At 70.5% G+C, this 114996-nt stretch carries 107 protein-coding genes and 1 tRNA gene (2 of these 108 only partly in view); 79 read left to right on the top strand and 29 right to left on the bottom strand.

Going from position 1 to position 114996, the window contains the following annotated elements:
* Positions 1-278 carry the 3' portion of a hypothetical protein gene (locus AC2DFQ_RS03265; RefSeq protein ID WP_484532927.1) on the top strand. Its footprint begins 115 nt before the window's first position, so the window shows 278 of its 393 coding nt (coding positions 116-393); its start codon lies beyond the left edge, outside the window; it ends in the stop codon at positions 276-278.
* Between the two features lie 30 nt (positions 279-308).
* Here the strand turns inward: AC2DFQ_RS03265 and AC2DFQ_RS03260 are convergent, their stop codons facing one another.
* The gene (locus AC2DFQ_RS03260; RefSeq protein ID WP_484532926.1) at positions 309-1130 is read right to left on the bottom strand and encodes a zinc-ribbon domain-containing protein; all 822 of its coding nucleotides are present in this window, start codon (positions 1128-1130) and stop codon (positions 309-311) included.
* 108 nt (positions 1131-1238) lie between these two features.
* Here AC2DFQ_RS03260 and AC2DFQ_RS03255 point away from each other — a divergent pair, with 108 nt between their 5' ends.
* Positions 1239-1583: a hypothetical protein gene (locus AC2DFQ_RS03255; RefSeq protein WP_484532925.1), complete on the top strand. Its 345-nt coding sequence runs from the start codon at positions 1239-1241 to the stop codon at positions 1581-1583.
* A gap of 84 nt (positions 1584-1667) precedes the next feature.
* On the opposite strand, the gene AC2DFQ_RS03250 is transcribed toward AC2DFQ_RS03255, so the two are convergent.
* Positions 1668-2849 carry an MFS transporter gene (locus AC2DFQ_RS03250; protein ID WP_484532924.1) on the bottom strand — a complete coding sequence of 394 codons (1182 nt, stop codon included), beginning with the start codon at positions 2847-2849 and terminating at the stop codon, positions 1668-1670.
* A gap of 168 nt (positions 2850-3017) precedes the next feature.
* Here AC2DFQ_RS03250 and AC2DFQ_RS03245 point away from each other — a divergent pair, with 168 nt between their 5' ends.
* Both AC2DFQ_RS03245 and AC2DFQ_RS03240 read left to right on the top strand, forming a co-directional pair.
* A complete protein-coding gene (locus tag AC2DFQ_RS03245; RefSeq protein ID WP_484532923.1) occupies positions 3018-3914 on the top strand; it encodes a LysR family transcriptional regulator in 897 nt (298 codons plus the stop codon).
* 103 nt (positions 3915-4017) lie between these two features.
* A complete protein-coding gene (locus AC2DFQ_RS03240; protein ID WP_484532922.1) occupies positions 4018-4518 on the top strand; it encodes a hypothetical protein in 501 nt (166 codons plus the stop codon).
* A 16-nt stretch (positions 4519-4534) separates the two neighbouring features.
* On the opposite strand, the gene AC2DFQ_RS03235 is transcribed toward AC2DFQ_RS03240, so the two are convergent.
* The 5 genes from AC2DFQ_RS03235 to AC2DFQ_RS03215 form a co-directional block, all read right to left on the bottom strand.
* Positions 4535-4687 carry a hypothetical protein gene (locus tag AC2DFQ_RS03235; RefSeq protein WP_484509271.1) on the bottom strand — a complete coding sequence of 51 codons (153 nt, stop codon included), beginning with the start codon at positions 4685-4687 and terminating at the stop codon, positions 4535-4537.
* Positions 4688-4870: 183 nt separating this feature from the next.
* A complete protein-coding gene (locus tag AC2DFQ_RS03230; protein ID WP_484509272.1) occupies positions 4871-5707 on the bottom strand; it encodes a carbohydrate ABC transporter permease in 837 nt (278 codons plus the stop codon).
* Positions 5704-6672, bottom strand: a complete 969-nt coding sequence (locus tag AC2DFQ_RS03225; RefSeq protein WP_484509273.1) for a carbohydrate ABC transporter permease — start codon at positions 6670-6672, stop codon at positions 5704-5706. The genes AC2DFQ_RS03230 and AC2DFQ_RS03225 overlap by 4 nt, the downstream gene beginning before the upstream one ends.
* Positions 6673-6677: 5 nt before the next feature.
* On the bottom strand, positions 6678-7961 hold the full coding sequence (locus AC2DFQ_RS03220; protein ID WP_484532921.1) for an ABC transporter substrate-binding protein: 1284 nt from the start codon (positions 7959-7961) through the stop codon (positions 6678-6680).
* An 84-nt stretch (positions 7962-8045) separates the two neighbouring features.
* A complete protein-coding gene (locus AC2DFQ_RS03215; protein ID WP_484532920.1) occupies positions 8046-9311 on the bottom strand; it encodes an aminotransferase class V-fold PLP-dependent enzyme in 1266 nt (421 codons plus the stop codon).
* Between the two features lie 185 nt (positions 9312-9496).
* Here AC2DFQ_RS03215 and AC2DFQ_RS03210 point away from each other — a divergent pair, with 185 nt between their 5' ends.
* The 4 genes from AC2DFQ_RS03210 to AC2DFQ_RS03195 all read left to right on the top strand — a co-directional run bounded on the left by AC2DFQ_RS03210 (position 9497) and on the right by AC2DFQ_RS03195 (position 13722).
* Complete coding sequence (locus AC2DFQ_RS03210; RefSeq protein ID WP_484509276.1) at positions 9497-10183, top strand: FadR/GntR family transcriptional regulator; 687 nt, start codon at positions 9497-9499, stop codon at positions 10181-10183.
* A 223-nt stretch (positions 10184-10406) separates the two neighbouring features.
* On the top strand, positions 10407-12413 hold the full coding sequence (thrS, locus tag AC2DFQ_RS03205; protein ID WP_484532919.1) for a threonine--tRNA ligase: 2007 nt from the start codon (positions 10407-10409) through the stop codon (positions 12411-12413).
* The gene (locus AC2DFQ_RS03200; protein ID WP_484532918.1) at positions 12410-12979 is read left to right on the top strand and encodes an HIT family protein; all 570 of its coding nucleotides are present in this window, start codon (positions 12410-12412) and stop codon (positions 12977-12979) included. Before thrS ends, AC2DFQ_RS03200 begins: the two co-directional genes overlap by 4 nt.
* A 173-nt stretch (positions 12980-13152) precedes the next feature.
* Entirely contained in the window at positions 13153-13722 is a 570-nt protein-coding gene (locus AC2DFQ_RS03195) for a hypothetical protein (RefSeq protein WP_484532917.1), read from the top strand.
* A 3-nt stretch (positions 13723-13725) separates the two neighbouring features.
* Here the strand turns inward: AC2DFQ_RS03195 and pdxY are convergent, their stop codons facing one another.
* Together pdxY and AC2DFQ_RS03185 are read right to left on the bottom strand one after the other, a co-directional pair.
* The gene (gene pdxY / locus AC2DFQ_RS03190; protein WP_484532916.1) at positions 13726-14577 is read right to left on the bottom strand and encodes a pyridoxal kinase PdxY; all 852 of its coding nucleotides are present in this window, start codon (positions 14575-14577) and stop codon (positions 13726-13728) included.
* A 7-nt stretch (positions 14578-14584) separates the two neighbouring features.
* Entirely contained in the window at positions 14585-15910 is a 1326-nt protein-coding gene (locus AC2DFQ_RS03185) for an aminotransferase class I/II-fold pyridoxal phosphate-dependent enzyme (RefSeq protein WP_484532915.1), read from the bottom strand.
* A gap of 116 nt (positions 15911-16026) precedes the next feature.
* Here AC2DFQ_RS03185 and pdxS point away from each other — a divergent pair, with 116 nt between their 5' ends.
* Genes pdxS through AC2DFQ_RS03170 form a run of 3 tightly spaced genes read left to right on the top strand, consistent with a single transcriptional unit; the run spans position 16027 to position 18069 of the window.
* On the top strand, positions 16027-16911 hold the full coding sequence (pdxS, locus tag AC2DFQ_RS03180; RefSeq protein WP_484532914.1) for a pyridoxal 5'-phosphate synthase lyase subunit PdxS: 885 nt from the start codon (positions 16027-16029) through the stop codon (positions 16909-16911).
* A gap of 2 nt (positions 16912-16913) precedes the next feature.
* The gene (gene pdxT / locus AC2DFQ_RS03175; RefSeq protein WP_484532913.1) at positions 16914-17507 is read left to right on the top strand and encodes a pyridoxal 5'-phosphate synthase glutaminase subunit PdxT; all 594 of its coding nucleotides are present in this window, start codon (positions 16914-16916) and stop codon (positions 17505-17507) included.
* 28 nt (positions 17508-17535) lie between these two features.
* Entirely contained in the window at positions 17536-18069 is a 534-nt protein-coding gene (locus AC2DFQ_RS03170) for a DUF1697 domain-containing protein (RefSeq protein ID WP_484532912.1), read from the top strand.
* Here AC2DFQ_RS03170 and AC2DFQ_RS03165 read toward each other — a convergent pair.
* Positions 18053-19432, bottom strand: a complete 1380-nt coding sequence (locus AC2DFQ_RS03165) for a pyridoxal phosphate-dependent decarboxylase family protein (protein WP_484532911.1) — start codon at positions 19430-19432, stop codon at positions 18053-18055. The two genes, AC2DFQ_RS03170 and AC2DFQ_RS03165, sit on opposite strands and share 17 nt — an antisense overlap.
* A 239-nt stretch (positions 19433-19671) precedes the next feature.
* Here AC2DFQ_RS03165 and AC2DFQ_RS03160 point away from each other — a divergent pair, with 239 nt between their 5' ends.
* The 8 genes from AC2DFQ_RS03160 to AC2DFQ_RS03125 all read left to right on the top strand — a co-directional run bounded on the left by AC2DFQ_RS03160 (position 19672) and on the right by AC2DFQ_RS03125 (position 28313).
* A complete protein-coding gene (locus AC2DFQ_RS03160; RefSeq protein WP_484509286.1) occupies positions 19672-20430 on the top strand; it encodes a YebC/PmpR family DNA-binding transcriptional regulator in 759 nt (252 codons plus the stop codon).
* 49 nt (positions 20431-20479) lie between these two features.
* Positions 20480-21082, top strand: a complete 603-nt coding sequence (ruvC, locus tag AC2DFQ_RS03155) for a crossover junction endodeoxyribonuclease RuvC (RefSeq protein WP_484509287.1) — start codon at positions 20480-20482, stop codon at positions 21080-21082.
* Positions 21083-21091: 9 nt separating this feature from the next.
* Positions 21092-21712 (top strand): Holliday junction branch migration protein RuvA, encoded by a 621-nt coding sequence (gene ruvA / locus AC2DFQ_RS03150; protein ID WP_484532910.1) that lies wholly within the window; start codon positions 21092-21094, stop codon positions 21710-21712.
* Positions 21705-22730, top strand: a complete 1026-nt coding sequence (ruvB, locus tag AC2DFQ_RS03145) for a Holliday junction branch migration DNA helicase RuvB (RefSeq protein WP_484532909.1) — start codon at positions 21705-21707, stop codon at positions 22728-22730. Before ruvA ends, ruvB begins: the two co-directional genes overlap by 8 nt.
* Before the next feature lie 82 nt (positions 22731-22812).
* Entirely contained in the window at positions 22813-23259 is a 447-nt protein-coding gene (locus AC2DFQ_RS03140; RefSeq protein ID WP_484509290.1) for a preprotein translocase subunit YajC, read from the top strand.
* A 31-nt stretch (positions 23260-23290) separates the two neighbouring features.
* The gene (secD, locus tag AC2DFQ_RS03135; protein WP_484532908.1) at positions 23291-25012 is read left to right on the top strand and encodes a protein translocase subunit SecD; all 1722 of its coding nucleotides are present in this window, start codon (positions 23291-23293) and stop codon (positions 25010-25012) included.
* On the top strand, positions 25012-26001 hold the full coding sequence (gene secF, locus AC2DFQ_RS03130; RefSeq protein WP_484532907.1) for a protein translocase subunit SecF: 990 nt from the start codon (positions 25012-25014) through the stop codon (positions 25999-26001). The genes secD and secF overlap by 1 nt, the downstream gene beginning before the upstream one ends.
* A 56-nt stretch (positions 26002-26057) precedes the next feature.
* A complete protein-coding gene (locus tag AC2DFQ_RS03125) occupies positions 26058-28313 on the top strand; it encodes a RelA/SpoT family protein (protein ID WP_484532906.1) in 2256 nt (751 codons plus the stop codon).
* Here AC2DFQ_RS03125 and AC2DFQ_RS03120 read toward each other — a convergent pair.
* Together AC2DFQ_RS03120 and AC2DFQ_RS03115 are read right to left on the bottom strand one after the other, a co-directional pair.
* Positions 28292-28840, bottom strand: a complete 549-nt coding sequence (locus AC2DFQ_RS03120) for a hypothetical protein (protein WP_484509294.1) — start codon at positions 28838-28840, stop codon at positions 28292-28294. The genes AC2DFQ_RS03125 and AC2DFQ_RS03120 overlap by 22 nt on opposite strands.
* 90 nt (positions 28841-28930) lie before the next feature.
* Positions 28931-30400 carry a DUF349 domain-containing protein gene (locus AC2DFQ_RS03115; RefSeq protein WP_484532905.1) on the bottom strand — a complete coding sequence of 490 codons (1470 nt, stop codon included), beginning with the start codon at positions 30398-30400 and terminating at the stop codon, positions 28931-28933.
* Between the two features lie 567 nt (positions 30401-30967).
* On the opposite strand from AC2DFQ_RS03115, the gene AC2DFQ_RS03110 reads away from it, so the two are divergent.
* From AC2DFQ_RS03110 to gmk, 23 genes are all read left to right on the top strand, one after another.
* Positions 30968-32251 (top strand): replication-associated recombination protein A, encoded by a 1284-nt coding sequence (locus tag AC2DFQ_RS03110; RefSeq protein WP_484533129.1) that lies wholly within the window; start codon positions 30968-30970, stop codon positions 32249-32251.
* A 192-nt stretch (positions 32252-32443) separates the two neighbouring features.
* The gene (gene rpsD / locus AC2DFQ_RS03105) at positions 32444-33073 is read left to right on the top strand and encodes a 30S ribosomal protein S4 (RefSeq protein ID WP_484509296.1); all 630 of its coding nucleotides are present in this window, start codon (positions 32444-32446) and stop codon (positions 33071-33073) included.
* A gap of 76 nt (positions 33074-33149) precedes the next feature.
* Complete coding sequence (locus AC2DFQ_RS03100; protein ID WP_484509297.1) at positions 33150-33656, top strand: hypothetical protein; 507 nt, start codon at positions 33150-33152, stop codon at positions 33654-33656.
* A 67-nt stretch (positions 33657-33723) separates the two neighbouring features.
* Positions 33724-36390: an alanine--tRNA ligase gene (alaS, locus tag AC2DFQ_RS03095; RefSeq protein WP_484532904.1), complete on the top strand. Its 2667-nt coding sequence runs from the start codon at positions 33724-33726 to the stop codon at positions 36388-36390.
* A complete protein-coding gene (gene ruvX, locus AC2DFQ_RS03090) occupies positions 36387-36860 on the top strand; it encodes a Holliday junction resolvase RuvX (protein ID WP_484509299.1) in 474 nt (157 codons plus the stop codon). The genes alaS and ruvX overlap by 4 nt, the downstream gene beginning before the upstream one ends.
* A 1-nt stretch (position 36861) precedes the next feature.
* Positions 36862-38322, top strand: coding sequence for an endolytic transglycosylase MltG (gene mltG / locus AC2DFQ_RS03085; protein ID WP_484532903.1), 1461 nt, complete (start codon positions 36862-36864; stop codon positions 38320-38322).
* Positions 38292-39146, top strand: coding sequence for a shikimate dehydrogenase family protein (locus AC2DFQ_RS03080; RefSeq protein ID WP_484532902.1), 855 nt, complete (start codon positions 38292-38294; stop codon positions 39144-39146). The genes mltG and AC2DFQ_RS03080 overlap by 31 nt, the downstream gene beginning before the upstream one ends.
* Before the next feature lie 4 nt (positions 39147-39150).
* Positions 39151-40380 carry a chorismate synthase gene (gene aroC / locus AC2DFQ_RS03075; RefSeq protein WP_484532901.1) on the top strand — a complete coding sequence of 410 codons (1230 nt, stop codon included), beginning with the start codon at positions 39151-39153 and terminating at the stop codon, positions 40378-40380.
* Positions 40367-40897 carry a shikimate kinase gene (locus AC2DFQ_RS03070; RefSeq protein WP_484532900.1) on the top strand — a complete coding sequence of 177 codons (531 nt, stop codon included), beginning with the start codon at positions 40367-40369 and terminating at the stop codon, positions 40895-40897. The genes aroC and AC2DFQ_RS03070 overlap by 14 nt, the downstream gene beginning before the upstream one ends.
* On the top strand, positions 40894-41967 hold the full coding sequence (gene aroB / locus AC2DFQ_RS03065) for a 3-dehydroquinate synthase (RefSeq protein ID WP_484509304.1): 1074 nt from the start codon (positions 40894-40896) through the stop codon (positions 41965-41967). Before AC2DFQ_RS03070 ends, aroB begins: the two co-directional genes overlap by 4 nt.
* Positions 41968-42071: 104 nt before the next feature.
* Positions 42072-42530 (top strand): type II 3-dehydroquinate dehydratase, encoded by a 459-nt coding sequence (gene aroQ, locus AC2DFQ_RS03060; RefSeq protein ID WP_484532899.1) that lies wholly within the window; start codon positions 42072-42074, stop codon positions 42528-42530.
* 85 nt (positions 42531-42615) lie between these two features.
* Positions 42616-43176: an elongation factor P gene (gene efp, locus AC2DFQ_RS03055; protein ID WP_484509306.1), complete on the top strand. Its 561-nt coding sequence runs from the start codon at positions 42616-42618 to the stop codon at positions 43174-43176.
* 15 nt (positions 43177-43191) lie between these two features.
* Complete coding sequence (gene nusB / locus AC2DFQ_RS03050; protein ID WP_484532898.1) at positions 43192-43602, top strand: transcription antitermination factor NusB; 411 nt, start codon at positions 43192-43194, stop codon at positions 43600-43602.
* Between the two features lie 41 nt (positions 43603-43643).
* Positions 43644-46628: a DEAD/DEAH box helicase gene (locus tag AC2DFQ_RS03045; RefSeq protein WP_484532897.1), complete on the top strand. Its 2985-nt coding sequence runs from the start codon at positions 43644-43646 to the stop codon at positions 46626-46628.
* An 80-nt stretch (positions 46629-46708) separates the two neighbouring features.
* Positions 46709-48271 carry a Rieske 2Fe-2S domain-containing protein gene (locus tag AC2DFQ_RS03040; protein ID WP_484532896.1) on the top strand — a complete coding sequence of 521 codons (1563 nt, stop codon included), beginning with the start codon at positions 46709-46711 and terminating at the stop codon, positions 48269-48271.
* A gap of 590 nt (positions 48272-48861) precedes the next feature.
* The gene (pyrR, locus tag AC2DFQ_RS03035; RefSeq protein ID WP_484509310.1) at positions 48862-49395 is read left to right on the top strand and encodes a bifunctional pyr operon transcriptional regulator/uracil phosphoribosyltransferase PyrR; all 534 of its coding nucleotides are present in this window, start codon (positions 48862-48864) and stop codon (positions 49393-49395) included.
* 4 nt (positions 49396-49399) lie between these two features.
* Entirely contained in the window at positions 49400-50368 is a 969-nt protein-coding gene (locus tag AC2DFQ_RS03030) for an aspartate carbamoyltransferase catalytic subunit (protein WP_484509311.1), read from the top strand.
* Complete coding sequence (locus tag AC2DFQ_RS03025) at positions 50365-51675, top strand: dihydroorotase (protein WP_484532895.1); 1311 nt, start codon at positions 50365-50367, stop codon at positions 51673-51675. The genes AC2DFQ_RS03030 and AC2DFQ_RS03025 overlap by 4 nt, the downstream gene beginning before the upstream one ends.
* Positions 51672-52169: a PH-like domain-containing protein gene (locus AC2DFQ_RS03020; protein ID WP_484509313.1), complete on the top strand. Its 498-nt coding sequence runs from the start codon at positions 51672-51674 to the stop codon at positions 52167-52169. The genes AC2DFQ_RS03025 and AC2DFQ_RS03020 overlap by 4 nt, the downstream gene beginning before the upstream one ends.
* Positions 52166-53326: a glutamine-hydrolyzing carbamoyl-phosphate synthase small subunit gene (gene carA, locus AC2DFQ_RS03015; protein WP_484532894.1), complete on the top strand. Its 1161-nt coding sequence runs from the start codon at positions 52166-52168 to the stop codon at positions 53324-53326. The genes AC2DFQ_RS03020 and carA overlap by 4 nt, the downstream gene beginning before the upstream one ends.
* Positions 53319-56606, top strand: a complete 3288-nt coding sequence (gene carB / locus AC2DFQ_RS03010; protein WP_484532893.1) for a carbamoyl-phosphate synthase large subunit — start codon at positions 53319-53321, stop codon at positions 56604-56606. The genes carA and carB overlap by 8 nt, the downstream gene beginning before the upstream one ends.
* The gene (gene pyrF / locus AC2DFQ_RS03005) at positions 56603-57451 is read left to right on the top strand and encodes an orotidine-5'-phosphate decarboxylase (protein WP_484532892.1); all 849 of its coding nucleotides are present in this window, start codon (positions 56603-56605) and stop codon (positions 57449-57451) included. The genes carB and pyrF overlap by 4 nt, the downstream gene beginning before the upstream one ends.
* Complete coding sequence (gene gmk, locus AC2DFQ_RS03000) at positions 57444-58340, top strand: guanylate kinase (protein ID WP_484509317.1); 897 nt, start codon at positions 57444-57446, stop codon at positions 58338-58340. The genes pyrF and gmk overlap by 8 nt, the downstream gene beginning before the upstream one ends.
* A 46-nt stretch (positions 58341-58386) precedes the next feature.
* Here gmk and AC2DFQ_RS02995 read toward each other — a convergent pair whose 3' ends face one another.
* Positions 58387-59370, bottom strand: a complete 984-nt coding sequence (locus AC2DFQ_RS02995; protein ID WP_484532891.1) for a DUF418 domain-containing protein — start codon at positions 59368-59370, stop codon at positions 58387-58389.
* 178 nt (positions 59371-59548) lie between these two features.
* On the opposite strand from AC2DFQ_RS02995, the gene AC2DFQ_RS02990 reads away from it, so the two are divergent.
* The 22 genes from AC2DFQ_RS02990 (at position 59549) to AC2DFQ_RS02885 (ending at position 83406) form a co-directional block, all read left to right on the top strand.
* Positions 59549-61132 carry a gamma-glutamyltransferase gene (locus AC2DFQ_RS02990; RefSeq protein WP_484532890.1) on the top strand — a complete coding sequence of 528 codons (1584 nt, stop codon included), beginning with the start codon at positions 59549-59551 and terminating at the stop codon, positions 61130-61132.
* A gap of 102 nt (positions 61133-61234) precedes the next feature.
* Positions 61235-61489: a DNA-directed RNA polymerase subunit omega gene (rpoZ, locus tag AC2DFQ_RS02985; RefSeq protein ID WP_484509320.1), complete on the top strand. Its 255-nt coding sequence runs from the start codon at positions 61235-61237 to the stop codon at positions 61487-61489.
* A 135-nt stretch (positions 61490-61624) separates the two neighbouring features.
* Positions 61625-62818 (top strand): methionine adenosyltransferase, encoded by a 1194-nt coding sequence (gene metK / locus AC2DFQ_RS02980; protein ID WP_484532889.1) that lies wholly within the window; start codon positions 61625-61627, stop codon positions 62816-62818.
* A 27-nt stretch (positions 62819-62845) separates the two neighbouring features.
* Positions 62846-64816 carry a primosomal protein N' family DNA-binding protein gene (locus AC2DFQ_RS02975; RefSeq protein WP_484532888.1) on the top strand — a complete coding sequence of 657 codons (1971 nt, stop codon included), beginning with the start codon at positions 62846-62848 and terminating at the stop codon, positions 64814-64816.
* A gap of 8 nt (positions 64817-64824) precedes the next feature.
* Positions 64825-65745 carry a methionyl-tRNA formyltransferase gene (fmt, locus tag AC2DFQ_RS02970; RefSeq protein ID WP_484532887.1) on the top strand — a complete coding sequence of 307 codons (921 nt, stop codon included), beginning with the start codon at positions 64825-64827 and terminating at the stop codon, positions 65743-65745.
* Between the two features lie 2 nt (positions 65746-65747).
* Positions 65748-67115 carry a transcription antitermination factor NusB gene (locus AC2DFQ_RS02965; RefSeq protein WP_484533128.1) on the top strand — a complete coding sequence of 456 codons (1368 nt, stop codon included), beginning with the start codon at positions 65748-65750 and terminating at the stop codon, positions 67113-67115.
* A 20-nt stretch (positions 67116-67135) separates the two neighbouring features.
* Entirely contained in the window at positions 67136-67828 is a 693-nt protein-coding gene (gene rpe, locus AC2DFQ_RS02960; RefSeq protein WP_484509324.1) for a ribulose-phosphate 3-epimerase, read from the top strand.
* A 35-nt stretch (positions 67829-67863) separates the two neighbouring features.
* Positions 67864-68127 carry a phosphoribosyl-ATP diphosphatase gene (locus AC2DFQ_RS02955; RefSeq protein ID WP_484509325.1) on the top strand — a complete coding sequence of 88 codons (264 nt, stop codon included), beginning with the start codon at positions 67864-67866 and terminating at the stop codon, positions 68125-68127.
* A gap of 43 nt (positions 68128-68170) precedes the next feature.
* A complete protein-coding gene (hisG, locus tag AC2DFQ_RS02950; protein WP_484509326.1) occupies positions 68171-69013 on the top strand; it encodes an ATP phosphoribosyltransferase in 843 nt (280 codons plus the stop codon).
* 16 nt (positions 69014-69029) lie between these two features.
* Positions 69030-69794, top strand: a complete 765-nt coding sequence (hisF, locus tag AC2DFQ_RS02945; protein ID WP_484509327.1) for an imidazole glycerol phosphate synthase subunit HisF — start codon at positions 69030-69032, stop codon at positions 69792-69794.
* Positions 69791-70150, top strand: coding sequence for a phosphoribosyl-AMP cyclohydrolase (gene hisI, locus AC2DFQ_RS02940; RefSeq protein WP_484509328.1), 360 nt, complete (start codon positions 69791-69793; stop codon positions 70148-70150). The genes hisF and hisI overlap by 4 nt, the downstream gene beginning before the upstream one ends.
* A complete protein-coding gene (locus tag AC2DFQ_RS02935) occupies positions 70147-70731 on the top strand; it encodes a Trp biosynthesis-associated membrane protein (RefSeq protein ID WP_484509329.1) in 585 nt (194 codons plus the stop codon). The genes hisI and AC2DFQ_RS02935 overlap by 4 nt, the downstream gene beginning before the upstream one ends.
* Positions 70732-70853: 122 nt before the next feature.
* Positions 70854-71084, top strand: a complete 231-nt coding sequence (locus tag AC2DFQ_RS02930; RefSeq protein ID WP_484509330.1) for a DUF6704 family protein — start codon at positions 70854-70856, stop codon at positions 71082-71084.
* Between the two features lie 32 nt (positions 71085-71116).
* Positions 71117-71926, top strand: a complete 810-nt coding sequence (trpC, locus tag AC2DFQ_RS02925; RefSeq protein WP_484533127.1) for an indole-3-glycerol phosphate synthase TrpC — start codon at positions 71117-71119, stop codon at positions 71924-71926.
* Entirely contained in the window at positions 71923-73185 is a 1263-nt protein-coding gene (gene trpB, locus AC2DFQ_RS02920; protein WP_484509331.1) for a tryptophan synthase subunit beta, read from the top strand. The genes trpC and trpB overlap by 4 nt, the downstream gene beginning before the upstream one ends.
* Positions 73182-73967 carry a tryptophan synthase subunit alpha gene (gene trpA, locus AC2DFQ_RS02915; protein WP_484509332.1) on the top strand — a complete coding sequence of 262 codons (786 nt, stop codon included), beginning with the start codon at positions 73182-73184 and terminating at the stop codon, positions 73965-73967. Before trpB ends, trpA begins: the two co-directional genes overlap by 4 nt.
* A gap of 36 nt (positions 73968-74003) precedes the next feature.
* Complete coding sequence (lgt, locus tag AC2DFQ_RS02910; protein ID WP_484509333.1) at positions 74004-74987, top strand: prolipoprotein diacylglyceryl transferase; 984 nt, start codon at positions 74004-74006, stop codon at positions 74985-74987.
* A gap of 55 nt (positions 74988-75042) precedes the next feature.
* Entirely contained in the window at positions 75043-79620 is a 4578-nt protein-coding gene (gene gltB, locus AC2DFQ_RS02905; RefSeq protein WP_484532886.1) for a glutamate synthase large subunit, read from the top strand.
* Complete coding sequence (locus AC2DFQ_RS02900) at positions 79613-81079, top strand: glutamate synthase subunit beta (RefSeq protein ID WP_484532885.1); 1467 nt, start codon at positions 79613-79615, stop codon at positions 81077-81079. Before gltB ends, AC2DFQ_RS02900 begins: the two co-directional genes overlap by 8 nt.
* 55 nt (positions 81080-81134) lie before the next feature.
* Positions 81135-82583 carry a pyruvate kinase gene (pyk, locus tag AC2DFQ_RS02895; protein ID WP_484532884.1) on the top strand — a complete coding sequence of 483 codons (1449 nt, stop codon included), beginning with the start codon at positions 81135-81137 and terminating at the stop codon, positions 82581-82583.
* A 72-nt stretch (positions 82584-82655) separates the two neighbouring features.
* Positions 82656-82738, top strand: a tRNA-Leu gene (locus AC2DFQ_RS02890).
* A 56-nt stretch (positions 82739-82794) separates the two neighbouring features.
* A complete protein-coding gene (locus tag AC2DFQ_RS02885; protein WP_484509337.1) occupies positions 82795-83406 on the top strand; it encodes an ANTAR domain-containing response regulator in 612 nt (203 codons plus the stop codon).
* Between the two features lie 30 nt (positions 83407-83436).
* On the opposite strand, the gene AC2DFQ_RS02880 is transcribed toward AC2DFQ_RS02885, so the two are convergent.
* On the bottom strand, positions 83437-83868 hold the full coding sequence (locus tag AC2DFQ_RS02880) for a hotdog fold thioesterase (protein WP_484532883.1): 432 nt from the start codon (positions 83866-83868) through the stop codon (positions 83437-83439).
* 56 nt (positions 83869-83924) lie between these two features.
* On the opposite strand from AC2DFQ_RS02880, the gene polA reads away from it, so the two are divergent.
* Both polA and AC2DFQ_RS02870 read left to right on the top strand, forming a co-directional pair.
* On the top strand, positions 83925-86561 hold the full coding sequence (gene polA / locus AC2DFQ_RS02875) for a DNA polymerase I (RefSeq protein ID WP_484509339.1): 2637 nt from the start codon (positions 83925-83927) through the stop codon (positions 86559-86561).
* Positions 86562-86616: 55 nt separating this feature from the next.
* Positions 86617-88290, top strand: a complete 1674-nt coding sequence (locus AC2DFQ_RS02870) for a DUF885 domain-containing protein (protein ID WP_484532882.1) — start codon at positions 86617-86619, stop codon at positions 88288-88290.
* A 7-nt stretch (positions 88291-88297) separates the two neighbouring features.
* Here AC2DFQ_RS02870 and AC2DFQ_RS02865 read toward each other — a convergent pair whose 3' ends face one another.
* Positions 88298-88927: a phosphoribosyltransferase gene (locus AC2DFQ_RS02865; RefSeq protein ID WP_484532881.1), complete on the bottom strand. Its 630-nt coding sequence runs from the start codon at positions 88925-88927 to the stop codon at positions 88298-88300.
* Positions 88928-89043: 116 nt separating this feature from the next.
* On the opposite strand from AC2DFQ_RS02865, the gene AC2DFQ_RS02860 reads away from it, so the two are divergent.
* The 3 genes from AC2DFQ_RS02860 (at position 89044) to AC2DFQ_RS02850 (ending at position 92314) form a co-directional block, all read left to right on the top strand.
* Positions 89044-90087 carry an LLM class flavin-dependent oxidoreductase gene (locus AC2DFQ_RS02860; protein WP_484509342.1) on the top strand — a complete coding sequence of 348 codons (1044 nt, stop codon included), beginning with the start codon at positions 89044-89046 and terminating at the stop codon, positions 90085-90087.
* Between the two features lie 67 nt (positions 90088-90154).
* Positions 90155-91519 carry an MFS transporter gene (locus tag AC2DFQ_RS02855; RefSeq protein WP_484532880.1) on the top strand — a complete coding sequence of 455 codons (1365 nt, stop codon included), beginning with the start codon at positions 90155-90157 and terminating at the stop codon, positions 91517-91519.
* Between the two features lie 33 nt (positions 91520-91552).
* Complete coding sequence (locus AC2DFQ_RS02850) at positions 91553-92314, top strand: SGNH/GDSL hydrolase family protein (protein ID WP_484532879.1); 762 nt, start codon at positions 91553-91555, stop codon at positions 92312-92314.
* Here AC2DFQ_RS02850 and AC2DFQ_RS02845 read toward each other — a convergent pair.
* Positions 92295-92861: a dihydrofolate reductase family protein gene (locus tag AC2DFQ_RS02845; protein WP_484532878.1), complete on the bottom strand. Its 567-nt coding sequence runs from the start codon at positions 92859-92861 to the stop codon at positions 92295-92297. The two genes, AC2DFQ_RS02850 and AC2DFQ_RS02845, sit on opposite strands and share 20 nt — an antisense overlap.
* A 173-nt stretch (positions 92862-93034) precedes the next feature.
* On the opposite strand from AC2DFQ_RS02845, the gene AC2DFQ_RS02840 reads away from it, so the two are divergent.
* The 5 genes from AC2DFQ_RS02840 (at position 93035) to AC2DFQ_RS02820 (ending at position 96825) form a co-directional block, all read left to right on the top strand.
* Entirely contained in the window at positions 93035-93295 is a 261-nt protein-coding gene (locus AC2DFQ_RS02840) for a DUF6458 family protein (RefSeq protein ID WP_484509346.1), read from the top strand.
* Positions 93296-93414: 119 nt separating this feature from the next.
* Complete coding sequence (locus tag AC2DFQ_RS02835) at positions 93415-94635, top strand: serine/threonine-protein kinase (protein ID WP_484532877.1); 1221 nt, start codon at positions 93415-93417, stop codon at positions 94633-94635.
* On the top strand, positions 94632-95192 hold the full coding sequence (locus AC2DFQ_RS02830) for a hypothetical protein (protein ID WP_484532876.1): 561 nt from the start codon (positions 94632-94634) through the stop codon (positions 95190-95192). The genes AC2DFQ_RS02835 and AC2DFQ_RS02830 overlap by 4 nt, the downstream gene beginning before the upstream one ends.
* Before the next feature lie 63 nt (positions 95193-95255).
* Positions 95256-96173 carry an AEC family transporter gene (locus tag AC2DFQ_RS02825; RefSeq protein WP_484509349.1) on the top strand — a complete coding sequence of 306 codons (918 nt, stop codon included), beginning with the start codon at positions 95256-95258 and terminating at the stop codon, positions 96171-96173.
* A 94-nt stretch (positions 96174-96267) separates the two neighbouring features.
* Positions 96268-96825: an HdeD family acid-resistance protein gene (locus AC2DFQ_RS02820; RefSeq protein WP_484509350.1), complete on the top strand. Its 558-nt coding sequence runs from the start codon at positions 96268-96270 to the stop codon at positions 96823-96825.
* A gap of 9 nt (positions 96826-96834) precedes the next feature.
* On the opposite strand, the gene AC2DFQ_RS02815 is transcribed toward AC2DFQ_RS02820, so the two are convergent.
* Both AC2DFQ_RS02815 and AC2DFQ_RS02810 read right to left on the bottom strand, forming a co-directional pair.
* Complete coding sequence (locus AC2DFQ_RS02815) at positions 96835-98823, bottom strand: S9 family peptidase (protein ID WP_484532875.1); 1989 nt, start codon at positions 98821-98823, stop codon at positions 96835-96837.
* A 2-nt stretch (positions 98824-98825) separates the two neighbouring features.
* Entirely contained in the window at positions 98826-99590 is a 765-nt protein-coding gene (locus tag AC2DFQ_RS02810) for an SDR family oxidoreductase (RefSeq protein WP_484509352.1), read from the bottom strand.
* A gap of 124 nt (positions 99591-99714) precedes the next feature.
* On the opposite strand from AC2DFQ_RS02810, the gene AC2DFQ_RS02805 reads away from it, so the two are divergent.
* The 4 genes from AC2DFQ_RS02805 (at position 99715) to AC2DFQ_RS02790 (ending at position 102510) form a co-directional block, all read left to right on the top strand.
* Entirely contained in the window at positions 99715-100188 is a 474-nt protein-coding gene (locus AC2DFQ_RS02805; protein WP_484532874.1) for an NfeD family protein, read from the top strand.
* Complete coding sequence (locus AC2DFQ_RS02800; RefSeq protein WP_484509354.1) at positions 100185-101243, top strand: SPFH domain-containing protein; 1059 nt, start codon at positions 100185-100187, stop codon at positions 101241-101243. The genes AC2DFQ_RS02805 and AC2DFQ_RS02800 overlap by 4 nt, the downstream gene beginning before the upstream one ends.
* Before the next feature lie 6 nt (positions 101244-101249).
* Positions 101250-102026: a glycerophosphodiester phosphodiesterase family protein gene (locus tag AC2DFQ_RS02795; RefSeq protein WP_484509355.1), complete on the top strand. Its 777-nt coding sequence runs from the start codon at positions 101250-101252 to the stop codon at positions 102024-102026.
* A 106-nt stretch (positions 102027-102132) separates the two neighbouring features.
* Positions 102133-102510: an RNA polymerase-binding protein RbpA gene (locus tag AC2DFQ_RS02790; protein ID WP_484509356.1), complete on the top strand. Its 378-nt coding sequence runs from the start codon at positions 102133-102135 to the stop codon at positions 102508-102510.
* Positions 102511-102588: 78 nt separating this feature from the next.
* Here AC2DFQ_RS02790 and lnt read toward each other — a convergent pair whose 3' ends face one another.
* The 9 genes from lnt to AC2DFQ_RS02745 form a co-directional block, all read right to left on the bottom strand.
* Positions 102589-104139: an apolipoprotein N-acyltransferase gene (gene lnt / locus AC2DFQ_RS02785; protein ID WP_484532873.1), complete on the bottom strand. Its 1551-nt coding sequence runs from the start codon at positions 104137-104139 to the stop codon at positions 102589-102591.
* Positions 104140-104167: 28 nt separating this feature from the next.
* Positions 104168-106654, bottom strand: a complete 2487-nt coding sequence (locus AC2DFQ_RS02780; protein ID WP_484532872.1) for a DEAD/DEAH box helicase — start codon at positions 106652-106654, stop codon at positions 104168-104170.
* Positions 106651-107409: a twin-arginine translocase subunit TatC gene (gene tatC / locus AC2DFQ_RS02775; protein WP_484509359.1), complete on the bottom strand. Its 759-nt coding sequence runs from the start codon at positions 107407-107409 to the stop codon at positions 106651-106653. The genes AC2DFQ_RS02780 and tatC overlap by 4 nt, the downstream gene beginning before the upstream one ends.
* 72 nt (positions 107410-107481) lie before the next feature.
* Positions 107482-107730, bottom strand: coding sequence for a twin-arginine translocase TatA/TatE family subunit (tatA, locus tag AC2DFQ_RS02770; protein ID WP_484509360.1), 249 nt, complete (start codon positions 107728-107730; stop codon positions 107482-107484).
* A gap of 80 nt (positions 107731-107810) precedes the next feature.
* The gene (locus AC2DFQ_RS02765; RefSeq protein WP_484532871.1) at positions 107811-108782 is read right to left on the bottom strand and encodes a helix-turn-helix transcriptional regulator; all 972 of its coding nucleotides are present in this window, start codon (positions 108780-108782) and stop codon (positions 107811-107813) included.
* Entirely contained in the window at positions 108779-109771 is a 993-nt protein-coding gene (locus AC2DFQ_RS02760) for a helix-turn-helix transcriptional regulator (RefSeq protein ID WP_484509362.1), read from the bottom strand. Before AC2DFQ_RS02760 ends, AC2DFQ_RS02765 begins: the two co-directional genes overlap by 4 nt.
* Positions 109772-109822: 51 nt before the next feature.
* The gene (locus tag AC2DFQ_RS02755) at positions 109823-110770 is read right to left on the bottom strand and encodes an FKBP-type peptidyl-prolyl cis-trans isomerase (RefSeq protein ID WP_484509363.1); all 948 of its coding nucleotides are present in this window, start codon (positions 110768-110770) and stop codon (positions 109823-109825) included.
* Between the two features lie 9 nt (positions 110771-110779).
* Positions 110780-111790, bottom strand: a complete 1011-nt coding sequence (locus AC2DFQ_RS02750; RefSeq protein WP_484532870.1) for a tRNA (adenine-N1)-methyltransferase — start codon at positions 111788-111790, stop codon at positions 110780-110782.
* Positions 111787-112473, bottom strand: coding sequence for an HAD family hydrolase (locus tag AC2DFQ_RS02745; RefSeq protein ID WP_484532869.1), 687 nt, complete (start codon positions 112471-112473; stop codon positions 111787-111789). Before AC2DFQ_RS02745 ends, AC2DFQ_RS02750 begins: the two co-directional genes overlap by 4 nt.
* Positions 112474-112580: 107 nt before the next feature.
* On the opposite strand from AC2DFQ_RS02745, the gene AC2DFQ_RS02740 reads away from it, so the two are divergent.
* Complete coding sequence (locus tag AC2DFQ_RS02740) at positions 112581-113450, top strand: PAC2 family protein (RefSeq protein ID WP_484509366.1); 870 nt, start codon at positions 112581-112583, stop codon at positions 113448-113450.
* A gap of 41 nt (positions 113451-113491) precedes the next feature.
* Here the strand turns inward: AC2DFQ_RS02740 and AC2DFQ_RS02735 are convergent, their stop codons facing one another.
* Together AC2DFQ_RS02735 and AC2DFQ_RS02730 are read right to left on the bottom strand one after the other, a co-directional pair.
* Positions 113492-114322, bottom strand: coding sequence for an undecaprenyl-diphosphate phosphatase (locus AC2DFQ_RS02735; protein ID WP_484509367.1), 831 nt, complete (start codon positions 114320-114322; stop codon positions 113492-113494).
* Positions 114323-114331: 9 nt separating this feature from the next.
* Positions 114332-114996 carry the 3' portion of a M20/M25/M40 family metallo-hydrolase gene (locus tag AC2DFQ_RS02730; RefSeq protein ID WP_484509368.1) on the bottom strand. 637 nt of this gene lie beyond the right edge of the window, so only the last 665 of its 1302 coding nucleotides appear in the window; the start codon falls outside the window, past its right edge; its stop codon occupies positions 114332-114334.

Below are 114996 nucleotides of genomic sequence, written 5' to 3'. Positions count from 1 at the left end.
TGGTCTTTGTCGTCTTCCTCGCTCTGATCTGGCCGTACCTTACGCGGGCGGTGTGGGCTGGCCCACTGTTGGTTGTCGCGCTAGGTGTCACGGCATTGTTGTCCGCCGCGGCGGAGCATGGGTCCAGCCCATTGGCGGTCGGCGAACCGTACTGGCGAAAGGTCCTCCTCCTCTTCATCCACGGCCGGAAGGTCAGCGCCGCGGCGAGATCTGAGCGTCAGGAAGAGCTCCAGGGAACCTCAGCGCTCCGCAATGGCACGGCTGACACGCCAAGCTGAGCCGACCCCCTCCGGATTGCGGCGTCGCGGTCACCGCAGGTACGCGTCGATGACGAGAGGGCCGCGGATGTCGCGGAGGGTGTCCACGACGCGATCGACGCGGCGCTGCCCGAGCGCGTTCAGCTGCAGGTCGTAGGGGCCGAGCTTCTCCAGCTTCCCCGTCCGGATGCGCACGACCTCCCATCCCGCGGTGCGCAGCAGCCGATCCTTCCTCCGGTCGGACTGCTCGCGAGCGCCGACGTGCTCGAGCCCGTGGCGGCCGGTGCTGTCGTACTCCACGGCGATGTGCAGCTCCGGGAGGAGGATGTCGGGCCAGACCTCGAGGTGCTCGAAGAAGGGTCGCGCGGTGCGGACCGCGTTGAACCCTGGGGTGAGAGCCAGGCGCGCGAACAGCTCCGCACGCAGCCGTGCTTCAACGGCCGACGCGGGTTTCGGTGCGCATTCGCTCACGAACGCGTCACCCGCGGGCAGCTCCGGCGTCTTCGCGCAGAGCACTCTCTTCGCCTTGGGCGGCCGGGGCGGGGAGTCCGGCGTTCGGACGGGCACGGGCCTGGCCAGCGCGGCGCAGTCCGGGCACCAGGCCGACCGGCGGCGTTCCCGCCCCGGCCGGCTGCGCTGCTCGGCGGGTGTCGCGGCGAATCGGTGACCGGCATCGCACTGCCAGCACAGCAGCACGTCAGCGGCCGGAGGGATCTGCGTGAGGGTGATCCCGGCGTTCAGGTCGGGATGGTACAGCCGGATCAGCATCGGGTACGGCGCCCATGCCTCGCGATACGTCCCCACCGGATACGGCACGTCGGCGCCCTTGGAGAACTGCCGACGCGCCCACCACAGCTCGACGCGCTCCGCCATGCGCGTGACCATAACGCCAACCACCCCCAGGCACGCGGCTCCGGCTCGACGTCGCCGCAGACGCTTCGGGGTGCGGTGGCCATGTCGTCGCTCACACCTAGGGTCGGGGTGGCAGGAGGCAGGGCGGTGGGGACGAATCGGCGATACGCGCATCGCGTCGACGCGCGCATGGATGACCGCATCCTCGAGCGCGTCTCACGCGATGGGCCGCTGCAGACGCTGTCTCCGGGGGAGCTCGAACTCGACCGGCATCCGCTCACCATCACGCCGATCCCCGAACCCGTGCGGGCGTGGGTGCGCTTCGGCGATAGCCCGGTGCGGGTGGATGCGGAGGCCCTGCGATGGACGCCGCGGGCCATCGGCATCCGGTTCCGGGTGGGCGAGACGCAGATGCGGACGTGGGTATGGGCCTCGGCGGTCGAACGCCCGGCCGGCTCGAACCCGCCGGCCTGAGAGCGAGATTCGTTTCACACGGGCGGTTCAGCGCCACGGCCGGGTTCGCCTCACGGGCGGGTTCGCCTCACGGCCGGGTTCGCCTCACGCGCGTCGGCCGCGAACGGTGAGCACGCCGAGACCGACGATGACCAGGAGCAGGATGACCGCGAGCCCGCCCATTGCGGCGAGCGGGGTGACCACGAGGGTGGCCACGCCGATTCCCACCGCGGGCACGCTCAATCCGAGGTAGGAGACCAGGAAGAGCCCCGCGAGCGCCTCGCCCCGCCTCTCCGGGGCCGCCCCGGCCGATACCGTGCCGATCGCGGCGGTGAAGAGCATGCCGGCGCCCGCACCGGCGAGGATGCCGCCGACGAGGAAGGCCGGCAGGCTGACGGACGCCATTCCGACGACGAGCACGACGAGGCCGGCCGCGAGGGCGGCGAGTCCATAGAGCCGTCGGCTCGCGAGCGCCATCCGGGTCGTCGCGGTCTGGGCCACCGCAGCAGTGGCGAAGACGACGAAGACGACGCCTCCTGCGACCGCGCGGGACGACTCATCCAGAGACCCGGCGATGAACCCCGGCGCGACCGAGGTGAAGAGTCCGAGCAGGGCGAACGCGACGAATCCCGAGGCCAGCGCGCCCAGGAACGCCACGCGATCACCGTGCTGCGCGCTCACCCGCTGCGGACGGTAGCGCGGCTTCACGAGGCGCTCCTCGACCGTCTCGGGGGTGAGCAGCACCCCGATGACGCTGAGTACGAGCAGGACGGCGAAGACCACGTACGGCGTGGTCAACGGGGCGTCGACGTACTGTGCGAGCAGGCCCGCGATGAGCGGCCCCGAGCCGATGCCACCGAGGTTGGCGGCCGTCGAGACGATCTCGAAGCGGCGCTTGGACGCATCGGGCCGGTGCTTCGCGTGCAGGTCGTGCAGGTGCGCCGTCGCGGTGGCGGTCAGCATCCCGATCCCGAGTCCCGAGAGGAGGCGGGCGACGAGGATCGCCCACAAGTCCGGAACCGTGAGGAAGAGGACGGCAGCGGCCAACTCCAGCGCGAGGGCGGGAAGGAGGATCTTCTTCCGCCCGACCCAGTCGGAGACATGTCCGGCGAGCATCAGGCTGACGATGACCCCCACCCCGTACGCCGCGAAGATGATCGTGATCGTGAACGTGGAGAACCCGTCGCGCTCCTGGTACAGGGGATACAGCGGCGCAGGCAGGGCCGAGAACGCCATCGCCACGAAGAACGCGAACGCGATCATCCAGAACCCGGCGTGATGGCGCACATGCGTACGCGTCCGTCGGTGGAGGGCAGGGTGGATCGGGACGGGTGCGGTGGCAGCGGACACGCGGGGCTCCAGAAAAGTGGTGGGATCACCAGCCTGCGCTTCGGTTTCGATCAAGTCCAACGCCTAATCCCGGTGATGATGATCGCGATCGGCGATAATTGCCCGATGGAGTTACGCCACCTGGAGTATTTCGTCGCCGTCGCCGAGGAGCGGAGCTTCACCCGGGGGGCGGCGCGGGTGCACGTCGTGCAGTCGGCGGTCTCAGCGGCGATCAAGTCGCTGGAGAAAGAGCTGGGCGCGGTGCTGCTGGAGCGCAGCACCAAGCGCGTGGAGCTCACGGAGGCCGGGGCAGCACTCCTCGTGGAGGCGCGCAAGACCCTGCAGGCTGCCGCAGATGCGCGGGATGCGGTCGGCGCTGTGCAGGGCGGAATCCGCGGCACCGTCCGGATCGGGACGATGACGTCGGTCGGGATCGTCGATCTGGCCGCCATCCTCGGGCGGTTCCGTGTGCGGCACCCTCACGTCTCGGTGCAGGTGACGGCGGCACCGAGCGGGGGTTCGCAGGGGCTCGTCGAAGCCCTGGGGGAGAGGCGACTCGACCTGGCACTCGTGTCGATGCCCGGAGGTCGCCCGGCCTCCATCGAGCTGGTCGATGTCGCCCGGGTACCCATCGACCTCATCGTGCCGACCGGGCACGCGCTGGCGGCGCACGGCTCTGCGCGGCTCGGCGACCTCGCTGGTCTCGACTTCATCGACTCTCCCGTCGGCTACGGCAATCGCACGCTGGTCGATCGGGCCTTCAGCGACGCCGGAGTGTCCCGCCGGGTGACCATCGAGGTCGCGGACGTGGGGACCATCAGCGACTTCGTCGGGCATGGGCTCGGAATCGCCCTGCTCCCGCGGTTCGCCAACCGCGCCGACGCGGCGGTGAGCACTGTTCCCCTCCTCGACGCCGAGCTCCTGTGGCCGATGTCGCTCGCCAGTCCGGCAGATCGTCGTCCAAGCGCGGCAGCGGCGGCCCTGATCGAGCTCATCCGAGAAACGCTCGCCGACACCCGCTGAGGGCTGCATCCCTCTCCGACGCGCACGCGCTTCGCGGCGCCGCCGGGTCTGGCAGAGTCGTGGGGGTACACGCGTGCCCCCCAGACCCCGAACGGAACCCCCGATGCGCAAGCCGATGATCCCGACGCTCACTCTTCTCGCCGCCGCGGCTGTCTTCGCGTTGACCGGATGCGGCGGACCCGCCGAACCGAGCCCGACCCCGACCCCGACGCCGAGCACGTCGGCCAGCCAGGAGCCCACGACGGAGAGCTCGGCGCCCGCCGGCGGGGAGCAGACCGTCGAGGAGGCATGCCTCATCGCGAACGACACCATGGCGTCGGTCCAGGAGGACGTGAACGCCGCGCTCACCGATCCGTCGGACCAGGCCGCCGTGATGTCAGCGCTGGAAACCATCGAGACCGGCCTCGGCGACGCCGCGGGGCAGATCACGAATAACGAGGTGGGAACGGCCCTCAGCGCCTTCCAGGCTCAGTTCGCGTCCTTCGCCGATCAGCTGGTGGCCCTGCAGTCAGGCACACCGACCGAGGAGCAGGTCGCCGCAATGCAGACGGCCGCCGCCGACCTGCAGACATCCGCGGAGGGCATGCGCGACATCTGCGGCTGAGCGGCGATGCGGGTGCTCACTCCGCGTCGTCGGGCCGGTCGGTGGCGCCCCAGGGCTGCTCCCAGCGGTAGGTGACGTCCTCGTCCACCGCGTCGCTGCGCGAGGCGGGGTCGATGGAGAGGAACAGCGCCGTGCCACGCAACCGGTACGCCAGGGCGTTGACCCCCATCCGAGCGCCGCGCACAGGTCGCGTACGGCGCCGTGAACGTCCAGCCACAGCGTCACACCCGTCGCGTCCACGGCCCCCGCACACATCGCGCCGGTGCGGACGCGATCACCCGCGCCGCGGGTTCCGGACGGTGACGTCGCCGCCCAGTACCACGGCACCCGACCAGAGCGCCGAGGCGCCCTCTCAGCCCTTCACGGCCCCCGACGTGAGCCCCTGGACGATGTACTTGCTGGCGAAGGCGAACAGCACCATGGTCGGGATGATCGTCAGCACGGCGGCGGCGGTCATCGAACCCCAGTCGATGTTGTAACTGGTGATGAACCCGTTCAGCGCCGTCGGCACCGTCTTGTTCGCGTCCGATGTCAGCAGCGTGACGGACAGGAACAACTCGTTCCAGCAGCTGACGAAGTTGAAGATGAACGCGGCGACGATCCCCGGGGTCATGACGGGCACGATCACCCGGAACAGCGCCGTGATGCGGCTGCATCCGTCGATCATCGCCGCTTCTTCCAGGGCGTCGGGAACGTTCTCGAAGAACCCGCGCAGCAGGATCGTGGAGAACGGTATGCACATGGCGATGTACACCAGCACGAGTCCCGTCCGGTCGTTGACGAGGTTCAGGTCGACCATCAGCTGGTAGAGCGGACCGAGTGCGATGAAGCCGGGGATCATCTGGGTGACGAGGAACGCCATCAGCACCGTCGTCTTCGCGCGGAACTCGAAGCGGGCCAGGATGTACCCCGACAACAGCGAGATCAGAGTGACCAGTATCGCGGCCACGACGGACACGATGATGCTGTTGAGCAGGTACGTGCCGAAGTTCGACACCCGGAACAGGTTCTCGAAGTTCTCGAACGAGAACGTCTGCGGCCAGTACTCCACCGGGAAGGCGTAGATGTCGTTGCGGGGCTTCAGCGCCGTCACGACGATCCAGTAGAGGGGGAAGAGGGTGATGACCAACCAGATCCCCAGCGCCACGAAGCGCACGATCTTGCTGGTCCGGGACTGTGTGGTGATCACCGGGAGACCTCCTTCTTCTCCCGCGTCGCCAGCAGGTAGAACACCGCGAAGATCGCGAGGACGAGCATGACGATCAGGCCGAGGGCACTGGCGCGCCCGAACTCTCCCTGCTGGGTGGTGGCGATCATGTAGCTCGTGACGATGTGCGTGCGACCCCCGGGACCCCCGGCGGTCATCCCGAAGATGAGATCCGGGAAGTTGAAGATCCAGATCGTTCGCAACAGCACGGTCAGCGCCAAGGTGGTGCGGATGTAGGGGATGGTGACGTTCCAGAAGACGCGCAGCTTCCCCGCACCGTCCAGCGCCGCCGCCTCGTAGAGCTCATCGGGCACCGACTGCAACGCGGCGAGGATCATGATGGCGAAGAAGGTGACGCCGTACCAGACGTTGGCGATGATCACCGCGGGCATCGCCAGCGCCGGCGTCGCCAGCCAGGGCAGCGGACTGTCGACCAGGCCCGACCGCATCAGCAGGTCGTTGATGACGCCGAACTCGCTGTTGAACATCCAGCGGAAGAGGATGCCGATGAGAAAGCCCGAGATCGCCCACGGGAAGAACACCAGCGCCTGGTACACACCGCGGAAACGGAACTTGCGCCGCATCCACAGGGCGAGTGCGAAGCCGATCACGAACTGCGGCACGATCGACCCGACGACCCAGACGATCGTGTTGCCGACGGTGTTGTAGAACAGCGGGTCGGACAGGACGGCGCGGAAGTTCTCCAGGCCGGTCCAGGGCTGCTCGGTGACGTTGTAGATCGTCCAGGTGCGGAATGCCCCGAGGCTGCCGGAGACCATCGGGTAGTAGGTGAAGACGGCAACGAACAGGAATGCGGGCGCCAGGAACAGAGCGATCGTCCCCGCGCGGCGGCGCGTGAACGCCCGCCGCCGCGAACCGCGATCACCCGAGGGGCGCTCGGGAGCGGCGTCCGCGGGGGGACGCCGCTCCCGGAGTGTGTCGACCACGCGTGTCAGCTCTCGGACGCGTACTTCTCAGACCAGAAGACATCCCACCCGGCCAGCAGGTCCTCCGTGGTGAGGTCACCGAGCAGCACCGACTGCAGTTCCCGGTCGGCCTTCTCTTCCCACTCGGTCCACCACGCGACGCCACGGGGCTGGATGACGGTCATGTACGTCTCCGGCTGCTCGTTCATCGCGACGTACGTCGCCCACGGGCCCTCGCTGAAGAACGGGTCGTCCTGCGCCGAGGTCACGATCGGAATGAGCGAGTTGCCCTTCGCGAAGGTGAGGGGAGCCTCGCCGGAGGAGAGGAACTTCACCAGCTCGACGGCTTCTTCCTTGTGCTCGCTGCTCTCGGCGACACCCCATCCGGCCGAGGCGAGCGGCTGTGCCGCCTTGCCGGAGGGTCCGACGAGCAGCGGCGTGGTGCTCCACTGGTCTTCGGTGAGTGTCGAGTCGTCGCGGATCGTCGCGATGACTTCGGGATCCTGCAACAGGAACGCCGTCGAGCCGGACGCGAAGCCCTGCACCATCTCCGGGTAACCCCACGCGATCGACGAGGGCGGGGAACCGGTCTGGAAGAGCTGCACATAGTCGTCCATCGCCTGCTGCGCCTCGGGCGTCGAGAAGACCGTGGACCCGTCCTCGAGAAGGAACGCGCTCTCCGGGTCGATCAGGTCCGCCGCGTAGGCGGTGATGATGGCGGCGGCGTTGGAGGCACCGTTCGTACCGCCGCGGAACGCGTAGCCGTACGTGTTCGACGACGGGTCGTTGATGGCCGCGGCCATCTCGATCATGTCCTCCCAGCTGTGGGGCGGCTCGTCGAAGCCTGCCTCGGCGATGAGGTCGGTGCGGTAGAAGAGGCTCAGCCCGTAGAAGCCATAGGGGATCAGATAGGTCGGACCCCCCTCGTTGGCGAAGGAGGCGGCGTTCGGGGTGAGTTCGTCCCAGCCCTCCCAGTCCTCGAGGTCGGCGCTCATGTCGTAGATCCAGTCGTTGGCCGTGAACGGGCCCACGGTCGAGTCCTGCACCTCGAGCACGTCGACGCCGTCCCCCGCCTGCAGCATCTGCTGCACGGTGGTGAGGGCCTGCTCGTTCGGGGGCGAGACGAGCTCCACGGTGACTCCGGGGTTCTCCTCCTCGAACTGCGTGATGAGCTCTCCGAGAATTTCCTGCCGTACCGGGTTGGTCAGCGTCTCGACCATGCGCAGGTTGACCGTGTCGTCTCCGGACGACCCCGCGCATCCTGTCAGGGCCAGGGCACTGGCCGCGGTGACGGCTATCGCCGCACTCATCCGCTTATTCATCTGTTCCTCCGATTGTCGTTAGGGCTTCGTTGCACTCAAGGGTTGATCGCCGTCTCACCGGCGATCGGCGGGTTAAGAGGGGGAGAGATCGGCCACGGCCTGCTCGAGGCTGCCACCGGTGGCGGTTCTGGCCCGGTGGCCGGCGGCGATGACGGGCACGCCGCGCTCGATGAAGCGGGCGTAGTCGTCCGCGGTGTTGTATACGTGGGCGGACAGGCGCAGGAACCCGCGGCCTCCCCACGAGGTGATCGCCGTCTCGAAGCCGAGGCGGGCGAGGGCGGCCGACAGTACGTGCGCGTCGCTCGGGCTGGCCACGAGACCGGGCGGCAGGGCGACGAGGCGCATCATCGGCGCCGGGGCGGCGACGTCCACGGCAGCGGATTCATCCACGGCCTCTTCCAGGGCGGCGGCGACGCTCGCCTGCGCCTCGGTGGCGAGCCGCGTCGAGTAGTCGCGCACCTGGTCCCAGCCGAACTCCTCTTCGATGAGGCGAAGGGCGTGCGGCGCGGCGAGGTAGGAGGTGAGGTCGACGGTTCCCTGCGTGTCGAAGCGCATCGGGAAGGGATGCGGCGCGCCCCACGAGTCGATGATCGGGAAGAGCGCGTCCGAGATGCGCGGCGACGCGACGAGCGCCGCCGTGCCGCGGGGGGCGCAGGCCCACTTGTGCAGGTTTCCGATCCAGTAGTCGACGTCTTCGTCGTCCGCGGGCCTGTCCAGCATCCCGGGGGCGTGTGCGGCGTCCACCAGGAGCGGAACACCGTGCTCGCGCAATCGACGGGCGATGTCGCCCACGGGGAACACCCGGGCGGTGGCGGATGAGATCTGATCCACGATGACGAGCGCTGTGCGCTCGGAGAGGGCGTCCACGAGCGCGTCCGTGACGTCGTCGTCCGATGCCTCCAGGGGGATGGACACTTCGGTCACGACGCCGGAGGCCCGCCGGGCGGTGCGCTCGGCCGCCATCCGAACGGCCCCGTAGGCGTGATCCGTGACGAGGATCTCGGCTCCGCGCGGCAGGTCGAGGGATTGGAGCACGACGGACACCCCGGCGCTGGCATTGGGCACGAGCGCCGTCTGCTCGGGATTCGTACCCAGGAACTCCGCGATGCTCTGGCGCGCTTCCCCCACGCGAGTCGGCAGGCGGGTGAACCATCGGCCCGGCGCGGCGTTCATGAGCCGGATCAGCGCCAGCTGGTGGTCTGTGGTGGCCGTCGGGACGGCGCCGTACGACCCGTGATTCAGATGGACGGCTTCCCTGTCGAGCGCCCACAGGTCACGCGCCGGCACGCCGCTCGCCGACAGCGGCCTGTCAAGCGCCACCAGCGGGTCGGGCTTCATCACATGCACCGCACTTTCACAAGTCATAAGACCTCAGGGGTCTCCCGCAAACATTAGGGCGACGGAGCTGACCGTGTAAACCGCTGCTTGCCGCCATATCGAACTTCAGCGCCAATTTGACATAGGGCTAGTCATCTGATGACTATCGCCCGAGACTGGCTGTGAGCACCGCAGAGAGGTTGCCCATGACAGTGATGATGACGGCCCTCAACGGGCTTCGGCAGATGATCTCGTCCGGCTCGCTCGCGCCCGGGCAGCAGTTCCCGCCCGAGGCAGAGCTCTGCCGCGAACTCGACGTGTCCCGCAGCTCCCTGCGCGAGGCGGTCCGGGTCCTGGCCACCCTCGGCGTCATCGAGGTGCGGCACGGATCCGGAACCTATGTGTCGCGGCTGAACCCCGCCGACATCATCCGCGGGTTCTCGTTGACGGTCGACCTCCTCCCACTCGAGGGGCTGCTGCAGCTCTTCGAGATCCGGCGGGCGTTGGAGGGAAACGCCGCGGCGCAGGCTGCAGCCCGCGGCCCGGACGATCTCGTCGCGCGCCTGTCCCAGCTGTGCGACGAGATGGAGGTCAGCGCCGACGGTGATGTCATCGCGGAGCTGGACGACGCGTTCCACCAAGCCATCTGCATGGCGGCGGGCAACCCGACGGTGACCTCTCTCATCAGCGTCGTCCGCTCGCGTGGACGTCACTACCGGATCTTCGATTCCGGACCCGCCGCGCCCGCCAAGCGGGCCAGTGACGAGGGGCACCGCGCCATCGTCGAAGCCCTCGCGCGGCGCGATCCCGCGGCGGCCACGGCGGCGGCGGCCTCCCACGTCGCCCGAACGGAGTACTGGCTCTCGCGCCTGCAGCCCGCCCCGGAGACGTGACGCACCTCGGCGTCGATTCGCCCGGCGCACGGCGGTAGACTCGCGCCATGGAACCCCGGATGCTGCGTGCCCCTGGCGCTGCCGCATCCGCGCGTGCCGAAAAGCGAACGTCCGGCGCCTGAGCGGGCGGGGCGCACGTGCGCCCGAAGCTGAGACATTCCCCGGCGCGGGCACCCGATGAGTGGCCCGGTAGCCTTGATCCGAGCCACCCCAGGAGAGTCCCTTGACTGATGCCGCCTCTGCGCCGGATGTGTCCTATCCCGCCGACGGGTTCGCCCTGTTCCCCGACCGCTCCGTCGTCGCTCTGCGCGTCAACGGCGAGCTGAAAGACCTCGCCACGGTCGTGACGGCCTCGGATGAGGTCGAACCGGTGACCCTCGGCAGTCCTGACGGGCTCGCGATCCTCCGCCACTCCACGGCGCACGTGCTGGCTCAGGCGGTGCAGCGCATCGATCCCCAGGCGAACCTGGGGATCGGGCCGCCGATCACCGACGGGTTCTACTACGACTTCGCCGTCACCGAGCCGTTCGCGCCCGAGAGCCTCAAGGCCATCAAGAAGGAGATGGAGCGCATCGTCCGCGAAGGACAGCGCTTCATCCGCCGTGTGGTGACCGATGACGAAGCGCGCGCGGAACTCGCCGGCGAGCCGTTCAAGCTCGAACTCATCGGTCTGAAGGGCGGGTCATCCGCCGCCGAGGGCGCGGATGTGGAGGTCGGCGGCACCGAGCTGACCATCTACGACAACGTCAACCGCGACGGCGAGACCGTGTGGAAGGACCTCTGCCGCGGCCCTCACGTGCCGAGCACGCGCATGATCGGCAACGGGTGGGATCTGACCCGCGTCGCCGGAGCCTATTGGCGCGGCAGTGAGAAGAACCCGCAGCTGCAGCGCATCTACGGCACCGCGTGGCCGACAAAGGACGAGTTGCGCGCCTATCAGCACCGTCTCGAAGAGGCGGGCAAGCGCGATCACCGCAAGCTCGGCAAGGAGCTCGACCTCTTCTCCTTCCCCGACGAGATCGGCTCCGGCCTGTCGGTGTGGCATCCCAAGGGCGGGGTGGTCCGCGGCGAGATGGAGCAGCACGCACGACGCCGCCACATCCAGGGCGGTTACACCTACGTGTACACGCCGCACATCTCCAAGCAGGACCTCTTCCTGCAGTCGAACCACCTCGTCACGTACAAGGAGGGCATGTTCCCGCCCATCACCTTGGACGAGGAGCGCGACGCGGCGGGGGAGATCACGAAGCAGGGCGTCGACTACTACCTCAAGCCGATGAACTGCCCGATGCACATCCTCATCTACAAGGAACGCGCACGCAGCTACCGCGACCTGCCGATGCGCCTCGCCGAGAACGGGACGGTCTACCGTAACGAGCTCTCGGGTGCGCTGCACGGCCTCACCCGCGTCCGGGGGTTCACGCAGGACGATTCGCACCTGTTCGTCACCCCCGACCAGCTCGAGGCGGAGACCACCCGCGTGCTCGAGTTCGTCATCTCGATGCTGCGCGACTTCGGTCTGGACGACTTCGAACTCGAGCTGTCGATGCGCGACGACGAGAAGTCGAAGTGGATCGGCACCGACGAGTTCTGGGAGTACTCGACCGGCGCGCTGCGGAACGTGGCTCACTCGAGTGGCCTCAAGGTAACCGAGGTGCCGGGGGAGGCGGCCTTCTACGGGCCGAAGATCGACCTGAAGACCAAGGACGCCATCGGACGCACGTGGCAGCTGTCGACCGTTCAGGTCGACGTCAACCTGCCGGAGCGCTTCGACCTGGAGTACACCGGACCGGACGGCGAGAAGCACCGCCCGATCATGATCCACCGCGCCCTCTTCGGTTCGATCGAGCGGTTCTTCGCGATCCTGCTCGAGCACTACGCCGGCGCGTTCCCGGTGTGGCTGGCCCCCGTCCAGGCGGTGGGCATCCCGGTCGCCGACGAGTACGCCGACTATCTCGGGGACATCGTCGATCGCCTTCGCACCGATGGCGTGCGTGCCGAACTCGACCACAGCGACGACCGCATGCAGAAGAAGATCCGCACGCACACCACCCACAAGGTGCCGCTTCTGCTCATCGCCGGTGAGCAGGACCGCGCCGCCGGTACGGTGTCGTTCCGCTTCCGTGACGGAAGCCAGGAGAACGGTGTGCCGGTCGACGATGCGGTCCGCCGCATCCGTGAGGCCATCGACACGCACGCGCTCGTGAACACCGCGGAGGACCTCGCGTGAGCACAACGCCGGATGACGACGCGCGGCTGGTGGCTGCCGCCGAGTTGCCCGGCGTGCCCGACGAGTTCCAGCGGCTGTGGACACCGCACCGGATGGCGTACATCCAGGCGGGCCCGGAGCCGCTGCGCGAGGTCTGCCCCTTCGATGAGGCACCGCTCAAGAGCGACGAAGACGGCCTGATCGTCGCGCGCGGGAAGACCGCGTACGCGCTCTTGAACCTGTTTCCGTACAACTCGGGGCACCTTCTGATCTGCCCGTACCGCCACATCGCGACGTACGACGAGGCGACGACGGAGGAGGTGGCCGAGATCGGCGCGATGACGCAGACCGCGATGCGCGTGCTGCGGTCGGTGTCGCGGTGCGACGGGTTCAACATCGGTATGAACCAGGGTGCGGTCGCCGGCGCCGGCGTCGCCGCCCACCTGCATCAGCACGTCGTGCCGCGGTGGGCGACGGATGCGAACTTCTTCCCGATCATCGCCAAGACCAAGGCGCTGCCGCAGCTGCTCGGAGAGGTCCGCCAAGCCGTCGCCGACGCCTGGCCCACCCCTGACCCAGTCGCGTAGGGTCCCTTCGACAAGCTCAGGGACCGGTCTGCGCTGAGCCCCTCGGCGCACCCGGTCGCTGAGCCCCTGGACGCACCCGGTCGCTGAGCCTGTCGAAGCGCCCGGAGCCACGGACCGCGTGGGGTCCCTTCGATGAGCCGGGGGCGAGTCGGGGGTGGGGTTAGCGTGAGGGCATGAGCTCCCTCTCGCCCCGCCGCACGCGTGCCGCCGGCCTTCTCGCCCTCGCCGCGGCCGCGGCCCTCGGCGTCTCCGCGTGCACGGCCGTCCAGCCCGCTCCAGAGCCCTCGGACACGCGGGAGCCGGTGGCGGAGGAGACGGCCCCGGCGACGGCCACCTCGGCACCCGCCGCCGACGCCCTGGCCGAGCGCGACGAGTTCTTCGCCGCACAGGGACAGCCCAGCGATGGCTCGCTCCCCACCCCGCAGACGCCCGAGCAGCAGGAGTTTCTCGCGCAGCAGCGTGCCTACATCGAATCCCAGGGCGGCACGTGGGACGAGGTCTACGACGGGGTCGCCCTCGCCGTGACGCTCGACGCCTGCGAGACGTCGATCCTCAACGGCCACGAGGTCGACGCCGAGACCGCGCGCATGCACATCGACAGCTCCCCGCTGATCACGGAGATCGCCGGTGGAGACCCCGCCGCCACCCAGGGGCTGGCGAGCATCATGGTCTTCGGCACCGCGTTCATCTGCCCCACCGACGCGCCCCAGTGGGAGGCCGCGTTCGACACCCTGTACGGCTGAGGCTCAGCGCACCTGCCGCACGGTGAACTGCATCCGCGGGTGCGCGTAGGCCTCCTGCGACTCGACGAGCTGCAGCTCCCGCTCTCCGGAATCGAGCGTGCGCTGGAGCAGGTCGAAGACGCTGGATGCGGTGCGCGCGAGGGCGTCCGCGGCATCCCGGGTGCGCACGTAGTGTGCCGTGAAGAGCGCGGCGGTCACGTCGCCCGACCCGTTCGCCTTCATCGGCAGCAGCGGCGTCTGCACGATCCATGCGCCCGCGTCATCGGCTACGAGCATCTCGATGGTGTCGGACTCGCGGTCGGGGCGCTCCACGCTCGTGACGAGGATCGTCCGCGGTCCCATCGCGCGCGCCGCGTCCACCGAGGCGAGTGTGGACTCCAGCGTGTCGGGCTCGGTGCCGGTGAGAAAGCCCAATTCGAACTGGTTCGGCGTGATGATGTCGGCGACCGGCACCACGCGCTCGCGCAGCAGTTCCGGGATGGCCGGGGCCACGAAGCATCCCGACTTGGCGTTTCCCATCACCGGGTCGCACGCGTAGAGCGCCTCCGGGTTCGCGGCCTTCACGCGGCGCACGGCATCGACGATGACGTCTCCGATGCCCTCGCCGCCCTGGTACCCCGAGAGGACGGCGTCGATCTGCGGGAACACGCCCCGCTCCTCGACACCGGTGATCACCGCGGCGACATCGGACGGGTCGATCAGCGGGCCCCGCCAGGCGCCGTACCCGGTGTGGTTGGAGAAGTTCACGGTGTACACCGGCAGCACGTCGACGCCGATCCGCTGGAGCGGGAAAACAGCAGCCGAATTGCCGACGTGGCCGTACGCGACGGCGGACTGGATGGAGAGAATCTTCACGGGAACATCATCCTCTGGATGGGGACGCGGCGCGCGCGGCAGCGGCGAGGTCACTCGCCAGCGTCGCGGCCGAGCCGTCGTCGAGATCGTGCACGGTCAGTCGTAGGTGGGTGCTGACACGGCCGGGGGAGAGCGAGAACTCGTCGCCGGTGCGGGCGAGCCAGCCGCGGCGCATGAGTTGCTCGGAGACCGCCCGGGCCGGCGCCTGCACGTCGACCCACAGATTCAGCCCGTCTCCGGCCTCGCACGCGATGCCGTGCGCGCGCAGCCGCGCGGCGAACGCTCTGTTGCGCTCGGCGTAGTGCTCGGCCGCGCGCTCGATGGCCGCCGAGACGTCGGGGTCGGCCACCTGAGCGTGCGTCAGTCGCTGCAGGAGATGGCTGACCCACGTGGTCCCGGGTCGTAGCCGCAGCGCGAGCTGCTCCGCCGTCTCCGGGTCGGTCGCCGTCACGGCCAGGCACATGTCGGGACCCAGGAACTTCGACACCGATCGCACGAGCGCCCAGCGCCGGTGACCGGGACCGATCAGCGACGTGTAGGGCCGCCGCGAGAGCATCGCGTAGTGATCGTCCTCGATGACGAGGACGTAGGGATGCTCTGCCAGCACGCCGCGGAGTTCTTCCGCGCGCTGCGGTGACAGACTCGCCCCCGTCGGGTTCTGCGCGCGCGGCGTGCACAGAACGGCCCGCGCGCCGGCGTCCACGGCGGCACGGAGGCCCTCGACGGTCATCCCCTCCTCGTCCACGGGTACGGCCACGGGGCGGTAGCCACCGACGCGCACCGTGTGCATCGCCGAGAGGAAGCAGGGGTCTTCCAGCGCCACCGCGTCATCGCGGGTCAGCGCTTGCGACAGCAGGCGCTCCACCGCATCCACCGCGCCGTTCGTGACGGTCACCCGGAGGTCTTCCGGCAACAGGTCGGCCGCGAGCCATCCTGCGGCCCACTTCTCCAGGTCGGCGTCGACGACCGGCTCGCCGTACAGCACGGGGCGACCGACGATGCGGCTCAGCGCCGGCGTCGGGTCGGGGATGAGCGCGGGGTCGGGGTTTCCCGTACCCACGTCGCGCAGCACGGTGTCGGCGGCGAAACCCTCCTGCGCGATGGGGCCGGGGTCGGCGATGCGGGTCCCACCGCGCCCCCGCGTCACGGCGATGCCGGCGGAGACCAGCAGCCGGTAGGCGGCGACCGCCGTGTTGCGGTTGACACCGAGTTCGGCGGCGAGGGTGCGAACGGGAGGAAGCGCATCGCCGGCGCGGAGTGACCCGCGCTCGCGCAGGCCGCGGATGCTCTCGGCGATGTCGGCCGCCGACCTCCCGGCGATCTGCGTGTCCATACGTGTCCTCCGGTACTGATCCTAAGACGTGGAACATGCTATTTTCTGGCCTAGGTCAATCAGCGTCCCGCGGCACCCGGCCGCTCCAGGACAGGGCCCCTCGAAAGGATCTCGTCGTGAGCTCGATCGGAACCTCGCGCGTGAAGCGCGGACTGGCGGAGATGTTGAAGGGCGGCGTCATCATGGACGTCGTCACCGCCGACCAGGCGAAAATCGCCGAAGACGCCGGCGCGGTCGCCGTCATGGCGCTCGAGCGGGTACCCGCCGACATCCGCGCGCAGGGCGGCGTCGCACGGATGAGCGACCCCGACCTCATCGACCAGATCATCGCCTCGGTATCCATCCCGGTGATGGCGAAGGCGCGCATCGGACACTTCGTCGAGGCGCAGGTGCTGCAGGAGCTCGGCGTGGACTACATCGACGAGTCGGAGGTGCTCTCGCCCGCCGACTACGTCAACCACATCGACAAGTGGGGCTTCACGGTTCCGTTCGTCTGCGGCGCGACGAACCTCGGCGAGGCGCTCCGACGCATCACCGAAGGCGCGGCGATGATCCGCTCCAAGGGCGAGGCCGGCACCGGCGACGTCTCCGAGGCGACCAAGCACATCCGCACGATCACGGGCGAGATCAACAAACTGCGCTCGATGACCAAGGATGAGCTCTACGTCGCGGCGAAGGAACTGCAGGCGCCGTACGAGCTGGTGGCCGAGATCGCCGAGACCGGCGCGCTGCCGGTCGTCCTCTTCACCGCGGGAGGCGTGGCCACGCCCGCCGACGCGGCACTCATGATGCAGCTCGGCGCAGACGGCGTGTTCGTCGGATCCGGCATCTTCAAGGCGGGAAACCCCGCTCAGCGCGCGGCGGCCATCGTCCGCGCCACGACGTTCTTCGACGACCCGTCGGTCATCGCCGACGTGTCGAGGGGACTCGGCGAGGCCATGGTCGGCATCAACGTCGCCGACCTGGCCGCACCCCACCGCCTGGCCACGCGCGGCTGGTAACGGTGGCGCACCGGCCTCGCGTCGGCGTCCTCGCGCTGCAGGGCGACGTCCGCGAGCACACCCGCGTCCTGACCGGCCTGGGAGCAGATGTCGCACTCGTGCGCCGGCCCGAGGAACTCTCCGTCGTCGACGGCCTGGTCATCCCCGGCGGGGAATCGAGCGTCATCGACAAGCTGTCGCGCACCTTCGGGATGCAGCAGCCCATTCGCGACGCGATCGCCGGAGGCATGCCGGTATACGGCACCTGCGCCGGACTGATCCTCCTCGCCGACCGGATCACCGGCGGGATCGCCGGGCAGGAGACCTTCGGCGGACTGGACGTCGTGGTCGCGCGGAACGCCTTCGGGAGTCAGGTCGAGTCGTTCGAGACCGATCTGGACGTCCAAGGGTTCAACGGGCCCGTCCATGCCGCCTTCATCCGTGCGCCGATCGTCGAGCGGGTGGGGGAGCGGGCGCGTCCGATCGCCGCGCTTCCCGACGGCCGAGTGGTGGCCGTGGAGCAGGGTGTTCTCCTCGGGACGGCATTCCACCCGGAGGTGTCGGGGGAGACCCGGTTCCACGAGCGGTTCCTCGCGCACGTCCGCGCGCGCGGATGACGTCGGCGGCGCGTCCTAGGCTCGCGGCATGACCGAGTGGGTGGTGCTGCTGCGCGGCGTCAACGTGGGCGGGATCACGGTGCGCAGCGCCGACCTGCGCGAGACCCTCGAGGATCTCGGACTCTCCGGGATCCGCACGGTCCTCGCCAGCGGCAACGCGACGTTCACGAGCGGCGACCGACCGAGCGAGCGCGACGCGCTGAAGAGGCGGGTCGAACGGGCCCTCCGCGACCGGTTCGCGTACGAGGCCTGGGTGCTGCTGTTCACCCGCCCGGCGCTCGCCGCGGCCGCGACGGACTTCCCGTTCGACGCGACCGACGACGCCCGGCAGCCGTGGCTGCTCTTCTGCGCGGATGACGCGACTCGTGACGAGCTCGTCGCCGCCGCCGCATCCCTCGATTCCGCCATCGACCCCGTCGCCGGCGGCCCCGGCGTCGTCTACTGGAACCCCCCGAAAGGCTCCAGCACCGATACGGCGTTCGCGAAACTCATCGCCAAGCGCACCTATAAGGAGCGCACGACGAACCGGAACTTCCGAACAGTGCTCAAGATCCTCGCGTGAGCGCCACCAGACGCGTGAACGCCTCGAGAGTGCGTTCGATGTCGTCCTGCGTCGTCACCCACGACGACATCGAGCAGCGCAGCACCGCATGCCCCGCCCACACCGCTCCGGTCACAGCGGCGGTTCCCTCCGCGAGGATCGCCGCTCCGAGCGCCCGGGTGTCCGCGTCATCGTCGAGGCGGAACATCACCTGCGTGTAGGCAACGTCATTCATGATCGTCACGCCGGGGATGCGGCGAAGCCCGGCCTCCAGCGCACGCGCGTGGGTGTGCAGTCGCTCGACCAGGTCAGCCACCCCCGACCGGCCGAGGCTCCGCAGCGCGGCCCACACCGGAACGCCGCGGGCGCGCCGCGACAGCTCCGGGGTGACATCCCACGGGTCGAGACTCGAGTACATGAGGTAGTCACCGCCGGTGCGGAACACCGCGATCGAGTCGGCGGGATCCCGCACGATCGCCATGCCGCAGTCGTACGGCACGTTCAGGGTCTTATGCGCGTCGGTCGTCCATGAGTCCGCATCGGTCATGCCCGCAGTCAGGTGCGCCAGGGCGGGGGATGCTGCCGCCCACGCCCCGAACGCACCATCCACATGCACCCAGGCGTCGCGCGCTCGTGCCAGGGGGATGAGTTCCGCGAAGGGGTCGAACGCGCCGGAGTGCACCTCTCCGGCCTGCACGCAGACGATCACGGGGTCACCGCCGCACAGCGTGAGCGACTGCTCGAGCCCATCCGGCAGCATCCGACCCTGGTCGTCCCCGGCGGCCACGACGATGTCGTCCTCGCCGATGCCGAGGAACCGCGCGGCGCGATCGACCGAGCCGTGCCGGTCTGCGCCGACGACCAGTCGCACCCGCGGCGCACCATGCACACCCTGCCGGGCGATATCCCATCCGCGCCGCCGCAGCACGGCCGCGCGGGCGGCGGCCAGGCAGACGAAGTTCGACATCTGCGCGCCGGTGACGAACCCGACGGATGCGCCCGATGGGAGCCCCAAGAGGTCGAGGATCCACTCGCCGGCGACGCGCTCGAGGGCGACCGTCGCCGTCGTCATCGTGCTCGATCCGGAGTTCTGATCCCACGTCGACACGAGCCAGTCGGCCGCGAGAGCTGCCGGCAGCGTGCCGCCGATGACGAAGCCGAAGAACCGGCCGCCGGGGATGGCGACCAGCCCCGGATCGGCCCCCTCCGCCATGTCGGTGACGACGGCTTCGGGCGGCATCCCTTCGTCCGGGAGGGCGCCCCCGAATCGTGCGAGCATGTCGTCGAGGGTCGCCCGAGGCCACACCGCCCGCTCGGGCAGGCTCGCCAGGAAGGCGGAGGCCGCTGCGTGCGCGGCGTGCAACGCTTCATCGCGTTCGTCCACGCCGACAGTGTGGACCCGCCTCGCCCAACCAGCAAGACCCGTCCCCGCGGCCCCGTCCGCCGCATCCCCGCCGCATCCGCCGAGTGCACGACCTCCCGCCGAGCGCACGGCGTATCGGCGCAGAAATCCCGTGCGCTCGGCAGGAACCCGTGCAGTCAACGACTCGCCGGGACCCGCGACCCGGGCCGAGGACACCGCGTGTGTGCGAGGCGAGAGGGCCCACGCGTAGAATTGGCTCCATGTCCGGCCACTCCAAGTGGGCGACCACCAAGCACAAGAAAGCCGTCATCGACTCTCGCCGTGCCAAGTCGTTCGCCAAGCTCATCAAGAACATCGAGGTCGCCGCCAAGATGGGCGGCGCCGATCTCGCGGGAAACCCCACGCTGTACGACGCCGTACAGAAGGCGAAGAAGACCTCCGTCCCCAACGACAACATCGACCGCGCCATCAAGCGCGGTGCCGGAATCGGCGGCGAAGCGGTCGAGTACACCTCGATCATGTATGAGGGCTACGGCCCGAACGGCGTGGCGCTCATGATCGAGTGTCTGACCGACAACAAGAACCGCGCGGCCGCGGAGGTGCGCACGGCGCTGAGCCGCAACGGCGGGAACCTCGCCGATCCCGGGAGCGTCGCGTACAACTTCACCCGCAAGGGCGTGATCGTCGTCTCCGGCGAGGCCACCAGCGAGGACGACATCATGATGGCGGTGCTGGACGCCGGCGCGGAGGAAGTCGAGCCCCACGGCGACGGATTCGCCGTCGTCACGGAGGCCTCCGACCTGGTGACGGTGCGCACAGCTCTGCAGGACGCGGGAATCGACTACGAGTCGGCAGACGTCGAGTTCGTCCCGAACCTCAAGGTCGAGATCGACGCCGACACCGCCCGGAAGGTCTTCCGCCTCATCGACGCCCTCGAAGACAGCGACGACGTGCAGAACGTCTTCAGCAACTTCGACCTCACGTCCGACGTGCAGGCCGAGCTCGAAGAAGACGACTGAGCAGGCGCGCCTGCCACCCGCCGTCTTCCCCCGCGCTTAGCGTGGGGGAGTGACCTCCCGCCCGTCCCTCCGCGTGCTCGGCGTCGACCCGGGGCTGACCCGGTGCGGCGTGGGGATCGTGGACGTCGCACCCGACCGCTCGGCACGACTCGTGCATGTCGGCGTCATCCGATCCGCCCCCGACCTGCCGATCGAACTCCGGCTCGCGGCGATCGCCGCGGGCCTCCGCGAGGTGCTCGATGCGCATTCGCCCGATGTCGTGGCTGTCGAGCGGGTGTTCGCCCAGGACAACCTGCACACGGTCATGGGAACGGCGCAGGCCAGCGGCATCGCCCTCATGCTGGCAGGCGAACGCGGGCTCCGCGCGGCCACCCACACCCCGAGCGAGGTGAAGGCCGCGGTGACCGGCTACGGCTCCGCCGACAAACGACAGGTGCAGACGATGGTGGCGCGCGTGCTGCGCCTGGACGAGCTCCCGCAACCCGCGGATGCGGCGGACGCCCTCGCCCTGGCCCTCTGCCACGCCTGGCGATCCGGACCGGGAAGTGCGTCGACGACGACCGGTGCCCTTACCCCCGCCCAGAAGGCCTGGCGCGACGCGGAGCAGCGCACTGTGCGTGTCGGTCGAACAAAGATGCGAACCCGCCCGTAGGCTCACTGCATGATCTCCTCCGTCACGGGCACGGTCGCGCACGTCGACGACGACGCGATCGTCGTCGTCGTGGGTGGGGTCGGCTTCACGGTCGCCGTCGTCCCGCAGCTGGCTCGCGCATCGGCCATCGGCTCCGACATCCATCTGCACACCAACCTCATCGTGCGCGAAGACGCCCTGTCGCTCTTCGGATTCGAAACCCGCGAGGAGCTCCTCGTGTTCGGCCAGCTCCTGAGTGTGACCGGCGTGGGTCCGAAGTCGGCCCTCGGCGTGCTGTCGTCCCTCACCGTGCCGCAGATCGCCGAGGCCGTGACGGCAGACGACGACGCGCCGTTCCGGCGCGTGTCGGGGATCGGCCCGAAGACGGCGAAACTCATCGTCGTGCAGTTGGCGGGCAAGCTCCTCGCGCCGCGCACCGCCGCACCCGCCGCCGCACGCCCGAGCGGTACCGTCCCGGCGCAGGTCGCCCAGGCCCTGGTCGGGCTGGGCTGGTCGGAGCGAGTCGCGATCGAGGCGGTCGCGAGCGTGTCCGACGGAGCATCCGACACCGACCGCGCGTCGGTTCAGGCGCTCCTGCGCCTGACGCTCGGGATGCTGGGACCTGCGCGCAGGGAGCCCGCCGGTGGTTGACGTGCATGACGCCGGGACGCCGGAGGACGACAGCGAACTCGCGATCGAGGGAGCGCTGCGGCCCACGTCGCTCGCCGACTTCGTCGGCCAGCACAAGGTGCGCGGGCAGCTGCAGTTGCTGCTGGACGCCGCCCGCATCCAGCAGCGTTCCCCCGACCACATCCTGCTCTCCGGCCCTCCGGGGCTGGGCAAGACCACCCTGGCGATGATCGTCGCCCATGAGAGCAGCCGCCCGCTGCGACTGTCCAGCGGCCCCGCGATCCAGCACGCCGGCGACCTGGCCGCCCTGCTGTCGAGCCTCACACCGGGGGAAGTGCTCTTCATCGACGAGGTGCACCGGATGGCCCGTTCGGCCGAGGAGATGCTGTACCTGGCGATGGAGGATTTCCGCATCGACATCATGGTCGGCAAGGGCGCCGGCGCCACCAGCATCCCGCTCGATCTGGCGCCCTTCACCCTGGTGGGCGCAACCACCCGCTCGGGCCTCCTGCCCAATCCGCTGCGCGATCGCTTCGGGTTCACGGCACACCTGGAGTACTACGAGCCCGCCGAGCTGGAGCGGGTGGTGGAGCGTTCGTCGGCGATGCTCGGCGTCCCGCTCCCTCCGCGCGCCCGCGCCGAGATCGCCCAGCGCTCCCGGGGCACACCCCGCATCGCGAACCGGCTGCTCCGCCGCGTGCGCGACTACCTGGTCGTCCACGACGCCCTGGATGCCGACCTGGCAGCGGTGGGCGCCGCGCTCGACCTGTACGACGTGGACTCGATCGGTCTGGACCGCCTCGATCGCGCGGTGCTGGACGCTCTCGTGCGGAGGTTTCGCGGCGGCCCGGTGGGGCTGTCGACCCTGGCCGTGGCCGTCGGCGAGGAGGCGGAGACCATCGAATCGGTGGTGGAGCCCTACCTCGTCCGCATCGGTTTCATGGGCCGAACGCCCCGCGGTCGTGTCGCGACCCCGGCTGCTGCCGCGCATCTGGGAGTGCGCGCGGACGACGGTGCGCTTCGACTGCATGACCTATAATCGCTGAAGGCTATCGCCGCCCTCTTCCCTCCTCGAAGGCAGTGCCGCAGCGGCGCGCCGAAACCGAAAGGTGCCCCGACTCATGGAACTTGCGGAATTCTTCGCCAATTACGGGCTCATCATCCTGCTCGTACTCCTCCTGGTCTTCATGTTCTGGAGCTCCCGCCGCCGGATGCAGAAGCAGAAAGAGGAGCAGGAGGCCAAGGCACGCCAGACCGTTCCTGGCGCCGAGGTCCTCCTCCAGGGCGGCCTGTACGGCACGATCGTCGAGTACGACGCCGACGACCTGGACAAGCCCGCTCGCGTCGAGATCGCTCCGGGCGTCGAGATCAAGGTGCACAGCCAGGCCGTGCTGCGCATCGTGAACCCCACCGAGGGCTTCGTCACCGAGGACGACTTCATCGAGTCCGAGGAGAGCGAGGCCGAGTACATCGCCGGCGTTGCCGACCGTGACATCACCTCGATCAGTGACGACCAGAAGCGCTCGCACGACCTCGACGGGGAGTCCAAGGACAAGCCCCAGGCCTGATCCCCCGTTCGCCGTACAGAGAGCCGAATACGTGGCGCCTTCCACCCCCGTTCGCCATGCCTGGCGCGCCCTGACCGGACTCGTGGCCATCACGGCCATCCTGTTCGGGATCAACGCGCTGGGCGTGTACGTCTTCCAGCAGAGTTCGTGGACTCCCGAGCTCGCACTGGACCTTCAGGGCGGCACGCAGATCGTCCTGGAGGCCCAGGCGGCAGAGGGCGCCGAGCCGTCGGCTGAGCAGATGCAGCAGGCGGTGACGATCATCCGCCAGCGCGTGGATGCGACGGGCGTCGGCGAAGCGGACATCACCACCGAAGGTGGCCGCAACATCGTCGTGCAGATCCCCGGGGAAGCAGACGCCGAGACGCGCGAGCGCATCGAGGCGACCGCGCAGTTGCAGCTCCGAGCCGTGCTGCTCGCGGGCGCGCCGGCCACCACCTTCGTGGGGGAGGACGGCGAAGAGACCCCGTACCCCTCCGCCGACCCCGCCCTGCCGGCCACCCCGACCGTGGCGCCGACCAACGGCAGCGACCAGGCGTGGATCACCCCGGCGCTGCAGTCGCAGTTCCTCGCCTACGACTGCGCGGATCCGGCCAACGACCCGGCCAACGCGCCGGCGGACCAGCCGCTGATCACGTGCGACGCCGAGCAGACGGTCAAGTACATCCTCGGCCCCGTGGAACTGGACGGCACCTCGATCGACGACGCCACGAACGGCGTCGACCCCAACAACGGCCGCTGGGTGGTCAACCTCAACTTCAACGACGAGGGCACGCGCGTCTTCGGCGACATCAGCGAGCGCATGTTCGGCGCGACGCCGCCGCTGGATCAGTTCGCCTTCGTGCTGGACGGCTCGGTGCTCTCCGCGCCGCAGATGAACGGCGTCATCCTCGACGGCAACCCGTCGATCAGCGGGTCCTTCGACCAGGAAACCTCGCAGGTCCTGGCCGACCAGCTGAAGTACGGCGCCCTCCCGCTGAGCTTCGTCGTCGTCAGCTCCGACACCATCTCGGCGACCCTCGGGTCGCAGCAGCTGCAGATCGGTCTCATCGCCGGCCTCATCGGGCTCGCCCTCGTCGCGATCTACTCGCTCGTGGTCTACCGCGCCCTCGGCTCGGTCATCATCGCCTCGCTCGCGGTGATGGCGGTGCTGACCTACGTGACGCTGTGCATCCTGGCGTGGCGGATGGGCTTCCGCCTGTCCCTGGCGGGCGTGGCGGGCCTGATCGTCACCATCGGCTTCACCGCCGACTCGTTCATCGTCTACTTCGAGCGCATCCGCGACGAACTCCGCGACGGCAAGTCGATCACGAGCGCCGTCGAAGACGGGTGGGCGCGCGCCAAGCGCACGATCTACATCTCGAAGTCGATCAACATCCTCGCCGCCGTGGTGCTGTACATCCTCGCCGACGCCACGGTGAAGGGTTTCGCCTTCACCCTCGGGCTGACGACGGCCATCGACATCCTCATCTTCATCCTGTTCACCCACCCGGTGATGCAGCTGCTCGCCCGCACCCGGTTCTTCGGCTCGGGGCACCCGCTCTCCGGCATGGACCCGCAGGCGCTCGGTGCGGTGTACCGCGGCCGCGCGGAGTTCCGTGCGCCGGTCACCACCGACCGAGGACGCTCGGCGCGGTCGCGTGGTGAGGCGCAGCGGCGTCAGACGATCGCCGAGCGCAAGCAGGCCGAACGGGCCGCATCCCAGGGAGCGAGCGGCGATACGCTCACCGCCGTGAAGAAGGGCGACGACTGATGCGCACCATGGGTCAGCTCGGCAACGACCTCTACACCGGCAAGACGTCGTTCCCCTTCGTCGGGCGACGCCGGCTGTGGTTCATCATCGCCGCCATCCTCGTGATCGGCTCGGCGCTGGTGCCCCTCATCCGGCCCGTCCAGCTCTCGATCGAGTTCACGGGCGGTTCGCAGTTCACCGTGTCGGGTCTGACCGCACCCGACCAGACGCTGGCCTCCGAAGCCGTGCAGACCGTGGTCCCCGAGGCGATCTCGCGCGTCACCACGGTCGGTGACTCCGCCGTCCGCGTCCAGACCGATCAGATGAGCGCCGACGAGACCGACCAGGTCTCGGCCGCCCTCGCCGACGTCTACGGCGTGTCGACGTCGGAGGTCACCGCGTCCTTCATCGGTCCGAGCTGGGGCGCCGACGTCACGCGGCAGTCGCTGTGGGGCCTGGCGATCTTCCTCGCGCTGACCTTCCTCATCCTCGCGCTGTACTTCCGCACGTGGAAGATGTCGGTCGCCGCCATCGTCGGACTCGTGGACGTCCTCGTCATCACCGTCGGCGTGTATGCGCTGGCCGGGTTGGAGATCTCCCCGGCCGCGGTCATCGGGTTCCTCACGATCCTGTCGTATTCGCTGTACGACACCACCGTCGTCTTCGACAAGGTTCGCGAGAACACCAGGGACGACGGCGAGATCTCCGGGCGCACCTTCGGGGAGTCGGTCAACCTCGCGGTGAACCAGACGCTCATCCGCTCCATCAACACGACCGTCGTGGCGGTGCTCCCCGTGGGCGCGATCCTGTTCATCGGCGCGATCTGGTTCGACGCGCGCACGCTCAGCGACATCTCGCTGTCGATCTTCGTCGGGACCATCGTCGCGGCATACTCGACGCTGTTCGTCGCCGCCCCGCTGTTCTCCCTCCTCCGCGAGAACGAACCGGCGATCAAGCAGCGCGACGCGCGGGTGCTCCAGGCCCGCGAGCGCGCCGGCGCGCCGGTCTGAGCGCGTCGGCGCGGGCGTAGGATGATCGCGACCAAACGAACAGAGGAGGTGCCCGGATGACGGAAACAGCGCCTCCGGTCGCCCAGACCTCGTCGCTCCGCCGTCTCGTGCCGCGGATCTTCTCCCGCTCCGCCAAGCGCGACGGCGTCGATCAGCTCCTCCGCACGGTACGCACGCACCATCCCAAGGGCGACCTCGGGATCATCGAGCGGGCCTACGCCGTGGCCGACACCCAGCACGCCGGTCAGAAGCGCCAGAGCGGCGAGCCGTACATCACGCACCCGCTCGCGGTGGCGCAGATCCTCGCAGACCTCGGGCTCGGTCCTAAGGCGATCGCGGCGGCGCTCCTGCACGACACCGTCGAAGACACCGGGTACCCGCTCGACGAGCTCGCGGCGGAGTTCGGCGACGAGGTGGCGATGCTCGTTGACGGCGTCACCAAGCTCGACAAGGTCAAATACGGCGAGAGCGCACAGGCCGAGACCGTCCGCAAGATGATCGTCGCCATGTCGCGCGACATCCGTGTTCTCGTCATCAAGCTCGCCGACCGTCTCCACAACGCGCGCACCTGGGGTTTCGTGCCCCCGGAGAAGGCGGCGAAGAAGGCCACCGAGACGCTTGAGATCTACGCGCCGCTCGCGCATCGCCTCGGCATCCAGGCGATCAAGTCGGAGCTGGAGGAGCTCTCGTTCGCGGTGCTGCATCCCAAGCTGTACGCCGAGATCGAGAGCCTCGTCAAGCAGCGCACCCCCCAGCGCGAACAGTACGTGCAGAACGTGATCGCCTCCGTCGACGCCGACCTGCGGGAACTCCGGATCCGCGGCCGCGTGATGGGCCGCCCGAAGCAGCTGTACTCCGTGTACCAGAAGATGGTCGTGCGCGGTCGTGAGTTCGATGACATCTACGACCTCATCGGCATCCGCGTCCTCGTGAGCACGGTCCGCGACTGCTACGCCGTGCTCGGTGCCATCCACGCACGATGGACTCCGCTGCCGGGCCGCTTCAAGGACTACATCGCCACGCCCAAGTTCAACCTCTACCAGTCGCTGCACACCACCGTGATCGGCCCCGGCGGCCGCACCGTGGAGATCCAGATCCGCACGCACGAGATGAACCAGCAGGCCGAGTACGGCGTCGCCGCGCACTGGAAGTACAAGGAACGGATGAACGGCGGCAAGGCCGATGGCAAGTCGGCTGACACCGACATGGCCTGGCTCGCGCATATCTCCGACTGGCAGGCCGAGACGGCGGACCCCGGCGAGTTCCTGGACGCGCTGCGTTTCGAGATCGGCGCCAAAGAGGTCTACGTTTTCACGCCGAAGGGGCGCGTCATCGGACTTCCCGCCGGTGCGACCCCGGTCGACTTCGCCTACGCGGTGCACACCGAGATCGGCCACCGCACCATGGGTGCAAAGGTCAACGGGCGCCTGGTGCCGCTGGAGTCGACCTTGACCAGCGGCGACGTCGTGGAGGTCTTCACCTCGAAGAATCCCGACGCCGGTCCCAGTCAGGACTGGCTGGGTTTCGTCCAGAGCACGCGCGCCCGCAACAAGATCCGCGGGTGGTTCACGAAGGAGCGCCGAGAAGAGGCGATCGAGCAGGGCAAGGAGTCCATCGCGCGGGCGATGCGCCGGCAGAACCTGCCGCTGCAGAAGCTGATGAGCCAGGACTCCTTCACCGAGGTCGCCCATCAGCTGCGCTACGAGGACGTCTCGGCGCTGTACGCGGCCGTCGGCGAGGGGCACGTCTCCACGCAATCGGTGATCGAGAAGGTCACCGCGCTCGTCAGCGCCGCCGAGGACACCTCCACCGGCCCGATCGACCTGCCCCAGGTGGGCCGGAGCCGCGCGCCGCGCGGCGGCGACTCCGGCGTGCTCGTGCGGGGCGCGCCCGACATCCTCGTCAAGCTCGCCAAGTGCTGCACGCCCGTTCCCGGCGACGCCATCATCGGGTTCGTCACACGAGGCAGCGGTGTCTCCGTCCACCGCGCGGACTGCACCAACGTCAAGTCGCTCGAGGCCGACCCCGAGCGGATGATCGAGGTCGAGTGGGCCCCGACGTCCAAGAGCGTCTTCCTCGTGCAGATCCAGGTCGAGGCCCTCGACCGTTCAGGACTGCTCAGCGACGTGACCCGCGTGCTCAGCGAGCACCACGTGAACATCCTCTCCGCGACCGTGCAGACCAACAACGACCGCCTCGCCCTCAGCCGCTTCGTCTTCGAGATGGGCGACACGGTGCACCTGGACCGGGTGCTCAACGCGGTGCGGCGGATCGACGCGGTCTACGACGTCTACCGCGTCACCTCGTCCTGAATCGCCGCGAGCAGCGCCTCCGCACGCCGCCGATGGGGGATGCGGTCGCGCCGGGCGAACCACGACGCCGCCTCGTCGGCGATGCCCGGGTCGCGGTGCACCCATGACCGCAGCGCGGTCTCGTGAGGCGCGCCGGGCGTGCGGGCGAGATCGGCGGCGGTGCGGGCGCGCGTGGTCACCCAGACGCTTCCGGCCTGCAGCAGATCCTCGGGGGCGACGCACGGATCGTGGTAGATCAGGCGCCGGTCGATGATGTGGTGCAGCCGTCGCGGCACGGCCCGCTGCGCACTGTGCCGGAGCGGCGGCTGGTCGATGCCGCCGAGGACCCACGCCGCACTCACGTGCGACGCCGCGAGACAGTCGCCGAGCATCCGCGCCAGGCTCGCGGCGCGCAGCGCGACCGACTCGACGATGTCGGCGGGCACGAAACCCTCGCCGAGGGCGATGAGGTCACCGTCCAGGCACGCCGCCGTGAGCTCGGCCTGAGAGAGCCGGCCGCCGGCGAAGTACACGAAGGGCGAGGTCATCCCCGCAGTCTCACCCACGCGCGTCGGCGCGCACGCCGGGCCCGACGGACTGTGGACAACCGGTTTTGCTTCCGAGCGGGGGAGGGCGGGTCAGCCCCCGACGGCCCGGAGCCACGTGCGCCGCGCCTCGAGGGCGTCGGCGGCCTCCTTGACGGCACGCGCGTCGCCGCGCGACTGCGCATCGGCGAGTTCGGCTTCGAGCTTCTCGATCGCCTCCGTCAGCTGGCGCGTCATGTCGTTGGCGCGGGCCTTGGTCTCGGGGTTGTTGCGCTTCCACTCGGTTTCTTCACGGGTGCGAACGCTCTGCTCGATCTTGCGCAGGTCGTCATCCAGCCCGCGTTCGACGTCACGGGGATGCACACGGCCGATGTCGTCCCAGCGACGCTGCACGTTCGTCAGCAGCGACCGGGCGCGGGTGAGATCACGCTCGTCCACGATCGGCGCCGCTTCGACCAGCAGGGCGCGCTTGGCCTCGATCTTCTCTTTGGAGGCCTCGGTGTCGGCGGCTTCCCGTTCGGCTCGCGCGCCGTACAGGGCGTCGCCGGCGGCCTTGAAGCGGGCCCAGAGGGCATCGTCGAGCTTCTTGCCGGCCCGGCCGGACGCCTTCCACTCGTCGAGCAGGTCGCGGTAGGCGCCGATGCCGTCCTCGCCGCGGGGGGCGAGGGCTTCCGCGCGCTCGACCAGACGGGTCTTGGTGTCGCGCGCGGCCTTGTGCGTCTGGTCGAGGCTCGCGTAGAACTCCCGGCGGTGCCGATCAACCGTCGACCGCGCGTCGCGGAAGCGGCGCCACAGCTGCTGGCCCACCGAGCGCGGCAGGCGAGGGCCGTTCTGCTGGTGGGACTGCCAGCGGTCGAACAGCGCGGTCAACTCGGTGGAGGCCTGCTTCCACTGGACGGTCTCGGGGTCGCGGGCGGCCAGAGCCTCGGCCGCTTCGACGATCGCCGTGCGCTCACGGACGGCCTCCTCGACCGCCTCCTTGGCCGCGGCCGATTCGGCCTCGGTCGCCTCGGCCAGCTTCTCGGTGAGGGCGTCGATGCGGGTTCGAAGGTTCTCGAGGTCGCCGACGGCGGCGGCATCCACGGTGCGCGCGCGCAGGGTCTTGGCGGTCGAGCGGAGGTCGGCTGCCGGAGCACCACCCCGTCGCACGCGTGCCTCGAGGAGCGTCACTTCGCTGGCGAGGTCGGTGAACTTGCGCTGGAAGTAGGCAAGCGCCTCTTCCGGGGTGCCGTCGGGGTATTGCCCCACGACACGCCAGGTCTCGCCCTCGCGGACCGACACCGTGCCGTCGTCATCGACTCGGCCCCACGCCGTCTGCAGATCGCGGCTCGTCTCGGCGGTCTCGGCGTCGGGAGTCCCGGCGGTCTCGCTGTCGGAAGTCTCGGCGGTCTCGGCGTCGGGAGTCCCGGCGGTCTCGCTGTCGGAAGTCTCGGCGCTCTCGATCTCGGCGGTCTCGCTGTCGGAAGCCTCGACGATCTCGGCGGTCTCGATCTCGGCGGTCTCGATCTCGGCGGTCGCGGCGTCGGAAGTCTCGGCGTCAGAAGTATCGGCGTCGGCAGTCACGGAATGCACCTCATCGCGGCTCGGGCCGCCTCGGTTGGGGACGGGGACGAGCCTAGTACCTGACCCGGTCACGGCGCAGGGCACCGACCGAGTCGTTATGGAGCGGGCGGGGGAGTGTCGGTAGGCGCCGGAGTCTCGGCCGGCGCCGGCGGAGTCGCTGGCGCAGGAGACGTCGTCGGGCTGGGACTGGAAGCCGGCGAGGGCTCGGGGGCGCCGGGGCCGGCGGTGAAGTACGCGACCTGTCCTCCGATGGCGGCGAGGATGACGAGCCCGCCGACCACGCCCGCGAGCACATTGTCGCGTCGTCTGCGGCGCGACTGCCCCTCGTGCAGCTCTCGGCGCGCCTGATAGACCCGCGCGCGTTCCCGTGCTTCGCGCGTGTCGCGTCCCTTGCCGCCAGCGGCCACCGCATCCTCCTCGGCCCGGTGATCCCGGGCGCGAAGCATCCTACGCAGCCGCGATGCCAACGGCCAAAAGCGCGACCGCGATGTCGGCGTGCACGGATAGCCTGGGGGAGTGACCTCTCCCGCCGCACTCTTCCGGGGGCAGACCCCCCTCGCGGTGCGGATGCGACCGACCTCTCTGGACGAAGTGGCCGGTCAAGGCCATCTGCTCCGCCCCGGTTCGCCCTTGGTCGCGCTGGCGTCCTCCGACGGGAGCGCGTCCGCGTCGTCGGTGTCGGTCATCCTGTGGGGGCCGCCCGGCACCGGCAAGACGACCCTCGCGCAGGCGATCGCCCGCTCTTCGGGAAGGCGATTCGTCGAGCTGTCCGCCGTGACGGCGGGCGTGAAGGATGTCCGCGAGGTGATGCAGGAAGCCCTGAACCAGCGCGACCTGTACGGACAGTCCACCATCCTGTTCCTCGACGAGATCCACCGCTTCACCAAGGCCCAGCAGGACGCGCTTCTGCCCGGGGTGGAGAACGGATGGATCGTGCTCATCGCCGCGACGACGGAGAACCCCTCGTTCTCCGTGATCTCTCCGCTGCTGTCACGTTCGCTCCTGCTGACCCTCCGGCCGCTCGGCGACGACGACCTCGGACTCCTCATCGACCGGGCCGTCGCCGACCCCCGCGGGCTGGACGGGGCGGTGACGCTCGAGCCCGAGGCCCGCGCCGCGCTCGTGCGGCTGGCCTCCGGCGACGCCCGCCGAGCACTGACGGCCCTCGAGGCGGCCGCATCCGTCGCCGCCGACGATGCCGAGGACGCCGCGCCGCCGGTCGTGAGCGCCGACCACATCGCGCAGGCCGTCGACCGCGCGCTGCTGCGCTATGACCGGCAGGGCGACGAGCACTACGACGTCATCAGCGCATTCATCAAGTCCATCCGCGGTTCCGACGTGGATGCTGCGATCCACTACCTCGCGCGCATGATCGAGGCGGGCGAGGACCCGCGCTTCATCGCCCGGCGGCTGGTCATCTCGGCCGCCGAAGACATCGGGCTCGCCGACCCGCAGGCCCTGCAGATCGCGGTGGCCGCCGCCGACGCCGTCGCCTTCATCGGGATGCCGGAGGGCCGGATCCCGCTGGCCGAGGCGACGGCGTACCTGGCGACGACGGCCAAGTCGAACGCGGCCTACAACGCGATCAACGCGGCGATCGCCGATATCAAATCGGGCGGCTTCGGACGGGTGCCGGTGCACCTGCGCGACGCGCACTACCCCGGCGCGAAGCGACTCGGCCACGGCAAGGGGTATCAGTACCCGCATGACAGCGACATCGGGATCGCGACGCAGCAGTACCTGCCCGACGAGTTGCGGGGGCGGCGCTACTACGAACCGACGAACCACGGACAGGAACGCGATGTGGCGGCGCGCCTGGAGAAGATCCGCCGCATCCTCGACGGGCAGTGACGCCTGCCTGCCCGGAAACGGGCCGCGGGGGGCCTCTGTTAGACTGGATCGGCTCGAAACAGAGTTTTCGGGCATCCCCCTCTTCCTGAACCACCGTGCGGTGCGCCCCGGCGTGCGAACCGGACGGGCGGAAGGGGTTGATACGTCCGTGAGCCGCGAAGTGCGCGGCCACGTATTCGGAAGGAACTCTTCGTGGCAACGAAGTCCCAGGACCGCCGTAAGGTCCGCCTGTCGCGGGCGCTCGGCATCGCGCTGACCCCCAAGGCAGCCAAGTACCTCGAAAAGCGCCCGTACGCTCCGGGTGAGCACGGTCGCACCAAGCGCAAGCAGGACAGCGACTACGCCGTCCGTCTGCGCGAGAAGCAGCGTCTGCGCGAGCAGTACGGCATCCGCGAGAAGCAGCTGCGCATCGCCTTCAACGAGGCCCGCCGCGTCGACGGCCTGACCGGTGAGAACCTGGTCGAGCTGCTGGAGATGCGACTGGATGCCATCGTGGTCCGCTCGGGTCTCGCCCGCACGACCGCTCAGGCGCGCCAGCTCGTGGTGCACCGCCACATCCTCGTCGACGGCCAGCTCGTGGACCGCCCGTCCTTCCGCGTGAAGCCGGGCCAGGTCGTGCACGTCAAGCCCAAGAGCGAGGGCCTCGAGCCCTTCCAGGTCGCCGCCGCCGGTGGGCACGCCGACGTGCTGCCCCCCGTTCCCGGCTACCTCGAAGTCGAGCTCGACAAGCTGCAGGCCCGCCTCGTGCGTCGCCCGAAGCGTGCCGAGGTGCCCGTCACGTGTGACGTGCAGCTCGTCGTCGAGTACTACGCGGCGCGCTAAGCGACGCGGTACAGCACGCACGAAGGGCGTCGGGCTATCCCGGCGCCCTTCGTCGTATGCCGTCTACGATGAAGGGATGCCGCACGCGCGGCCCCGATCCGAGGAAGTGACGATCGTGAAGAACCTGCTCTGGTTTCTGCTCGGCATCACCGGCGGCGTCGTCGCCGCCCACTTCGTGAACCGTGACCCCCGCGGGCACCAGGTGCTCGCGCAGGTCGACGCCCGCATCAGCGAGTTCACCGACCGGATGGGCTCGGCCTACCGCGAGCAGGAGGCCCGCTTCGCCGGTCCGCTGTCCGAGGTCAAGGAAGCGGCCGCAACCGCCGTGAGCACCGCGAGGGATGCCGCCGCCTCTGTGGTCGAGGCCGCCAAGGACGTGGCCACCTCGACCGCGGCCGCGGCCACCGACACCGTCGATGCCGCGACGCAGGACGCGACCGACACCTCGGATGCCCCCGCGGACGACGCATCCGCTCGCCCGACCGCCGCACCGGCCTCCGACATCCCGACGCCCGCCGAGGTCGCCGCAGCTCACCCGGCGCCCGAGGGCGCCCCCACGGCCACACCCCGAACCTCCGACTGACCCCCACCTCCGCCACCCGCCCGGCTCGACCGGGCCGGATGACCGCGCCTCTCGAAAGACCCGATACATGAAGACCGCTGAGATCGCCCAGCGCTACCTCGATTACTTCGAGAAGAACGACCACACCATCGTCCCGTCGGCATCGCTCGTCACCGACGATCCGTCGCTGCTGTTCACCGTCGCCGGGATGGTCCCCTTCATCCCTTACCTGACCGGGGTGGTTCCTGCTCCCTTCCAGCGGGCGGCGGACGTGCAGAAGTGCATCCGTACGAACGACATCGAGGAGGTGGGCCACACGGCCCGCCACGGCACGTTCTTCCAGATGCTCGGCAACTGGTCGTTCGGCGACTACTTCAAGGAAGGCGCCATCTCCTACGCGTGGGAGCTGCTGACCTCGTCGGAGGCCGACGGCGGCCTCGGTTTCGCCGAGCGCGACCTGTGGGTCACGGTCTATCAGGACGACGACGAGGCCGCGGAGCTGTGGCAGAAGGTCGCCGGGCTCCCGGTGGAGCGCATCCAGCGCCTCGGCCGCGAGGACAACTACTGGTCGACCGGTCAGCCCGGCCCCGCAGGCCCATGCTCGGAGATCTACTTCGACCGCGGCCCGGCGTACGGCCGCGACGGTGGACCGGCGGTGGATGACAACCGCTTCACCGAGATCTGGAACCTCGTGTTCATGCAGTACGCGATCAACAACGTGCGCTCCAAGATCGACTTCGACATCATCGGCGATCTGCCGGCGAAGAACATCGACACCGGGATGGGCCTCGAGCGCGTCGCCTTCATCAAGCAGGGCGTCGACAACATGTACGAGACCGACCAGGTGCGACCGGTCCTGGACCGTGCCGTGGAGCTCTCCGGCCGGCGGTACGGTGCCGACCCCGAAGACGACGTGCGCTTCCGCGTCATCGCCGACCACGTCCGCTCCTCGCTCATGCTGCTGTCGGACGGCGTCACCCCCGCCAACGACGGCCGCGGCTACATCCTGCGCCGGCTGATGCGCCGAAGCGTGCGCGCGATGCGTCTGCTGGGCGTGGATGCTCCGAGCTTCCCCGAGCTGTTCGCCGCATCCCGCGACGCGATGAAGGACGCCTATCCGGTGGTGGAGACCGACTGGCAGCGGATCTCGCAGTACGCCGTCGCGGAGGAGGAGACGTTCCTGCGCACCCTCGCGTCGGGGTCCACGATTCTGGACCTCGCCGTCGAAGACACCAAGAAGACCGGCGGGACGACGCTCTCGGGTCCCGAGGCGTTCCTGCTGCACGACACCTACGGGTTCCCGATCGACCTGACACTCGAGATCGCCGAGGAGGCCGGCCTCTCCGTCGACCGCACCGCCTTCGACAACCTCATGCTCGAGCAGCGCAACCGGGCCAAGGCCGACGCGAAGTCGCGCAAGCGCACGATCGCCGACCAGAGCGTCTACAGCGCCTTCCGCGCTCACGGCGAGACCGTCTTCACCGGGTACACCGACCTGGAGACGGAATCCCGCGTGCTCGGGGTGCTCGTGGACGGCGTATCGGTCGACCGCGCCCGCGCGGGGCAGGTCGCCGAGGTCATCCTCGCCGAGACGGCGCTGTACGCCGAGTCCGGCGGCCAGGTGGCCGACAAGGGCGTCATCGTCGGCCCGGGGTACGAGCTGGACGTCCTCGACGTGCAGAAGCCCGTGCCGGGGCTGGTCAGCCACACCGTGCAGGTCGCCACCGGCGAGGTCGCGGTGGGGGAGACGGCCACGACCGTGGTGGATGCCGCGAACCGGCGCGCCGCGCGACAGGCGCACTCGGCCACGCACCTCGTGCACGCGGCCCTCCGCGACACGCTGGGCAAGACCGCCACCCAGGCCGGCTCCCTCAACCGGGCGGGCTACCTCCGCTTCGACTTCTCGTGGGGTCAGTCGCTGTCGCCCGAGACCCGGTCGGAGATCGAGGAGATCGCCAACAACGCCGTGCGCGACAACCTCGAGGTGACCACCCGCGTGCTTCCGCTGGATCAGGCCCGGGAGCTCGGCGCCATGGCGCTGTTCGGCGAGAAGTACGGCAACACCGTGCGGATGGTCGATATCGGCGGCCCGTGGTCGCGCGAGCTGTGCGCCGGAACCCACGTCTCCTCGAGCGCCGAGATCGGGCTCATCAACCTCGTGGGCGAGTCGTCGGTCGGAGCATCCAACCGCCGCGTCGAAGCACTCGTGGGCCTGGATGCGTTCCGCGACCTCGCCGCGGAGCGCGCGATCGTGTCTCAGCTGACCTCCTCGCTGAAGACGCCCCGCGACCAGTTGCCCGCTCGGATCGCGGAACTCACGGCCAACCTCAAGGCCGCCGAGAAGCGCATCGCCCAGTACGAGGCGCGCGCGCTGGCCGACCGCGTCCCGCAGCTGACCGGCACGGCCGCGAGCGCCGGCCGCGTACGCGTGGTGGCGCAGTCGCTCGGCGCGGTCGCGTCCGCCGACGACGTCCGTTCGCTCGCTCTGCAGGTGCGCGACCGAATGGGTGACGGCCCCGCCGTCGTCGCCCTCGGTGCGACGCTCGGCGACCGGGTGACCGTGGTCGTGGCCACCAACGACGCCGCCCGTGCGGTGGGGGCGAAGGCGGGCACGCTCGCCCGGGCGGCCGCGGCCCGCCTCGGCGGCGGCGGCGGCGGTCGCGACGACGTGGCCCAGGGCGGCGGCACGGATGCGGCGGCCCTTCCGGGCGCGCTGGACGCCGTGGTCGCGGAACTGGCATCGACGGGGGAGTGACCGCCATCCGCCGCGGCATCCGGCTCGGAATCGACGTGGGCAAGGCCCGGGTCGGTGTCGCCCGCAGCGATCCGGACGGACTGCTCGCGGTGCCGGTGGAGACGGTTGCGCGATCGGAGAAGACGATCGCGCGGTTGTTGGAGCTCGCCGCCGAGTACGAGGCGGTGGAGTTCGCGGTGGGATTGCCGACGAGTCTGAGCGGTGCCGATACCCTCTCCACCGCCGACGCGCGGGGCTTCGCGGCGGAGCTTGCCGCCGCATCCGCGACGCCCGTGCGCCTCGTGGATGAGCGGCTGAGCACGGTGACCGCGCACGACGTGCTGCGATCTGCCGGGCGTTCCCAGCGTCGGTCTCGTAGCATTGTGGACCAAGTCGCCGCTGTGGTGCTGCTGCAGCAGGCGCTCGACGTCGAGAGGCGCTCCGGCAACCCGGCCGGGGCAGCCGTACCTTCGGGACAGGAGCCCGCCTGATATGCCCGACAACACGTCCGGATTCGACGACCCGTTCGCCGATCTCTACTCGAAGCTTCCCGACCCGCGCCGCCGCGAGTCCGACGCGGGATCGTCCACGCCGACACCCGCGTCCACGCCGACGCCCGCGTCCACGCCGACGTCCCGGCGCGCCGCACGCTCTGTCCGTAGCAGCGATACGCCCGACGGCGCGCCTGCGGCGGTGCACCCGTCCGACCCCGTCGGTGAGCTCCAGCCCGTCGGCGCTCGCGAGCCGGCGCCCGTGGGCGCGTCGGCGCACGCCTCGCGCGCGGCGGAGCCTGCCCGTCGCGCCTCTTCCGGCACGCTGGAAGACCTCTTCACCGGCGCCCGCACCGCCGACGACCTCGGCGCCCCGCCGCCGCGCCCGAACAAGCGCCGCCGCACGGGCGGATGGATCGCCCTCATCGTCGTGCTCGCGCTCATCGGGGGCGTCGTGGGCGGCGGCGTGTGGGCCTGGAACACCTTCGGTGAGCGGATCGAGGGCTTCTTCGCCGGCAGCAGCGCCGACGACTTCGAGGCCGGTCAGGCCCACGGGGAGGCGCAGCTCACGGTCGCGGCCCGAGACACGGGTGTGCCGATCTCACAGAAGCTGTACGACGCCGGCGTCACCAAGACCCCGACGTCCCTCTACGACTACATGGTGGAGAACTCCGTGGCCTTCACGTTCCAGCCGGGCGTGTACCGCCTGCAGCTGGAGATGACGTCCCCGGCCGTGCTCGAAGCGCTCCGTGACCCCGCGAACAAGCTCGAGAACACCGCGCAGCTGCGGGAGGGTCTCACCGTGCAGCAGTCGATCGAGGCGATCTCCGAGCAGATGGGGATGCCGCTGGAAGACCTGGAGGCCGCGGTGGCCGATCCGTCGGCGTACAGCGTCGCCGCCGACTCGCTCGAGGGCTGGCTGTTCCCGGCCACCTACACGTTCGACCCGGGGATGACCGCCACCGACGTCGTCGCACGGATGGTGGATCGCGCGGTCGAGTCGCTGGACGCCGCCGGCGTGCCCGCCGAGGAGCGGCAGCGCGTCCTCACGGTCGCCTCGATCATCCAGCGTGAGGCGAGATCCGAGGAGGACTTCTTCCGGGTCTCCCGCGTCATCCAGAACCGGCTCGACCAGGGCATGCAGCTGCAGATGGATTCCACCGCGCAATACGGCTACGGAGAGCTGCATGAGGGCTCGGCGAGCACATCGGGCGAAGCGCAGTTCGACGACAACCCGTGGAACACCTACGTGGTCGACGGACTCCCGGCGGGGCCGATCGCCAACCCGGGCGACCAGGCCATCGACGCCGCCATGCACCCGGCGGAGGGCCCGTGGCTCTTCTTCGTCACCGTGAACCTGGACACCGGTGAGACGGTCTTCACGACCACTGCCGATGAGCATCAGCAGGCCGTGGACCAGTGGATCGAGTGGTGTCAGGACCACCCCGACTCGGGATGCTGACGGGTACGCGCCTGGCGGTCTGGGGCGACCCGATCCAGCACAGCCGGTCGCCGCGCTTGCACGCGGCGGCGTACCGCGCCCTCGGTCTCGAGTGGGAGTACGGTCGCCGGCGCGTCGGCGAGGACGACTTCGACACCGCCCTCGCGGCGCTCGACAGCACATGGCGGGGGCTGTCGCTCACGATGCCGCTGAAGGCGGCCGCCGCGCGCGCAGCCGCGTCGATGGATCGCCCCGCAGCCCTCACCGGCGCGGTGAACACCCTGCTCCTCGGCGAAGAGACGCGAGGCTTCAACACCGACGTCGGCGGCCTCGTGGGTGCCCTCACCGAGCAGGGCGTGGCGGAGGTGGTCACCGGTCGAGTGCTCGGCGCCGGTGCGACGGCCACGTCGGCGCTCGTCGCCCTGTCGGAGCTGGGCGCGCGTCGGGTGGAGATCGTGGCGCGCCGCCCCGGCGCCGTCGCGCGACTGACCAGCATCGGCGATGACCTCGGCGTGGTCGTGACATCAACCGGCTTCGACGACGGCCGGCTCGCCGACGTCGATGTCACGGTGGCGACCCTTCCGGGTGGGACCGACATCGGGGCGGCGGCCGAGCGGTTCGCCGCCACCGGCGGGATACTCGTCGACGTCGTGTACGGCGACTGGCCCACGCCTCTCGCGAGCGCGTGGGAGGCGGCGGGGCGAACGGCGTGCTCCGGGCTCGGGATGCTGCTCCACCAGGCCCTGCTGCAGGTACGCATCTTCGTCTCCGGCGACCCCCGCACGACCCTCCCGGACGAGCCCGCCGTGCTGGCCGCCATGCGCCAGGCCGTCATGGGAGACTAGGGCAATGCTCCGCGTGCTCACGGCCGGCGAATCGCACGGCCCCGAACTCGTCGCCATCATGGAGGGTCTTCCCGCCGGTGTGCCGATCTCGTCTTCCGCGATCCGCGCCGACCTGGCGCGTCGCAAGCTCGGCTACGGCCGTGGCTCGCGGATGAAGTTCGAGGAGGACGAGCTCACGATCTCCTCGGGCGTGCGGCACGGCCTGAGTCTGGGCAGCCCGATCGCCCTGCGCATCGGCAACACCGAATGGCCCAAGTGGGTCGAGGTCATGAGCGCGGAGCCGGTCGAGCTCACCGAGAAGTCCCGCGGACGTGGTGCGCCGTTGACCCGCCCCCGCCCCGGGCACGCCGATCTCGTCGGCATGCAGAAGTACGACTTCGACGAAGCCCGCCCCGTCCTGGAACGAGCCAGCGCCCGCGAGACCGCAGCCCGGGTGGCGCTCGGCGCCCTGGCACGCGCGTTCCTCTCCGAACTCGGCATCCGCCTGGTCAGCCACACCCTCTCGATCGGTCCGATCCGCGTGCCCGAGGGCGCTCCGCTCCCCGCGCCCGACGACGTGGACGCGCTCGACGCCGATCCGCTCCGCTGCTTCGACGCTCCGACGAGTGCGCGGATGGTCGCCGAGGTCGACGACGCCCGCAAGGACGGCGACACCCTCGGCGGTGTCGTCGAAGTGCTCGCGTACGGCCTGCCCCCGGGTCTCGGGTCGCACGTCCACTGGGACCGCCGACTGGACGGCAAGCTCGCCCAGGCGCTGATGAGCATCCAGGCGATCAAGGGCGTCGAGGTCGGAGACGGCTTCCTCACCACCACGCGACGCGGCTCCCAGGCGCACGATGAGCTCTTCGCCACCCCCGGGGGCATCGCCCGCGCCACCGATCGCGCCGGCGGCACCGAGGGCGGGATGTCCACCGGCACCGTCCTGCGTGTCCGAGCGGGCATGAAGCCGATCGCCACCGTCCCGCATGCACTGCGCACGATCGACGTGGAGACGGGTGAGGCCGCGGCAGCCCACCATCAGCGGTCCGACGTCTGCGCGGTGCCCGCCGCGGGAGTCGTGGCCGAGGCCATGACGGCGGTCGTGCTGGCCGAGGCGGTCCTGGAGAAGTTCGGCGGTGACAGCGTCGGCGAGACGCGTCGCAACCTGCTGTCCTACCTCGATGCCGTCTCCGCGTCGCTGCCGACGACACCCGCCAGCGACGCCACGCTGGCCGCCTCCGATGGCGCACTCTGACACCATCGCCCTCATCGGCCCGATGGGGGCGGGCAAATCCAGCATCGGCCGTCGCGTGGCCGCGCAGCTCGATCTCGGCTTCACCGACACCGACTCGGTCCTCGCGCGTACCCACGCCCCCGTCCCGGCCCTGTTCGCCGAGCACGGGGAGGACGGCTTCCGCGTCCTGGAGCGCGAGGTCGTCCGCGAAAGCCTCGGCTCCGGCGGGGTCGTGTCGCTCGGCGGGGGAGCGGTGCTCCATCCCGACACCCGCGCCGACCTCGCCGCCTGTCGCGTGGTCTACCTCACCGTCGAGCCGGACGTCGTGATCCGCCGCATCCGCGACGGGTCACGCCCGCTGCTCAGCGGCGATGATGCGCTCGGCCGATGGACCGAGATCTTCCAGAGCCGCCGCCCCCTGTACGAGGCGCTGGCCGATGTGACCTTCGACACGTCGCGCGGCCCGCTGCAGGATGTCGTCGACGATGTCGCCCGCTGGGCGCGCGCCTCCACCCCGACCGGATCGAGCCCCGCATGAGCACCACGACCATCCCCGTCACCGGCGCCACGGCGTACGACGTGACCGTCGGCCACGGCCTCGTCGCCTCGCTGGGCGAGGTCCTGCCCGCCGCCGCGCGCAAGGTGCTCATCGTCCACCCGCCGACGCTCGCCGAGCGTGCCGAGCAGCTGCGACAGGTGCTCCTGGCCGATCGCGAGGTGCTCCTGGCGGAGATTCCGGACGCCGAGCAGGGCAAACGCGTGGAGGTGGCGGCATTCTGCTGGCAGATTCTCGGGCAGGCCGATTTCACCCGGACCGACGTGATCGTGGGATTCGGCGGGGGAGCGGTCACCGACCTCGCCGGCTTCGTCGCCGCCACGTGGCTGCGCGGGGTTGCCCTCGTGCAGGTGCCCACGACCGTCCTCGGGATGGTGGATGCCGCCGTCGGCGGGAAGACCGGCATCAACACGGCCGAGGGGAAGAACCTCGTCGGTGCGTTCTGGCCCCCGACGGCCGTGGTGTGCGACCTCGATCTGCTCGACTCCCTGTCACCCAACGAACGGGTCGCCGGATACGCGGAGGTCGTCAAGGCCGGGTTCATCTGGCACCCCGAGATCCTGGATCTCATCGAGGCCGACCCCGTCGCCGTCGTCGACCCGCGCAGCGAGGCCTTCCGGCGCACCCTGGAGCTCGCCATCGATATGAAGGCCCGCGTGGTCGGCGAGGACCTCCGTGAGGCGGGTCTTCGCGAAGTGCTCAACTACGGTCACACGCTGGGACACGCCATCGAGCACGCCGAGCGGTACCGGTGGCGCCACGGCGCCGCGATCTCGGTCGGCATGGTCTTCGCCGCAGAGCTCTCCCGCCTCGCCGGGCGGCTTCCCGATGCGATCGTTCAGCGGCACCGCGACATCCTCGGCGCCCTCGGCTTGCCGATGACCTACCGCGGCGGAGCGTGGCCGCAGCTGCTGGCCACCATGCAGCGCGACAAGAAGAGCCGCGGCGGGATGCTGCGCTTCATCGTCCTGGACGACCTCGCCCGCCCCACGGTGCTGCAGGCACCTGACGAGTCGCTGCTGTTCGCGGCCTATCAGGAGGTCGCCGCCTAGCGCAGCGTCCCAGCGCCGAGAAACGACGATGCGGACGAGAAATGCCGCGCCGCGTCCCGTCTCGTCCGCATCGTCGTTTCTCGGGCCGCTGGTAGTGTGCAGCGGTGACGACCGCCCGCCGCCTGCTCCTGGTCAACGGCCCCAACCTGAACCTGCTCGGCACGCGGGAACCGGAGATCTACGGCACCGCGACCCTCGCCGACGTGGAACAGGTCACCGCCGCCGCCGCCGCCGAGCGTGGCTTCGACGTGCGTGCGGTCCAGAGCAACCACGAGGGCGTTCTCATCGACGCCATCCATGACGCGCGCGAGGACTGCGCCGGGATCGTCATCAACGCCGGCGGCTACACCCACACCTCCGTGGCGCTTCGCGATGCGCTGTCGGGCGTGGCCCTGCCGGTGGCCGAAGTGCACATCTCCGACCTGTCGGCCCGCGAGCCGTTCCGCCAGCACTCCTACATCGCCGATGTCGCCGTCGTCCACGTGAGCGGCGAAGGGGTTCCCGGCTACGCGCGAGCCGTCGCGCTCCTGTGCGACATCATCGCCGGTCAGGCCGAGGGCTGACGCCCCGGCGAGGCACACGCCATCCCGTAGAATGCTGTCGGGCCGTCTTCGGCCCGGCTCCCCGACGAATGGACCTTCTTTTCCCATGGCCTCCACCGCAGACATCAGGAACGGCGTCGTCCTCAGCATCGACGGACAGCTGTGGAACGTCATCGAGTTCCAGCACGTCAAGCCCGGCAAGGGCGGCGCCTTCGTGCGCACCAAGCTCAAGAACGTCGTCACCGGCAAGACGGTGGACCGCACCTACAACGCCGGCGCCAAGATCGAGATCGAAAACGTCGACCGCCGCGACTTCACGTACCTGTACAACGACGGCGAAGCCTTCGTGTTCATGGACGTCGAGGACTACGACCAGCTGACCGTCCCCGCCAGCGTCGTGGGCAACGCCTCCAACTTCCTGCTGGAGAACCAGCAGGTGCAGATCGCGCTCAACAACGGCAACCCGCTCTACGTCGAGCTGCCCGCATCCGTCGTGCTGGAGATCACCTACACCGAGCCCGGCCTCCAGGGAGACCGCTCGTCGGCGGGTACGAAGCCCGCCACCGTCGAAACGGGCTACGAGATCCAGGTGCCGCTGTTCCTGGAGACGGGCACGAAGGTCAAGGTCGACACGCGCACGGGCGACTACCTCGGCCGCGTCAACTGACGTGGCGTCGATTCGATGAGTGCGCGCACGAAGGCGCGCAAGCGCGCCCTGGACATCCTGTTCTCCGCCGATGTGCGCGGCGAAGACCTCCCCACCGTCCTCGCCGCTGAGGCCAAGCGAGCGGCCAACGAGCCGGCGCGCGAGGCCTCATGGCTCTACGCGCGGGAGATCGTCGACGGCGTGATCGACAACTACGACGAGATCGACGAGCAGATCACGACGTTCGCGAAGGACTGGTCCCTCGCACGGATGCCTGCGGTCGACCGCGCACTGCTGCGGATCGGTGCGTGGGAGATCCTCTACAACGACGCCGTCCCCGCGGCCGTAGCCATCGACGAGGCGGTCGAACTGGCCAAGGAGTTCTCCACCGACGACTCCGGCCCGTTCGTGCACGGCTTGCTCGGCCGGATCGCCCGCGCCGGCTGAGGGCGGCGACCGACGTCGGAAGCCTCGGAGAGGATGAGGCGATGTCGTCCTGGCGGAATCTGATCCCGGACCCCGGCGACGCGGAGCGCCCGCCGCTGGCGCTCGGCGTCGAGCTGCGCCAGCGCGACGCGTACGATCCGGCGCGATGGGACCCCCGCGGGATCTCGGCCGTCACCCCGCGCTCCCTCGCCCAGCGGCAGGACGACCTCTCCCTCGCCGTCCGCCCGCTGACGGCCGGCACGCGCGGCGCATGGATCAAGGGCGACGTCTCGTGGGACGTCGTCCGCCGGTTCCCCGACCGCTTCCGCCCCGCACAGGCACGCTGGTTCACGGAACTCCAGGCCCTCGCCTCCTCGCCACGCCTGACGGGCGGCTTCTCGACCGCTCCCGACTGGATCCCGCTCGACCCGGTGACCTCCCCGCACCTGTGGCCGCATCTGAGGATGGCGGCAACGCACGGCATCGCACTGGTCGCGACGCACCCGCAGCAGCAGGTGACCCTCGCCGACGACGCGCAGGTCTCCGTGCTCCTCGCTGCCGCCCCGGACGGGGGCCTGCACCTCCGCGCCCGTGTGAGCCTTCCGGGGGGCGACGTGGATGCGGCCACGGTGCGTCCGCTCGGATCCTCCGGCATCTACTCCTTCACCCTCGACCGCGACCCGATCCCCGTGGTCCTCGCGCCGGGACGCCTTCCCGACCCACTGCCGGCGCTGCTGGGGTCGGCCGGGATCGTGGTGCCGGCAGAGGAGACCGCGGAGTTCCTCCGCGATCTGTACCCGGTACTGGCCCAGCGCACCCCGGTGGCAGCCGAGCCCGGCCTCGTCCTTCCGTCGCTGGAGCGGCCCACGCTCCGGGTCGCCGTCGCGTATCGGCCGGGGCACACGGTCGCCTACGACATGTGGTGGGTCCGTCCCGGGCTGCATCCGGTCCGTTTCCTCCCCGCCGACGACGGTGGCGAGCACGACGACGCCCACGGTGACGTCCACGGTGACGGTGGCGAGCGCGACGCACGCCGGATCGCCGAACTGGTGCGTGCGGAATGGGCGCGCACGACGTCCCTCCCGTTCTCCTCCGCCGCCACGCTGAAAGGCGCCGACGCGGCGGAGTTCTCGGCGCGCGTCCTGCCCGTCCTGGAAGCGGTGGAGGGCGTCCGCGTGGAGGCCACCGGGAACCGCCCGGGGTACCGCGAGCTGGCCGGTGACCCCGCCATCACCGTCACGACGGTGGAGAGCCCCGACCCCGACTGGTTCGACCTGGGGATCATCGTGACCATCGACGGGCGCTCGATCCCGTTCCGCCCGCTGTTCGCGGCGCTGGCCCGGGGGCGCGGCCGGATGATGCTCTCGGACGGCGCCTACTTCTCGCTGCGGCATCCGGCGCTGGACCGGCTCAAGGATCTGCTGGAGGAGGCGGCGGCCCTCGCCGAATGGGAGACCGGTCCTCGCATCGCGCGCACGCAGATCAGCCTGTGGGACGACTTCGAAGACCTCGCCGACCAGGCCGAGCCGGTCCTCGCGTGGCGCCGGCTGGTAGAAGGGCTCCGCGACGCCGGCGCGGTGGATCTCCTCCCGCCGCCCGCCGGCCTCCGCGCGCAGCTCCGGCCCTATCAGCAGGCGGGCTTCAGCTGGCTCGCCTTCCTGTGGCGCCACCGCCTCGGTGGGATCCTCGCCGACGACATGGGACTCGGAAAGACGCTTCAGGCGCTCGCGCTCGTCGCGCACGCCCGCGCCGAGGGCGAACGACGGCCGTTCCTCGTCGTCGCTCCCACCTCCGTGCTCCCGACCTGGGCCGAGGAGGCCGCGCGGTTCATCCCGCACCTGACGGTGCGCACGGTCGGCGCGACACGCGGTCGCACAGGGGCTCGCGTCGCCGACATCGCCGCGGACGCCGACCTCCTCGTCACGTCCTACGCCGTCCTGCGCCTGGATGCGGAGGACTTCGCCGCCCAGGAGTGGGCGGGGGTGCTGCTGGATGAGGCGCAGTTCGTGAAGAACCCGCGGACCAAACTCCATCAGGCCGTCGCCGCGCTGCGCTCGGACGTGCGGGTGGCGATCACCGGCACGCCGTTGGAGAACAGCCTGACCGACCTGTGGGCGCTCCTCTCGCTGACCGCGCCCGGGCTCCTCCCGTCGGCGCGACGGTTCCGCGAGCAGTACGTCCGTCCCATCGAACGCGCACCCGAGGCGGCGAACACCGATCTGGCGGTCGCTTCCGCGACCCGTCACCGCGCCGAGCGTCTCGAACGGCTCCGCCGCCGCATCCGCCCTTTCCTGCTGCGCAGAACCAAGGAGCTCGTCGCCCCCGACCTCCCGCCCCGCCAGGAGCAGGACGTTCACGTCGAGCTCACGCCGGCGCACCGGGCGCTGTACGACGCGGTGCTCCAGCGCGAGCGGCAGAAGGTACTGGGCCTCCTGGACGACCTCGACCGCCACCGCATGGTGGTCTTCCGCTCGCTCACACTCCTCCGCCTGCTCAGCCTCGCCCCGGGCCTCGTATCCGCCGGCGACGCGCACATCGGTTCCGCGAAGCTCGATGCGCTGCTGGACCGGCTCGCCGAGGTCGTCGCCGAGGGTCACCGTGCCCTCGTGTTCAGCCAGTTCACCTCGTTCCTCGCTCTCGCGGCGGCGCGCCTGGATGCTGCGGGCATCGCCTACGCGTCTCTGGACGGGTCGACCACCCGCAGGGGAGAGGTGGTGGACGCCTTCCGCACGGGGGACGCACCGGTGTTCCTCATCAGCCTCAAGGCGGGCGGCTTCGGACTCACCCTCACCGAGGCCGACTACGTCTTCGTGCTGGATCCTTGGTGGAACCCGGCGGCGGAGGCCCAGGCGGTGGATCGCACGCACCGGATCGGCCAGACCCGGAGCGTCTTCGTCTACCGGCTCCTCTCGGCGGGGACGATCGAGGAGAAGGTCGGCGCGCTGCAGCGGCGGAAGTCGGAGCTGTTCCGCTCGGTGCTGGACGAGTCCGACGCGCTCGCTCAGCCCCTCGACGCCGACGACATCCGCGGCCTCCTCGAACCCTGATCGGTTTCCCCGGCCCGCCCACCGGACGTCCAGGCACGCCCCGCGTAGACTCGATGGGTTCGAGAGGAGATGGGAGCGACATGCGGATCACGGGCCTGGGCCACGCGGGGATGTTCATCGAGACGGCCGGCGGCAGCATCCTCTGCGACCCCGTTCTCGGGCCGAGCTTCTTCGGCTCCTGGTTCCCCTTCCCGGACAATCGCGGGCTCGACTGGGAACGCTTCGGAAAAGCCGACTTCCTCTACATCTCGCACCGTCATCGCGACCACTTCGACCCGGCGCTGCTGGAGAGGTACGTCTCGAAGGACATCCGCGTGCTGCTGCCGGACTATCCGACGGACGACCTCGAGCGAGACCTCCGCGCGCTCGGCTACGACAACATCATCTACACGCACACCGGCGAGGTGTTGCAGTACGGTGAACTGAAGCTCATGGTCACCCCGCTGCGTGCCCCCAGCGACGGCCCCATCGGCGACTCCTCGCTCAGCGTCGACGACGGCACCGCCAGCATCCTGAACCAGAACGACTCGCACCCGCTCGATCTGGAGAAGCTGCTGAGCTTCAGCAAACCGGACGCGTACTTCACGCAGGTATCCGGTGCGATCTGGTGGCCGATGGTCTACGACCTGCCGCTGGAGGCGAAGCAGAACTTCGCGCAGCTCAAGCGCGACGCGCAGAACAAGCGGGCCATGTACTACATCGAGAAGGTCGACGCCGAGCACGTCTTCCCCATGGCCGGGCCGCCGATGTTCCTGCGCGAGGAGCTCTTCCGCTACAACGGGGTCGGCCAGGAGAACGATTCGATCTTCACCGACCAGCGCCAGTTCCTCGAGCACATGGCCCAGCAGCGCCCCGGGCAGAAGGGCTACCTGTTCCTTCCCGGCACGCAGGTCGACGTTCAGGGCAGCGCCGTCGAGGTGACGCAGACGCTCTTCAGCGACGCGGAGATCGACCGGATCTTCGGCGACAAGTGGGCCTACCTCGCCGAGCAGAGCGACACGCGCCAGGACGAGATCCGCGCCGAGGAGGCCTCCCGCGCCGAGGTGCTGCCGCCGGCGCAGATGCTCGCGGCCATCAAGGAGTGGTGGGAGCCGCTCCTGCGCCGCGCCCGCACCATCCGCAACGGTGTGGGGGGAGCGGTGCGCTTCCGCATCGGCGACCTCGACATGGTCGTCGACTTCCCCAAGGCCAAGGTGCGGGAGTACGCGGGGGAGGAGTGCATCTACTGGTACACGATCCCCGCCGACCTCGTCTCGACCAACATCCGCGACCACGAGATCGACTGGTCGAACTCGATCTTCCTGTCCATGCAGTTCGAAGTGGGCCGCAGCGGCAAGTTCAACGAGTTCCTCACCACGTTCCTGAAGTGCCTGTCGCGCGACCGCATCGAGTACGTGGAGAACTGGTACTCCGAGCAGTCCGACCAGACCGAAGACATCCAGCTCGACGAGTGGGTCGTGCAGCGCCGCTGCCCGCACCTGCGCGCCGACCTTTCCAAGACCGGCAAGATCGAGGACGGCGTGCTCACGTGCAGCCTCCACGACTGGAAGTGGGACCTGACCTCGGGCAAGTGCCTGACGACCCAGGGCCACCCCATCCGCTCGTCCCAGGCCGAGCCGGCCGCCGCGGCCCCCGCCGCCTGACCCGCCCGCCCCCCGCGTCCGCGTCCCCCCGCGTCCGCGTCCGGGTCCCCGCGGATCCGCGTCCCCCCGCGTCCGGGTCCCCGCGGATCCGCGCCCCCCGCGTCCGCGCCCGGGTCCCCGCGGATCCGCGTCCCCCCGCGTCCGCATCCGCGAGACTGCACGCAGCCGACGAGACCGCGACATAAAGCCGCGGTCTCGTCGCGGGGCTGCAGTCTCGCGGGGGTGGGGCGGCCGCCGCAGCCCCCGCCGCGCCCGCCGGGCCCGTGTCCCCATCCGCGAGAATGCAACGCCGCGGCGAGGATCCCGCACTACGCCGGATTCTCGCCGCGCGCATGGATTCTCGCGGTCCGGGCCGCCGCGGCCCCGCCCGGTCCCCGCGGATCCGCGTCCCCCCGTCCGCATCCGCGTCCGCGAGACTGCACGCAGCCGACGAGACCGCGACATAAAGCCGCGGTCTCGTCGCGGGGCTGCAGTCTCGCGGCGGTGGGGCGGCGGGCGCGGGCTGGGCGCGGGTCGGGCGCGCGGGCGCGGTAGGGTGGGGGAGAAGAGCAACCTTTAACACCGTCCTGTGAGGCGGAGAAGGGAGCGGCATGAGCATGCGCACCGTGCTGCACGAGGCAGACATCGCCCGAGCATTGACTCGGATCTCCCACGAGATCCTCGAGTCCAACCGCGGGCCGGAGGGCCTCGTGATCCTGGGGATCCCGACGCGCGGCGTTCCGCTGGCCCAGCGCATCGCGTCCCTGGTCAGCGACTTCAGCGGCGTGCAGGTGCCGGTCGGGGCCCTGGACGTCACGATGTACCGCGACGACCTGCACCGCAACCCCACCCGCGCCCCGCACCCCACGCAGATCCCGCCCGGCGGCATCGACGGCAAGACCGTCGTGCTCGTGGACGACGTGCTGTTCTCCGGTCGCAGCATCCGCGCCGCCCTCGACGCCCTGCAAGACATCGGCCGCCCCGCCGCCGTGCGCCTGGCCGCGCTCGTTGACCGCGGCCACCGCGAGCTTCCGATCCGGCCCGACTTCGTGGGCAAGAACCTGCCGAGCTCCCGCGAGGAGCGCGTCTTCGTGCGCCTGGCCGAGACCGACGGCGCCGAGTCCGTCACCATCGAAGGGAACTGAGCGGATGCAGCATCTGCTCGACACGCAGACCCTCGGGTACGACGACGCGCTCCGCATCCTCGACGTGGCCGAGGACATGTCCGACACCCAGCGCCGCGAGGTGCGGAAGCTCCCGACCCTCCGCGGCAAGACGGTCGTGAACCTCTTCTTCGAAGACTCCACGCGCACGCGGATCTCGTTCGAGGCCGCGGCCAAGCGGCTCTCGGCCGACGTCATCAACTTCTCCGCCAAGGGCTCCAGCGTCTCCAAGGGCGAGTCGCTCCAGGACACCGCCCAGACGCTGCAGGCGATGGGCGCGGATGCGGTGGTCATCCGACACGGCGCCTCCGGGGCTCCCCGCACCCTGGCCACGAGCGGCTGGATCAGCGCGGGTGTGATCAACGCCGGCGACGGCACCCACGAGCACCCGACCCAGGCGCTGCTGGACGCCTTCACGATCCGCAAGCGCACGCACGGCGACGCCAGCCGCGGCCGCGACCTCGCAGGGCTCCGCGTCACGATCGTCGGCGATGTCCTGCACTCCCGCGTGGCCCGGTCCAACGTGTGGCTGCTGACCACGCTCGGTGCGGAGGTGACCCTCGTCGCCCCGCCCACCCTCGTGCCGCAGGACATGTCGCGCTGGCCCGTGCGCGTGCTGTTCGATCTGGACGAGGCGATCGCGCAGGCTCCCGACGCGCTGATGATGCTGCGCATCCAGCTGGAGCGGATGAATGCCGCGTATTTCCCCACTGAGCGGGAGTATTCCCGCCGGTGGGGACTGGATGCGCGGCGGCTGGCGTCGCTGCCGCCCGGTAGCATTGTCATGCACCCCGGACCCATGAACCGGGGTCTGGAGATCTCCGCCGAAGCCGCCGATTCCGATCGCTCGACGGTGCTCGAGCAGGTCGCGAACGGCGTGTCCGTGCGGATGGCCGTGCTGTACCTGCTGCTGGCAGGCGAGCGCGCCGCAAGCGAACGAGAGGACGACCGATGACAGACACCTTCGTCCTCACCGGCGCCGCCATCGACGGGGGCGCGACCGCCGACCTCGTCATCGCCGACGGCGTGATCACCGAGGTCGGCACCGGCCTGACCCGCGCCGGCGCGACGGTGATCGACGCGGACGGGCTCATCGCCCTCCCCGGGCTCGTCGATCTGCACAGCCATCTGCGCGAACCCGGGTACGAGGCATCCGAGACGATCCTCACCGGGTCGCGCGCCGCCGCGGCGGGCGGTTTCACGACGGTCTTCGCGATGCCGAACACCTCGCCCGTGGCCGACACGGCCGGAGTCGTGGAGCAGGAACTGGCGCTCGGTGAGGCCGCCGGCTACGTGTCGGTGCAGCCGATCGGCGCGGTCACCGTCGGGCAGAAGGGCGAACGCCTGGCCGAACTGGGCGCCATGGCCGATTCCCGCGCCCGCGTGCGCGTCTTCAGCGACGACGGATTCTGCGTGTGGGACCCGCTGATCATGCGCCGAGCACTGGAGTACGTGAAGGCCTTCGACGGCGTCGTCGCCCAGCACGCGCAGGATCCGCGCCTGACCGAGGGCGCGCAGATGAACGAGGGCGCCGTCTCCGCGGAATTGGGCCTGGCCGGGTGGCCGGCCGTCGCCGAGGAGTCGATCATCGCCCGCGACGTCCTCCTCGCCGAGCACGTCGGGTCGCGCCTGCACGTGTGCCACCTCTCCACCGCCGGATCGGTCGACATCATCCGCTGGGCCAAGAAGCGCGGCGTCGACGTGACCGCCGAGGTCACCCCGCACCACCTCCTCCTCACGGACGAGCTCGTGCGCGGTTACGACCCGCGCTTCAAGGTCAACCCGCCACTGCGGCGCGAGGAGGACGTGATGGCCGTCCGCGCGGGCCTGGCCGACGGCACGATCGACATCGTCGCCACCGACCACGCCCCGCATCCGGCCGAGGCCAAGGCGTGCGAATGGCCGGCCGCGGCCAACGGCATGGTGGGCCTGGAGAGCGCCCTGCGCGTCGTGCAACTCGCGATGGTCGACACCGGCCTGCTCACGTGGGCGGATGTCGCGCGGGTGATGTCGCGCGTGCCGGCCCGCATCGGACGACGTGCCGATGCCGGAACGCCGCTGGCGGCGGGGCAGCCGGCCTCTCTGACGCTGTACGACCCGCGCCCGCACCGCACCTTCGGCCGCGACGACCTGCATGGGCGCAGTACCAACTCGCCGTACCTGGGACGCGAACTCCCCGGGGAGGTGCGCTGGACGTTCTTCGCCGGCACTCCCACGGTCGGCGACGGCCGCGTTCTGGATACGCCGGGGGTGCACTCGTGAGCCGTGAAGGCGCGCTGACGATCATGATCGGCGTGGCCGTCCTCGCCCTCGCGCTGCTGGTGTGGGCGTGGATGCGGCGTACGCGCCGTGACGCCGGGTTGGCGGCGCCGATCGGCGAGGCGCCCGGCGGCGCGGCGGTGCTCGGGACCTTCCCCGGACTGTACGTCGCCACCACGCGCGCCGGCCAGCCGCTGGAGCGCCTCGCGATCCGCGGGCTCGGCTTCCGGTCGCGCGCCGACATCACGGTGACCGACGCGGGCGTCATCCTCGATCTCCCAGGCCAGCCCCGGATGTTCCTTCCCACCGACCGCATCGTCGACGCCGCGCAGGCCACCGTCGCCATCGACCGCGTCGTCGAGCGCGACGGGCTGGCGCGCGTGTCGTGGCAGATCGACGACGACACCATCGTGGACACCTATCTCCGGCCTCAGGATGCGTCCGCACGCACCCTCACCGACACCATCCGCTCCCTTCTGCCGACAGGAAACGCATGACCTCCCGTCTTTCTCTCGACCCCGCCGTCCTAGTCCTCGAGGACGGCACCCGCTACCCCGGGCGCGCGTACGGCGCCCGCGGCACGACGCTCGGCGAAGTCGTCTTCGCCACCGGCATGACCGGCTACCAGGAGACCCTCACCGACCCCTCCTACGCCGGGCAGATCGTGCTGCAGACCGCCCCACACATCGGCAACACCGGCATGAATGCCGAAGACACCGAGTCGCGCCGCATCTGGGTCTCGGGGTACATCGTGCGCGACCCTTCCCGCGTCGTGTCGAACTGGCGCGCGGAGGAGTCCCTCGATGACGCGCTCGTCTCCGACGGGGTCGTGGGGATCAGCGACATCGACACCCGCGCGGTGACCCGTCGCATCCGATCGACCGGCAGTATGCGCGGCGGCATCTTCTCCGGAGACGCGGCAGCCATCGACCCGGCCGAGCAGGTGCGCATCGTGCAGGACGCGCCCGAGATGTCCGGCCGCAACCTCTCCAGCGAGGTGTCGGTCCCTGCAGCACAGGTGACGCCGGCGGTGGGGGAGCGGATCGGCAACCTCGCCGTGCTCGACCTGGGTGTCAAGCAGTCCACGATCGATAACCTCGCCGCGCGCGGGTTCGATGTGCACGTGCTCCCGCAGGACGTCACGATCGCGGAGGTGCGCGCGCTAGAACCGGTCGCGGTGTTCTACTCCAACGGACCGGGCGACCCGGCCGCCTCCGACGACCACGTCGAGCTGCTGCGAGCGGTGCTGGATGACCGGGTGCCCTTCTTCGGCATCTGCTTCGGCAACCAGCTCCTCGGGCGCGCCCTCGGGTTCGGCACCTACAAGCTGCCCTTCGGCCACCGCGGCATCAACCAGCCGGTGCTGGACAAGAGCACCGGGCGCGTGGAGATCACCGCGCACAACCACGGCTTCGCCGTCGATGCGCCGCTGGACGGCCCCACCGACAGCCCGAGCGGCTACGGGCGGGTCGAGGTGAGCCACGTCGGCCTCAACGACCAGGTCGTCGAGGGGCTGCGAGCACTGGACATCCCGGCGTTCTCCGTGCAGTACCACCCCGAAGCGGCCGCCGGCCCCCACGACGCCAACTACCTCTTCGACCGCTTCGCCGAGATGGTCCGCGACGACCTGAGCAAGAAAGCAACCAATGCCTAAGCGCGACGACATCCGCTCCGTCCTGGTCATCGGCTCCGGCCCGATCGTCATCGGTCAGGCCGCCGAATTCGACTACTCCGGCACCCAGGCGTGCCGGGTCCTCCGCGAAGAGGGCGTGCGAGTCATCCTGGTCAACCCGAACCCGGCGACGATCATGACCGACCCCGACTTCGCCGACGCGACCTACATCGAGCCCATCACGTGGGAGGTCATCGAGACGATCGTGGCCAAGGAGCGCCCCGACGCGATCCTGCCGACCCTGGGCGGGCAGACGGCGCTCAATGCCGCCATCCAGCTCCACAACCACGGCATCCTCGAGAAGTACGACGTCGAGCTGATCGGGGCGAATTTCGAGGCGATCAACAAGGGCGAGGATCGTCAGATCTTCAAGCAGCTCGTCATCGACGCCGGGGCGGATGTCGCGGCCTCCCGGATCGCGCACACGATGGACGAGGTGCTCGCTGCCGCCGACGAACTGGGCTACCCGCTCGTCGTGCGCCCCTCCTTCACGATGGGCGGACTCGGCTCCGGCTTCGCCTATGACGAGAAGGACCTCCGCCGCATCGCCGGCGCGGGCCTTCATGACTCGCCCACGCACGAGGTGCTCCTCGAGGAGTCGATCCTCGGGTGGAAGGAGTACGAGCTCGAGCTCATGCGCGACACGGCCGACAACACCGTCGTGGTGTGCTCGATCGAGAACGTCGACCCGGTCGGCGTCCACACGGGCGACTCGATCACCGTCGCCCCCGCCCTGACCCTCACCGACCGCGAGTACCAGAAGCTCCGCGACATCGGCATCGACATCATCCGCGCGGTGGGCGTGGACACCGGCGGGTGCAACATCCAGTTCGCCGTCGACCCCGCCAGCGGCCGCATCATCGTCATCGAGATGAACCCGCGGGTCTCGCGCTCCTCGGCGCTGGCCTCCAAGGCCACGGGCTTCCCGATCGCGAAGATCGCCGCGAAGCTCGCGATCGGCTACCGGCTGGATGAGATCCCCAACGACATCACGAAGGTGACGCCGGCAAGCTTCGAGCCGACGCTGGACTACGTCGTCGTGAAGGTGCCGAGGTTCAACTTCGAGAAGTTCCCCGCCGCCGACACGACCCTCACGACGACCATGAAGTCCGTCGGCGAGGCCATGGCGATCGGACGCAACTACACCACCGCGCTGCAGAAGGCGCTGCGCTCCCTCGAGAAGCGCGGATCGAGCTTCCACTGGGGCGACGAGGAGCGCTCGATGGAGGAGCTCCTCGAGGTCGCGAAGACCCCCACCGACGGCCGCATCGTCGTGCTGCAGCAGGCCCTGCGCAAGGGCGCGACGATCGAGCAGGCCTTCGAGGCCACCGCGATCGACCCCTGGTTCCTCGATCAGATCGTGCTGATCAACGAGGTCGCCGAGACGGTGCGCACGGCGGACGAACTGGATGCCGACACCCTGCGCCTGGCGAAGGAGCACGGCTTCAGCGACGTGCAGATCGCGCAGCTGCGCGGCGACACCGAGACCGAGGTCCGGGGCGTCCGCACGGCGCTGGGCGTCCGCCCGGTCTACAAGACCGTCGACACGTGCGCCGGCGAATTCCCCGCCCTCACGCCCTACCACTACTCCAGCTACGACGTGGAGACGGAGGTCGCCCCGTCGGAGCGCACCAAGGTCGTCATCATCGGCTCCGGCCCGAACCGCATCGGTCAGGGCGTCGAGTTCGACTACTCGTGCGTGCACGCGTCGTTCGCGCTGTCGGACGCCGGGTACGAGACCATCATGGTCAACTGCAACCCGGAGACCGTCTCCACCGACTACGACACGTCCGATCGCCTGTACTTCGAGCCGCTCACCCTGGAGGACGTGCTCGAGGTACTCCACGCCGAATCCGCCTCGGGCGAGATCCTCGGCGTCATCTGCCAGCTCGGCGGACAGACGCCGCTGGGCCTGGCCCGCGGGATCGAGGCCGCCGGCTACCGCATCCTCGGCACGAGCCCGGCCGCGATCGACCTCGCCGAGGAACGCGAGCAGTTCTCGCGCGTCCTGGACGAGGCGGGCCTCGTCGCCCCCCGCAGCGGCACGGCCGTGGACGTGGACGGCGCCGTCATCATCGCCGAAGAGGTCGGCTATCCCGTGCTGGTGCGCCCGAGCTTCGTGCTCGGCGGGCGCGGCATGGAGATCGTGTACGACTCGGCGAGCCTCCGCGACTACTTCGTCCGGATCGCCGACCAGGCCATCATCGGCCCCGGCATGCCGCTGCTGGTCGACCGCTTCCTCGACGACGCCATCGAGCTGGACGTGGACGCGCTGTACGACGGGTCGGAGCTGTACATCGGCGGCGTCATGGAGCACCTCGAGGAGGCCGGCATCCACTCCGGCGACTCCAGCTGCACCCTCCCGCCGATCTCCCTCGGCCGCGCCGACATCGACCGGGTGCGCGTCGCGACGCTCGCGATCGCCGAGGGCGTGGGGGTGCGCGGCCTCCTGAACGTGCAGTTCGCGATCTCGGCCGGGGTGCTCTACGTCATCGAGGCCAACCCGCGCGCGAGCCGCACCGTGCCGTTCGTGTCGAAGGCCCTCGGCATCCCGCTCGCGAAGGCGGCGAGCCGCATCATGGCCGGGTCCACGATCGCCGAGCTCAAGGCCGAGGGGATGCTGCCGCCCCGTGACGGCTCGCGGGTGCCGCTGGACGCCCCGGTCGCCGTGAAGGAGGCGGTGCTGCCGTTCAAGCGGTTCCGCACGAAGGACGGGCAGATCGTCGACTCCGTGCTCGGCCCCGAGATGCGCTCCACGGGAGAGGTCATGGGTATCGACCGCGACTTCCCGACCGCCTTCGCCAAGAGCCAGGAGGCCGCGTACGGCGGCATGCCGCTGGAGGGCACGGTGTTCATCTCCGTCGCCGACGCCGACAAGCGCGCGGTCATCCTGCCCGCCCACCGCCTGCAGGAACTCGGTTTCTCGCTGGTGGCCACCGAGGGCACAGCCGAGATCCTCGCCCGCAACGGCATCACCGTCACCGTCGTCAACAAGTACTCCGCGACGCAGGCCTCGGGTGAGACGAACATCGTCGACCTCATCAACGCCGGCGAGATCGACATGATCGTGAACACCCCGAGCGGGGGCCTCGCCCGCGCCGACGGATACGAGATCCGCGCCGCGGCCGTCGCCGCCGACAAGGCGTTGTTCACGACGATGGCCGTGCTGGGAGCCGCCGTCAGCGCCCTCGGGGTTCTGCGCGAAGGCTTCCGCGTGCGGAGCCTCCAGGAGTACGCCGCGGATCGGGCAGAACGCTCGTGAGCGCGAGCTTCGGTTCGCGCCTGCGCGCGGCGCGCGACACCTATGGCCCGCTGTGCGTGGGGATCGACCCGCACGAGCACCTGCTGGACGGGTGGGGGATGGATGCCACGGCGGCCGCGGCACGCGAGTTCGGGCTGCGCGTCGTGGACGCGGCGGCGGGACGGGTCGGCATCGTCAAGCCGCAGGTGGCCTTCTTCGAGCGCTACGGCTCGGCGGGGTTCGCGGCCCTGGAGGACGTCCTCCGGGCGGCCCGTGACGCCGGGCTCATCGTCATCGCCGACGCCAAACGCGGCGACATCGGCTCCACCATGGACGGCTACGCCGCCGCGTGGCTCACGGCGGGAGCGCCGCTGGAGGCCGATGCGCTGACCGTCAGCCCCTACGTCGGCGTCGAGGCCCTCACCGGCACGCTCCGCCAGGCCGTCGCTGCGGGCAAGGGCGTCTTCGTCCTGGCCGCCACCAGCAACCCCGAAGCGCGCGAACTGCAGCGGGCTGACGTCGACGACGACACCGTCTCGGCGCTCGTGGTCGACCAGGTGACCGCGTTCAACGCCGCGACGACGCCCGAGGGGGAGTGGGGAAGCATCGGCGTCGTCATCGGCGCGACCGTCGACCTCGTCGCCGCGGGCCTGGGCCTGGGGACCGAACATCCCGTCGCGCCGATCCTGGCGCCCGGGTTCGGCGCGCAGGGTGCTCGTCCGCAAGACCTCCCGAGCCTGTTCGGACCGCGTTCTGCGGCGGTGCTGGCCAGCGAGAGCCGCAGCATCCTCTCGGCGGGCCCCGCCGGCCTCGCGGAGCGCATCGACGAACGGTCGGCGCTCTACCGGGAGGCGATCGATGTCTGACGCCCGCCGTCCACCCGAGGTCGACCGCGCCGCAGCCTCCCGGCGCGCGGTGGCGGCGCGGCGCGAGCGCGCGGCGCTGAAAAGGGATGTCACCACCCGGGTGATCACGCCGCAGGAGCTGCTGCGCCGGGCCCTCGCCGAACCGGACTCCGCTGCCGGTGCGATGCGCGTACCGGAGTTCCTCACCGCCATCCCGGCGATCGGGGAGGGGAAGCGCGACCGCATCCTCACCGACCTGGCGATCTCGCCGGTCAAGCGCCTGGGCGGGCTCGGGGCCCGTCAGCGGCGCGCGCTGCAGGAGTTCCTGGACACCCGGTGGCCCGAGCCGAAGCCCCGCCCGGGCCGGAGCCGCCTCATCGTGCTGGCCGGTCCCACCGCCGTGGGCAAGGGCACGGTCGCCGCGCACATCAAGGAGCACCACCCCGACATCCATCTGTCGGTGTCGGCGACGACGCGCCCGCCGCGACCGGGCGAGGTCGACGGTGAGCACTACTACTTCGTCGACGACGCCGAGTTCGACCGGCTGGTGGAGACCGGCGCGCTGCTGGAGCACGCGACGGTGCACAACCGGTACCGCTACGGAACGCCGCGCGAGCCGATCGAGAAGGTGCTCGCCGACGGCGGCACGGCACTCCTGGAGATCGATCTGCAGGGGGCGCGGCAGGTGCGCGCCGCCGACCCGTCGGCGCTGCTGGTGTTCCTCCTGCCTCCGAGCTGGGACGAGCTGGTGAACCGCCTGGTCGGACGCGGCACGGAGGACGCCGAGGAACGTGCGCGGCGTCTGCGGACGGCCCGCACCGAGCTCGCTGCCCAGAACGAGTTCGACTACCACGTGGTCAACGACGACGTCGCCTCCGCGGCGGAGCAGGTCGTCGCCGTCGCGCGCTGAGCCCCCGCGCGGCCGAGGCGTCGCCACCTTGGCCGCGCCGTGATGATCACCTCGGCGAAGGTCGCAGCCACCTGCCGCGGCTCAGCCACTCCAGCGGGCCGATCGGGCTCCTGCTCTGCAGCAGGGCTGCCACGGTGAACATCACCGCGAGGATCGCAGCCGAGACGACGATCGCGCCGTGCACGTCGAGATCTCCGAACGGGCGGATCAACACCAGCAGGAGCACGTGCAGGACGTACATCGTCAGCGACATCCGCCCGAGCATACTGAGCGGCGCCAGCAGCCTCTGCCCGCGCTCACGGACCAGGAGCAGAGCACCGGTCAGCAGGATCGCGCTGCCGACGGCGCTGATGATCCACAGGGGCATCTGGCCGTGGGCGGCTGCGGTCAGAAGGAGCCCCCAGCCTTCGTGGCAGTCGCCCGCCAGCGCATCGACGGCCAGCGGAAGGATCGTGGCCACCGCGCCTGCGGTGACCATGCGCTCAGGCACGCGGTGGTCCGACAGGTTCAACCGCCCCACGATCATTCCGACCACGAACGGCACCAGCCAGATCACGAGCGGGTAGGGGCCGCTCAAGAGGACGGCGTGCAACGGATTGTCCTTCGCGACGAATTGACGCAACGTAGCCGCTCCTGAGATGCGCTCGCTGAGGAGCAGCGTCGGGCCGCTGATTGCGAGCACCGATGCGAACACGATGAGCACTCGGGTGGAGAGCCCGCGCAGGAGGAGGGCGACCACGAACGCGGCAGCGTAGACGGGCAGGATGATGTTGATGTCGTGAGGCAGGGGCAGCAGCGCGGCACCCAGGACCAGCAGGACCGCCACGCGCCACAGCACGATCCGCGTCTGGATCCCGCGCTGCAGCGCCAGGGTCATGCCGATTCCCGCCACCACGACGAACAGCACGGAAGCACGGCCCGCCGGCAGCATGTACAGCTCGTACAGCAGAACGTCGCTGGGGGTCGGATGGACATTCACCAGAAGCATCCCGATCACCGCGAGCCCTCGGACCGCGTCGATCGCCGACATCCTCGTTCGATGCCCCTGCCGGTGCCACCGCTCTTGGACGTCCATTTCGAGATGCACGGCCACAGTGAAAGCGGCGACCCTGCGTGTCGACCTTGCGCGATCTGTGAAACGGGTGCGTCTCGCGCTTCTACCGGGGAATTCGCAGGCGGGCCCGTCTCAGGGCGGTTATCTTCCGTCGATGGCCTCCTCACGCGCACCGGTTCTCGCGGTGCTTTCGATCCTCGCCCTGGCGCTGTCGGGCTGCACCGCCGCCGCGCCGCAGTCCACCCCGACGCCGATGACCACCGCGCCACCAGAACCCACGCCGACGACGCCCTCGGCGGCGCCCGCGCTGGGCGCGGGCGGCGTGAGCGCCGGGCATCCCCTGTCGGCTGAGGCCGGACGCGACGTCCTCGCGGCGGGTGGGACGGCGCTGGACGCGGCCGTTGCGGCCGCTTTCGCCGACGCGGTCGTCCAGCCCTTCGCGTCGGGCATCGGCGGCGGCGGCAACGCGGTCGTCGTCGATGGGGATCAGGTGGTCAACGTCGACTTCCGCGAGACTCTGCGCATGTCGGGGCGGATGCCCTCGAGCCTCACGGGGATCCCCGGATTCGTCGCAGGCATGGCAGACCTGCACGCGAACGGGGGCGTGCTGCCGTGGGCGGACGTCCTCGAACCCGCCGTTCGGCTCGCCGAGGAGGGCGCCGTGGTGACCGCGTACGTGGCGTCCTACCTCGCGAAGGCGCCGACCGCCGACCTTCGCGTGCGCGAGGGAGACGTGCTGGTCCAGCCGGAGCTCGCCGCGACGCTGCGCACGCTGCAGTCCGAAGGCCCCGCCGCCTTCTACACGGGTTCGCTCGTCCCGGCTCTCACCGGGGTCGACGGGATCGACGCCGAATCCCTCGCCGCGTATCGCGTTCAGCGCACCGACCCTCCGCGCGGCCCGTTCGCCGGGTACGAGGTCGTCTCCGCGTCGCCCGCGCTGGCGGGCGCCGCGCTCATCCAGCAGCTGCAGATCGCCGAAGCGCGGGGGATCGGCGACGTCCCGGCCGGATCCGCGGCGTTCGCCGATGCGCAGACGCGGGCCTGGCGGGTCGCGGAACAGTCCGTGCGCGCCTTCAGCGACCCGGCGTTCGGTCCGGTTCCCACCGACCACCTGACCGATCCCGCGGCGAACGCCGCTCTGGCCGCCGCACCCGCCGCCGCGTCGGCCATCGCGTCGGGTCCGGATACGACGGGCAACACCACGCACATCTCCGTGGTCGACCCCGATGGCCGCGCGGTCTCCATGACCAACACGATCATGGACTTCTGGGGCTCGGGCACCCGGGTCGGCGGATTCTTCCTCAACAATCAGCTGATCCGATTCGGGCAGACGCCCGATCCGGCTCGCGCGGGCGCACGCCCGGTGAGCTGGTCGACTCCGACGATCCTGTTGGACGGCGAAGGGCGCGTGGCCCTCGTCGTCGGCTCGCCCGGGGGACGGCAGATCCTCAACGCGGTCGCCCAGGTCACGACGCTGTGGGCGCTGCACAGGCTCCCCCTCGACCAGGCGGTGCAGAGCGCGCGATTCCACGGCGAACCGGACGGCTCCATCACGACGGAGGACGCCGCGCTCGCCGCGGACCTGCGGGCGCTGGGTTACTCAGCGACCTCGGTCGGGCGACACGCGCGGTTCGGGTCGGTTCAGGCGCTCGCCGTCGACTGGAACACCCGTACCGTGCATGGTCACGCCGACGACCGTCGCACCGCGGGATTCGCCCTCCTCGAACAGGGCGGATGACACGCCGGCTCCCAACCGGGCACGGTACACTGGGGGGACGCTTCGGCGCCGATCGCGCCGCTTCACTGCGCGACGACCGTCGCTTAATCAGGAGGTTTCGCCATGGCCGGAACGAACCAGGGCATCATCGATCCCCCCATCGACAGCCTGCTCGAGAAGGTGGACTCCAAGTACCAGCTCGTCATCTACGCATCCAAGCGGGCGCGTCAGATCAACGACTACTACTCGGACCTGCACGAGGGCAACCTGTTCGACAACGTCGGCCCCCTCGTGGACTCGACCGTCGAGGACAAGCCCCTCACCATCGCGCTGCACGAGATCCACGAAGACAAGCTGCGCCTGCGTCACGTCGAGTGACCTCGCGCGGGGCATGAGTCGCCCCGGACGGGCGTTTCGCCACGCTGACGTTCGCTCAGCCGGTGTCCGCCCTCCGGGGCATACTCGTGTCCGTTCCACTCACCCGAATCAGCTTCTGCCCCCGAGGGAGCATGCATGACCGAGCTTCGGCTGTTCACGTCCGAGTCCGTCACCGAGGGGCACCCCGACAAGATCTGCGACCAGATCTCCGACAGCATCCTCGACGCCATCCTCACCGAAGACCCGACGGGCCGCGTCGCGGTGGAGACGCTCGTGACCACGGGTCTCGTGCACGTGGCGGGGGAGGTCTCCACCCGGGCGTACGTCGAGATCCCCGCGATCGTGCGGGACGTCGTCAACCGCATCGGCTACACCTCGAGCGACACCGGCTTCGACGGGGAGTCGTGCGGGGTCAGCGTATCGATCGGCGCGCAGTCCTCCGACATCGCCGCGGGCGTCAATCGCGCCTTCGAGCAGCGCGAGCGCGGGTCGATCGACCCGCGGGACGAGCAGGGCGCGGGCGACCAGGGCATCATGTTCGGCTTCGCCACCACCGAGACCCCTGAGCTCATGCCGATGGCCAGCTGGACGGCGCACCGCATGGCCGAGCGCCTGGCGGCAGTCCGGCGCGACGGGCGGCTGCCGTTCCTCCGCCCCGACGGGAAGACGCAGATCACCCTCGGCTACGACGGTCAGACGCCGCGCACCGTGGAGTCGGTCGTGCTCTCCACCCAGCACCACCCCGACATCTCCCAGGAAGACCTGCGCGAGCGCGTGCGGGCGGAGGTCATCGACCCCGTGCTGGCCGACACGGGCTTGGACCTGCCGGATGTGAAGTACTACATCAACCCGGCCGGCCCCTTCGTCGTGGGCGGGCCGAAGGGCGACGCCGGGCTCACCGGCCGCAAGATCATCATCGACACGTACGGGGGAGCGGCCCGCCACGGCGGGGGAGCGTTCAGCGGCAAGGATCCCTCCAAGGTCGACCGCTCCGCCGCGTACGCGATGCGCTGGGTCGCCAAGAACGCCGTCGCGGCGGGCCTGGCCGACCGTCTCGAGGTGCAGGTGGCCTACGCCATCGGCAAGGCGAGCCCGGTGGGGTTGTACGTCGAGAGCTTCGGCACGGGCCGCATCGACGACGAGGCGATCACACGAGCGATCCTGGATGTCTTCGATCTCCGCCCCAAGGCGATCATCGACTCCCTCGACCTGCTCCGCCCCATCTACGCGCAGACGGCCGCGTACGGGCACTTCGGCCGCGAGCTCCCCGACTTCACGTGGGAGCGCACCGACCGCGTCGACGAGCTGCGTGCCGCCGCCGGGATGTGACGTGACCGCGCTCGGCGGGCCGGCCGGATGACCACCCGGCGCGTGGCGCGCGTGCTGCTGGATTCGCCGCTGCCGCAGCTGGACCGCCTGTTCGACTACGCGATCCCCGGCGACGCGGACGTTGCCCCCGGCGTCCGCGTCCGCGTGCCGCTGCGCTCGGCCGGGCGGATCATCGACGGCTACGTCGTGGAGATCGACGACGAGGACGACGGCGACCGGCCGCTGTCGGAGATCGACGCGGTGGTCTCCCCGGTCCGCGTACTGCCCGCCCCGCTCTACGCTCTCGCGCGACGCGTGGCCGACCGCGCGGCGGGGTCCGCCGCCGACATCCTCCGCCTCACGATCCCCAAACGCATGGTGCGGGCGGAGAAGGCGTGGCTGGCCGCCGACGCCCCGGTCGCCGCCGCACCGGACGCGGACGCCCTCGCCCGCGCCGACCTCGCCCTCGGCGAGTATCCCGGCCTGGTCGCCGGCATCGCCGCGGGCGAACGCATGGCCGTGGATGCACCGCCACGACCTTCTCGCACCATCGCGGCCGGTGCGTGGGCGGTGCTCCTGGCCGCCGCCGCCGCCCGCACCCTGTCGGAGGGCCGGAGCGCCATCCTCGTCGTGCCCGACTACCGCGACCAGGCCGAGCTCGAACGGGCACTGGCGGCCTTCGTCTCCGCCGAGGCGGTCGTCCGCGACGATGCCGACCAGTCGGGCCCGGCGCGGTACGCGCAGTTCCTGCGCATGCTCGACGATGCACCGTGCATCGTGATCGGGCGCCGCTCGGCGGTGTACGCGCCGGTTCGCGCAGGACTCGTCGCCGTGTGGGACGACGGCGACCCGCTGCTGTCGGAACCGCTCAGCCCCGGTGTGCACGCCCGCGACGCGGCCCTCGTGCGGCAGGAGCTGGAAGGCTCCGCCCTGCTGCTGGCCGGGCACACGCGCACCACCGACGTGCAGCGTCTGGTGGAGGTGCGCTGGGTGCGGGAGATCACCGCGAGCCGGCGCGCGTCGCCCCGCGTCGTCCTCAGCGCGATGCGCGAGGGCGAACGAGGATCCCGCGTTCCCTCTGCGGCGTTCCAGGCGGCCCGGGATGCGGTCGCGCACGGGCCGGTGCTCATCCAGGTCTCCCGCCCCGGGTACGCCCCGTCGCTGGTGTGCGGGGAGTGCCGCCGCCCCGCCCGCTGTGCGTTCTGCGCCGGGCCGCTGCGCGCTGCGCGCCCCGGGGCCACGCCCACCTGCGCGTGGTGCGGACGCAGTGCCCACGGGTGGGTGTGCCCGCACTGCGAGGCGAAGACCGTACGGATGGCCTCCTCGGGCAGCGAGCGCACGGCCGACGAGCTGGGCCGAGCCTTCCCGGGGGTGCGGGTGATCATCTCCGACGGTGCGCATCCCGTCGCCGAGGTCGACGGGATGCCCGCGCTGGTCGTGGCCACGCGGGGTGCCGAGCCCTTCGCCCCGGGCGGATACGCCGCGGTGGTCCTGCTGGACGGCGAGCGGATGCTGATGTCCGAGGCTCTGCACATCGGCGAGGACTGCCTGCGGTGGTGGTCCAACGCGGCCGCCCAGGCCTCCCCGGGGGCGCCCGTGCACCTGGTGGGGGTGACCGGCCCGGTCGCCCGGGCACTGGCGACGTGGACTCAGCCCTCCTACGCGCGGGGGGAGCTGGCAGAGCGGGCGCCGCTGCACATGCCTCCCGCGTCCCGGCTGGCCTCGGTGGAGGGTCCGCCGAAGGCCGTCGACACCGCGCTCGACCGGCTCCGCGCCGACGTCCCCGATCTCGTTGCCGACGCGATCCTCGGCCCCGTCATCCGCACCGCCGACGCCGACGCGCCCGCCGCCCGCGCTCTCGTGCGGTTCGACTACGCGGCGGGGCGCGCCGTGGCCGAGAGCCTGCGGGCGAGCGTCATCGCCGATGCCGTCCAGGCGCGTGCCCGTGCGCGCGGCAAGGGCACACGTGCCCGCAATACACTCAGAGTCCGGTTCGACATCCCCGAACCGGACCTGTGAGGAGAACCATGCGCCTCGTCTTCGCCGGCACGCCTGCGGCGGCCGTCCCTTCCCTGCGCGCCCTCGCGGCCGGGCCGCACGACATCGTGGCGGTGCTCACGCGGACGGACGCACCGCTCGGCCGTAAACGTGTCCTCACGCCATCGCCGGTGGCTCAGACCGCCGTCGAGCTGAGCCTCCCCGTCGTGAAGGCCGACCGTCTCGACGACGAGGTCACCCGCACGGTGACCGAGCTCGCCCCTGATCTCGGCGTGATCGTGGCGTACGGCGCGCTCGTGCGCGAACCGCTGCTCTCCGCGCCCGCGCACGGCTGGATCAACCTGCATTTCTCCCTCCTGCCGCGCTGGCGAGGTGCCGCTCCCGTGCAGCGTGCGCTGCTCGCCGGTGACGACACACTGGGTGCCAGCGTGTTCCAACTCGTCCCGGAGCTGGACGCGGGTCCCGTGTTCGCGGAGGAGCCCTTCCCCGCGGCGGAGGCGACCGCCGGCGAGGCGCTCGATGCCCTCGCCTCCTCCGGCGCGAACCTCCTCGCCCGCGTCGTGGACGACATCGCCGCGGGACGCGCGACCGCCGTGCCGCAGGCGGGGGAGCCGACCTTCGCCCCCAAGCTCACCCTCGCCGACGGCGTCATCGATTGGACCGCGGACGCGGCCGCGGTGCTCGCCCGCATCCGTGGAGCCACCCCTGAGCCGGGTGCGCACACGACCGTGGACGGTGCGCGGGTGAAGGTCGCGCGGGCATCCTCACCGCCCGCCGACGTGCCGCCCCTCCCGGCCGGTGACATCGCGCTGGTGGACCGGCGGGTGCTGGTGGGAACCGGCACCGACCCGGTCGAACTGATCACCGTCCAGCCCGCCGGACGCGGCGCCATGGCCGCTCCCGACTGGTGGCGCGGGCTGCGCGCAGACCGGCCGAGGGCGGGAGCGTGAGCGTGCAGAAAGCGCGGCAGGTCGCCTACGACGTGCTGCGCGCCGTCGATGAGGCTGACGCGTACGCCAACCTGCTCCTGCCGCACGCGATCCAGCGCGCCGGATTGGACACGAAGGATGCGGCGCTGGCGACCGAGCTGACCTACGGCACGCTCCGGCGCCGCGGGACCTACGACGCCGTCATCGCCCTGGCCGCCGACCGCCCCGCCGACGACATCGATCCTCCGGTGCGCGACGCGCTGCGGCTGGGGGTCCACCAGCTCCTCTCCACGCGAGTGGCCTCCCACGCCGCCGTCAACGAATCCGTGGAGCTCATCCGCCGCGTCGCCGGGCGCGGCCCCGCCGGATTCGGCAACGCGGTCCTCCGCCGCGTGGCCCGCGACACCCCGGGGACCTGGCTCGCGCGGGTGAGCGAGGCCGCGCGCTCCAACGACGAGCGGATCTCGCTGGCCTCGTCGCATCCGGTGTGGATCGTGCGGGCGCTCCGGCGTGCCCTCGCCGCCGAGGGCCGCGCCGACGAGCTCGGCGACCTTCTCCTGGCCGACAACGACGCTCCGCGGGTGACGCTGGCGGCGCTCCCGGGCCTGGCGGACATGCCCCGCGACGCACCGGTCGGCCGCTACTCGCCCTACGCCTATCCGTTGGCCGGAGGCGACCCGGAGGCGACCGTCAGCGCGAGTGGCGGCGCCATCCGCGTCCAGGATGAGGGGTCGCAGCTGGCTGCCCTCGCTCTCAGCCGTGCCACCCCGGTGCAGGCGGGGGAGCGGTGGCTCGATCTGTGCGCGGGGCCGGGGGGTAAGACCGCGCTGCTGGCGGCCGAAGCGCTCGCCACCGGCGCGTCCCTGGAGGCCAACGAGGTCGCACCGGCCCGGGCAGAGCTCGTGCGCCGCGCCGTCGCCGGCATCCCACTGGACGTGCCCGTGTCGGAGGAGGACGGGCGTGTCCGCGCCGCATCCGCGCCCGGCTCCTACGACCGGATCCTCGTGGACGCGCCGTGCACGGGCATCGGCGCCCTCCGGCGTCGTCCGGAGGCGCGGTGGCGGAAGAGCCCCGCCGATGTGCCCGGGCTCGCCGCCCTTCAGCGTGAGCTGGTCCTCGCCGCCGTCACGGGCCTCAAGCCCGGCGGCATCGTCGCGTACGTCACGTGCTCACCGCACCTCGCCGAGACGGCCGGAGTTCTCGCCGACGTCCGCCGCGAGCTCGGCGACACCGTCGAGGAACTCGACGCGCGAGAGGTGCTCCGGGCGATCTCCCGCTCGCCGATCGAGCTGCCGGAGCAGACCGACGGATCGGGTCGCGCGCAGCTATGGCCGCACCGCCACGGCACCGACGCGATGTCGATCGCGCTCCTGCGCAAGACGGCCGGATGAGCGCTGGTCATAATGGAGCCGTGGCCCCTCCCCGCGACTCCGGCGATATCGTCCGGATCAACCCCAGCATCCTCGCCGCCGACTTCGTGAACATGCAGTCGGAGCTGGCGCGCATCTCCGGGGCCGACTTCGTGCACGTGGACGTCATGGACAACCACTTCGTCCCGAACCTCACGTTCGGCCCGCAGATGGTGGGCCGCATCCAGGACACCAGCCCCGTGCCGCTGGACGTGCACCTCATGATCGACGAGCCCGAGCGTTGGGCACCGGCGTACGCGGAGCTCGGGGCAGCGTCCGTGACGTTCCATCTCGAAGCATCCGCCGAGCCGGTCACCCTCGCCCGGCGTCTGCGTGACATCGGGGCGCGCGCCGGCGTCGCGATCAAACCCGACACCCCCGGCGAGGGTCTGCTGGAAGTCCTCGACGAGTTCGACCAGGTCCTCGTCATGACCGTCGAGCCCGGGTTCGGTGGACAGTCCTTCCGCCCGGAGACGATGCCGAAACTCCGCGCGCTCGTCGACGAGGCGCGCCGTCGCGGGTCGTCGGTGTGGTTCCAGGTCGACGGCGGCATCTCCGAATCCACGATCGCCGAGGCCGCCGAGGCCGGAGCGGACACGTTCGTCGCGGGTTCCGCGGTGTTCGGCTCGGGCGACCCGGATGCGGCGATCGCGCACCTGCGCTCCCTCGCACGCCGCCACTATTCGGTGGCCTGACCCGGCGGCCGCCCGAGGTTCGATACCCTGGCTGAGTGAAGACGTTCGACGCCCTGTTCGCCGAGCTGAGTGCGAAGGCGATCGAGCGCCCTGCCGGCTCAGGCACTGTCGCGCAGTTGGACGCCGGAATCCACACCATCGGCAAGAAGGTCGTGGAAGAGGCCGCCGAGGTGTGGATGGCTGCGGAGTACGAGTCCGACGCCGCGACCGCCGAGGAGATCTCCCAGCTGCTGTACCACCTGCAGGTGCTCATGCTCGCGAAGGGGCTCAGCCTCGAGGACGTCTACCGACATCTCTGAGCGACCCACCCGCCCGTTCGCCGCCCCACACGAAAGCCCCGCCATGCTGCGCATCGCCGTGCCGAACAAGGGCTCGCTCGCCGAGACCGCCTCCGAGATGCTCTCCGAGGCCGGATACACCGGCCGGCGAGACCCCAAGGACCTCCACGTGATCGACCCCGCCAACGAGGTCGAGTTCTTCTACCTGCGCCCCCGCGACATCGCCACCTACGTCGGCTCGGGCGCGCTGGATGTCGGCATCACCGGCCGCGACCTGCTGCTGGATGCCCGCATGCCCGGCGCCCGTGAGATCGAGGCACTGGGTTTCGCCGACTCGACGTTCCGCTTCGCCGCGCCGGCCGGGCGCTTCACCGAACTCACCGACCTCGAAGGCGTCCGCGTGGCCACGGCCTACCCGGGCCTCGTCGACGCCTTCCTCGATGAGCGCGGGATCGCCGTGGATCTGGTGCCGCTGGACGGTGCCGTCGAATCCGCCGTGCAGCTGGGCGTGGCCGATGCCGTCGCCGACGTGGTCTCGACGGGCACGACGCTGCGCCAAGCGGGCCTGGAGGTCTTCGGGCCGGCGCTGCTGCAGTCCGAGGCGGTGCTCATCGCCGGGCCGCACGATGTGGACGGCACCGATACCCTTCTCCGGCGCCTGCGCGGTGTGCTCGTGGCCCGCCGCTACGTGCTCATCGACTACGACCTGCCTGCGCGTCTGGTCGATGACGCGGTGGCGGTGGCGCCGGGCATCGAGTCGCCCACGATCTCGCCGCTGCGCGACCCCGAGTGGGTGGCGGTGCGAGTCATGAGCCCGCGCCGCGGCGTCAACCAGGTGATGGACGCGCTGTACGCGATCGGTGCGCGCGCCATCCTGGTGACCGAGATCCACGCGGCACGCCTGTGACGAAGGGGTGGTGACGATGTCTCTCGCACGCCGTGTCATCCCGTGCCTCGACGTCGCCGGCGGGCGCGTGGTCAAGGGAGTGAACTTCGAGAACCTCCGCGACATGGGCGACCCGGTCGAGCTCGCGCGGCTGTACTTCGACCAGGGCGCCGACGAGATCACCTTCCTCGACGTGACCGCCACGGTCGACCAGCGGGCCACCACCTACGACGTCGTGCGGCGCACGGCCGAAGAGGTGTTCATTCCGCTCACCGTCGGCGGGGGCGTGCGCACGGTCGACGACGTCGCGCGGCTGCTCGCGGTGGGAGCCGACAAGATCGGGGTGAACTCCGCCGCGATCGCGCGTCCGGCCCTCCTGAACGAGATCGCCGACCGGTTCGGCGCCCAGGTGCTCGTGCTGTCGCTGGACGTCAAGCGCTCCCCGGCGACGGAATCCGGATTCGTCGTGACCACCCACGGCGGCCGGACCGAGACGACGCTGGATGCTCTGGCCTGGGCCGCGGAAGCGATCGAACGGGGAGCGGGGGAGCTGCTGGTGAACTCCATCGACGCCGACGGGACGAAAGAGGGGTTCGACCTGGAGCTGGTCTCCCTCATGCGCGAGGTCGCCCGCGTCCCCGTCATCGCCTCTGGCGGTGCCGGTGCCGTCGAGCACTTCGCCCCCGCGATCCGCGCGGGAGCCGACGCCGTCCTGGCGGCCTCGGTGTTCCACTCCGGCATGCTCTCCGTCGGCGACGTCAAGGCGGCCCTCCGGGCCGACGGGATCGAGGTGCGCGCATGAGCGAGAGCGTCGAGGAGCGGATCGCGCGGGTGGCGTTCACCCCCGAGGGGCTCGCGCCCGCGATCATCCAGGAGCACGACACCGGTGAGGTGCTGATGCTCGGCTGGATGGATGCCGAAGCCCTGCGCCGCACCCTCACCAGCGGTCGGGTCACCTTCTGGTCGCGCTCGCGACAGGAGTACTGGCGCAAGGGCGACACCTCCGGCAACATCCAGCTCGTTCGCGGAGCCCGCCTGGACTGCGACGGCGACGCCCTGCTCATCCGGGTCGAGCAGGTAGGCCCGGCCTGTCACACGGGAACGCGCACCTGCTTCGACGCGGACGACCTCGACCCCGTGACCGACGCCACGCGATGATCCGCCGCGCACGCCTGCTCGCTGTCGTCACGACCCTGGCCGCCGGCGCGATCGGCGTGATCTCGGGCACCCAGACCTGGTTCGCCGTGGTGCTCTCGGACGGCGCGAGCGCACCTCTCCTGGTGCCGGGGACGGCCGCCCTGCCCGTGCTGACTCCGCTCAGCCTCGCGGTGCTCGCCCTCGGCGCGGCCCTGTCGATCGTGGGCACGGTGGTGCGCGTGATCTTCGGCGCCCTGGGCCTGTGCCTCGCCGTCGTCCTGGCGTGGTTCACCGCCCCCCTCGCGTTCGCTCCTCCGGTATCGGCGGTGGCCTCCACCGTCACGGCGGCCACCGGGATCGCCGGGGTGGACGCCGTCTCGGGGCTGGTCGACAACATCGGGTCGACCCCGTGGCCGTGGGTCACGCTCGTCGCCGAGGTGTTGCTTGCCCTCGTCAGTGCCTTCGTCCTCGTCACCGCCCGTCGATGGCGCGGGGGAGCGGACCGCCGGTACCGGACGGCACCGGATGCGGCGGGATCGCGCCCGGCCGACGCGGTCGACTCCTGGGACGACCTCTCGCGAGGCGACGACCCGACACGCTGACGGGGCCGGGGCGCTGACGACCCGACCCGGTGACGGGGCCGCGGCGGTGAGTCGGAGCCGACGGGGTCACCGATAGACTGGACACCGCACACGACACGTCGTGCCCGCCCCGAAGGAGACCCATGAGCAGCAACATCGGCGACCCCGGCCACGGACACTCGCCAGCCGCGTGGACGGCCGTGACGATCATGCTCGTCGCCGTCACGATCGGAACCACCGCGTTCTTCTTCGACGCCCAGTGGCTGGTGTGGGCCTCCGCCGGTCTGCTGGTGGTCGGTCTGCTCGTGGGCTGGGGCATGTCCCGCGCCGGATATGGCGTGGGCGGCGCGAAAACCGTCGCGAAAGAACATTGAGCACGGGTTCCGAGCGAGCGCCGAGCCGGAACCTGCTGGCCGACCTCACGGCCGGCGCGGTGGAAGACGCCGCGGAACGCGCGCTGAGCCAGCCGCTGGCGCAGGTCGAACGGGCCGCCCTCAGCCAGGTGCCCGCGCGCGACGCGCTCACCGCCCTGGCCCCGGCCGACCGGGTCAAGATCATCGCCGAAGTGAAGCGGGCGAGCCCCTCGCGCGGTGACCTCGCCGAGATCCCCGATCCTGCCCGCCAGGCCTCGCTCTACGAGGAAGGCGGCGCGTCAGTGATCTCCGTGCTGACCGAGGGGCGTCGCTTCAAGGGAAGCCTCGCCGACCTCGAGGCGGTCAAGGATGCCGTCTCCCTCCCGGTACTGCGCAAGGACTTCATCGCCACCCCGTACCAGGTGCTCGAGGCGCGGGCCGCCGGCGCCGACCTCGTCCTGCTCATCGTCGCCGCTCTCGAGCAGCGCGTACTGGCAGAGCTCCACGCCCTCGTCCTCGACCTGGGCATGACTCCGCTCGTGGAAACGCACTCCGCCGACGAGGTCGCCCGGGCCTCCGACCTCGGCGCGCGCCTCGTCGGCGTCAACGCCCGTGACCTGTCGACCTTCGAGCTGGACCGCGACCTGTTCGGGCGGCTCGCGGACTCCCTCCCCGCCGACGCGGTCAAGGTCGCCGAGTCCGCCGTGCTGAGCCCCGCGGACGTCGCACACTACCGCGCGGCCGGCGCCGACGCGGTGCTCGTGGGGGAGGCGCTGGTCACCGGCGACCCCGTGGCGACGCTCCGCGGATTCCTCGCCGCCGCCTCGAACCACCCGTCCGCCGGCCCCAGGGGGACGATGTGAGCCTTCGTGCAGAATCCGGTCCGTTCTTCGGCGATTTCGGCGGGCGTTTCATGCCGGAATCCCTCATCGCGGCGATCGACGAACTCACGGCGGAGTACGAGTCGGCCATGGCCGACCCCGCCTTCCACGACGAGCTCGATCACCTGCTGCGCAGCTACGCCGGCCGCCCGTCTCCCATCACCGAGGTGCCGCGCTTCGCCGCGCACGCCGGCGGCGCACGCGTCTTCCTCAAGCGGGAGGACCTCAACCACACCGGCTCGCACAAGATCAACAACGTGCTCGGCCAGGCTCTGCTGACCCGGCGGCTCGGGAAGACGCGCGTGATCGCCGAAACCGGCGCGGGGCAGCACGGGGTCGCCACGGCGACGGCCGCGGCGCTGTTCGGCTTCGCGTGCACGATCTACATGGGCGAGGTCGACACCGAGCGCCAGGCGCTGAATGTCGCGCGCATGCGCCTCCTCGGTGCCGAGGTCATCCCCGTCCGCACGGGCTCACGCACCCTCAAGGACGCCATCAACGACGCCTACCGCGACTGGGTCGCGAGCGTCGAGACCACCAACTACATCTTCGGCACCGCCGCCGGCCCCCACCCGTTCCCCGCCATGGTGCGCGATTTCCAGAAGGTCATCGGCGAGGAAGCGCGCGCGCAGCTCCTGGACGAGGCCGGGCGGCTCCCCGACGCCGTCTTCGCGTGCGTGGGGGGCGGATCCAACGCGATCGGCATGTTCGATGCTTTCCTCGACGACGCCGACGTGCGCCTCTACGGCGTGGAGGCCGCCGGGGACGGGGTGGACACCCCCCGCCACGCGGCATCCATCGAACGGGGCCGCCCGGGCGTTCTGCACGGCGCCCGCACGTTCGTGCTGCAGGACGAGGACGGCCAGACGACGGAGTCGCACTCGATCTCGGCGGGACTCGATTACCCCGGCGTGGGACCGGAGCACGCGTGGCTGTCATCGATCGGCCGCGCCGAGTACATCCCGGCCACGGACGATGAGGCCATGCAGGCGCTGAGGCTGCTGTCGGAGACCGAGGGCATCATCCCCGCGATCGAGTCCGCACACGCCCTCGCCGGGGCGTTGCGGATCGGCCGGGAGCTGGGCCCCGACGCCGTGATCGCCGTCTGCCTCTCCGGACGCGGCGACAAGGACATGGACACCGCCGCGCGCTATTTCGAGCTGTACGACGCGCAGCAGGCCGAGATCGTGAACGTACCGCCGGCCGACGACGCCGCCAGCGGAGAGGGCGTGGAGCTGTGACCTCGCGCGTGGCTGCGGCCATCGATGCCGCCCACGCCGAGGGGCGCGGGGCCTTCGTGGGGTATCTTCCCGCCGGGTTCCCCGACCTGCGCACCGGCATCGAAGCGGCGGTGACCCTGGCGGAGAACGGCGCGGACGTGCTGGAGATCGGCCCGCCCTACAGCGACCCCGTCATGGACGGTGCGATCATCCAGGAGGCCACGCAGGCGGCGCTGGCCGGTGGTTTCCGCCTGCCCGATCTCTTCCCCGCGATCGCGGAGATCACGAGCCGCGTGGATGTGCCCGTGCTGGTGATGACGTACTGGAACCCCGTGCTGCAGTACGGCGTGGACCGGTACGCCGACGACCTCCTCGCCGCCGGCGGCGCGGGGCTCATCACGCCCGACATCACCCCCGAATCGGCGGAGGACTGGATCGCCGCGAGCAGGCGAACGGGCCTGGACCGCGTGTTCCTGGCTGCGCCCACCTCGAGCGACGAGCGCCTGGAGATGATCGCCGCCGCATCCACCGGCTTCGTCTACACCGTCTCGACCATGGGCATCACCGGCGAGCGTGCACAGCTGGATGCTGCCGCCCGTACGCTCGTCGGACGGTTGCGCGCGCACGGCGCCGAGCGCGCGTGCGTGGGCATCGGCATCTCCACTCCCGACCAGGTGAGCGCCGTCCTCGACTACGCCGACGGGGCCATCGTCGGCACGGCCCTGGTCCGCGCCCTGCGCGACAACGGCCTGGACGGCCTGGCCGAGACGGCCCGCGCCCTCTCGGCCGGCACCGCCCGCTGACGCGGACCTTCCCGCGGCACGCTTAGACTCGGTCGCATGACGTTCGCCTCCTCGAGCGCCCTCAGTGGCGTGCTCGGCAGCATCCCGAGCCCCGAGATCAGCTTCATCGATCTGGGCCCGGTGCGCATCCACTTCTACGCCCTGTGCATCATCGCCGGAATCATCGCGGCGACCCTGCTCACCAACGCGCGCCTGACCCGCCGCGGGGCCGAGCCGTGGATCGTCATCGACATCGCGCTGCTGGCCGTGCCGCTCGCGATCATCGGCGCGCGGATCTACCACGTGCTCACCCACCCCGGGTTCTACTTCGGGGAGGGCGCCGACATCTGGGCCGTCTTCCGCATCTGGGAGGGCGGCATCGCGATCTACGGTGCGCTCATCGGCGGCGCCGTCGGCGCGTGGCTCGGATGCCGCTGGACGGGGATCCGATTCTGGACCCTCGCCGACGCGATCGCACCGGGACTGCTCCTCGCGCAGGCCCTGGGTCGGTTCGGCAACTGGTTCAACCAGGAACTGTTCGGCGTTCCCACCGACCTGCCGTGGGGGCTGGAGATCGACAGCGACAACGCCGCGTTCCCCGCCGGGCTCGAGCCCGGCACCCTGTTCCACCCCACCTTCCTGTACGAGGTGATCTGGAACCTTCTGGGAGTCGCCGTGCTCCTGTGGGCAGGGCGACGGTTCCGCCTGCAGTGGGGACGCCTGTTCGCGGTCTACCTCATCTGGTACAGCGCGGGGCGCATCGTGTGGGAGTCGATCCGGATCGACCCCAGCGAGATCTACTTCGGCCTCCGCACCAACGTGTGGGCAGCGATCGCCGGCGTGATCCTGGGGCTGGTGATCTTCTTCGTCCAGCGGCGCCGCCATCCCGGCCTCGAACCGTCGCCGTACGTGCCCGGTCGGCAAGCTCAGGGCAAAGCGGCTGTACAATCGACCGACCCCAACGACTTCGTCGACGTGAGCGAGCCGCCCGCGACGGAGACCCGCGTCGGCACTGCCACAAGCACCACCGCCACGAGTTAGGAAACACCTGGGCCGACGTCGTCCCATCTTGAGCATCAACGTGAGGACGGTTGGTATGGCTTCGAGCCCCCGTTCCGGCACCGTCGGAGGAGCTCTGCCTCCCCGGCAGGGCATGTACAACCCGGCGTTCGAGAAGGACGCCTGCGGCCTGGCGATGGTCGCGACCCTGCGCGGTGAGCCGGGTCACGACATCATCGACCTCGCTCTGACGGCGCTGCGCAACCTCGAGCACCGCGGCGCGATCGGCTCCGACGCGGGAACCGGCGACGGCGCCGGCATCCTGACGCAGATGCCCGACGCCTTCCTGCGCGAGGTCGTCGACTTCGACCTGCCGCCGGTGGGGGAGTATGCCGCCGGCATGGCCTTCCTGCCGCTGGATGCGCAAGAGCGCGCCGCGCAGAAGGCCGGGATCGAGCAGCTCGCCCAGAGCGAGAACCTCGTCATCCTCGGCTGGCGCGAGGTCCCCGTCGACGCCGATCACCTCGGCAAGCTCGCCTTCCAGGCGCGGCCCGCGTTCGAGCAGCTGTTCGTCTCCCGCCCCGCCGTCGGCGACGCCCCGGCGCTGTCGGGGATCGCCCTGGATCGCCGGGTGTTCCGTCTCCGCAAGCGCGCGGGACATGAGCTGAACGCGTACTTCGTGTCGCTGTCCAGCCGCACGCTCGGCTACAAGGGCATGGTCACCACGCTCCAGCTCGAGCCGTTCTACCCCGATCTGCAGGACGAGCGGTTCGCGTCGGAGCTCGCCGTGGTGCACTCGCGGTACTCCACGAACACGTTCCCGTCGTGGCCGCTCGCGCAGCCTCTGCGCATGCTCGCGCACAACGGCGAGATCAACACCGTCAACGGAAACCGCAACTGGATGCGCGCCCGCCAGTCGCAGCTCGAGTCCGAGCTGCTGGGCGACATCTCGCCGCTGCTGCCGATCTGCACGACAGGGGCCAGTGACTCTGCCTCCTTCGACGAGGTCCTCGAGCTCCTCACCCTCACCGGGCGGAGTCTCCCGCACGCGATGATGATGATGGTCCCGGAGGCGTACGAGAAGCAGCCCGACATGGACGGGCAGCTGCGGGCGTTCTACGAGTACCACTCGATGCAGATGGAGCCGTGGGACGGCCCCGCCGCCCTCATCTTCACCGACGGCACGCTCGTCGGCGCCACGCTCGACCGCAACGGCCTGCGCCCGGGCCGCTGGACCGAGACGACCGACGGTCTCATCGTGATCGGCAGCGAGACGGGGGTGCTCGATTTCGAGCCGGCCCGCATCAAGCGGCGGGGGCGCCTGCGCCCCGGACGGATGTTCCTCGTCGACACCGCGCAGCAGCGGATCATCGAAGACGAAGAGATCAAGGCCGACCTCGCCGGGATGCAGCCGTGGCAGGAGTGGCTGGATGCGGGGCGCGTGCAGCTGAGCGAGCTGCCCGAGCGCGAGCACATCGTGCACCCGATCGCCTCGATCACGCGCCGCCAGCGCACGTTCGGCTACACCGAGGAGGAGGTGCGGATCCTTCTCACCCCCATGGGCCAGACCGGCGCCGAACCTCTGGGCGCCATGGGAAGCGACACGCCTGTCGCCGTCCTGAGCGAGCGACCCCGCCTGCTGTTCGACTACTTCGTGCAGCAATTCGCGCAGGTGACGAACCCGCCGCTGGACTCGATCCGTGAAGAGGTCGTGACCTCGCTCAGCCTCGGTCTCGGCCCTGAGCGCAACCTGCTGGACTGGGGGCCCGATCACACGCGCGTCGTCACCCTGGACTTCCCGGTCATCGACAACGACGAGCTCGCGAAGCTCCAGAACATCGACAAGGCGCTTCCCGGGCGGCGCTCCGTCACGATCAGGGGTCTTTATCACTTCGATCAGGGACGCCGCGCGCTCGAAAAGCGTCTCGACGCCATCTGCGCCGAGGCCGACGAGGCGATCGCGGACGGCGCGGAGTTCATCATCCTGAGCGACCGCGACTCGAACAAGGACCAGGTCCCGATTCCGTCGCTTCTGCTCCTCTCCGCGGTGCACCACCACCTCATCCGGCGGCAGAACCGCTTGAAGGTGGGCATCGTGGTCGAGGCCGGTGATGTGCGCGAAGTCCACCACGTCGCGACGCTGCTGGGGTACGGCGCATCCGCGGTGAACCCCTACCTCGCCATGGAGACCGTGGAGTACCTCGTGCGCGCGGGCTTCATCACCGGGATCACCCCCGAGAAGGCCGTCAAGAACCTCATCTACGCCCTGGGCAAGGGCGTGCTGAAGATCATGTCGAAGATGGGAATCTCGACGGTGTCGTCCTACGCCGGAGCGCAGGTCTTCGAGGCCGTCGGGCTGTCGGAGGAGTTCGTCGAGAAGTACTTCACCGGCACCGAGACCAAGCTCGGCGGCATCGGCATCCAGCAGGTCGCCGCGGAGAACCAGGCCCGCCACGACTTCGCCTATCCCGAGGATGAGGCGGTGCGCGCGCACGAGCGGCTCTGGACCGGCGGCGAGTACCAGTGGCGCCGCGACGGCTCCCCGCACCTGTTCAACCCCGACACGGTCTTCCGGCTGCAGCACGCGACGCGGGAACGCCGGTACGACATCTTCCGCGAGTACACGCGGCTGGTCGATGACCAGGCGCACGAGTTGAAGACCCTCCGCGGGCTGTTCCACCTCCGCACCGACGCGCGCCCCGCCGTGCCGATCGACGAGGTCGAGCCGATCTCGTCGATCGTGAAGCGCTTCTCCACCGGGGCGATGAGCTACGGCTCGATCTCGAAGGAGGCGCACGAGACGCTCGCCATCGCGATGAACCGGATCGGCGGGAAGTCCAACACGGGCGAGGGCGGCGAGGACGTTGACCGGCTCCTGGACCCGGAGCGCCGCAGCGCGATCAAGCAGGTCGCCTCGGGCCGGTTCGGGGTCACGAGCCTGTACCTCACGCAGGCCGACGACATCCAGATCAAGCTGGCCCAGGGCGCCAAGCCCGGCGAAGGCGGCCAGCTGCCGCCGGCGAAGGTGTACCCCTGGGTCGCCCGCACACGCCACGCGACGGCCGGCGTCGGTCTCATCTCGCCCCCGCCGCACCACGACATCTACTCGATCGAAGACCTCAAGCAGCTGATCTTCGACCTCAAACGCGCCAACCCCAGCGCTCGCATCCACACCAAGCTCGTGAGCCAGTCGGGCATCGGCGCCGTCGCCGCCGGCGTCGCCAAGGCGCTGTCGGACGTCATCCTCGTCTCCGGTCACGACGGCGGAACCGGTGCCAGCCCGCTCAACTCGCTCAAGCACGCCGGCACCCCGTGGGAACTGGGCCTGGCCGAGACGCAGCAGACGCTCATGCTCAACGGCATGCGCGATCGTGTCGTCGTGCAGGTCGACGGACAGCTCAAGACCGGCCGCGACGTCATCATCGGCGCGCTTCTGGGCGCGGAGGAGTTCGGCTTCGCGACCGCACCGCTGGTGGTCTCCGGCTGCGTCATGATGCGCGTGTGCCACCTCGACACCTGCCCGGTGGGAGTGGCGACGCAGAACCCCGTCCTGCGCGCCCGGTTCACCGGCAAGCCGGAGTTCGTCGTGAACTTCATGGAGTTCATCGCCACGGAGGTGCGCGAGTACCTCGCCGCCCTCGGGTTCCGCTCGCTGGAGGAGGCGATCGGCCACGCCGAACTCCTCGACATCGACGGGGCGATCGAGCACTGGAAGGCCGGCGGGCTGGATCTCAGCCCGATCCTGGAGGGTCCTCGGTTCGCCGACGACGAGCCGCGACGCTCGCTGCGCCCCCAGAAGCACGAACTGGACGAGCACTTCGACGTCGCCCTCATCGAGCGCGCGCAGGACGTCATCGCGCACGGGGGGACGGTGTCGATCGAGATGCCCATCCGCAACACCGCGCGCGCCGTGGGCACGATGCTCGGGCACCGCGTCACCCGTGCGCACGGCGAGAACGGGCTGACCGCCGGGTCGATCGACGTGTCGCTGACCGGTTCGGCCGGGCAGTCCTTCGGGGCGTTCATGCCCGCCGGCATCACGCTGCGTCTGGAGGGCGACTCCAACGACTATGTCGGTAAGGGGCTCTCCGGCGGCAAGATCGTCATCCGGCCCCCGCGGGCGTCGACCTTCGCCGCATCCGAGAACGTGATCGCCGGGAACGTGATCGGCTACGGCGCCACTCAGGGCTCGATGTTCCTCAGCGGCGCCGTGGGGGAGCGGTTCTTCGTCCGCAACTCCGGGGCGACCGCCGTCGTCGAAGGTGTCGGCGACCACGCTCTGGAGTACATGACCGGTGGTCTCGCGGTGATCCTGGGTGCGACCGGACGCAACTTCGGCGCCGGGATGTCCGGCGGAACCGCCTACGTGTACAAGCTCGACCGCGCGCTGGTCAACCGCGAGGCGCTCGCCTCCGGCGAACTGGTCCTCGGACCCCTCGGATCGGGGGATGCGGAGATCCTCCGCGACCTGCTCTCCGAGCACGTCGCCGAAACCGGATCCGCTCTCGCGCAGCGGCTGCTGGAGGAATTCGACGTCGAGTCGGAGAACTTCGTCCGCGTCGTGCCGCGGGATTACGCCGCGGTGCTGGAAACGCGTCGGGCAGCGCTGGACGAGGGACTCGACCCGGACGGCGACGTCGTCTGGAACCGCATCATGGAGGTGACCGGTGGCTGACCCGAAGGGTTTTCTCAAGACCACGCAGCGCGAACTGCCACCACGGCGACCCGTGCCCGTGCGCATCATGGACTACAAAGAGGTCTACGAGGCCGCGGACCCCGCGATGGTCCGGCGTCAGGCGGGGCGCTGTATGGACTGCGGCATCCCGTTCTGTCACAAGGGCTGCCCCCTCGGGAACCTCATCCCCGAGTGGAACGACCTCATGTGGCGCGGCGAGGGTCGCGCAGCCATCGAGCGCCTGCATGCCACGAACAACTTCCCCGAGTTCACCGGGCGCCTGTGCCCCGCCCCGTGCGAGAGCTCGTGTGTGCTGGGCATCAACCAGCCCGCGGTCACGATCAAGCAGGTCGAGGTCTCGATCATCGACGAGGCCTTCTCCCACGGCTGGGTCGAGCCCGAGCCTCCCCAGCGCCTGACGGGCAAGACCGTCGCGGTGGTCGGATCAGGACCGGCGGGCCTCGCCGCCGCCCAGCAGCTGACGCGCGCCGGGCACACCGTGGCGGTGTACGAGCGCGAGGACCGCATCGGCGGACTTCTGCGCTACGGCATCCCCGATTTCAAGATGGAGAAGCGCCACCTCGAGGCGCGACTGCGGCAGATGCGCGACGAGGGCACGCGATTCCGCGCCGGCGTCGAGATCGGCGTGGACATCTCCTGGGCAGACCTCCGCAACCGCTACGACGCGGTCGTCGTCGCCATCGGCGCCACCGTGCCGCGCGACCTGCCCATCCCGGGACGGGACTTCGCGGGAGTGCACTTCGCGATGGAGTACCTCGTGGAGTCGAACAAGGCCGTCGCCGGCGACCAGGTGCCCTCCCAGATCAGCGCGCACGGCAAGCACGTCATCGTCCTCGGCGGCGGTGACACCGGCGCCGACTGCATCGGCACCGCACACCGGCAGGGCGCGCTCAGCGTCACCAACCTCGCGATCGGCCAGCAGCCGCCCGAGGTGCGTCCCACGCACCAGCCGTGGCCGATGACCCCCACCCTGTTCGAGATGTCCACGGCGCACGAGGAGGGTGGCGAGCGCACCTACCTCGCCTCGACGGTGGAGTTCCTCAGCGACGGCGCCGGCGAAGTGCGGGCGCTGCGGGTCGCCGAGACCGAGTTCCTCGACGGACGACGCGTGCCCAAGAGCGGAACCGAGCGCGAGATCCCGGCGGACCTCGTGCTCATCGCCCTGGGCTTCACCGGCCCCGAGCGCACGCTGCTGGAAGAGCAGCTGGGCGCGCAGTTCACCGGGCGAGGCATCGTCGAGCGCGACGACACCTATGCGACGACCGCTCCGGGCGTGTTCGTGGCGGGCGACGCGGGCCGTGGCCAGTCGCTCATCGTGTGGGCGATCGCCGAGGGTCGCGCCGCTGCCGCGGAGGTCGATCGCTTCCTGATGGGCACCACCGCGCTGCCGTCTCCGGTGCGCCCGGTCGATGTCGCGATCGGCTTGCAGCCCGCGTAGGCTTGCCGAGGCCGCCCGGCCACCCTCCCCTTCTTCCTCCTGGAGATCACACACAGTGAGACGCGCCAAGATCGTCGCCACCTTGGGCCCCGCGACCTCGTCGTACGAGATGGTTCGCGCCATCATCGACGCCGGGGTGGACGTGGCCCGCCTGAACCTCAGCCACGGCGACTACTCCGTCCACGAGGCGAACTTCGCCAACGTGCGGAAGGCGGCGGATGACGCGGGCAAGCCCGTCGCCGTCCTGGTGGACCTGCAGGGGCCGAAGATCCGGCTGGGTCGCTTCGAGAACGGCCCGTACGATCTGGCGCCGGGCGACATCTTCCGGATCACGGTCGACGACGTGATCGGCACGAAGGATCTCGTCTCCACGACGTTCAAGGGCCTGCCCCAGGACGTGAAGGCCGGTGACTTCCTCCTCATCGACGACGGCAAGGTGCGGGTGCGCGTCATCGCCGCGGACGACACCACGGTCACGACCGAGGTGGTCGTGGGTGGCCCCGTGTCCAACAACAAGGGCATCAACCTTCCCGGCGTCGCCGTGAACGTTCCCGCGCTCAGCGCGAAGGACGAGGCGGACCTCCGCTGGGGTCTGCGGATCGGGGCCGACCTCATCGCGCTGTCCTTCGTCCGCTCCGCCGCGGACGCCGACCGGGCGCGCGACATCATGGGGGAGGAGGGACGCCACGTCCCGATCATCGCCAAGATCGAGAAGCCGCAGGCCGTCGACAACCTCGAGAGCATCATCGACGCCTTCGACGGGATCATGGTCGCCCGCGGCGACCTCGGCGTCGAGCTCCCCCTGGAGGCGGTTCCCATCGTGCAGAAGCGCGCCGTGGAGCTGGCGCGCCGGATGGCCAAGCCCGTCATCGTCGCGACGCAGATGCTCGAGTCGATGATCTCCAGCCCCGTCCCCACGCGTGCCGAGACCAGTGACGTCGCCAACGCCGTGCTGGACGGCGCGGACGCGGTCATGCTGTCCGGCGAGACGAGTGTCGGCGAATACCCGGTGACCGTCGTGGAGACCATGGCGCGGATCGTCGCCTCCACCGAGGAGCACGGGCTCGAGCGCATCCTGCCGTTGACGAACAAGCCGCGCACGCAGGGCGGGGCGATCACCCTGGCCGCGGTCGAGGTCGCCGACTTCGTCGGAGCGAAGTTCCTGTGCGTGTTCACCGAGTCGGGCGATTCGGCACGGCGCCTGGCGCGCCTGCGCTCGATGATCCCGATGCTCGCCTTCACCCCCGAGCCCGGCATCCGCCGGCGTCTCGCTCTCACGTGGGGCGTACGCGCGACCCTCGTGGAGCACGTGTCGCACACCGACCGCATGTTCATCCAGGTCGACGACTACCTCCTCGGACGCGACCTGGCCAAGGTCGGCGACAAGGTGGTCGTGATCTCCGGATCCCCTCCCGGGATCGCCGGCTCGACCAACGACCTGCGCGTGCACCTCGTGGGCGACGCCGTGCACGGCGCCGCTCCCATCTACCAGGCCGACCTCTGACGTCCCGCGCGCGAGCGCGTCGCGGTTGAGGAGGCGTTCGGGCGCGTGCGCTAGGGTCGATCGGACGTGCAGGCCGGTGTGGCGGAATGGCAGACGCGGGGCACTCAAAATGCTCTGTCCGCAAGGGCGTGTGGGTTCGAATCCCACCACCGGCACGAACTCTTTCCCCCGAGTCGGCGGGAACCTGACCCCCCAGTTCTAGGATGGACACGTGACCGAGCAAGAACCCCCCGCCGCATCCGCCCCTCGCCGCGTCGTCGTGGCCGAGGACGAGTCGCTGATCCGCCTCGATATCGTGGAGATCCTCCGCGATAACGGGTACGACGTGGTCGGCGAGGCAGGTGACGGCGAGACCGCCGTGCAGCTGGCGACCGAGCTGCGCCCGGACCTCGTGATCATGGACGTGAAGATGCCGCAGCTGGACGGAATCAGCGCCGCCGAGCGACTGAGCAAGAACCACATCGCACCCGTCGTGCTCCTCACCGCGTTCAGCCAGAAGGAGCTCGTCGAGCGAGCGAGCGAGGCCGGGGCGCTGGCGTATGTCGTCAAGCCCTTCACGCCCAACGACCTGCTTCCCGCGATCGAGATCGCGCTGGCCCGTCACGAGCAGATCATCACGCTCGAAGCCGAGGTCGCCGACATGGTCGAGCGCTTCGAGACGCGTAAGCTCGTCGACCGCGCGAAGGGCCTCCTCAACGAGAAGATGGGTCTCACCGAGCCGGAGGCGTTCCGCTGGATCCAGAAGGCGTCGATGGACCGCCGCCTGACCATGCAGGACGTCGCCAAGGCCATCATCGAGCAGCTGGCCCCGAAGAAGTCCTGACCGGCGCCCGCGGCGACCGGCTGCGGGGCGTCACGCGCCCGGCGCATCCTTGAGGTGGTTGGTGATGCGCACGGTCGAGCATCGCCGGCCCTGCTCGTCGGTGACGACGATCTCGTGCACGGTGAGCGACCGTCCGAGGTGGATCGGCGTGCACACTCCCGTCACCACCCCGGAGGTGGCCGACCGCGTATGCGTGGCGTTGATGTCCACGCCCACGGCGAGGCGGCCCGGTCCCGCGTAGAGGTTCGCCGCCATCGACCCGAGCGACTCACCCAGCACCACGTAGGCGCCGCCGTGGAGGAGCCCCACCGGCTGCGTGTTGCCCTCGACGGGCATCGTCGCCACGGCGCGGTCGACGGAGAACTCGACCCACACGATGCCCATTTTCTCCGCCAGCGCGCCCATGCCCCGCTGGATCGCCCAGTCGACTCCGGATGCGGCGTGGGGGGGAGTGGTCGTCATCGTCGCCTTCGTCTCGAGCGGGAAATGATGTCCGCTCCCGTCGTTAGGCTGAACAGGTGACGGACTCCGCAAAGCCTACCCTTCTCGTCGTCGACGGCCATTCGCTCGCCTACCGGGCGTTCTTCGCGCTGCCCGTCGACAACTTCTCGACGAAGGACGGGCAGCACACCAACGGCATCTACGGCTTCCTGTCAATGCTGGTGAACCTGATCAAGGCCGAGAAGCCCACGCACATCGCCGTCGCGTTCGACATGGCCCGGCACTCGTTCCGCACCGATCAGTACCCCGAGTACAAGGCGAACCGGTCCGAGACGCCGAGCGAGTTCAAGGGGCAGATCCCCATCCTTCAGGACTGCCTGGCCGCCATGAGCATCCCGGTGCTGCAGAAGGAAGGCATCGAAGCCGATGATATCCTCGCCACCCTCGCCACCCAGGGCGCAGCCGAGGGCTTCCACGTGCTGGTGTGCTCGGGCGACCGCGACACCATCCAGCTGGTCACCGACGACGTGACGCTCCTGTACCCCAACGTGCAGGGGGTGTCTCAGCTGAAGCGCTACGACCCGGCCGCCGTCGTGGAGAAGTACGGGCTGCCGCCGGCGCAGTACCCCGAGATCGCCGCCCTCGTGGGGGAGACGAGCGACAACCTCCCCGGTGTGCCCAAGGTCGGCGAGAAGACCGCGGTGAAGTGGCTGACCCAGTACGGGTCGCTCGAGGCCCTCCTCGACAACGCCGACAAGGTCACCGGGGTCGTCGGCAACAACCTGCGGGAGCACCTGGACGACGTGCGCCGCAACCGCACGCTGAACCGGCTGCTGCGAGACGTCGAGCTGCCGGTCACGCCCGCCGACCTGGTCGTACGTCCCATCGACGCTCAGGCGGTCCGCGACATCTTCGCCCGCCTGGAATTCCGGACGCTCCTCCCGCGCGTGTTCGAAGCCGCGGGCGCCGACGCGACCGGTTCGGACGCCAGCATCCCCGTCGCCGAGGCGCCGGCCGCCGCCGAATCCGATCCTGCCGCGCTGGCCGCGTTCGCAGAATCCGCCGACGGCGAGGTGGGCGTCACGCTCGTCCTCGCCGGCGGGGTCCCGACGCGCGTCGGGCTGGCCACCGCATCCGGCGCGGTCGAAGCGGACTGGACGCCGGGGGTTCGCGACGCCCTCGCGAACTGGTTCGCATCGGACCGGCCGAAGACCTTCGCCGACGCCAAGCCGCAGGTGAAGGCGCTGCTGCGCGACGGGATCGAGGTCGGCGGCCTCGCGCTGGACGTCATCCTCGCCGGCTGGCTCCTTCGCCCCAGCTTCCCCGACAAGACGCTCGCCGACCTCGTCGCGCGCTACCTCGGTGAGAAGCTGCCCGAGGCCGACCCCACCCAGCTCGTCCCCGAGACCGAAGGGGCCACCCCCGGACAGATCTCCTGGTTCCTGCTGCGGGTCGCCGACGCGCTCCGGGCCGAGCTGCCCGCACCGGTCGCCACCGTGCTCACCGACATCGAGCTGCCCACCCTGACGGCGCTCGCGGCGATGGAGCTGGCCGGCGTGGCGGTCTCGCATGACAAGCTCTCGACGTTCTCCGGCGAACTGGCCGCCCGGGCCGAAGGCCTCGCGCAGGAGGCGTACGCCGCGATCGGCCGCGAGGTGAACCTCGGCTCACCCAAGCAGCTCCAGGAGGTCCTCTTCGACGAGCTGGAGCTTCCGAAGACCCGCAAGACCAAGTCGGGGTACTCCACGGATGCGGCAGCCCTCGCCGATCTGCAGGAGACCCACCCGCATCCGTTCCTCGCGCTTCTCCTCCAGCACCGAGAGGCCACCAAGCTCCGGCAGATCATCGAGTCGCTGGACGTCGCGATCGACGACACCGGCCGCATCCACACCACCTACCTGCAGACCGGCAGCCAGACCGGGCGGCTCTCCAGCACCGACCCGAACCTGCAGAACATCCCGATCCGCAACGAGGAGAGCACCCGCATCCGTGCCGCCTTCGAAGTCGGTGAGGGGTACGAGACGCTCCTGACGGCGGACTACTCGCAGATCGAGATGCGCATCATGGCGCACCTGTCCGGTGACCCCGGCCTCATCGAGGCCTTCAACTCCGGGGAAGACCTGCACCGCTTCGTGGGTGCCCGCGTGTTCGGCGTCGCCCCGGAAGAGGTCACCCCCGCGATGCGGACGAAGGTGAAGGCGATGTCGTACGGCCTCGTCTACGGGCTCTCGGCATTCGGCCTGTCCAAGCAGCTGCGCATCGAGCAGACCGAGGCCCGCGAACTCATGATGGAGTACTTCGCCCGGTTCGGGGCGGTGCGCGACTATCTGCGCACATCGGTGGAGAAGGCGCGCGTCGACGGGTACACCGAGACGATCTTCGGACGGCGGCGCCCGTTCCCCGACCTCGTCAGCCCCAACCGCGTGCTGCGCGAGAATGCCGAGCGCGCGGCCCTGAACGCCCCCATCCAGGGAAGCGCGGCCGACATCATGAAGATCGCGCTCTTCCACATCCACCACGACCTGGCCGCCGCCGACCTGCGTTCGCGCGTGCTGCTGCAGATCCACGACGAGCTCGTGCTCGAGGTCGCACCGGGGGAGTGGGATGCTGCGGAGCGGATCGTCCGCACCCGGATGGGCGACGCCGCCGAGCTGACGGTGCCGCTGGACGTGCAGATCGGCCGCGGTCCCGACTGGTCCGTCGCGGGCCACTGACGCCGCCTGCGCCGCGGGCTTGGTCGCGCGGCGGGGGCGTCCGTAGGCTCGACGTATGACGAACGTATCCCGCACTCCTACGTCGATCGACCAGATCGCCGATGCGTGGGTGGACACCCTCGCCGAACTCGAGCCGACCGCCGCCACCTACATCGGCCGCTCCGAGTACAACGACCGGTTCGGGGACTATTCGCCGGCCGGGCACGATCGGATGGCCTCGGCCGTGCGCGACACGCTCAATGCCCTCGAGGCGGCCGAACCGGCCGACGAGATCGACGAGGTGACCAAGGCCGACCTCGCGCGGGAACTGCGCCTCAGCCTGGACCTGTACGACGCGCGCTGGCACCTGCGCGACCTCAACGTCATCGCCTCGCCCGCCCAGGACATCCGCATGGTGTTCGACCTGATGCCCACCGCGACGGCGGACGACTGGGCGGTCATCTCCACGCGCCTGAAGGCTCTGCCCGCCGCCCTCGAGGGATACACCGCGACCCTCCGGGAGGGGATCGCCCAGGGCATCGTCCCCGCCCGCCGGCAGGTGCGCGAAGTGGCGACGCAGATCGGCCGCTACACCGCCGACAGCGGGTTCTTCGCCCAGTTCGCCGCCGACGCCGCCCCGGCGCAGGGCCAGCTTCCCGCATCCCTCGCGCGCGAGCTCGCCGACCACGCCAACGCCGCACGGGTCGCGTACGGCCAGCTGGGATCCTTCCTCACGAGCGAGCTCGGCCCGGCAGCCGGCGACAGGGACGCCGTCGGGCGCGAGCTGTACGCACTGCACTCCCGCCGCTTCCTCGGCGCGACGATCGACCTGGATGAGACGTACGAGTGGGGCGTCGAGGAGCTCGCGCGCATGGTCGCCGAGCAGGAGTCCATCGCGAACGAGATCCTCCCCGGTGCGAGCGTGGAAGAGGCCGTCGCGCACCTCGAGGCCGACCCCGCGCGCCGTCTCCACGGCACCGATGCACTGCAGGAGTGGATGCAGACCACCAGCGACCGCGCGATCGAGCAGCTGGGAGCGACGCACTTCGACATCCCCGACCCCATCCGCCGGCTGGAGTGCATGATCGCGCCCACGCGGGAAGGCGGGATCTACTACACCGGCCCCACCGACGACTTCTCGCGCCCCGGGCGCATGTGGTGGTCGGTGCCGGAGGGCGTCGACGACTTCGACACCTGGCGCGAGCTGACCACCGTGTACCACGAGGGCGTCCCCGGGCACCACCTCCAGGTCGCCCAGGCGGTCTACAACCGCGCGCAGCTGAACTCGTGGCGGCGCCTTCTGGCGGGGACGTCGGGGCACGCCGAGGGCTGGGCGCTGTACGCCGAGCGCCTGATGCAGTCGATCGGGTTCCTCGATGACCCGGCCGACCGGCTCGGCATGCTGGACGGCCAGCGGATGCGTGCCGCCCGGGTGGTGCTCGACATCGGCGTGCACCTGGAGAAGCCGCGCCTGGACGGCGAGGGCACGTGGGATCACGCGTACGCGTTGGAGTTCATGCTGCGCAACGTCAACATGCCCGAGGAGTTCGTCCGCTTCGAGGTCAACCGCTACCTCGGGTGGCCGGGCCAGGCGCCCGCGTACAAGGTCGGTCAGCGCATCTGGGAGCAGATCCGCGACGGGTACGCCGAGGCACAGGGCGACGCCTTCGACATCAAGGTGTTCCACAAGCAGGCGCTGGACCTCGGGGGAGTGGGCCTGGATACGCTGCGGGAAGCGCTCCTGCCCTGACGCGGCCTCAGGCGGGGAGGTCGGGCGCCAGCAGGCGCGCGACCTCCCCGTCGGTCGTCTGCGGGAAGCGCGCGTAGAACTGCCCCACCGCGCGGAAGTCGCGCGGTCGGTGCGGACACACGAAGGCGTCGGCGACGCCTTCCTCCGGCGCCCAGTCATAGGGCGCGACCGGGACGGCCAGGACGACCTCGCCGGCACCCCGGCGGCGTACCGCGCGGCACGCGGCCCGCGCCGTCGACCCGGTCGCAATCCCGTCGTCGACCACGATCGCAACGCGACCGGTCAGGTCGATCCCCGGCGACGGGTACGCCGCCGTCCGCCGCGCAAGCTCTGCGCGCTCGGCCTCCTCCACCCGCTCCAATTCGGCGGGCGTCGTACCGCTGAGCCGCAGCGCCCGCTCCGAGACGACCCGCACGTTCTCGGCGATCGCCCCCACGGCGAGCTCGGCGTTGCCGTGCGCCCCGAGCTTGCGCACCGGGACCCGGTCGAGCGGCCAGCCGTGCGCCGACGCGACGACGGCCGCGACGACGACACCGCCTCGCGGGATGCCGAGCACGACCGCATCCCGCCCCCGCCACGGGCGGAGGGATGCCGCGAGCTGCGTGCCTGCGTCGACCCGGTCGGCGAACAACGCCATGCCGCGAGGATACTCTGGCCGCTCCGGCCGCCCTCGTCCGCACGCGTTCACCGGGGCGGAATATCAACGGACACGGGGCCGTTGCATGCGACTGAATAAAAAGACGGGAGGCGCTCATGAGCGCACAGCAGGTGGAACTCGGCCTCGACACGTTCGGAGACGTCGCGATCGCCACCGGCGGGTCACGATCCAGCGACGCCGAAACCATCCGGGACGTCGTGGAGCAGGCCGTTCGCGCCGACGAGGTGGGTCTGTCGTTCTTCGGGGTGGGGGAGCACCACCGTCCGGAATTCGCGGTGTCGAGCCCGGAGATCGTCCTGGCCGCCGCGGCGGCCCGCACCGAACGCATCCATCTCGGCACCGCCGTGACGGTGCTGTCCTCGGATGATCCCGTGCGAGTGTACGAGCGATTCGCGACGCTGGATGCGGTGTCCCGCGGGCGGGCGGAGGTCATCCTCGGGCGGGGGTCGTTCATCGAGTCGTTCCCGCTGTTCGGCTACGACCTCGCCGACTACGAGGTGCTGTTCGACGAGAAGCTCGCGCTGTTCCGGCAGCTTCTGGATGAGAGGCCGGTGACCTGGTCGGGAACGACCCGCGCCGCGCTCGACGGCGCCGACGTGTATCCCAAGACGGAATCGGGGCTCACCGCGTGGGTGGGCGTGGGGGGGAGCCCCGAATCCGTCGTCCGCGCCGCGCGACACGGGTTCGCTCTGATGCTCGCGATCATCGGCGGACCGGCCCACCGGTTCCGCCCGTTGGTGGATCTGTACCACCGCGCGCTGGACTCGTTCGAGCGCGGTCGGCTCCCCGTCGGCGTCCATTCGCCCGGGCACGTCGCCGACACCGACGCCGAGGCGTGGGAGCAGGCCTACCCGGGCGTAGAGCACAACTACACCGTCATCGGACGTGAGCGGGGGTGGCCGGCCTACAACCGTCTCCGGTTCCAGCACGACGTCGGTCCGGACGGATCGATGTACGTGGGGTCTCCCGAGACGGTGGCGCGCAAGATCGCCGACACCGTCCGCACGCTCGGCGCCGACCGGTTCGACATGAAGATCGGCACCGGCGGACTGCCCCAGGAACAGGTGCTCCACAGCATCGAGTTGTACGGCACGCGCGTTCTGCCCCTGGTCCACGACATGCTTGCGGAAACCGCCTGACCGGCGCCGCGCGTACGAGAACGCGCGTGCGACCCGACACCCCTCCCGCGCTCTCTAACATGGCGTCATGACCGACGCGGCCACGACCTCGCCCACCACTGTGTCGGAGCGCCTCGACCGGCTGCCCCTCGGCCGCGGCCACATGCGTGTGCTGACCGGATCGGGGATCGGCTGGGCCCTGGACGCCATGGACGTCGGGCTCATCTCCTTCGTGATCGCCGTGCTCGCGCAGCAGTGGTCGCTGCAACCGGGGCAGACGGCATGGATCGCATCGGCGGGATTCGTCGGCATGGCTGTCGGCGCCACCATCGGCGGACTCCTCGCGGACCGTTTCGGGAGGCGCCAGGTGTTCGCGGTGACCCTCCTGATCTACGGGGTCGCTACCGGCGCGAGCGCCCTGGCCGGCGGGCTCGCCGTGCTCATCGTGCTGCGCTTCGTGGTCGGCCTCGGGCTCGGCGCTGAGCTTCCGGTGGCCTCCACCTACGTGAGCGAGTTCGCGCCCGCGCGGATCCGCGGCAGGCTCATCGTGATCCTGGAGGCGTTCTGGGCGGTGGGATGGACCGCGTCGGCGCTGATCGGCTACTTCGTCATCCCGGCGTCGGCCGACGGATGGCGATGGGCGTTCGCGCTGGGCGCGGTCCCGGCCGTCTACGCGCTCGTCGTGCGCTGGGGCCTTCCCGAGTCCCCCCGCTGGCTCGCACGCCAGGGCCGTTCCGCGGAGGCGGAGCGCATCCTGACGGCCTTCGAAGGCGGCGCCGGCAGGGGAGAGGCAGCGGCTTCGCCGGCACCTCCCACGCCGGCATCGGCCGCGCCGCCATCGGCCGCTCGAGCGGGGGAGCGCCTGGCCACCCTGTGGTCGCGCGAATTCCGGCTCCGCACCGCGAGCCTGTGGATCGTGTGGTTCTGCGTCAACTTCTCGTACTACGGAGCGTTCATCTGGATTCCCACGATCCTCGTCGCGTCCGGGTACGACCTCGTCCGCTCGTTCGGCTTCACGCTGATCATCACCCTCGCACAGCTCCCCGGATACGCGGTCGCTGCCTGGCTCATCGAGGTGTGGGGACGCCGCGCAACGCTGGCGGCGTTCCTCGCCGGCTCCGCCGTGTCGGCCGTCCTGTTCGGTACCGCGACGAGTGAGGGAATGGTCATCCTCACCGGCATGGCCCTGTCCTTCTTCAACCTGGGCGCCTGGGGAGCTCTCTACGCCGTATCGCCGGAGACCTATCCCACGTCCGTGCGCGCAACCGGAAGCGGATGGGCAGCCGGAGTGGGACGCATCGCGTCGATCATCGCGCCGCTCGCGGTGCCGCCCCTGCTCGCCGCCGGCGGCGCGCCGGTCCTGTTCATCGTCTTCGCCGGCTTCTTCGCGGTGGCCGTTGTCGCGACGTGGGGTCTCGCCGACCGGCGGGGGCGCGCGCTGGACGAGCGGTGAGGTCCTCGCCCCCGCGACCCGTAGGGTAGCGGGGTGGCATCCGTACGCTTGGTCTCCATCGGCGACTCCTTCACCGAGGGGGTGGGCGATGAGCTGCCGGACGGGACCGTCCGCGGATGGGCCGACCTCGTTGCCCAGCAGTGGGCGACGGCGATCGACGAGCCGATCGAGTACGCCAATCTCGCCATCAGGGGCAAGCTCGTGTGGCCGATCATCCGCGAGCAGCTCGAGCCCGCCCTCGCACTGAAGCCCACGCACCTGTCGTTCAACGGCGGCGGCAATGACATGATCCGCCCACGCCCGGACATCCCGCGCATCGCCGACGCCTTCACGACCGTGCTGCGCCGCTGCGACGAAGAAGGCGTCCGCCTCATCCTGCTCTCGGGGGCGAATCCATCCGCGCAACTGCCGCTCGGCCGCATGGTGCAGCGGCGTGGCGACGCACTCTCAGCCGCCGTCGACGGCCGCCTCGAGGAGTGGCCGGACGTCGCGCGCGCGCTGAACTGGCCTGACCGCGAGCTGTCGTCCCCCACGTATTGGGCGGTGGATCGGCTGCACATGAACACGCGCGGTCACCATCGCGTCGCAGCCCGCGTCCTCGAAGCTCTCGGTCTGGACGTACCCGCCGGGTGGTGGTCGCTTCCCGACACGATGCAGGAACGCCTTGCCGGCGCCGCGTACTACCGCACGCACGTGGGGCCGTGGGTGCGTCGCCGCCTCACCGGCACCTCCTCCGGAGACGGCCGCACGGCGAAATTCCCCACCCCGGTGACCGTCACGCCGGCCTCCGCGTGACACGGTAGACCAGCTCGGCGAACTGCCCGGCCTGCCGCACGGACTCCAGATGAAGACGTTCAGGGCCGATCCGGCGGGGGAGGAGCGGCTTTCCCGCCGGCAGAAGAGCCGGCGCCACCAACAGACGGACCTCATCCAGGTGGCCCGCATCGTCGAACTGACCGACGAGGTCGCCGCCGCCGACGAGCCAGATGACACCGTCGCCGGCGGCGTCGGCGACCTCCGGCCAGAAGGAGGCGACATCGCCCTGCACGAACCGGATGTCGGCTCCGGCAGGCACGGCCAGGTCGCGGTGCGTGACGACGAAGCAGGGGAGTGCTCCGTAGGACTCCGCCCACATGCCGGGCCGTTCGTGCTCCTCCATGTTCAGGACCCACTCGTACGTGGCCGCGCCCATCACGAACGCCCCCACCGTCGCCAGGAACGACGCCATGTCGTTCTCGGCGTCATCGGCGCCGGGCACGGCGAACAGCCACGCGAGCGAATCGTTCTCGTCCGCCAGGAAGCCATTGAGCGTGACGGCGGTGTGAAAGACGGTGGCACCCATGCGTCGAGACTAGGCGGCGCCGGCGACACCCATGGAACCGGTTCCATAACAGGTCCGGGGGACCGGCCGGATGTCAAGCCCTCAGGACCCCTCCACGCGTGAGACCATCATGGGACCGCGGCACCGTGCCGCAAGGACGTCGCACGTGTCCGGCGTCCGGAAAGGGGAGAGCCATGAGCATCGGAGCAGGAATCGCGCTGTTCGTCATCGGAGCCATCCTGGCGTTCGCCGTGAACGTGCAGCTCGATGTCATCAACCTCGACCTCATCGGTTACATCCTCATGGGTGCCGGCGTCGTCGTCTTCGTGATCGGACTCGTGCTGATGATGCGCCGCCGGTCCAGCGACACCGTCACGCGCACCGCCGTCGACCCGGCCGCGGGCGAGCGCGTCACCCGTCAGTCCACGCGCACCAGCGGCGACGACGTCGTCTGACGCCACGCGCTCGCTCCTCGGTGGAGGAGCGATAGCAACGACCAAACTGACATGAGCAACGGTCAAACTGACATAATGTGCATTATCGGCAATTGCTCCGGGTGGGCGGGAGGCGCACGATGACAGGCGTCATCGATCCTCCCGCCGTCCCCGCCGACGGCGCTGTCCTGGGCGAACGGTATCGCCTGGAGACGGTCATCGGGCGCGGCGGATACGCCAGTGTGTACCGAGCCACCGACGAGCGTCTCGAGCGCTCGGTCGCCCTGAAGATCTTCGCGGCCAACGCCACCGGAGAATCCGACAGCGCACGCGTCGCCTCCGAGACCCGCGTGCTGGCGTCCCTCACCCACCCGTCGCTGGTCACGCTCTTCGACGCCCGCTTGGACGAGGACCCGCCGTACCTCGTCATGGAGCTCATCGAGGGGCCGACCCTCACGCAGCGCCTCACCGAGGGCCCGGTGGACCCGGTTCTGACCGCCACGTTCGCGGCGCACCTGGCCGAGGCTCTGCACGTCATCCACGCGCGCGGCATCGTCCACCGCGACCTCAAACCCTCCAACGTGCTGCTGCGTCCGGCGCCGCTGCCGTTCGAGCCCCCGCGCGCCACGCTGGCCGACTTCGGCATCGCATACCTCATCGACTCCGCCCGCGTCACGGCCACCGGGACGCTCATCGGCACTGCGGCCTACCTGAGCCCCGAGCAGGCCCGCGGCGCACCACCCGCACCCGCCGCCGACATCTACTCCCTGGGTCTCGTGCTGCTCGAGGCGATCACGGGGCGTCGGGCCTACGCCCAGAACACGCCGCACGAGGCGCTCGTGGCTCGGCTCCTCCGCGCGCCGGAAATCCCCTCGACGCTGCCGGAAGGATGGCGCAGGCTCCTCGGGGCGATGACGTCGATGGATGCCGCCGAACGGCCCGATGCTCACGCCGTCCGGCGCGCCGCCCTTCTCCTCCAGACCGACCCCGCCGCGGCACGGTACGACCCCGCGGGGATCACCATGCCCGACGGTGCGGCGATCACCATGCCCGGTGGCGCGGCGATCACCATGCCCGCTGCCACCGGCGCCTCGACCTCGGATCGCCCCACGGTGGAGCTGCGCCCCGCAGCGCCCACGGCCATCCTCTCGGACACGCCGGGCGACCCGGCACCTGCGTCCCGGTCGCATCGCGGGTGGTGGATCGGTCTCGGCGCCGTGGTCCTGGCCGCCGCGATCGGGCTGGTGTTCGCGCTGATGGTGCTGCCCGGAGGGTCTCCGACCCCCGATCCCACTCTCCCGGCGCTCCCCGAGCCCCTGGGCGAGCATCTTCGCCGGCTCCTCGAGCAGGTGCGGCCGTGAACCGGCGCGCCCCGGCCCTCGTCGGCCTCGCCGTGGCCGCATCCCTCGCGCTCGCCGGATGCGCGAGCACTCCCCCGTCCGAACCGGATCTGCGCACCCTCGTGGTGGCGGCCGCCGATTCCGCCGCCGCGGGCGACCTGACCGGGGCATCCGCATCGATCGACGAGATCGAGACACGGGTGGCGGCCGAGCAGACCGCCGGCGATCTGACAGCCCAGGAGGCCGAGGCGATCCTCGAGACGATCTCGCTCATCCGAGCCGAGCTGGCCGCACTCGCGCCCCCCTCGGTGCCGACGCCCCAGCCCGAGCAGCCCGCCGAACAGGCCCCGCAGGAGCCGCTCCCCGTCGACGACACTCCCGTCGAAGCCCCCGTCGACGACACCCCCGTCGAGACCCCGGTCGACTCCCCCGACGGCGAAGACAGCGGGAACGGCAACGACGGCGGGGGCCCGGAGGAGAAGAAAGACAAAGAGAAGGACAAGGAGAAGGGCCCCGGCGGCGGCAAGGGGAACGAGGGAAGCGGCCCGGGCCCGGGCAAAGGCAAGTCGCACGGGTGAAGCCCCCTAAGCTCGTTCCGTGACGACGCGCCCCCGCCCCTCGCTTCCCCCGCGCGCGCACGCATGACCGGCGTTCTCACCGGCTTCGCCGTCGTGGGCCTGGCGGTGGTTGTCGGCTACGTCCTGGGCCGGACCGACCTGCTGGGTGCGGCGGGCCAGCGCGTGCTGAGCCGCCTCACCTTCTTCGTCCTCTCGCCGTTCCTGCTGTTCGTCATCCTGGCCGGCGCCGACGTGCAGACCCTCTTCTCGGCCCTGCTGCCGGTGTCGGCGCTCACCGCCCTGGCGATGTTCGCCGTCTACGCGCTGATCGGTGCGCTCGTACTGCGGCGAGGGCTCGGCGAGACCGTGGTGGGTTCGTTCTCCAGCGGTTACGTCAACGCCAACAACATCGGCATACCGCTGTCGCTGTACATCCTCGGCGACGCCGCCTACTCGGCTCCCGTCGTGCTCTTCCAGCTCCTCGTCTTCATGCCGGTCACCCTCGCGCTGCTGGATGCGGCCACCGCGGGCACCCGGTCGTGGCGGCGCATCGCCGCTCAGACCGTGAGAAATCCGATGCTGTGGGGTGCCGCCCTCGGAGTGCTCGTCGCACTCAGCGGACTCGAACTGCCGCCCATCGTGCTCGATCCCCTCTCCCTCCTCGCCGACGCGTGCATCCCCGTCATGCTCATCGCCTACGGGATGACGCTGCATGGCCAGCGGGTCCTCACGGCCGCCGGTCGGCGGGTGGATGTCCTCTTGGCGTCGGCGTTGAAGCTCGTGGCGATGCCGCTGGTGGCGTGGCTTCTGGCAACCGCGTTCAGCCTCTCCCCCGAGCAGACGCGGATCGTCGTCGTGCTCGCCGCCCTGCCGACGGCGCAGAACGCCTTCCTGTTCTCTCAGCGCTACGGCGTCGGCGAGATCATCGCCCGCGACACCATCTTCGTCACGACCCTCGGCTGCATCCCCGTCCTGTTCCTCGCCGCGGCGCTCCTGCACTGATCCGACCGGGTCCAAGGTCCCTCGTCTCCTCCCGCCCTGTGCCCTACAGTGGGCCCCGGGCGGCACTCAGCCTGCTCCCAGGAAGGCAGACGCCATGTCCGTGGACCAGTCGTTCGCGCGCGGTGCCCTCACGACGATCCGGACGGCGCTCGGGGTCTCGGGCGCGCTGTCCCTCATCGTCGGGCTCCTCATCGTCTTCTGGCCGGGGCGCACGGCCGAAGTCGCGGTCGCCATCATCGCGGTGTGGGCGGTCGCGGCCGGTCTGGTGTATGCCGGGGTGGGCATATTGGTCCGCGTGTTCTCCGGCTGGGTCCGCGTCGGCTATGTCGTCCTGGGTGCCCTGTTCGTGATCGCCGGGGTGGTGGCGCTGGTCAACCTCGCGGCCGCCACCGTCGGCTTCACCATCGTCCTCGGGGTGATCGTGGGAGCCCTGTGGATCGTGGAGGGGATCGTGACGCTGACGACCCTGGGCGCGTCGGGGTCGAAGGGCTGGGCGATCTTCTCGGGCGTCCTCAGCATCGTCGCCGGCCTCATCCTGTTGTTCACACCGATGTACGTGGGGCTGCTGTGGGTGTTCCTCGGCATCGCGCTGATCGTCCTCGGCATCGTCGGGATCGTGCGTGCGGTCACCATCGGGCGGGGCATCGTCTGACGGCGCTCCTCAGGCGGGCAGGTATCGCCGCCACCAGTCCAGGATGGCGGTGAACCGCTCGACGCGATGCCGCGGCTGACCTGCTCGCGAGAGTTCGTGGTTCTCGCCGGGGAAGATGAGCATCTCCGCCTCGGTCCCCTGACGCTTCAGCGCGGTGTAGTACCGCGTGGCCTGCTCCAGCGGGCACCGGAAGTCGAGCTCGGAGTGGATCACGAAGGTCGGTGTCGTGACACGATCCACCACCGCGAGCGGGCTCTGCGCGCGCACCGCGTCCGGGTCGGTGCCGACGTACTCGTCGCCGAAGAAGCTGCCGATGTCGCTCGTGCCCTGGAATGACACCGGATCGAGGAACCCGCGCTCCACGATCGCGCCGGCGAACCGCGTGTCGTGCGCGATCACCCACGCCGTCATGTAACCGCCGTACGAGCCGCCCATGACACCCACGCGCTCGGCATCCAGGCGGGCGTCCGCGACCAGCGCCCCGTCGAAGAAGTCCATGATGTCGGTGTAGTCGACGGTGCCCATCGCGCCCCGGATGGCGCGGCCGTGGGCGCGTCCGTACCCGGCGCTGCCGCGCGGGTTGCAGTAGACCACGGCGTACCCGGCGTCCACGAACACCTGGGTCTCGTCGAAGACGTGCACCCCGTAGGTCGCGTACGGTCCGCCGTGGATCTGCAGGATCACCGGGAAGGGTCCCTCGCCCTCGGGCACGGCCACCCAGCCATGGACGGGGTAGCCGTCCCGGCCGGGAAACTCCCGCTCCTGCGGGGTGGTGATGCCCGTCTCCCCCAGTGCGCGGCCGAAGTGCGTGAGGACGCGCGCGGGCGCGCCGGGCTCGAGCAGCACCAGCTCGCCGTACGAGTCCGGGGTGCTGACGGATGCGACGATCCGCTGCCCGGCGGCCGCCACCCCGGTCGCCTCGACGTCGCCGCCGAGCAGCTCAGAGACCGTTCCGTCCCTCGTGACACGGAGGATCCGCATGCGGCCGCGGGTGCGGTCCTGCACCAGCACGTCGTCGCCGACCGGGGTGGCCCGGCTGCCGACCTCGCCCAGGTCGATCGTCTCGGGCTCGGTGAGAAGATGCGGACCAGCCGGCCCCAGCATCCACAGGGCGACGCCGGGGGCCACGAAGTCGGTCCCGCGCGGCCCCACGTCGTTCGCGAGGAGGAACACGGTGCCGTCATCGGCGACCGCCACGTCGTCGACCGAGAGGTTGGCGGACCTGGGGAGCACCTCCCGCATCCCCCCGCCGTCGACGGCGACGGCCACGACGCGGCTGCGGAGGTCACGGATGTCGTGCTCGATCACGTCCGGCACGACGAGGATCTCCCGGCCGTCGGAGGTCCACACGGCGCCGTGCCAGCTCGCCGGTCCCTCGGTGAGGGCGACGGCCTCCGCAGCCACCACGGTGGTCGTCGGCTCGTCCTCCCCCTCGGCCAGCACGCGCGAGGCCGGCTCATAGAACGGCTCGCCGTCCACGGCGGGCGCGTCGATGAGGAAGAGCTGGGCCGGCCGATCGGCGAGGTACCCCAGGCCGTCGGCCTGCCAGCGGACGCCGGTGATGTGCCGGGGCGCCTCGGCGGCGGCGTCGAGGCCCTTGACGGTGCCGTACCGGCCCGGCTCGGCGATCCGCGCCGTGTACGCGATCCGCGTGCCGTCGGGTGACCACGCGAAGTCCTCCACACCGGAGGGGGCGTCGGTGGCCTGCACGGGTTCCCCTCCCCCGGCTCCGACGACGAACACCTGCGTGCGGCCCTGGGCATCGGCGCGCAGGAAGGCGATGTGCGCGTCATCGCGGGTGAGTGCCGGGCTCGCGTCGGCGGTGCCGCGCGTGAACCGGCGCGGCTTTCCCCCGGGAAGGTCGATCCGCCACAGTTGCCCGACATTGCGGTTGGCCGCGACATCCGGGCGCGACGTGGCGAACACCGCGAACGAACCGTCGCTCGCGATGGCGGGCCGGCCCACCCGGACCAGTGCGTCGATGTCCGTCGGGCGCATGCTCACTCGGGTTCGAAGGACGATGTGTCGCCGATGAGACGCGTGTTGTCAGCCGGTATCGGCTCGATCGCCGCGCGCGCGACCTCGGCGGCGAACTCCGCGACGTTGTAGAGCCGCCCCGCCGACTCGCGGCGCGTGGCGATGGCTCCGGGGTTCGCGCGCTCGAGCAGGGTCGCCGTGATGGTCCCCTCGATCATGTCTCCCGAGACCACGACGAATCCGATGCCGCGCTCGGCGAGCTCGGGGATGAACTCGCGCAGGGCGTCCTCCCCGGCACGCTTGGACAGGGCGACCGGCTCGTACTCCGGCATCGTGGGGGTGGTCCGGATGAAGTGGGCCTGGTGGCTCGTGACGAACACCACGCGGGCGCCGTCCCCGAGGAGCGGCAGAGCCGCCTCGAGCACCCGCACCTGCGCGTCGCGGTTCAGCTGGAGCGCGTAGTCCTCGCCCATCCCCGCCTCCATGCCGCCGGACGCATTGAGCACGAGCACATCGAGGGCTCCGAACGCCCGCTCCACCTCCGAGGCCATCGCCTCGACGGAGGCGGGATCGGTGAGGTCTGCTCCCACCACCAGCACCTGCACCCCGAGGCTGCGGAGCTCCGTGGCGAGCTTCTCGGCGCGGGGCGCCTTGTTGCGGTAGTTGATCACGACGTTCGCACCGGCCTCGGCGAGGTAGCGCGCGGTGTCCGCGCCGATCCCGCGGGACGACCCTGTGACGAGGGCGGTCTTGCCGCGGAGCGAGTCGGGCGGGAGAATCTGGGACACGGGGAGCTCCTGAAGTCGGCGGTTTCCTGCACCGCGGCGGCCGTTCGCGCGGGCTGTTCGACCCTACCAATCCGTGCCCGCGCACGACCGTGCGTGGGACCGTCTGCGGGCAAGGAGGCGCACCATGGAGCTGCTCCAGACCATCGGCCAGTGGGCATGGATCGGATGGGTGGTGCTGATGCTGATCTTCCTGGTCGTGGAGATGCTCACCCTCGACCTGACCTTCCTGATGCTGTCGGTCGGCGGACTGGCCGGCCTCGGCGCCGATCTCCTCGGCGCCCCGCTCTGGCTGCAGGTGATCGTGGCCGCCGGCGTCGCGGCGGTCCTGCTGTTCGCCCTCCGGCCACCGCTCCTGCGACGACTCCACCGCGCATCCGACACGAGCCCGTCGAACATGGAGGCGCTCCTGGGCCTGGAGGGCCGGGTGCTCGCCACCGTCACGACCGTCACCGGTCAGGTGAAGCTCGCCAACGGCGACGTCTGGACGGCACGCAGCGACGCACGGGGCGAGATCGAGCCGGGCACGCCGGTGCGCGTCGCGCGGATCGACGGCGCGACCGCGTACGTCCACCCCCGACCTGAGGAGGTCCCCGAATGACCGCACAAGAGGTCATCCCGGCCGTCATCGGCTGGGCGCTGGCGGTCGCCGTCCTGGTCTTCGTCGTGGTGGTGCTCTTCCGCGCCATCCGCATCATCCCGCAGGCCAGGGCGGGGGTGGTGGAGCGTCTCGGCCGCTATCACAAGACGCTCCAGCCGGGCCTGAACCTCCTCGTCCCCTTCATCGACCGCGTCCGTCCGCTCATCGACATGCGCGAGCAGGTGGTCTCCTTCCCCCCGCAGCCGGTCATCACCGAAGACAACCTCGTCGTCTCGATCGACACCGTCGTCTACTTCCAGGTGACCGACGCACGGGCCGCCACCTACGAGATCGCCAACTACCTCGGTGCGGTGGAGCAGTTGACCACCACGACGCTGCGCAACGTCGTCGGCGGGCTGAACCTGGAAGAGGCGCTCACCAGCCGAGACAACATCAACGGCCAGCTGCGCGTGGTGCTGGATGAGGCAACCGGCAAATGGGGCATCCGCGTCGGCCGCGTGGAGCTCAAGGCCATCGACCCACCGCACTCCATCCAGGATTCGATGGAGAAGCAGATGCGCGCCGAGCGCGACCGGCGGGCGGCAATCCTCACGGCCGAGGGATCCAAGCAGTCGCAGATCCTGGAGGCCGAGGGCCGCAGGCAGGCCGAGATCCTCCGAGCCGAAGGCGACAAGCAGGCCGCCGTGCTGCGCGCGCAGGGAGAGTCCGAAGCGATCCAGATGGTCTTCTCCGCGATCCACGCCGGAGACCCGGACGAGAAGCTCCTGGCTTACCAGTACCTGCAGACCCTCCCGAAGATCAGCGAGAGCCCGTCGAGCAAGCTGTGGATCATCCCGAGCGAACTGACGGAGGCCCTGAAGGGGATCGGGGACGCCTTCGGCGGGCGGCAGAGCGGAGCGGATCTCCGCCGTTCGCCGCGTACTCCCCCGCCCCGAAGCGGCGGAGCGGACGAGGCCGTCGAGGCCGCGCGCGAAGCGGCCGCAGCGGCCGATGACATCGCGGCGCAGGCGCGCTCCACGATGCCGGCCGGGTCGGGCGATCTCGGCGGGGCGTGAATCGTCGTGACCCATCCCTACCTCCGCGGCACCCGAACGCCGCGGATCCTCGCTCACCGAGGACTGCTCACCGCGGATGCTGCCGCTTCCGGCGTCGTGGACAATTCCTTCGCCGCCGTGGCGGCGGCTCACGCCACGGGGGTGGAGTACATCGAGTCGGACTGCCACCTCACCTCCGATGGCGTCGTGGTGCTCCTGCACGACGAGGATCTGACCCGCGTGGCCCACGATCCCCGCCGCGTGGCGGAGGTGGCCCTGCCCGAACTGATGGAGATGCTCGCGGAGCGAGGCGGGCTGCTCACGCTCGAGCAGGCGCTGGAGTCGTTCCCGACGTTGCGGTTCAACCTCGACGTGAAGGTCGCCGGTACGGAGGATGCGGTCGGACGGCTGGTCGCCCCGCACGCCGAGCGGGTGCTGCTCACGAGCTTCTCGGACGCGCGTCGCCGTGCCGCGCTCGCCGCCGCCGAACGGGCCGGTGCCCCGATCCTCCCGGCGACCGCACCCGGATCCCGCGTGCTCGCACAGCTTCTCGCGGCGCTCGCCGTGCGGAGCCGCCGCGGCGTGGATGCCGCGCTGCGCGGAGTGGACGCCCTGCAGATTCCGGAGCGGCACCGCGGGAGACGGGTCCTCACTCCTCGCCTGATCGACGCCGCCCACGCGAGGGACGTGGAGGTCCATGTCTGGACCGTGAACGACCTGTCGGACATGGAGCGTCTGCTCGCGACCGGTGTGGACGGCCTCGTGACCGATCGCGCCGATGTGGCGCTGACCCTCGTCGCGTGACCACTCCCGCTGAGCATCCTCTGTGAATGCGCGACGACGCGCGCCCGTTCGGATGGATCGCCCAGGTCAGAACGTTATACCTGGACAGCGACGAGAGGACCATAAAATGGCAGACCGCAGTCTGCGCGGAGTCCGACTCGGCGCCCAGAGCCTACAAAGCGAAGAGGGCGTCGTGTTCCACGACCGCGCACAGCACATCTACACCTGCACGTCCTGTGGACGTGACACGACACTGACGTTCGCCGCCGACGCGGAAGTACCCCCGTCCTGGGAGTGCCGCACGTGCGGCGCCGAGGCGCTGCTTCGCATCGGTGAGGGCACCGCCACCGTCGACCACAGCGAAGACAAGGCCGCCCGCACGCACTGGGACATGCTCCTGGAGCGGCGCACGATGCCCGAGCTGGAAGAGCTTCTCGAAGAGCGTCTCGCCTACATCCGCGCGCGCCGCGGTGGCGGAGATGCCACGGAAAAGATCTCAGCCTGAGTCCAGGCACCACCGACGCCGGCCCCGTTTCGGGGTCGGCGTCGTCGTGTCTCCGCCGGTGTTCCGCTCCCGGCGAGGTCATCGGTCGTGGGCCACCCGCTGACGTGTCCGGAGCGTGGCGGCGACGCCGAGGGCGGCGAGGGCGAGCACACTCCCCCACCCGATGATCGCCTGCAGGGCGGATCCGAGGACCACGGCGGGCGTCAGCCCCTCCCGCAGCGGCACCTCGGTGAGCATGGTGCCCGCCTCACCCGCCGGGAGAGCGTCGATGACGCTGCCGTCCGGGGCGATCACCTGACTCGTGCCGACCGTGGAGATGTTCACCACCGCCCGCCCCGTCTCGATGGCCCGCATCCGCGCGAAGGCCAGCTGCTGAAGGTTCTCGTCCGTATCGCGGAAGTCGGCGTTGTTCGTCTGGAAGACGTAGAGCTGAGCGCCCTCGCGCGCGCCGTCCCACAGCACGTCGTCGTAGATGACGTCGAAGCAGATCGCCAGGCCGATGGCGATCCCGCCGAGATCGACCACCGGCGGGTTGGTCCCCGGCGAGTATTCCCGACCGATGAGACCGACGAGGTCGGGCGCGACCGCCTGGAAGAACCACCGGTCGGGCACATACTCGCCGAAGGGCACCGGATGCGTCTTGTCGTGGAGCTGCGGGGCGTCTTCGCCCGCGGTCCACAGCATCGAGGTGTTGAAGACGTCGTCGCCACGGGCCGTGGCGGCGTTGACCAGCAACGGCGCGCCGACGCGTTCGGCCAGGGCGTCCAGCGTGCGCTCCGCTCCCGCGTTCGTCAGGGGGTCGGCATCCACGCCCCCCTCCGGCCAGACCAGGAGATCCAACTCCTCGCCGAACAGCGGCGACGTCGCTTCCAGCTGCGCGTTGAGGACGTCTCCCGGTCCGCGCGGGTCGAAGTACCCCGTCGGTCCGTTCCCCTGGACGCTTCCCACCCGGAGCGTCCCGGCCGCCGCGGTCGGGAAGGAGGGGACGGCGACGAGGACGACGGCCAGCGCCACGGCGGGGAGGGCCGTCCGCACGTCGCGGAACCGCCCGATCCGGGCCCATTCCAGCACCGCCGCGGCAAAGGCGACCATGAGGAAGGTCAGCCCGGTCACGCCGACCCAGGACGTGAGCGAGCCCAGGGGGCTTTCGGACTGGCTCATCCCGATGCGCCCCCATGGGAATCCCGTGTACGGCCACGAGCCCATCACGAGCTCGCGCATCGTCCACAGACCGGCCACGAGCACCGGCAGGAGGAGCAGACGCGACCACCGCCCCGGGAGGACCCGCGGAAGCCACCGGTACGCGAGGGTGATCGGCACGGAGCCCACCGCCCAGAACACGGTCTCTGCCCCGGCCAGACCGAACCACGGGATGACCCCGAGGTAGCGGGTGGTCCACGAGACGTGGACGAACCAGAAGGCGGCGCCGAAGACGGCTCCCACCAGCAGCGCACCGCCGACGCTCCGGCCGATCAGCGACGCGAGGGCGAACGCGACTCCGACGAACGCGAGGGGCCACCAGCCGATGTCGGGGAAGGCCGCATCCAGCGCGAGACCGCCCACGCCCGCCGTGAGCACCGCTGCCCACAGCGGCAGCAGCGGGCGGGGGGCGGGCACGGATTCGACCATAGCTTCGGGATGCTGACTACCGGCTGTGTCACACGGTGGAGTAGGCCACGATGCCCCGGCGCACGCCGTCCAGCGCGCGGCGGGCCACCGTTGCTACGGGGGCGTCGGCGACCAGCGACAGCTGGTCGAGCAGGTCGATGGTCTGCTTGGCCCAGCGCACGAAGTCGCCCGCCGCCATATCGGCGTCGGCGAGCACCCGGTCAAGCGGTGCGCCGCGGGTCCACTGGTGCATGGCGCTGGCCAGCCCCGCCGCGATCGGCTCGGTGCCGGGGAGCCGGTGCTCGCGCTCGAGGTCGTCGAGCTCCTGCCACAGCGTCTGGGTGGCATCCAGCGCGGGACGGAACGCGCCGCGCGGCAGCCCGTACTCCCCCGGGCCGGCGTCGTCGCGGCGCGGCTCGTAGACCAGCGAGCAGGCGATCGCCGCGAGGGCCGGGGCATCCAGTCCGGTCCACAGGCCACAGCGAAGCGATTCGGCCACGAGCAGGTCGCGTTCGCCGTAGATGCGCCGCATCGTCCGTCCGGCGGGCGTGAGGCGCGTGGCGCCGTCCTCGTCCACCGCGACGTACTGCAGTTCGGTGAGAACGTCCACGACCCGATCGAAGATGCGGGCGACCGTGCCGGTGCGGGTCTGGATCTGCGCGCGGATCTTGTCGGTCGTGCGCTTGAGCTTCCAGTACCGCTCGCCCCACCGCGCGTGGTTCTCGCGGTCGGGGCACGAGTGGGCCGGGTGCCGCAGCATCCGCTTGCGCAGCGACGCGATCTCGCGCAGGCGCTGCTCGCGGGTGGCACGGGATGCCGTCGCGTCGCGGCGGTTCAGCTTCTCGGCTTCGGAGAGGTCGCGGCGGATGGCGGAGTACTCGCGGAAGTCCCCGCGGTCGCACGTCATCGCCTTCTCGTACCCCGCGAGGGATTCTTCGTTCTCGCGCACCTGGCGGGCGAGGCCGACCACGGACCGGTCGGCCTGGAACTGCGCGAACGACGACTCCAGGATTTCGCGCGAGCGTGGCCGGCCGAACTGGTCGAGGAGGTTCACGGCCATGTTGTAGGTCGGGCGGAAGCTCGAGTTCAACGGGTAGGTGCGGCGCGAGGCGAGAGCCGCCACCGCCTGCGGGTCGAGACCTTCGGTCCACTGGATGACGGCGTGACCTTCGACGTCGATGCCGCGGCGACCGGCGCGGCCGGTGATCTGCGTGTACTCCCCCGACGTGATCGCCACCCGGGCTTCGCCGTTGAACTTCTCCAGCTTTTCCAGCACCACGGTGCGGGCCGGCATGTTGATGCCCAGCGCGAGGGTCTCGGTCGCGAAGACGGCTTTGACGAGCTTGCGCTGGAAGAGGTACTCGACGACCTCTTTGAAGGCCGGGAGGAGCCCCGCGTGGTGGGCGGCGACGCCCCGCTCCAGGTTCTCCCGCCACTCCCAGAACCCGAGCACCGCCAGATCCTCGTCACGGAGAGTCCGCGTGCGCTCCTCGACGATCTCGCGGATCTCCCGGCGCTCCTCCTCCGTGGTCAGCCGCAGTTTCGCCCGGCGCATCTGCTGCACCGCCGCGTCGCACCCGGCCCGGCTGAAGATGAAGAAGATCGCCGGGAGCAGGTTGGCGCGTTCGAGGAGCCCGACGACCTCCGGGCGGTCGAGACGCTCGACGCGCTGGACGTTGGCCGAGCGCACCGGACGCTGCCCGCCCCGCGGCGGGCGCCGGCCGTGCGGCGCGGAGCCGGTCTGCTGTGCCGACCGGTAGGACTGCGCCCGCCGGTTGTTCTCGTACGTCGACCCCGACCCCGACCGGATCCGCATCAGCTCCTGGTTGACCTGTGCGGTGGCGACTCCCGCGCGGTCGTCGAACAGCGGGAGCAGGTCGCCCCGGACGAGCACATGCTGCTCGAGCGGCACCGGACGCACCTCCGACACGATCACCTGCGTGTCGCCGCGCACCGTGTCGAGCCAGTCGCCGAACTCCTCGGCGTTGGACACCGTCGCCGAGAGCGAGACGAGCCGCACCGAGGGCGGGAGATGCAGGATGACCTCTTCCCACACGGGGCCGCGGAATCGGTCGGCGAGATAGTGCACCTCGTCCATCACGACGTAGCGGAGGCCCCGCAGCGCCGAGGAATCGGCGTAGAGCATGTTGCGGAGCACCTCCGTGGTCATCACCACGATCCGCGCCGACGCGTTGATGTTCGTGTCCCCGGTGAGAAGGCCCACCTCGTCGGCGCCGTAGACCTCGACCAGTTCGCGGAACTTCTGGTTCGACAGCGCCTTCATGGGCGTGGTGTAGAACGCCTTCTCCCCCGGCTCGTTCATCGCCAGGTGCACCGCGAACTCGCCCACGATGGTCTTGCCCGCACCCGTGGGGGCGGCGACGAGAACGCTCCGGCCCTCTTCGAGAGCCTGACATGCGGCGATCTGGAACTCGTCGAGGTCGAACCGCTGGGCGGCGCCGAACGCGGTGGTGAGGGGATGCTGCGCGCGCTGGGAGGCGCGGGCGAATCGTTCGGCGGGACTCGGGGTGCTCATGGCGTCGCCTCCGGCGGCAGGAGGGCGGCATCACGGCGACGGCGGCGGCGGTCGAAGAGAAGGGACAGTCCCGCGGCGGCGAAGAAGAGCACGACGAGGATGCCCGCCAGCATCAGCATGCTGATGACGTCGGCGGCGGGGGTGGCGAGGGCGGCGAAGATGGTCGCCACCAGCACGGCCACACGCCATCCCTTCAGGATCGCCTTGCCACTCATGACGCCGGCGAGGTTCAGGGCGACGAGGAAGACGGGCAGCACGAAGGCGACGCCGATGACGATCAGCAGCTTGAACACGAAGTCGTAGTAGGTGACGGCGGTGAACAGCTGGGCGCCCTGATCGGGCACGAACGTGGCCATCAGTTCGATGATGTGCGGCATGATGACCACGCCCACCACGCACCCCCCGAAGAACAGCGGCACGGCGGCGGCGACGAAGCCGACCGTGTACCGGGTCTCTTTACCGGTGAGGCCCGGCATGATGAACGCCCAGATCTGCCACAGCCAGACGGGCGCGGACAGCAGCAGGCCGATCGCGAAGGCGATCCGCATCCGCATGTCGAACGCGGAGGTGACGGTGTCGAAGTTCAGGGCGACCAGGTCGGTGCCCCGGTCGGCGGCGACGGTGCGGATCGGCTCGGTGAGCACGTCGATCACGCCGTCGGTGATGAAGAACGCGACGACCATGCCCACCAGCAGCGCCGCCGCGGCGATCATCAGTCGCCTCCGCAGCTCGACCAGATGCTGGCCGAGCGACATGCGGCGATCACCCCGTCGCGGTGTGCCGGGCTGTTCTCCCACCCGTGGCGGATCGGTCGTGACCACGACCGGTCAGGAAGACGAGTTGGGCGTCCCGCCGGGCCGGTCCGCGGTGCTGTTCGTCGCCGTGGGCGCGCCGGGACGATCGGAAGTGCCCGTCTCCACGGCGTCCTCCCGCTTCATTTCCTTGATCTCGCCGCGGAACACGCGGGCCGACTGGCCCATGCTCTTGGCGAGGGCGGGCAGCTTGGCCGCGCCGAACAGAAGCAGGATGACAGCGAGGACGATCAGCAGGTGCCATCCGGTGAAGTTGCCGAGCATGAGATCTCCTCGAGGATTACGGGATTCCCCCAGTGTAACTCCCGGGCCGCCGCGGCGGTCCTAGCGCGGCGGTGCGGCGGTCAGCCCCGGCCGCGGTACTGGGCGAGCCCGGCCTGCGCCCAGGATGCTGCGGCGCTGCGCGCGGCGGGCGGATCGAGGATCTCCACCTCACCCCCGCGTCGGGCGGCGAGGCGTTTGAGGCTGTGCTCGTCGGCCACCTGCAGGACCGCCGTCGTCGTGCCGCCGGCCGTCTCCGTGCGGGCCCGGTCCAGGTAGTCCCCGATGAGCGGTGCGATGGCCGAGGGGAAGCGAATACGCACCACGACGTCGTTCTCGCCGGGCTGGAACAGGTCGGGAACCGGCTCGGCCCCGTGGGTGATCGGGATCTCCGTCAGGGTGAGGTCGCTCACGCGCTCGAGATGGAACGTGCGCATCGCCCGGCGCAGGTGGCACCACCCCTGCAGATACCACGAGCCGTTCGCGATGTGCACCTTGACCGGGTCGACGGTGCGCGTCGTGGCGGCCGCATCCGGCGGTTTGTAGGTGAACGACACCGCGACGCGCGAGCGCAGGGCCTCGTCGACCACGTCGCGCACGTCGTCGACCGGTCCTGTCGCCACGATCACGTCAGCCGGAGCCGCCGACGCGCCGCGCGCCAGCTTGGCGAGAAGTCCCGTGATGAGTTCGTTCGTGCCGGCTCCGGGCAGCGTCCGTGCCAGCTGGAGACCGGCGAGCAGGGCGGCCGCTTCGCGCGCGGTGAGGCGGGGAGAGCGTTCGAGACCGACGCTGTTGGTGATCGAGATGACATCGCGCGAGTCCAGGAGGTCCCAGTCGATGTCGAACAGGTCGTTCGGCAGCTGCCAGAACCCGCCGTCGCCGGGCAGGCCGATGACCGTGAGCTTCTCCACCAAGACCCGCATCTGTTCGGGGGTCACCTCGAACTCGTCGGCCGCCTCGACGATCGACACCTCGCCCTTGCCGATGAGGTAGGGCACGAGCTGCAGCATGAGCGCGGCGCGGTCGGTGGCCAGCATCGGCTTACGCGCCGTCATGCGACGCCTCCGTGCAGCGCCAGGGTCGCTTCCAGGCGGCGGACGACCTGCTCGCGAAGCTCGGCCGGTTCGACGACCCGCACCTCGGGTCCGTAGGAGGCGAGCTCCTCGGCGAAGACATGGACGTCGACGTACGGCACCCGGATGCCCTGGTCGGCGGGGGTCGCCCGTCGCTGCAGCCTCAGCGCGGCCTCGGTACCGGGGTGCACCTCCAGCAGGGCGGTCTGGGAGGCCGCGACCGCCTGCAGACCCGACAGTGCCTTCTCCCCCGCGCCCTCGCGCTGGGTCGCGTCGAAGCGTTCCCGAGTGAGCTCGACCTCGCCCACGATGCGGGAGAGGAGGAACGTGCGCTCGGCGTCGATGTTCACGTCGTAGCCGAACACGTGCCAGCGCGCCTCGTACTCCACCAGCGCGAGCGGGCGCACGCGACGCGAGCGCGGGGCGGTGTCGCCGGGCCGGAGGTACGGGAAGGTGACGACGCGGCTCTGCTCGATCGCGGCCTGGAGAGCCGGGAACGCCGGATCGCGCAGGCTGATCCGCGGGGCGTAGCCGATGATCGGCTCGTCCACGGGGATGCCGAGGGCCCGGATCTTGCGGAGGCCGCTGCGGGCATCGACCGACATCGACTGCGAGCCCCAGACGCTCCCGGCGATGTTCAGCAGCGCGACCTCGGCCGGGGTGAAGGTGATGTCGGCTGGCAGGGCGTACTCGGCGGTGGGCACCCGGTAGCGCGCCTCGCGCAGGTCGTCCGGATCGGCGTAGTCGCCGATCGTGTCGATCGGCACTCCGAGCCCGCGCAGGCTCTCCTTGTCGCGCTCGAACATCTTCTCCAGCGCATCCTTGGATGCGCCGCCTTCGGCCTGCTCGCGGTAGCCGGCCACCGACGACAGGATGGTGTCCTTGGTCAGTCCCTGCTCGGTGGCCATGAGCGCGACGACGAGGTTCACCAGACGCTCCTCAGGAGCGTTCTTCACCGGTCGCGTAGGCACCCTCACATCCTACGTTCGCCCCTGCCGGGGCAGGAGCAGCCACCCGGGGCGTCAGCCGTCGATGCCGAGCAGATCGATCACGTAGATCAGGGAGGACCCGCCGGGGATGGCGCCCTGCGACTCGTCGCCGAACGCCTCGCCCGGAGGGACCACCACGAGCACCTGCGAGCCGACGGTCTGGCCTTCCAGGGCCGAGACCACCGCGGGGGGAAGGGTCTCCGGCGACACCTCCGCCGGCGTGGAATCCCACGTCGTGTCGAAGACCTCGCCGGTCTGCCACACGACGCCGGTGTAGTGGGCGCGGGCGACGTCGTCGGCGGTCAGCTCCGGGCCGTCCCCGCGCGTGATCACCTCGACCACGACATCGGCGGGCGGCGTGGCGTCGGGCACGATGATGCCCGGTCGCCCGTCGGGGGCGCGCACGACGGTGGGGAGGCCATGGCCCTCGGTGAACTGGTCGGCGCCCTCGGCTTTGGGCAGGTAGACCTTCCGCACGTCGACCACGGCGACCGCCGACTCGTCCTCGCCGAGCCCGATGCTCTGCGCTGCGCCTTCGGCGAGGTCGTCGGGCGCGAGGCCCACGACCAGCCGCGAACCCTCCGTGACGCAGTCGAGCGCGCTCACCAGCCCCGGGAATCCCTGCAACCACTCGGACAGCGTGAACACCCGGGTCAGATCGCCGCTGTACGGAGTGGCGATCACGGATTCGCCGGTATCTCCCCCGGCGACGGTGATGTCGAGCACGACCAGTTGATCCTCGTCGACGATCTCGGTGCCGTCGCCTTGTTCGAGCACCTTCGATGCGGTGGAGCCGACGCGGAAGGGGGTGCGGACGTCCACCGTGGGCTCTCCGTCACCCGAGCCGGAGACCTCCACGGCGTCGAGGGCGGAAGCGTTGCGCATGGTCGGGTTGCACGACTCGTCCGGTGTCCCCGAGCATCCGACGAGACCGACGGCGAGGAGGGTCGTGGCGGCCAGGAGAGCGGGAGTTCTACGCACCGCAACAGTCTAGGGGGTGGGTTCCTCGGCGCCCCGCTCGCCCGCCTGCCGCACTCCTTCGGCGGCACGCTGGGCCTCCCGCACGCGCTTACGCAGGTTCTTGTCGGTGATCTCCCGGTCTCCGACGGCTCCGGGCGTCCACAGCTCGACATCGTCATCGCCGTAGCTGCTCTTGGATGCGCGCCGTTTGACCTCCGGCGGCACCGCCCCCGGCGCGAGCCGCCGCGCGGTGAGGAGGAACCCGGTGTGGGCGACCATCCGGTGGTCGGGACGCACGGCGAGGCCCTCGACATGCCAGCCGCGCACCATCGTCTCGCTCGCATCCGGGTCGGTGAACAGGCCCGTGGCGCGGATGAACTCGGCAACCCGGCTGAGCTGGGTGGCGGTCGCGACGTAGCAGAGCACCACCCCGCCGGGGGTCAGCGCGTCGGCGACGACGTCGATGCACTCCCACGGGGCGAGCATGTCGAGCACCACGCGGTCCACCGAGCCGGCAGCCACGGATCCGGGGAGCTGTTCGACCAGATCCCCCACGATCAGCTGCCACGTCGACGGCTGGGCGCCCAGGTACGTCTCGACGTTCGCGCGCGCCACCTCGGCGAACTCCTCGCGGCGCTCGAAGGACACCAGCCGCCCGCTCAGCCCGATCGCGCGGAGGAGCCACAGGGCGAGCGCGCCGGAACCGACCCCCGCTTCCACGACCACGGAGCCGGGGAAGATGTCTGCCTGCGCCAGGATCTGGGCGGCATCCTTCGGGTAGACGATCGCCGCTCCCCGCGGCATGGACATGACGAAGTCGCGCAGCAGCGGACGGAGGGCGAGGTACTCGTGGCCGGCGCTGTTGGTCACGACGCTGCCATCCGGCTGACCGACGAGACTCGCGTGCGGAAGCACGCCGTTGTGGGTGTGCAACTCTCCGCCCTCGCGCAGGGTGATCGTGTGCAGGCGCCCCTTCGGGCCGGTGAGCTGCACGCGGTCGCCGATGCGGAACGGGCCGCTCAGGTGCGGGATCTCGCTCATCGGGCCGCCTCCTGCCCGACCGCGTGTGCGGCGTGGAGCGCGCGGAGGTCGTCCGTGGTGCGGCCCTCCAGGCTCGGCCACAGGGCGTGCGCGCCGACACCGGTCAACGACAGCATCAGGGGCACCCCGAGGGACACGGCGCCGCTGGCCAGGGCAGCGCGCAGGCCATTGGGCGAGTCCTCGATCGCGACGGTGTCGGCGGGATCGACGCCGAGCGCGGCGCACGCCTGCAGGTACGCATCGGGGTAGGGCTTGGGCCGTGTCGTGTCATCGCCCGCGACGACGACGTCGAAGGCATCGAAGTCGATCAGATCCACCACGCTCGTGGCCATGCGCCGCATCGACATCGTCACGAGTGCGGTCTTCACTCCCTGGGCCTTCAGATCGGCCAGCAGCTCTCGGGCTCCGGGCCGGAACGGCACCCCGGTGGTGGCCAGGCGCGCCATGACGTCGTCGGTGAGGTGATCGATGATGTCGGGCACGCTCATCCGCACTCCCGCGTCCTGGAAGATCCGCGCGGAATCCTCCAGCCCCATCCCCACCAGGCGCAGTGCCTGCTCGTGCGACCACGTCCCGCCGAAGCTCTCCACGAGCGGGGTCTCGGCCGCCATCCAGTACGGCTCGGTGTCCACGAGGGTGCCGTCCATGTCCCACAGGACGGCGGCGGGCAGGGGCGAAGTCATCCGTCCATCGTATCGAGGAGGGATGGGGGTCCCCCACCCGGTCCGGCCCGCCCGGCGCGCGATGCGCCTATCCTGGAGGGATCGCGTGGCAGGGCTGAGGAGGTTGCGTGGACGCACTGGGTCGCCGGGTTCTGGTCACCGCGTTCGACGGCTGGAACGACGCGGGCGAGGCCGCCTCGGCCGCGGTGACGCTTCTGCGCGAGCAGGGCGGGTACGAGCCGGTGTTCTCCGTCGACCCCGAGCTGTACTTCGACTACCAGTACACGCGGCCGCACATCGTCACCGACGGTGAAGGCCACCGCACCCTGCGCTGGCCGGCGGCCACGCTGTACAAGCCCGCTCAGCCCTCCCGGAGCGGAACGCAGCTGTGGCTGCTCACCGGGGCAGAACCGGCGCGAGCGTGGCAGGCCTTCGCGAACGAGCTGGTCGACATCGCGCTGCGCGAAGACATCACCGGGATCGTCTCGCTCGGCTCGATGATGTCGGACGTGCCGCACACCCGCCCCATCTCGGTCTTCGCCGGGAGCGAGAACGAGCGCCTCCGCGATGAGCTGTCGCTCGAGCGCAGCAGCTACGAAGGCCCCGTCGGAATCCTCAGCGTGCTGTCGGCTGCCGCGGATGCCGCGGGCATCCCCTCCGCGAGCCTGTGGGCCAGCGTGCCGCACTACGTGGCCGGTCACACGCCCTCGCCCAAGGCGACGCTCGCGCTGCTGGACCGGCTCGAAGACCTCACCGGCGCGGAGGTGCCGCGCGGCGACCTGGCCAGCGAAGCGGCCGCGTGGGAGGCGTCCATCGACGCCGCGGCAGCGGATGACGAGGAGATGACGGAGTACATCCACCAGCTCGAGCGCACCCGCGACACGTGGGACTCCCCCGAAGCATCCGGCGACGCCATCGCGCAGGAGTTCGAGCGCTACCTGCGGCGCCGCACCGATGGGCCCGGCAAGCCCGGCCGCGACGAGCCACCCCGCCGCTGATCCGATTCGTCGCGGAGCCGGCGCGTCGCTGAGCCGGCGCGTCAGTACGGCTGGAGCACGTTCGTGGCCAGCAGCACCATCAGCACGACGCCCAGCACCACGCGGTAGATCACGAAGGGCAGGAAGCTCCGCCGCCTGATGTACTGCATGAGGAAGGCGATCACGGCCAGCCCCACCCCGAACGCCACGACGGTGGCGATCCCGGTCTCCGCCAGGTTGTACGGTCCGCCCGGCGACTCGAAGCTCTGCAGGAGCTCGTAGAAGCCGCTGCCGAAAACGGCGGGCACGGCCAGGAGGAACGCATACTCCGCTGCGGCGGGGCGGGTGTACCCCAGCGCGAGACCCAGGGTCGTCGTGGCCCCCGAGCGCGACACGCCCGGGACCAGGGCGAGCGCCTGGGCGAAGCCGTAGGCGATGCCGTGCGGGTAGGTCAGGGTGTCGAGCTCCCGGTTGCGCCTGCCCCAGCGGTCGGCGGCCCCCAGCAGCAGGCCGAAGACGATGAGCACGATGGCGACGAGCCAGAGGTTGCGGAAGGTGTCGCGGATGACGTCCTGGAACACGAACCCCAGCACGCCGATCGGGATGGTCCCGATGATGATGAGCCACCCCATCCGGGCGTCCGGGTCGTTGCGGGGCACCCGGCCGGCCAGTGACTGGGCCCAGCGGGAGATGATCCGCACGATGGTGCCCCAGAAGTACACGAGCACCGCCAGCTCGGTGCCGATCTGGGTGATCGCGGTGAACGTCGCGCCGGGGTCGGTGGCCGAAGGCAGGATCTCACCGACGATACGCAGGTGCGCGCTCGAGGAGATCGGCAGGAACTCCGTCAGTCCCTGCACGAGCCCCAGGATGATGGCCTCGAGAACGTGCATGCGCGCCTTTCAGTAAGTCCGCAGGAGATCGGTGAGCACGCGCCGGCCGAATTCGAGAGCGTCCACGGGCACCCGCTCATCCACGCCGTGGAACATGCCGGTGAAGTCGAGGTCGGCCGGCAGCCGCAGGGGCGCGAATCCGTAGCCGGAGATGCCGAGGCCGGCCAGCGCCTTGTTGTCGGTGCCGGCGCCCAGGAGGTACGGCAGCACGGGCACGCCCGGGTCGGCGCGGTCCAGTGCCGCCACCATCGCGTCCACGAGGTCGCCGGCGAACGGTACCTCGAGGCCGATGTCGCGGTGGACCAGCTCCACCTCGACCCCGGGGCCGACGATCTCGGAGATCTGGGCGAGGACGGCATCCTCCGTCCCCGGCAGGGCGCGGACATCCACCAGCGCCTCCGCGCGGTCGGGGATGACGTTGTGCTTGTACCCGGCCGTGAGCCCGGTGGGGTTCGCGGTGGTACGCAGCGTCGAGCGCAGGAATGCCGCGGCGGCGCCCGTGCGCTCGGCGAGGGCGTCGGGATCGGCGCGGTCGCCGCCGGTGAGGTCGGCCAGAGCGTCGAGGAACTGGGTGGTCGTGTCGGTCAGACGTACCGGCCACGGCGTCCGCCCGAGGGCGGCGACGGCTTCCGCGAGCGCGGTGATGGCATTGTCGGGGTGCACGCGGCTGCCGT

The sequence above is a fragment of the Microbacterium sp. Z11_20 genome (genome assembly GCF_057197605.1).
Note: the sequence above shows the minus strand (reverse complement) of the source record. Positions and strands in the feature narration are given on the sequence as shown.

Bases quoted from the DNA above. Each gene is read 5' to 3' on its own strand.
- AC2DFQ_RS03260 (WP_484532926.1), bottom strand. From the start codon at position 1,130: ATGGCGGAGCGCGTCGAGCTGTGGTGGGCGCGTCGGCAGTTCTCCAAG.
- AC2DFQ_RS03245 (WP_484532923.1), top strand. From the start codon at position 3,018: ATGGAGTTACGCCACCTGGAGTATTTCGTCGCCGTCGCCGAGGAGCGG.
- AC2DFQ_RS03240 (WP_484532922.1), top strand. From the start codon at position 4,018: ATGCGCAAGCCGATGATCCCGACGCTCACTCTTCTCGCCGCCGCGGCT.
- AC2DFQ_RS03235 (WP_484509271.1), bottom strand. From the start codon at position 4,687: ATGGGGGTCAACGCCCTGGCGTACCGGTTGCGTGGCACGGCGCTGTTC.
- AC2DFQ_RS03220 (WP_484532921.1), bottom strand. From the start codon at position 7,961: ATGAGTGCGGCGATAGCCGTCACCGCGGCCAGTGCCCTGGCCCTGACA.
- AC2DFQ_RS03215 (WP_484532920.1), bottom strand. From the start codon at position 9,311: ATGAAGCCCGACCCGCTGGTGGCGCTTGACAGGCCGCTGTCGGCGAGC.
- AC2DFQ_RS03210 (WP_484509276.1), top strand. From the start codon at position 9,497: ATGACAGTGATGATGACGGCCCTCAACGGGCTTCGGCAGATGATCTCG.
- AC2DFQ_RS03195 (WP_484532917.1), top strand. From the start codon at position 13,153: ATGAGCTCCCTCTCGCCCCGCCGCACGCGTGCCGCCGGCCTTCTCGCC.
- AC2DFQ_RS03185 (WP_484532915.1), bottom strand. From the start codon at position 15,910: ATGGACACGCAGATCGCCGGGAGGTCGGCGGCCGACATCGCCGAGAGC.
- AC2DFQ_RS03170 (WP_484532912.1), top strand. From the start codon at position 17,536: ATGACCGAGTGGGTGGTGCTGCTGCGCGGCGTCAACGTGGGCGGGATC.
- AC2DFQ_RS03160 (WP_484509286.1), top strand. From the start codon at position 19,672: ATGTCCGGCCACTCCAAGTGGGCGACCACCAAGCACAAGAAAGCCGTC.
- ruvA (WP_484532910.1), top strand. From the start codon at position 21,092: ATGATCTCCTCCGTCACGGGCACGGTCGCGCACGTCGACGACGACGCG.
- AC2DFQ_RS03140 (WP_484509290.1), top strand. From the start codon at position 22,813: ATGGAACTTGCGGAATTCTTCGCCAATTACGGGCTCATCATCCTGCTC.
- secF (WP_484532907.1), top strand. From the start codon at position 25,012: ATGCGCACCATGGGTCAGCTCGGCAACGACCTCTACACCGGCAAGACG.
- AC2DFQ_RS03125 (WP_484532906.1), top strand. From the start codon at position 26,058: ATGACGGAAACAGCGCCTCCGGTCGCCCAGACCTCGTCGCTCCGCCGT.
- AC2DFQ_RS03120 (WP_484509294.1), bottom strand. From the start codon at position 28,840: ATGACCTCGCCCTTCGTGTACTTCGCCGGCGGCCGGCTCTCTCAGGCC.
- AC2DFQ_RS03110 (WP_484533129.1), top strand. From the start codon at position 30,968: ATGCGACCGACCTCTCTGGACGAAGTGGCCGGTCAAGGCCATCTGCTC.
- AC2DFQ_RS03100 (WP_484509297.1), top strand. From the start codon at position 33,150: ATGCCGCACGCGCGGCCCCGATCCGAGGAAGTGACGATCGTGAAGAAC.
- alaS (WP_484532904.1), top strand. From the start codon at position 33,724: ATGAAGACCGCTGAGATCGCCCAGCGCTACCTCGATTACTTCGAGAAG.
- mltG (WP_484532903.1), top strand. From the start codon at position 36,862: ATGCCCGACAACACGTCCGGATTCGACGACCCGTTCGCCGATCTCTAC.
- aroC (WP_484532901.1), top strand. From the start codon at position 39,151: ATGCTCCGCGTGCTCACGGCCGGCGAATCGCACGGCCCCGAACTCGTC.
- AC2DFQ_RS03070 (WP_484532900.1), top strand. From the start codon at position 40,367: ATGGCGCACTCTGACACCATCGCCCTCATCGGCCCGATGGGGGCGGGC.
- aroB (WP_484509304.1), top strand. From the start codon at position 40,894: ATGAGCACCACGACCATCCCCGTCACCGGCGCCACGGCGTACGACGTG.
- efp (WP_484509306.1), top strand. From the start codon at position 42,616: ATGGCCTCCACCGCAGACATCAGGAACGGCGTCGTCCTCAGCATCGAC.
- nusB (WP_484532898.1), top strand. From the start codon at position 43,192: ATGAGTGCGCGCACGAAGGCGCGCAAGCGCGCCCTGGACATCCTGTTC.
- AC2DFQ_RS03045 (WP_484532897.1), top strand. From the start codon at position 43,644: ATGTCGTCCTGGCGGAATCTGATCCCGGACCCCGGCGACGCGGAGCGC.
- AC2DFQ_RS03040 (WP_484532896.1), top strand. From the start codon at position 46,709: ATGCGGATCACGGGCCTGGGCCACGCGGGGATGTTCATCGAGACGGCC.
- pyrR (WP_484509310.1), top strand. From the start codon at position 48,862: ATGAGCATGCGCACCGTGCTGCACGAGGCAGACATCGCCCGAGCATTG.
- AC2DFQ_RS03030 (WP_484509311.1), top strand. From the start codon at position 49,400: ATGCAGCATCTGCTCGACACGCAGACCCTCGGGTACGACGACGCGCTC.
- AC2DFQ_RS03025 (WP_484532895.1), top strand. From the start codon at position 50,365: ATGACAGACACCTTCGTCCTCACCGGCGCCGCCATCGACGGGGGCGCG.
- carA (WP_484532894.1), top strand. From the start codon at position 52,166: ATGACCTCCCGTCTTTCTCTCGACCCCGCCGTCCTAGTCCTCGAGGAC.
- carB (WP_484532893.1), top strand. From the start codon at position 53,319: ATGCCTAAGCGCGACGACATCCGCTCCGTCCTGGTCATCGGCTCCGGC.
- gmk (WP_484509317.1), top strand. From the start codon at position 57,444: ATGTCTGACGCCCGCCGTCCACCCGAGGTCGACCGCGCCGCAGCCTCC.
- AC2DFQ_RS02995 (WP_484532891.1), bottom strand. From the start codon at position 59,370: ATGTCGGCGATCGACGCGGTCCGAGGGCTCGCGGTGATCGGGATGCTT.
- AC2DFQ_RS02990 (WP_484532890.1), top strand. From the start codon at position 59,549: ATGGCCTCCTCACGCGCACCGGTTCTCGCGGTGCTTTCGATCCTCGCC.
- rpoZ (WP_484509320.1), top strand. From the start codon at position 61,235: ATGGCCGGAACGAACCAGGGCATCATCGATCCCCCCATCGACAGCCTG.
- metK (WP_484532889.1), top strand. From the start codon at position 61,625: ATGACCGAGCTTCGGCTGTTCACGTCCGAGTCCGTCACCGAGGGGCAC.
- AC2DFQ_RS02975 (WP_484532888.1), top strand. From the start codon at position 62,846: ATGACCACCCGGCGCGTGGCGCGCGTGCTGCTGGATTCGCCGCTGCCG.
- fmt (WP_484532887.1), top strand. From the start codon at position 64,825: ATGCGCCTCGTCTTCGCCGGCACGCCTGCGGCGGCCGTCCCTTCCCTG.
- hisG (WP_484509326.1), top strand. From the start codon at position 68,171: ATGCTGCGCATCGCCGTGCCGAACAAGGGCTCGCTCGCCGAGACCGCC.
- hisF (WP_484509327.1), top strand. From the start codon at position 69,030: ATGTCTCTCGCACGCCGTGTCATCCCGTGCCTCGACGTCGCCGGCGGG.
- hisI (WP_484509328.1), top strand. From the start codon at position 69,791: ATGAGCGAGAGCGTCGAGGAGCGGATCGCGCGGGTGGCGTTCACCCCC.
- AC2DFQ_RS02935 (WP_484509329.1), top strand. From the start codon at position 70,147: ATGATCCGCCGCGCACGCCTGCTCGCTGTCGTCACGACCCTGGCCGCC.
- AC2DFQ_RS02930 (WP_484509330.1), top strand. From the start codon at position 70,854: ATGAGCAGCAACATCGGCGACCCCGGCCACGGACACTCGCCAGCCGCG.
- lgt (WP_484509333.1), top strand. From the start codon at position 74,004: ATGACGTTCGCCTCCTCGAGCGCCCTCAGTGGCGTGCTCGGCAGCATC.
- gltB (WP_484532886.1), top strand. From the start codon at position 75,043: ATGGCTTCGAGCCCCCGTTCCGGCACCGTCGGAGGAGCTCTGCCTCCC.
- AC2DFQ_RS02880 (WP_484532883.1), bottom strand. From the start codon at position 83,868: ATGACGACCACTCCCCCCCACGCCGCATCCGGAGTCGACTGGGCGATC.
- AC2DFQ_RS02870 (WP_484532882.1), top strand. From the start codon at position 86,617: ATGACGAACGTATCCCGCACTCCTACGTCGATCGACCAGATCGCCGAT.
- AC2DFQ_RS02865 (WP_484532881.1), bottom strand. From the start codon at position 88,927: ATGGCGTTGTTCGCCGACCGGGTCGACGCAGGCACGCAGCTCGCGGCA.
- AC2DFQ_RS02860 (WP_484509342.1), top strand. From the start codon at position 89,044: ATGAGCGCACAGCAGGTGGAACTCGGCCTCGACACGTTCGGAGACGTC.
- AC2DFQ_RS02855 (WP_484532880.1), top strand. From the start codon at position 90,155: ATGACCGACGCGGCCACGACCTCGCCCACCACTGTGTCGGAGCGCCTC.
- AC2DFQ_RS02845 (WP_484532878.1), bottom strand. From the start codon at position 92,861: ATGGGTGCCACCGTCTTTCACACCGCCGTCACGCTCAATGGCTTCCTG.
- AC2DFQ_RS02840 (WP_484509346.1), top strand. From the start codon at position 93,035: ATGAGCATCGGAGCAGGAATCGCGCTGTTCGTCATCGGAGCCATCCTG.
- AC2DFQ_RS02835 (WP_484532877.1), top strand. From the start codon at position 93,415: ATGACAGGCGTCATCGATCCTCCCGCCGTCCCCGCCGACGGCGCTGTC.
- AC2DFQ_RS02825 (WP_484509349.1), top strand. From the start codon at position 95,256: ATGACCGGCGTTCTCACCGGCTTCGCCGTCGTGGGCCTGGCGGTGGTT.
- AC2DFQ_RS02820 (WP_484509350.1), top strand. From the start codon at position 96,268: ATGTCCGTGGACCAGTCGTTCGCGCGCGGTGCCCTCACGACGATCCGG.
- AC2DFQ_RS02815 (WP_484532875.1), bottom strand. From the start codon at position 98,823: ATGCGCCCGACGGACATCGACGCACTGGTCCGGGTGGGCCGGCCCGCC.
- AC2DFQ_RS02805 (WP_484532874.1), top strand. From the start codon at position 99,715: ATGGAGCTGCTCCAGACCATCGGCCAGTGGGCATGGATCGGATGGGTG.
- AC2DFQ_RS02800 (WP_484509354.1), top strand. From the start codon at position 100,185: ATGACCGCACAAGAGGTCATCCCGGCCGTCATCGGCTGGGCGCTGGCG.
- AC2DFQ_RS02790 (WP_484509356.1), top strand. From the start codon at position 102,133: ATGGCAGACCGCAGTCTGCGCGGAGTCCGACTCGGCGCCCAGAGCCTA.
- lnt (WP_484532873.1), bottom strand. From the start codon at position 104,139: ATGGTCGAATCCGTGCCCGCCCCCCGCCCGCTGCTGCCGCTGTGGGCA.
- AC2DFQ_RS02780 (WP_484532872.1), bottom strand. From the start codon at position 106,654: ATGAGCACCCCGAGTCCCGCCGAACGATTCGCCCGCGCCTCCCAGCGC.
- tatC (WP_484509359.1), bottom strand. From the start codon at position 107,409: ATGTCGCTCGGCCAGCATCTGGTCGAGCTGCGGAGGCGACTGATGATC.
- tatA (WP_484509360.1), bottom strand. From the start codon at position 107,730: ATGCTCGGCAACTTCACCGGATGGCACCTGCTGATCGTCCTCGCTGTC.
- AC2DFQ_RS02765 (WP_484532871.1), bottom strand. From the start codon at position 108,782: ATGACGGCGCGTAAGCCGATGCTGGCCACCGACCGCGCCGCGCTCATG.
- AC2DFQ_RS02750 (WP_484532870.1), bottom strand. From the start codon at position 111,790: ATGAGCGAGATCCCGCACCTGAGCGGCCCGTTCCGCATCGGCGACCGC.
- AC2DFQ_RS02745 (WP_484532869.1), bottom strand. From the start codon at position 112,473: ATGACTTCGCCCCTGCCCGCCGCCGTCCTGTGGGACATGGACGGCACC.
- AC2DFQ_RS02735 (WP_484509367.1), bottom strand. From the start codon at position 114,322: ATGCACGTTCTCGAGGCCATCATCCTGGGGCTCGTGCAGGGACTGACG.